Annotated in this window: 106 protein-coding genes and 1 tRNA gene (2 of these 107 running past the window's edge); 59 read left to right on the forward strand and 48 right to left on the reverse strand. The window is 56.7% G+C overall.

What is annotated here, in order from left to right; translation table 11 throughout:
- Positions 1-50, reverse strand: partial view of an ABC transporter substrate-binding protein gene (locus tag ACRZ96_RS05705; RefSeq protein WP_480706915.1) — the beginning only. The gene continues 1690 nt to the left of window position 1, outside the view; 50 of the gene's 1740 nt are visible here — the first part of the coding sequence; the start codon lies at positions 48-50; its stop codon lies off the left edge, out of view.
- 1310 nt (positions 51-1360) lie between these two features.
- Here ACRZ96_RS05705 and ACRZ96_RS05710 point away from each other — a divergent pair.
- Positions 1361-4273: a VWA domain-containing protein gene (locus ACRZ96_RS05710; protein WP_480706914.1), complete on the forward strand. Its 2913-nt coding sequence runs from the start codon at positions 1361-1363 to the stop codon at positions 4271-4273.
- Positions 4274-4625: 352 nt separating this feature from the next.
- Here the strand turns inward: ACRZ96_RS05710 and ACRZ96_RS05715 are convergent, their stop codons facing one another.
- Positions 4626-5561 carry a LysR family transcriptional regulator gene (locus tag ACRZ96_RS05715; RefSeq protein ID WP_480814309.1) on the reverse strand — a complete coding sequence of 312 codons (936 nt, stop codon included), beginning with the start codon at positions 5559-5561 and terminating at the stop codon, positions 4626-4628.
- Positions 5562-5748: 187 nt separating this feature from the next.
- Between ACRZ96_RS05715 and ACRZ96_RS05720 the strand changes: the two genes are divergently transcribed.
- Both ACRZ96_RS05720 and ACRZ96_RS05725 read left to right on the forward strand, forming a co-directional pair.
- Entirely contained in the window at positions 5749-6738 is a 990-nt protein-coding gene (locus tag ACRZ96_RS05720; protein ID WP_480814310.1) for an alpha/beta hydrolase, read from the forward strand.
- A 98-nt stretch (positions 6739-6836) separates the two neighbouring features.
- The gene (locus ACRZ96_RS05725; RefSeq protein WP_480814311.1) at positions 6837-7712 is read left to right on the forward strand and encodes a hypothetical protein; all 876 of its coding nucleotides are present in this window, start codon (positions 6837-6839) and stop codon (positions 7710-7712) included.
- A 101-nt stretch (positions 7713-7813) separates the two neighbouring features.
- Here the strand turns inward: ACRZ96_RS05725 and ACRZ96_RS05730 are convergent, their stop codons facing one another.
- The gene (locus ACRZ96_RS05730; protein ID WP_480771914.1) at positions 7814-8188 is read right to left on the reverse strand and encodes a hypothetical protein; all 375 of its coding nucleotides are present in this window, start codon (positions 8186-8188) and stop codon (positions 7814-7816) included.
- 687 nt (positions 8189-8875) lie between these two features.
- Here ACRZ96_RS05730 and ACRZ96_RS05735 point away from each other — a divergent pair.
- The 5 genes from ACRZ96_RS05735 to ACRZ96_RS05755 all read left to right on the forward strand — a co-directional run bounded on the left by ACRZ96_RS05735 (position 8876) and on the right by ACRZ96_RS05755 (position 15154).
- Positions 8876-12490, forward strand: a complete 3615-nt coding sequence (locus ACRZ96_RS05735; protein WP_480814312.1) for an autotransporter domain-containing protein — start codon at positions 8876-8878, stop codon at positions 12488-12490.
- 411 nt (positions 12491-12901) lie between these two features.
- Positions 12902-13261 carry a DUF3489 domain-containing protein gene (locus ACRZ96_RS05740; RefSeq protein WP_480771982.1) on the forward strand — a complete coding sequence of 120 codons (360 nt, stop codon included), beginning with the start codon at positions 12902-12904 and terminating at the stop codon, positions 13259-13261.
- 127 nt (positions 13262-13388) lie between these two features.
- Positions 13389-13538, forward strand: coding sequence for a DUF2924 domain-containing protein (locus tag ACRZ96_RS05745; RefSeq protein WP_480706909.1), 150 nt, complete (start codon positions 13389-13391; stop codon positions 13536-13538).
- A gap of 53 nt (positions 13539-13591) precedes the next feature.
- Positions 13592-13948, forward strand: coding sequence for a recombinase family protein (locus ACRZ96_RS05750; RefSeq protein ID WP_480771916.1), 357 nt, complete (start codon positions 13592-13594; stop codon positions 13946-13948).
- Between the two features lie 381 nt (positions 13949-14329).
- Positions 14330-15154, forward strand: a complete 825-nt coding sequence (locus ACRZ96_RS05755; protein WP_480791110.1) for a hypothetical protein — start codon at positions 14330-14332, stop codon at positions 15152-15154.
- 183 nt (positions 15155-15337) lie between these two features.
- Here ACRZ96_RS05755 and ACRZ96_RS05760 read toward each other — a convergent pair.
- Positions 15338-15412, reverse strand: a tRNA-Gln gene (locus ACRZ96_RS05760).
- A 370-nt stretch (positions 15413-15782) separates the two neighbouring features.
- Between ACRZ96_RS05760 and ACRZ96_RS05765 the strand changes: the two genes are divergently transcribed.
- The gene (locus tag ACRZ96_RS05765) at positions 15783-16292 is read left to right on the forward strand and encodes a ferritin (RefSeq protein WP_170401952.1); all 510 of its coding nucleotides are present in this window, start codon (positions 15783-15785) and stop codon (positions 16290-16292) included.
- A 27-nt stretch (positions 16293-16319) separates the two neighbouring features.
- On the opposite strand, the gene ACRZ96_RS05770 is transcribed toward ACRZ96_RS05765, so the two are convergent.
- Positions 16320-16808, reverse strand: coding sequence for an SH3 domain-containing protein (locus ACRZ96_RS05770; protein ID WP_480706986.1), 489 nt, complete (start codon positions 16806-16808; stop codon positions 16320-16322).
- A 169-nt stretch (positions 16809-16977) separates the two neighbouring features.
- Here ACRZ96_RS05770 and ACRZ96_RS05775 point away from each other — a divergent pair, with 169 nt between their 5' ends.
- From ACRZ96_RS05775 to ACRZ96_RS05790, 4 genes are all read left to right on the forward strand, one after another.
- Positions 16978-17964 (forward strand): 2-hydroxyacid dehydrogenase, encoded by a 987-nt coding sequence (locus ACRZ96_RS05775; protein ID WP_170392503.1) that lies wholly within the window; start codon positions 16978-16980, stop codon positions 17962-17964.
- A 27-nt stretch (positions 17965-17991) separates the two neighbouring features.
- Positions 17992-19389 carry an FAD-binding oxidoreductase gene (locus ACRZ96_RS05780; protein ID WP_480706906.1) on the forward strand — a complete coding sequence of 466 codons (1398 nt, stop codon included), beginning with the start codon at positions 17992-17994 and terminating at the stop codon, positions 19387-19389.
- Between the two features lie 86 nt (positions 19390-19475).
- Positions 19476-20804 carry a hypothetical protein gene (locus ACRZ96_RS05785; protein WP_480814313.1) on the forward strand — a complete coding sequence of 443 codons (1329 nt, stop codon included), beginning with the start codon at positions 19476-19478 and terminating at the stop codon, positions 20802-20804.
- 140 nt (positions 20805-20944) lie between these two features.
- Positions 20945-23452, forward strand: a complete 2508-nt coding sequence (locus ACRZ96_RS05790) for a GcvT family protein (RefSeq protein WP_480763196.1) — start codon at positions 20945-20947, stop codon at positions 23450-23452.
- 69 nt (positions 23453-23521) lie between these two features.
- Here the strand turns inward: ACRZ96_RS05790 and ACRZ96_RS05795 are convergent, their stop codons facing one another.
- From ACRZ96_RS05795 to ACRZ96_RS05805, 3 genes are all read right to left on the reverse strand, one after another.
- A complete protein-coding gene (locus ACRZ96_RS05795; protein ID WP_480814314.1) occupies positions 23522-23857 on the reverse strand; it encodes a carboxymuconolactone decarboxylase family protein in 336 nt (111 codons plus the stop codon).
- Positions 23858-23929: 72 nt separating this feature from the next.
- Positions 23930-24583, reverse strand: a complete 654-nt coding sequence (locus tag ACRZ96_RS05800; RefSeq protein ID WP_480814315.1) for a DUF938 domain-containing protein — start codon at positions 24581-24583, stop codon at positions 23930-23932.
- Between the two features lie 2 nt (positions 24584-24585).
- On the reverse strand, positions 24586-25647 hold the full coding sequence (locus ACRZ96_RS05805) for an NAD(P)/FAD-dependent oxidoreductase (RefSeq protein ID WP_480771922.1): 1062 nt from the start codon (positions 25645-25647) through the stop codon (positions 24586-24588).
- A gap of 203 nt (positions 25648-25850) precedes the next feature.
- On the opposite strand from ACRZ96_RS05805, the gene ACRZ96_RS05810 reads away from it, so the two are divergent.
- Both ACRZ96_RS05810 and ACRZ96_RS05815 read left to right on the forward strand, forming a co-directional pair.
- On the forward strand, positions 25851-26261 hold the full coding sequence (locus ACRZ96_RS05810; protein WP_170422388.1) for a hypothetical protein: 411 nt from the start codon (positions 25851-25853) through the stop codon (positions 26259-26261).
- 3 nt (positions 26262-26264) lie between these two features.
- Entirely contained in the window at positions 26265-27497 is a 1233-nt protein-coding gene (locus ACRZ96_RS05815) for an HlyD family secretion protein (protein ID WP_170392496.1), read from the forward strand.
- Positions 27498-27692: 195 nt separating this feature from the next.
- Here ACRZ96_RS05815 and ACRZ96_RS05820 read toward each other — a convergent pair whose 3' ends face one another.
- From ACRZ96_RS05820 to xdhA, 8 genes are all read right to left on the reverse strand, one after another.
- On the reverse strand, positions 27693-28883 hold the full coding sequence (locus tag ACRZ96_RS05820) for a S41 family peptidase (RefSeq protein WP_480814316.1): 1191 nt from the start codon (positions 28881-28883) through the stop codon (positions 27693-27695).
- 106 nt (positions 28884-28989) lie between these two features.
- Positions 28990-30063 carry a BMP family ABC transporter substrate-binding protein gene (locus ACRZ96_RS05825; protein ID WP_170392494.1) on the reverse strand — a complete coding sequence of 358 codons (1074 nt, stop codon included), beginning with the start codon at positions 30061-30063 and terminating at the stop codon, positions 28990-28992.
- 34 nt (positions 30064-30097) lie between these two features.
- Positions 30098-31018 (reverse strand): ABC transporter permease, encoded by a 921-nt coding sequence (locus tag ACRZ96_RS05830; protein ID WP_170392493.1) that lies wholly within the window; start codon positions 31016-31018, stop codon positions 30098-30100.
- A 1-nt stretch (position 31019) separates the two neighbouring features.
- A complete protein-coding gene (locus tag ACRZ96_RS05835; RefSeq protein ID WP_170392492.1) occupies positions 31020-32102 on the reverse strand; it encodes an ABC transporter permease in 1083 nt (360 codons plus the stop codon).
- A gap of 38 nt (positions 32103-32140) precedes the next feature.
- Positions 32141-33658, reverse strand: a complete 1518-nt coding sequence (locus ACRZ96_RS05840; RefSeq protein WP_170392491.1) for an ABC transporter ATP-binding protein — start codon at positions 33656-33658, stop codon at positions 32141-32143.
- A complete protein-coding gene (gene xdhC / locus ACRZ96_RS05845) occupies positions 33655-34590 on the reverse strand; it encodes a xanthine dehydrogenase accessory protein XdhC (RefSeq protein WP_170646625.1) in 936 nt (311 codons plus the stop codon). Before xdhC ends, ACRZ96_RS05840 begins: the two co-directional genes overlap by 4 nt.
- The gene (xdhB, locus tag ACRZ96_RS05850) at positions 34590-36992 is read right to left on the reverse strand and encodes a xanthine dehydrogenase molybdopterin binding subunit (RefSeq protein ID WP_480814317.1); all 2403 of its coding nucleotides are present in this window, start codon (positions 36990-36992) and stop codon (positions 34590-34592) included. Before xdhB ends, xdhC begins: the two co-directional genes overlap by 1 nt.
- Positions 36989-38350 carry a xanthine dehydrogenase small subunit gene (xdhA, locus tag ACRZ96_RS05855; protein WP_170636094.1) on the reverse strand — a complete coding sequence of 454 codons (1362 nt, stop codon included), beginning with the start codon at positions 38348-38350 and terminating at the stop codon, positions 36989-36991. The genes xdhB and xdhA overlap by 4 nt, the downstream gene beginning before the upstream one ends.
- 342 nt (positions 38351-38692) lie before the next feature.
- On the opposite strand from xdhA, the gene dnaE reads away from it, so the two are divergent.
- The 3 genes from dnaE (at position 38693) to ACRZ96_RS05870 (ending at position 42866) form a co-directional block, all read left to right on the forward strand.
- Positions 38693-42193 carry a DNA polymerase III subunit alpha gene (gene dnaE, locus ACRZ96_RS05860; RefSeq protein WP_480814318.1) on the forward strand — a complete coding sequence of 1167 codons (3501 nt, stop codon included), beginning with the start codon at positions 38693-38695 and terminating at the stop codon, positions 42191-42193.
- Positions 42194-42279: 86 nt separating this feature from the next.
- Positions 42280-42492 (forward strand): YMGG-like glycine zipper-containing protein, encoded by a 213-nt coding sequence (locus ACRZ96_RS05865; protein ID WP_170392486.1) that lies wholly within the window; start codon positions 42280-42282, stop codon positions 42490-42492.
- A 41-nt stretch (positions 42493-42533) separates the two neighbouring features.
- On the forward strand, positions 42534-42866 hold the full coding sequence (locus tag ACRZ96_RS05870; protein ID WP_480459582.1) for a hypothetical protein: 333 nt from the start codon (positions 42534-42536) through the stop codon (positions 42864-42866).
- A 23-nt stretch (positions 42867-42889) separates the two neighbouring features.
- Here ACRZ96_RS05870 and ACRZ96_RS05875 read toward each other — a convergent pair whose 3' ends face one another.
- Positions 42890-43579 (reverse strand): imm11 family protein, encoded by a 690-nt coding sequence (locus ACRZ96_RS05875; RefSeq protein ID WP_480706898.1) that lies wholly within the window; start codon positions 43577-43579, stop codon positions 42890-42892.
- A gap of 10 nt (positions 43580-43589) precedes the next feature.
- Complete coding sequence (locus tag ACRZ96_RS05880; protein WP_170392484.1) at positions 43590-43784, reverse strand: SlyX family protein; 195 nt, start codon at positions 43782-43784, stop codon at positions 43590-43592.
- A 125-nt stretch (positions 43785-43909) separates the two neighbouring features.
- Between ACRZ96_RS05880 and hisS the strand changes: the two genes are divergently transcribed.
- From hisS to hisG, 3 genes are read left to right on the forward strand one after another with little or no spacing between them, the layout of a single operon-like run.
- The gene (gene hisS, locus ACRZ96_RS05885) at positions 43910-45409 is read left to right on the forward strand and encodes a histidine--tRNA ligase (RefSeq protein ID WP_480706897.1); all 1500 of its coding nucleotides are present in this window, start codon (positions 43910-43912) and stop codon (positions 45407-45409) included.
- 3 nt (positions 45410-45412) lie between these two features.
- A complete protein-coding gene (locus tag ACRZ96_RS05890; RefSeq protein ID WP_480706896.1) occupies positions 45413-46501 on the forward strand; it encodes an ATP phosphoribosyltransferase regulatory subunit in 1089 nt (362 codons plus the stop codon).
- Positions 46498-47187: an ATP phosphoribosyltransferase gene (gene hisG, locus ACRZ96_RS05895; protein WP_170401909.1), complete on the forward strand. Its 690-nt coding sequence runs from the start codon at positions 46498-46500 to the stop codon at positions 47185-47187. The genes ACRZ96_RS05890 and hisG overlap by 4 nt, the downstream gene beginning before the upstream one ends.
- On the opposite strand, the gene ACRZ96_RS05900 is transcribed toward hisG, so the two are convergent.
- Complete coding sequence (locus tag ACRZ96_RS05900) at positions 47184-47615, reverse strand: DUF1489 family protein (RefSeq protein ID WP_170392480.1); 432 nt, start codon at positions 47613-47615, stop codon at positions 47184-47186. The two genes, hisG and ACRZ96_RS05900, sit on opposite strands and share 4 nt — an antisense overlap.
- Before the next feature lie 129 nt (positions 47616-47744).
- Between ACRZ96_RS05900 and ACRZ96_RS05905 the strand changes: the two genes are divergently transcribed.
- From ACRZ96_RS05905 to rpsD, 3 genes are all read left to right on the forward strand, one after another.
- Positions 47745-50027 carry an adenosylcobalamin-dependent ribonucleoside-diphosphate reductase gene (locus ACRZ96_RS05905; protein WP_480706895.1) on the forward strand — a complete coding sequence of 761 codons (2283 nt, stop codon included), beginning with the start codon at positions 47745-47747 and terminating at the stop codon, positions 50025-50027.
- A 426-nt stretch (positions 50028-50453) separates the two neighbouring features.
- Positions 50454-50768 carry a hypothetical protein gene (locus ACRZ96_RS05910; protein ID WP_170392467.1) on the forward strand — a complete coding sequence of 105 codons (315 nt, stop codon included), beginning with the start codon at positions 50454-50456 and terminating at the stop codon, positions 50766-50768.
- Between the two features lie 212 nt (positions 50769-50980).
- A complete protein-coding gene (gene rpsD, locus ACRZ96_RS05915; protein WP_170392466.1) occupies positions 50981-51601 on the forward strand; it encodes a 30S ribosomal protein S4 in 621 nt (206 codons plus the stop codon).
- A gap of 123 nt (positions 51602-51724) precedes the next feature.
- Here the strand turns inward: rpsD and ACRZ96_RS05920 are convergent, their stop codons facing one another.
- Positions 51725-52186, reverse strand: a complete 462-nt coding sequence (locus ACRZ96_RS05920; protein WP_170401903.1) for an Lrp/AsnC family transcriptional regulator — start codon at positions 52184-52186, stop codon at positions 51725-51727.
- Between the two features lie 103 nt (positions 52187-52289).
- Between ACRZ96_RS05920 and ACRZ96_RS05925 the strand changes: the two genes are divergently transcribed.
- From ACRZ96_RS05925 to ACRZ96_RS05940, 4 genes are all read left to right on the forward strand, one after another.
- The gene (locus ACRZ96_RS05925; RefSeq protein WP_480771925.1) at positions 52290-53705 is read left to right on the forward strand and encodes an aminotransferase class V-fold PLP-dependent enzyme; all 1416 of its coding nucleotides are present in this window, start codon (positions 52290-52292) and stop codon (positions 53703-53705) included.
- 64 nt (positions 53706-53769) lie between these two features.
- On the forward strand, positions 53770-54855 hold the full coding sequence (hisC, locus tag ACRZ96_RS05930; RefSeq protein WP_480706894.1) for a histidinol-phosphate transaminase: 1086 nt from the start codon (positions 53770-53772) through the stop codon (positions 54853-54855).
- The gene (locus tag ACRZ96_RS05935) at positions 54852-55772 is read left to right on the forward strand and encodes a prephenate/arogenate dehydrogenase family protein (protein ID WP_170420534.1); all 921 of its coding nucleotides are present in this window, start codon (positions 54852-54854) and stop codon (positions 55770-55772) included. Before hisC ends, ACRZ96_RS05935 begins: the two co-directional genes overlap by 4 nt.
- Positions 55769-56590, forward strand: a complete 822-nt coding sequence (locus ACRZ96_RS05940) for an extensin-like domain-containing protein (protein ID WP_480814319.1) — start codon at positions 55769-55771, stop codon at positions 56588-56590. The genes ACRZ96_RS05935 and ACRZ96_RS05940 overlap by 4 nt, the downstream gene beginning before the upstream one ends.
- Here the strand turns inward: ACRZ96_RS05940 and ACRZ96_RS05945 are convergent.
- Complete coding sequence (locus ACRZ96_RS05945; RefSeq protein ID WP_170636083.1) at positions 56587-57588, reverse strand: DUF2125 domain-containing protein; 1002 nt, start codon at positions 57586-57588, stop codon at positions 56587-56589. The genes ACRZ96_RS05940 and ACRZ96_RS05945 overlap by 4 nt on opposite strands.
- A 67-nt stretch (positions 57589-57655) precedes the next feature.
- Between ACRZ96_RS05945 and ACRZ96_RS05950 the strand changes: the two genes are divergently transcribed.
- The 3 genes from ACRZ96_RS05950 to ACRZ96_RS05960 all read left to right on the forward strand — a co-directional run bounded on the left by ACRZ96_RS05950 (position 57656) and on the right by ACRZ96_RS05960 (position 61116).
- Entirely contained in the window at positions 57656-58186 is a 531-nt protein-coding gene (locus tag ACRZ96_RS05950; protein WP_480706892.1) for a gamma-glutamylcyclotransferase, read from the forward strand.
- A 68-nt stretch (positions 58187-58254) separates the two neighbouring features.
- Complete coding sequence (locus tag ACRZ96_RS05955) at positions 58255-59433, forward strand: biopolymer transporter ExbB (protein ID WP_480614989.1); 1179 nt, start codon at positions 58255-58257, stop codon at positions 59431-59433.
- A 3-nt stretch (positions 59434-59436) separates the two neighbouring features.
- On the forward strand, positions 59437-61116 hold the full coding sequence (locus tag ACRZ96_RS05960) for a peptidoglycan -binding protein (protein WP_170420542.1): 1680 nt from the start codon (positions 59437-59439) through the stop codon (positions 61114-61116).
- Between the two features lie 87 nt (positions 61117-61203).
- On the opposite strand, the gene clpA is transcribed toward ACRZ96_RS05960, so the two are convergent.
- Positions 61204-63528, reverse strand: coding sequence for an ATP-dependent Clp protease ATP-binding subunit ClpA (gene clpA, locus ACRZ96_RS05965; RefSeq protein WP_170401887.1), 2325 nt, complete (start codon positions 63526-63528; stop codon positions 61204-61206).
- A gap of 174 nt (positions 63529-63702) precedes the next feature.
- Positions 63703-64470 (reverse strand): hydroxyacylglutathione hydrolase, encoded by a 768-nt coding sequence (gene gloB / locus ACRZ96_RS05970; protein WP_170512527.1) that lies wholly within the window; start codon positions 64468-64470, stop codon positions 63703-63705.
- A 61-nt stretch (positions 64471-64531) separates the two neighbouring features.
- On the opposite strand from gloB, the gene ACRZ96_RS05975 reads away from it, so the two are divergent.
- The 8 genes from ACRZ96_RS05975 (at position 64532) to ACRZ96_RS06010 (ending at position 71694) form a co-directional block, all read left to right on the forward strand.
- Positions 64532-65266, forward strand: coding sequence for a methyltransferase domain-containing protein (locus ACRZ96_RS05975; protein ID WP_170401881.1), 735 nt, complete (start codon positions 64532-64534; stop codon positions 65264-65266).
- 302 nt (positions 65267-65568) lie between these two features.
- Entirely contained in the window at positions 65569-66129 is a 561-nt protein-coding gene (locus ACRZ96_RS05980) for a F0F1 ATP synthase subunit delta (RefSeq protein WP_170392445.1), read from the forward strand.
- A complete protein-coding gene (gene atpA / locus ACRZ96_RS05985; RefSeq protein WP_170392443.1) occupies positions 66130-67668 on the forward strand; it encodes a F0F1 ATP synthase subunit alpha in 1539 nt (512 codons plus the stop codon).
- Between the two features lie 15 nt (positions 67669-67683).
- On the forward strand, positions 67684-68562 hold the full coding sequence (locus tag ACRZ96_RS05990) for a F0F1 ATP synthase subunit gamma (protein ID WP_170392441.1): 879 nt from the start codon (positions 67684-67686) through the stop codon (positions 68560-68562).
- A 20-nt stretch (positions 68563-68582) separates the two neighbouring features.
- Positions 68583-70007, forward strand: a complete 1425-nt coding sequence (atpD, locus tag ACRZ96_RS05995) for a F0F1 ATP synthase subunit beta (protein ID WP_039537698.1) — start codon at positions 68583-68585, stop codon at positions 70005-70007.
- Positions 70008-70019: 12 nt separating this feature from the next.
- Entirely contained in the window at positions 70020-70430 is a 411-nt protein-coding gene (locus ACRZ96_RS06000; RefSeq protein ID WP_480814320.1) for a F0F1 ATP synthase subunit epsilon, read from the forward strand.
- A gap of 117 nt (positions 70431-70547) precedes the next feature.
- A complete protein-coding gene (locus ACRZ96_RS06005) occupies positions 70548-70898 on the forward strand; it encodes an H-type lectin domain-containing protein (RefSeq protein WP_170420549.1) in 351 nt (116 codons plus the stop codon).
- 103 nt (positions 70899-71001) lie between these two features.
- Entirely contained in the window at positions 71002-71694 is a 693-nt protein-coding gene (locus ACRZ96_RS06010) for a nitroreductase family protein (RefSeq protein WP_480706889.1), read from the forward strand.
- A gap of 52 nt (positions 71695-71746) precedes the next feature.
- Here the strand turns inward: ACRZ96_RS06010 and ACRZ96_RS06015 are convergent, their stop codons facing one another.
- The gene (locus tag ACRZ96_RS06015) at positions 71747-72766 is read right to left on the reverse strand and encodes a ribose-phosphate pyrophosphokinase (protein ID WP_170392433.1); all 1020 of its coding nucleotides are present in this window, start codon (positions 72764-72766) and stop codon (positions 71747-71749) included.
- Positions 72767-72874: 108 nt separating this feature from the next.
- Between ACRZ96_RS06015 and ACRZ96_RS06020 the strand changes: the two genes are divergently transcribed.
- On the forward strand, positions 72875-73474 hold the full coding sequence (locus ACRZ96_RS06020; RefSeq protein ID WP_480562438.1) for a DsbA family protein: 600 nt from the start codon (positions 72875-72877) through the stop codon (positions 73472-73474).
- Positions 73475-73493: 19 nt separating this feature from the next.
- Here ACRZ96_RS06020 and ACRZ96_RS06025 read toward each other — a convergent pair whose 3' ends face one another.
- The 7 genes from ACRZ96_RS06025 to ACRZ96_RS06055 all read right to left on the reverse strand — a co-directional run bounded on the left by ACRZ96_RS06025 (position 73494) and on the right by ACRZ96_RS06055 (position 79608).
- Positions 73494-74528, reverse strand: a complete 1035-nt coding sequence (locus ACRZ96_RS06025) for a threonine aldolase family protein (protein WP_480814321.1) — start codon at positions 74526-74528, stop codon at positions 73494-73496.
- A complete protein-coding gene (locus tag ACRZ96_RS06030) occupies positions 74528-75001 on the reverse strand; it encodes a YcgN family cysteine cluster protein (protein WP_170512517.1) in 474 nt (157 codons plus the stop codon). Before ACRZ96_RS06030 ends, ACRZ96_RS06025 begins: the two co-directional genes overlap by 1 nt.
- Positions 74998-75930 carry a bifunctional riboflavin kinase/FAD synthetase gene (locus tag ACRZ96_RS06035; protein WP_480814322.1) on the reverse strand — a complete coding sequence of 311 codons (933 nt, stop codon included), beginning with the start codon at positions 75928-75930 and terminating at the stop codon, positions 74998-75000. Before ACRZ96_RS06035 ends, ACRZ96_RS06030 begins: the two co-directional genes overlap by 4 nt.
- Positions 75931-75990: 60 nt before the next feature.
- Positions 75991-76434 carry a MaoC family dehydratase gene (locus tag ACRZ96_RS06040; RefSeq protein ID WP_074736482.1) on the reverse strand — a complete coding sequence of 148 codons (444 nt, stop codon included), beginning with the start codon at positions 76432-76434 and terminating at the stop codon, positions 75991-75993.
- A gap of 100 nt (positions 76435-76534) precedes the next feature.
- Positions 76535-77410, reverse strand: coding sequence for a TIGR01459 family HAD-type hydrolase (locus ACRZ96_RS06045; protein ID WP_480814323.1), 876 nt, complete (start codon positions 77408-77410; stop codon positions 76535-76537).
- A 197-nt stretch (positions 77411-77607) separates the two neighbouring features.
- On the reverse strand, positions 77608-78528 hold the full coding sequence (locus tag ACRZ96_RS06050; RefSeq protein WP_480706886.1) for a manganese-dependent inorganic pyrophosphatase: 921 nt from the start codon (positions 78526-78528) through the stop codon (positions 77608-77610).
- A 99-nt stretch (positions 78529-78627) separates the two neighbouring features.
- Complete coding sequence (locus ACRZ96_RS06055) at positions 78628-79608, reverse strand: TraB/GumN family protein (RefSeq protein WP_223116850.1); 981 nt, start codon at positions 79606-79608, stop codon at positions 78628-78630.
- 121 nt (positions 79609-79729) lie between these two features.
- On the opposite strand from ACRZ96_RS06055, the gene ACRZ96_RS06060 reads away from it, so the two are divergent.
- The 6 genes from ACRZ96_RS06060 to ACRZ96_RS06085 all read left to right on the forward strand — a co-directional run bounded on the left by ACRZ96_RS06060 (position 79730) and on the right by ACRZ96_RS06085 (position 85550).
- The gene (locus ACRZ96_RS06060; RefSeq protein ID WP_223116849.1) at positions 79730-80404 is read left to right on the forward strand and encodes a DUF2161 domain-containing phosphodiesterase; all 675 of its coding nucleotides are present in this window, start codon (positions 79730-79732) and stop codon (positions 80402-80404) included.
- 174 nt (positions 80405-80578) lie between these two features.
- The gene (gene groES / locus ACRZ96_RS06065) at positions 80579-80866 is read left to right on the forward strand and encodes a co-chaperone GroES (RefSeq protein ID WP_010441779.1); all 288 of its coding nucleotides are present in this window, start codon (positions 80579-80581) and stop codon (positions 80864-80866) included.
- A 55-nt stretch (positions 80867-80921) separates the two neighbouring features.
- A complete protein-coding gene (gene groL, locus ACRZ96_RS06070; RefSeq protein ID WP_170392413.1) occupies positions 80922-82565 on the forward strand; it encodes a chaperonin GroEL in 1644 nt (547 codons plus the stop codon).
- 182 nt (positions 82566-82747) lie between these two features.
- Positions 82748-83590: a DMT family transporter gene (locus ACRZ96_RS06075; protein WP_480706884.1), complete on the forward strand. Its 843-nt coding sequence runs from the start codon at positions 82748-82750 to the stop codon at positions 83588-83590.
- A gap of 38 nt (positions 83591-83628) precedes the next feature.
- A complete protein-coding gene (locus ACRZ96_RS06080; RefSeq protein ID WP_170512508.1) occupies positions 83629-84402 on the forward strand; it encodes an alpha/beta fold hydrolase in 774 nt (257 codons plus the stop codon).
- Complete coding sequence (locus tag ACRZ96_RS06085; RefSeq protein WP_480706882.1) at positions 84399-85550, forward strand: alpha-D-ribose 1-methylphosphonate 5-triphosphate diphosphatase; 1152 nt, start codon at positions 84399-84401, stop codon at positions 85548-85550. The genes ACRZ96_RS06080 and ACRZ96_RS06085 overlap by 4 nt, the downstream gene beginning before the upstream one ends.
- 61 nt (positions 85551-85611) lie before the next feature.
- On the opposite strand, the gene ACRZ96_RS06090 is transcribed toward ACRZ96_RS06085, so the two are convergent.
- From ACRZ96_RS06090 to ACRZ96_RS06105, 4 genes are all read right to left on the reverse strand, one after another.
- Positions 85612-86679, reverse strand: a complete 1068-nt coding sequence (locus ACRZ96_RS06090; protein ID WP_480814324.1) for a 5-(carboxyamino)imidazole ribonucleotide synthase — start codon at positions 86677-86679, stop codon at positions 85612-85614.
- Positions 86680-86681: 2 nt separating this feature from the next.
- The gene (locus ACRZ96_RS06095) at positions 86682-87437 is read right to left on the reverse strand and encodes an NAD(P)-binding domain-containing protein (RefSeq protein WP_480771928.1); all 756 of its coding nucleotides are present in this window, start codon (positions 87435-87437) and stop codon (positions 86682-86684) included.
- Complete coding sequence (gene purE / locus ACRZ96_RS06100; protein ID WP_170392399.1) at positions 87434-87919, reverse strand: 5-(carboxyamino)imidazole ribonucleotide mutase; 486 nt, start codon at positions 87917-87919, stop codon at positions 87434-87436. Before purE ends, ACRZ96_RS06095 begins: the two co-directional genes overlap by 4 nt.
- 76 nt (positions 87920-87995) lie before the next feature.
- Entirely contained in the window at positions 87996-88220 is a 225-nt protein-coding gene (locus ACRZ96_RS06105) for a YdcH family protein (RefSeq protein ID WP_010441787.1), read from the reverse strand.
- Between the two features lie 165 nt (positions 88221-88385).
- Here ACRZ96_RS06105 and ACRZ96_RS06110 point away from each other — a divergent pair, with 165 nt between their 5' ends.
- From ACRZ96_RS06110 to ACRZ96_RS06120, 3 genes are all read left to right on the forward strand, one after another.
- Positions 88386-88799 carry an Hsp20 family protein gene (locus tag ACRZ96_RS06110; protein ID WP_010441788.1) on the forward strand — a complete coding sequence of 138 codons (414 nt, stop codon included), beginning with the start codon at positions 88386-88388 and terminating at the stop codon, positions 88797-88799.
- Positions 88800-88804: 5 nt separating this feature from the next.
- Positions 88805-89029, forward strand: coding sequence for a DUF1150 family protein (locus ACRZ96_RS06115; RefSeq protein ID WP_170392397.1), 225 nt, complete (start codon positions 88805-88807; stop codon positions 89027-89029).
- A gap of 83 nt (positions 89030-89112) precedes the next feature.
- Positions 89113-89991 (forward strand): PhzF family phenazine biosynthesis protein, encoded by an 879-nt coding sequence (locus ACRZ96_RS06120; protein WP_480706878.1) that lies wholly within the window; start codon positions 89113-89115, stop codon positions 89989-89991.
- A 72-nt stretch (positions 89992-90063) separates the two neighbouring features.
- Here the strand turns inward: ACRZ96_RS06120 and ACRZ96_RS06125 are convergent, their stop codons facing one another.
- The 4 genes from ACRZ96_RS06125 to trxB all read right to left on the reverse strand — a co-directional run bounded on the left by ACRZ96_RS06125 (position 90064) and on the right by trxB (position 95142).
- Complete coding sequence (locus ACRZ96_RS06125) at positions 90064-91782, reverse strand: bifunctional sulfate adenylyltransferase/adenylylsulfate kinase (protein WP_170801983.1); 1719 nt, start codon at positions 91780-91782, stop codon at positions 90064-90066.
- Positions 91783-91982: 200 nt separating this feature from the next.
- The gene (locus ACRZ96_RS06130; protein WP_480706876.1) at positions 91983-93638 is read right to left on the reverse strand and encodes an adenylate/guanylate cyclase domain-containing protein; all 1656 of its coding nucleotides are present in this window, start codon (positions 93636-93638) and stop codon (positions 91983-91985) included.
- A 102-nt stretch (positions 93639-93740) separates the two neighbouring features.
- Positions 93741-94199 (reverse strand): RES family NAD+ phosphorylase, encoded by a 459-nt coding sequence (locus ACRZ96_RS06135; RefSeq protein WP_170594577.1) that lies wholly within the window; start codon positions 94197-94199, stop codon positions 93741-93743.
- A 1-nt stretch (position 94200) separates the two neighbouring features.
- Positions 94201-95142, reverse strand: coding sequence for a thioredoxin-disulfide reductase (trxB, locus tag ACRZ96_RS06140; RefSeq protein WP_170401816.1), 942 nt, complete (start codon positions 95140-95142; stop codon positions 94201-94203).
- A gap of 227 nt (positions 95143-95369) precedes the next feature.
- On the opposite strand from trxB, the gene ACRZ96_RS06145 reads away from it, so the two are divergent.
- Entirely contained in the window at positions 95370-95870 is a 501-nt protein-coding gene (locus ACRZ96_RS06145; RefSeq protein WP_170392385.1) for an Lrp/AsnC family transcriptional regulator, read from the forward strand.
- 118 nt (positions 95871-95988) lie between these two features.
- Here ACRZ96_RS06145 and ACRZ96_RS06150 read toward each other — a convergent pair whose 3' ends face one another.
- From ACRZ96_RS06150 to lgt, 4 genes are all read right to left on the reverse strand, one after another.
- Positions 95989-96771, reverse strand: a complete 783-nt coding sequence (locus ACRZ96_RS06150) for a Hint domain-containing protein (protein WP_170392383.1) — start codon at positions 96769-96771, stop codon at positions 95989-95991.
- Positions 96772-97494: 723 nt separating this feature from the next.
- Complete coding sequence (gene pgeF / locus ACRZ96_RS06155) at positions 97495-98253, reverse strand: peptidoglycan editing factor PgeF (protein ID WP_480614963.1); 759 nt, start codon at positions 98251-98253, stop codon at positions 97495-97497.
- The gene (locus ACRZ96_RS06160; RefSeq protein WP_480771931.1) at positions 98250-99317 is read right to left on the reverse strand and encodes a class I SAM-dependent methyltransferase; all 1068 of its coding nucleotides are present in this window, start codon (positions 99315-99317) and stop codon (positions 98250-98252) included. The genes pgeF and ACRZ96_RS06160 overlap by 4 nt, the downstream gene beginning before the upstream one ends.
- Complete coding sequence (lgt, locus tag ACRZ96_RS06165; protein WP_480771932.1) at positions 99314-100201, reverse strand: prolipoprotein diacylglyceryl transferase; 888 nt, start codon at positions 100199-100201, stop codon at positions 99314-99316. The genes ACRZ96_RS06160 and lgt overlap by 4 nt, the downstream gene beginning before the upstream one ends.
- Before the next feature lie 97 nt (positions 100202-100298).
- On the opposite strand from lgt, the gene ACRZ96_RS06170 reads away from it, so the two are divergent.
- The 5 genes from ACRZ96_RS06170 (at position 100299) to ACRZ96_RS06190 (ending at position 103492) form a co-directional block, all read left to right on the forward strand.
- Positions 100299-100547, forward strand: a complete 249-nt coding sequence (locus ACRZ96_RS06170; protein WP_010441801.1) for an accessory factor UbiK family protein — start codon at positions 100299-100301, stop codon at positions 100545-100547.
- Positions 100548-100861: 314 nt separating this feature from the next.
- Entirely contained in the window at positions 100862-101362 is a 501-nt protein-coding gene (locus tag ACRZ96_RS06175; protein WP_010441802.1) for a type III secretion system chaperone family protein, read from the forward strand.
- A gap of 33 nt (positions 101363-101395) precedes the next feature.
- Complete coding sequence (gene proC, locus ACRZ96_RS06180) at positions 101396-102211, forward strand: pyrroline-5-carboxylate reductase (RefSeq protein ID WP_480814325.1); 816 nt, start codon at positions 101396-101398, stop codon at positions 102209-102211.
- The gene (locus tag ACRZ96_RS06185) at positions 102204-102542 is read left to right on the forward strand and encodes a tRNA-binding protein (RefSeq protein ID WP_480814326.1); all 339 of its coding nucleotides are present in this window, start codon (positions 102204-102206) and stop codon (positions 102540-102542) included. The genes proC and ACRZ96_RS06185 overlap by 8 nt, the downstream gene beginning before the upstream one ends.
- Positions 102542-103492 (forward strand): 2-hydroxyacid dehydrogenase, encoded by a 951-nt coding sequence (locus ACRZ96_RS06190; protein WP_480706869.1) that lies wholly within the window; start codon positions 102542-102544, stop codon positions 103490-103492. Before ACRZ96_RS06185 ends, ACRZ96_RS06190 begins: the two co-directional genes overlap by 1 nt.
- On the opposite strand, the gene ACRZ96_RS06195 is transcribed toward ACRZ96_RS06190, so the two are convergent.
- The gene (locus ACRZ96_RS06195; RefSeq protein WP_480706867.1) at positions 103489-104067 is read right to left on the reverse strand and encodes a thymidine kinase; all 579 of its coding nucleotides are present in this window, start codon (positions 104065-104067) and stop codon (positions 103489-103491) included. The two genes, ACRZ96_RS06190 and ACRZ96_RS06195, sit on opposite strands and share 4 nt — an antisense overlap.
- A gap of 355 nt (positions 104068-104422) precedes the next feature.
- On the opposite strand from ACRZ96_RS06195, the gene ACRZ96_RS06200 reads away from it, so the two are divergent.
- A complete protein-coding gene (locus ACRZ96_RS06200) occupies positions 104423-104884 on the forward strand; it encodes a hypothetical protein (protein ID WP_170392365.1) in 462 nt (153 codons plus the stop codon).
- A 93-nt stretch (positions 104885-104977) separates the two neighbouring features.
- Here the strand turns inward: ACRZ96_RS06200 and ACRZ96_RS06205 are convergent, their stop codons facing one another.
- Together ACRZ96_RS06205 and ACRZ96_RS06210 are read right to left on the reverse strand one after the other, a co-directional pair.
- Positions 104978-105712 (reverse strand): hypothetical protein, encoded by a 735-nt coding sequence (locus tag ACRZ96_RS06205; RefSeq protein WP_480706865.1) that lies wholly within the window; start codon positions 105710-105712, stop codon positions 104978-104980.
- 157 nt (positions 105713-105869) lie between these two features.
- Positions 105870-106994, reverse strand: a complete 1125-nt coding sequence (locus tag ACRZ96_RS06210; RefSeq protein WP_170594595.1) for a beta-ketoacyl-ACP synthase III — start codon at positions 106992-106994, stop codon at positions 105870-105872.
- Between the two features lie 154 nt (positions 106995-107148).
- On the opposite strand from ACRZ96_RS06210, the gene ACRZ96_RS06215 reads away from it, so the two are divergent.
- The 3 genes from ACRZ96_RS06215 to ACRZ96_RS06225 are packed head-to-tail and all read left to right on the forward strand — an operon-like array spanning position 107149 to position 111702.
- Complete coding sequence (locus ACRZ96_RS06215; RefSeq protein WP_170420601.1) at positions 107149-107616, forward strand: MarR family winged helix-turn-helix transcriptional regulator; 468 nt, start codon at positions 107149-107151, stop codon at positions 107614-107616.
- Entirely contained in the window at positions 107613-108650 is a 1038-nt protein-coding gene (locus ACRZ96_RS06220) for an efflux RND transporter periplasmic adaptor subunit (RefSeq protein ID WP_223116841.1), read from the forward strand. Before ACRZ96_RS06215 ends, ACRZ96_RS06220 begins: the two co-directional genes overlap by 4 nt.
- Positions 108651-108660: 10 nt before the next feature.
- Positions 108661-111702, forward strand: a complete 3042-nt coding sequence (locus ACRZ96_RS06225; protein WP_480771933.1) for an efflux RND transporter permease subunit — start codon at positions 108661-108663, stop codon at positions 111700-111702.
- Here ACRZ96_RS06225 and ACRZ96_RS06230 read toward each other — a convergent pair whose 3' ends face one another.
- Together ACRZ96_RS06230 and carB are read right to left on the reverse strand one after the other, a co-directional pair.
- A complete protein-coding gene (locus tag ACRZ96_RS06230; protein WP_170401773.1) occupies positions 111703-112113 on the reverse strand; it encodes a VOC family protein in 411 nt (136 codons plus the stop codon).
- Positions 112114-112215: 102 nt separating this feature from the next.
- Positions 112216-115343, reverse strand: partial view of a carbamoyl-phosphate synthase large subunit gene (gene carB, locus ACRZ96_RS06235; protein ID WP_480771934.1) — the 3' portion only. The gene runs 217 nt beyond the window's last position; only the last 3128 of its 3345 coding nucleotides appear in the window; the start codon falls outside the window, past its right edge — the gene reads right to left on this strand; the stop codon is at positions 112216-112218.

Genomic DNA, 115343 nt, shown 5'->3' on the forward strand with positions numbered 1-115343 from the left:
CCCGCAATGACGGCCGCTGCCGCCACGGCGGAAAGTAGATGTCTCCGCATCTGTCTCCTCCCAAAGATTATGTGATCCGGTGCAGACCGGATGGCAAACAGCATCGGTTATATTCGGCGCTGCTGTCAAACTAAAATTTTAGTAATAAGAGTTATCAAATTTAAGTATCTGATAAATAATAATAATCCCTGATTGCGGCGTGTTGGAAGTAGAAGATACGTTCAAACAAATGGTGTCCGTAGGTGCTGAAAGCATCGCGAAACACCCAATTCTGAAGTGAGCTTAGCGCTTGCTGTTCCAATGCAAATTGGGTGGAACCCAACGCTGAACCAACCATAGCAGCGCTATACCGGATGCACCGGAAAGGCGTGGAAATGAAACTGCATCTTGGCGATGAGCCGCCCCAGATTGATCAAATACCTGTTCACAGTGTCATCAAAGTGCGTCAGTGGCTGGTGATGATCGTCGATGGCTAACGTTTTCTAAGATTGCAGAAGAAAAAGGCACCTCCAAACGCCGGGTGCGGCATCGTCGACGCCGTCATTGTCAGTCATCACAAACGCCTCGCTTAAAGGCAGGATGGCCAGACCTTCGATCTTGTTCAGAACTACTTCTCGTCGAGGCCAAGTCGGGCAGCATGTCGAGGATCTCTTGCTTGCTGACAACGGGCAGGGGACCGTCCAGCGGGGCCGAAGTTAATTCCGACAGCGGGATGCGGCAAATCTTCCTGGTCACTGTACTGTGATCGTGCTGGTAGTCGCGCTTGATCAAATAGACTTAATCGTCAACCTGCGCGTAGCTCAGCTCTTGCTCAGTCATACAAAGGTGGATAACACCTTTCGGTTTCTTGGAGTTGAGCTCGAGGAAGCCTTAGCCGTAGTGGAGGCAATTGAAATCTGACGCCTCTGGGTCGCCCTTACAGACGGCCCAAACCTGCCATTGAACGCAGCACTCTCGTTACAGTGCGGAATTTCATAAAGCTGACATAGGTCAAACGTTTGATTGAATCGTCAATGGAAAAGCTCATTGAGCAGTTGGGTAGTTTGACAGCGACAGTTAGGACTTGGTTTGAATTCTGCTCACCTGTAGCGAGGCGAGATCGGATTAGGCGGTAAGCCGCCTCGAAAAAGGCCTGAAAAGCATAATAGTAAATGATTGTGCTGCTGCCTCCGTTGAGCGAATAAGTATCATCTGGTACTATGCCCCATTGTTTTATTTTTTTTGACCGCAGCTGCGCGGGTGAAGTGAAGCTGATTTTCGAAGGTGTATGTCATTTCAAATGCACCGGGCCATCTGTGGATTTTGAGTATCAGAGACTTCTTCAGTCCTGCCGCGGCGGCGAAAGCTGACGGAGGACAATATGACTCATGACCTTGGCCGCGTTGTGCCTGTATCCCAGATCGTAACGGATGCATCCCCCCTCAATCTTGTGCTTGATCCAAGCCCGATCGGCAGTCCGCGGTTTGCAATGCTGCATTTCGACAATGTCTCGCTCTCTGGCGGCGCCCGGCTCGAGGTGAACCTTGGCTATACGACGGATGTATTCTCGTCCGGCGCGCCCAGCGATTTCTGGACACGCCCTGCCGATGCGGCGACGGCTCCGATCGAAATCAGGATCGTCGGTGGCAGCGGTTCGGCGCGCCTGTTGGAATACGGCAGCGGCGAACCGACCCAAACAGCCAATCCGCCGGGAACCTTCACCGGCAGCCTGTCGAACCCCGATCCGTTTCTACACACAAATCCCTACGATGAACCGATCTATGAGACGCGGCTGATGTGCACGCCCGGGTTCGCCTGGCAGAATGCCGACTGCGCACCGCCTGCGGGCATTTCCCCAGCCATCAAAGCGCAGGTCGAGAACGCCAGCGGCATCATTTTCTTGGTGCACGCTGGGCATGTCAGCAGTTGCTCGGGCACGTTGATCGTCGGCGATCTTTTTCTGACCTCGCGCCATTGCCTGACCGACGCCAGCGGCGAGGACGTTCGTAGCGCATCGGTGACTTTCGATTATGCGCCCAATTGCGACGGCTCGCGTCCAGGCGGCCATGCTCCGCGTTTCTTCAAGGTTATCGAAGAGGTGGCGTCCGGCACCGCACCGGGCCCTTCGACGGTCAACTCCGATTGGGTCGTCGTACGGCTCGACGCTGCACCCGGCAGCTTACCCGCGCCAATCCCCATCAGGACCAGCAACCTGATGGCCGGCGAAACGCTGTTGTCGATGCACCACCCAGGCGGCTCGGTGAAGAAAACACAGTCGGTTGTCTATGATGGCGACACCTCGACCATCAACGGGTTCGATTTCGCCGGCGGCAGTTCGGGCTCGGGTCTGTTCGACGCCGCCGGGCAACTTGTCGGCGGGCCGCTCAGCCAGGGGCCTATACCGGGTCCGTGCAATGTGAGGTTTACACCGGTCGCGGGCATTATCAATACACTCGAGAACCCGTCGCCGCCTCCGAACCCGCTCGATGTCATGCTGGTCTTCGACAAATCCGGCAGCATGAACAGCAACGCGCCGCCAGCAGGCCGCTCGAAACTGGAAGAGGCACAGGATGCGGCCAGCCTCTTTGTGCAATTGGTGCAAAACGGCGGTGGTAACCGGCTTGGACTGGTGACTTTTAACCATAGCCCTAACCTGGAACTCGGCCCCACAGCGACGGCCGCTGCCAAGAACACACTCGTCGGCAACACTCCACCGTTTGACGAGGGGCTGGTCGGAGACATCGCCGCAGGCGGCAACACCTCGATCGGTGGTGGCCTCAGCGAAGCGCTGTCGGCGATGTCCGGCACCAGCAACGATAGGACGATCCTGCTGCTGTCCGACGGTTTGCAGAACACCGATCCAATGGTCGAGGCGGTTGAGGGCAGTTTGGGAGACACCCGCCTGTGCATCATCGGGTTCGGCTCCGATGCACAGATTGACGGCTCGCTTCTGGGTCGTTTGGCCGCCGAACATGGCGGACAATTCACCCGGGCTGTCGACGGTCTGGCGCTACGCAAATTCTTCGGCGTCTGCTTCGGCGACATCTTCCAGAGCGGTGCTCTGAACGACCCCGAACACGTGTTGCGTGCCAGTCAGACCGTTTCCACGCCGCACACTTTCAAAGTCTGCGGCGAAGAGGAAATCACCGTGGCCATCGGCTGGGACGAGGTTTCGACGCCGCTGCGGCTGCACGTGAAAACACCAAAAGGCAAGTCCGTCGGTGGCAAAGGCTTCACCGAAGTGCGAGGTCGCACCTGGGCATTCATCCGCATTCCGCTGCCGTTCCGTGGCGAACGCGACGGTACCTGGAGCTTCACCGTAGACCGGGTGCCAACCGGGGGCGAATTCCCGCCGCCACCAACCGACGTCCAGTATTTCTCGCTGGTCGTGTGCGAAGGTGGGCCAAAGATGCGCTACCTTGGAAACCAGCAGCGCATTTATACCGGCGACCGGATCGATCCGCTGGTCGGTTTGCACTACCCAAACGGAACCGTGCCCCACGGGACAACTGTGCACGTGACGGCGACCTCTCCCACCCGCTCGCTTGGGGCCTTGGTCCAAGAGCGCGGCATCTCCAAACCGGTCATCACCGGTGACGCGCTCGGTGGATTCCGCGCAACGTTGCAAACCATCGAACGCGAGGAAGGCGCACTGCCGGTTGTTGCCGACAGCATGACATTCGCACTCCACGACGATGGGGCACATGACGATGGTGCCATGGCCCCGGACGGCGTCTTCAACTTGCCGCTGAAGGACTTTTCGGTTGTCGAAGGCACCTATGATTTCCGCGCGACGGCCCGCTATGGCGACGATTGCCAGTCCACCCGCGAGGTCATGTGGTCGGTCCATGTCGAGATAGGCATCGACCCCGAGAAGACCGATGTAGTGATTGAAGGTTCCGATGGCAAAGGCACGCTGGTCCTGACGCCGCGTGACAAATACGGCAATCCCCTCGGACCCGGACGTCCGGGCAGTTTCGAGGTTCACCCCATTCCGGGTGTCTCGATCGACGGGCGCGTCAAGGACAGGGGCAACGGCAGCTATGGTGTCGACATCTCTTGGGACGCAGACATCGATCGCCCCGGCATCGTGGTGCAGCAACCCGACCGGGCCCCTGGCGTCTATCAGCCGCCCGCAGGTGCGGTGCCTTGCGACGACAATGAAGACAAGGATTGCTTCGACAAGGCCGAGAAACTGCTGGATTGCATCGGCTTGCCCGACTCCGATGTACGCAAGATCCGCATCAAAAGCGTCTGCGTCGAGTTCTTGATCGACAATGACAAAGAGTGCTAGGTCTAGCGCCTAAAGGTCAATCTCCGAAGCAGAGTAACATCCGCATGATCCGGGGTGCTTGGCGAGGCAAGGTGGGCCCATTGCTGCCGTTTGACCCTGGTCACCTTCTCGCGGTGCGGACCGTCAAAGCTGTCGTTCGCTGCAATCGCGAAGCTGGAAAGTAGACGATGGTCTGGGGAACGGCTCTGAGCGGAGATGTAACTTTAACGGACGATGTTGCAGCTTAACCCAACAGACCTGCCATCTATGGATTGTGGTTTCGTCAGGACCCAAGGGCGGGTGCTGATTTGGATGGCCTTTGTGTACTTCGAAGATCTCACGTGCAAACTATCATCCCAGCTCGAACATCTGATCAGTCGGACTTGGCGATCTCCAATGCTTGTTCCCTTAGCCAATTGATCGCTGGATTGAAGCGGCTGCGCTCGTGGCGGACAAGAAAATAAGGGAAGCCACAACTCGGCCGAAACGGAGCTGAACAAAGAGAGGTCAATTTCTGGACTTGCTTTGCCAGCCGCTTGGGGACAGCTGCAACTGCATCCGTCTGTCCTACCAAAAAAGGTAATGTGGTGAAGTAAGGCTGCTGGAACACAGCATTCGAACCATCTCCCTTTTCTCTCATGATCGTATCGGGTTTCAGACCCGAAGTGCCCGGAAAACTGAACTCGATTAACCGGTAAGCTGAAACGTCTTGCGGAGTAAGTGCCCGTTTTGATGACGCATGTTCTTCAAGCGGATGGCCTTGTCGGAACAGGATTTCGTAGGTTTCATCAAATAGCTTCTGAACAAGTAAATCGTTCCTGGCATCCAAATCCGCGTATAGCAGCAGATCAATTGCTCCTTTTTCCAAATCGGTAAAGCTTCGCGGCACCAGTGGCGAGACATCGAACCTTATTGCTGGTGCGGTAACGGCAAAGACCTCCATCATGGGTCCCAGGACAGCCGCAACGCCGTAATCTGTCGAAGCGATGCGGTAGCAATAGTTGGACTGTGCTGGATCAAAGGCGGAAGGCTGGAAGACGTCAGCTATCACTGACAGGGCAGCATCGACCGGTTCATTCAAGCCCAGAGCATGATCCGTTAATTGGTATCCGGACTGCGTTCGGATCAGCACCGGATCTCCAATAAGGTCGCGTACCCGGGCGAGTATTCGACTGGCGGCGGGCTGGCTGATCCCCAGATGTATTGCCGTGCGTGTCACGCTGCTTGTGCGAAGCAGGAGCTGTAGGAACCGTAGAGTCCTAACATCCAGAGAAGTTAAAATGTCATTCATTTTTTGCATGCTCATCATGCTATTTGCGTCATCCCAATTATGCCCTTCGCGAGTTAACTGACAAGTGAAGCCTAACCGGGCGCCCCCCAAGATCGGGGCGCTCGATCCAAGATCGTTTGGTTGTCGAGACCATCAAACTGTATACGAAAGGGCAGCAGCAGTGATTACACGACGCATGTTCAACTCAATCGCGATTGCAACATCCTTGAGCGGAGCTTTCGCCGCCCGCGCTAGTACAGCGGAGGCATCCGGTGACCTAGAGCAATCGGCATTTGGCTCTTATGATGTTGAAACGGTGTCCTTTGACAGCTCTGGGGAAACCCTTGTTGGAAAGTTGTTGAGACCTGCTTCGGAAGGACTTCACCCGGCAGTTGTGATCATCGGCCCTGTTGCATTCGTCAAGGAACAGTCACCGGTGCAATATGCAACCCGCTTGGCATCGCGCGGGCTGGCCGTTCTGATATTCGATCCACGCTATCACGGAGAAAGCTCGGGCACACCCCGACGCTACGAGTCTGGTGAAGCCAAGGTTGAAGACTGCCAAGCCGCCCTTGGTTTTCTCGCAAACCAAGAAGGCATCGACGCAAACCGGCTTCATCTTCTCGGGATTTGTCAGGGCGTCAACTGGGCGATTGAAACAGCGGTGACAGACGGTCGCGTGGCCTCTCTCGGGGTTGTCGCGGGCCACTATCTAACTGAGGAAACTGCCAGAATGTACCTTGGCAGTGATGCCGAGGTTGAAGCACTCATAGATCGCGCGGCCAAAGCAGCCACCGAATTCGAAAAAACGGGGGAAGCAAGCTACATCCCGATCGTCGGCTCTGAGGATGCCCTTCTGACCGCAACTGCCATCGCAGACTGGTACCTACCATGGGATAACAGGGCCCCTTGGCTGACTTTCAAAGGGGGTTGGGAAAACCGCATCACCGCGATGAGCGAAGCTGGCATTTGGGGCTGGCGGATCGACGAAACAGCCCCTCAACTGAACCTGCCTGTATTGATGATCCATGGCGACAGAGCTGCAAGCGGTCAGGTCATTCCCCGCCGCATTTTTGAAGAAATCGCGTCAGAAAAGAAGACGCTGTATTGGATCGACGACGCCAACCAGCTTCAGTTTTACGAAGACCCGTTGATCATTGATGCCGCCGTCAATGCTCTGGCTCCGCACTTTCTTGCCTCCAATCGAACCCTTTGATGCAAACCGCTCGGTTCATTGACGCCGCCCCGGAACAATCATTGCCGGAAAAACGGGCGGCAACATCAAGGCACAGATACACCGGAGAAATATTTGAGATGAGAGTTCTTTCGCTATTGTTCACTTGCACCTCGTCCTTACCTGTTGTCGCCGAACAGGAGCTGCCGCCCTTTACCGAAGCCGTTTTGCCGATGGGAAATGATGTCTATACCGTATCGATTGGACCGGGTGGGCCAGATGAAGAGTTCAGCTCAGACGCCACTAACGGCGGGCTCTACAAGCTCACTCCTGATGGCGCGACCGAAGAAATCAAACTCTCGGATGGGCAAGGTCTTCGTAACCCAACAGGAATGGTGCGTTCCGGCAACCAGATTGTCATTGTGGATGGCAATGAGGTCATTTCTACCGCTTCGGATGGCACGGTAAACTGGCGTCAGGCTCTCGATGACGATGGTGTTTTTCTCTACGATATCGAAGCCCTCGACGACGACACCCTTCTTGTGAGTGATTTTGGGCGCGGCGCATTCCTATCGGTCGCAGCCCAAACCGGACAATTTCAACCTCACCTCGGCGATTTGCGCATCAGTGGTCTCGCCCGCTTTGCAATCGTAGAGACAGGTATTTACGCTGTGTCCTGGGGCAGCGACGACGCCTGGGACAGCGCTTTGTATTGGGTTCCGCATTCAGGCAACGGAGATACTGCTGTAGCTGTTTCAACCGGCTTTGGTAACTTGGAATCCGTTGAAGTCGTGAACGGCACAGTTGTTGTCGGGGGTTACCGGGGTCACGAGAAGTACCCGAATGCGAGGCTCTTGCGCGTTGAAACTGATGGGTCCGTAGATCCTCTGAGCGTCGGGTCTCATTCGCGTGGGATTTCCGATATACTCTTCGATGGGTGGTCGATTTGGCTGACCTATTTCTATGACGCATCCTATGCGGAGTTGCCGTCTCAGGCGATACAGAACTTTGACTAAAAGACGCGCGTACTCTCGCTTCTGTGGCGTGGGGCTTCCGCCTGTACCATATGCTCCGAGAGCTATTTTACGGCCCTAGTCCCGGTTCTCAGAAGGCATATTCAGTCGCTGTCTTCAGTGAAATCCTCAGGCTTTAGTACCATGATTTCAAGGTATCTAGCGTTCGAAATTGGATCAATCCGATTGGCCTCTTCGCTAACGAATTCCACCCAAGCAGTTGTGTGATCATTAGTTTCGTGGCCCCTTAACTTCAGCAAGTCTTGGGCCAATTGGCGCAATATCCTCGCATCTTCGAGGTCGCGGGCATGGCCAAGCAGCATGCTGCGTTTCGCTTTCTCAAATTTTTTGTTCCTAACACGGAGCGCTTCAAGCCTTGCCGACTCGGCTTCTTTCGTTCTTCGCTCATGGTCTTGTTTGCGTTCAATTAACCACTCATGCTGGCGCTCGGCATGTTCCCGGTGAATGGTCTCGGCCAATACAACCAATTCGATTGCAAGCTCGGTAAGACGCGTTTCAAGTTTGACGTCCGGCTCATCCGCCCAAGATAACCGGACATCTTGCCCACGAAAGTGGTTTGGAACGATCAGAGTTATTAGTTCTTTAGCTGGCCTGTGGCCACCGGGGTTCCGATAGTAGTTGCTCTGCCTCAAATCCGCCGTCGCGAGAAGCTAAAGTGGTACATGCCGTTGATGAATGGAAATTGAGATTTCGATGGTCTCTTCTCCCTTAATTCTCGGTTCGCCACCGCATTTTGCGACGCCCAGGAAAGCCGCAGCAAGCCCCTATCTCGCCAAAGATCTAACCACGCTGACGGCCCGTTGCAGACATTCGACGTATATCCGAAGTTCTGCGCTAAGAGCGCTCAGCAGAAATTTGAGTGGGCACGAGTTCTAAACCCGTTTGGCATTCATGCAGACAGATGGAGGTTATTTGAATAATTCTATCATTCCACCGGATCCAAGTAGGGAGCTGCCGCTGGCCGGTTTTTTCAGAGCATGCATGTGATCAAATTGCATCATACAAAAGACCAGTCAGAAATTCGTTAATATATCGTTAATCGGAACATCAAAAAGCCATCTTTTTTTTGCTGCTAACAAATACGCGGAGGTTTTCGCGCAAAAAAGTTGCGGTGGTTTCCAGACCACTCTTAAGGGGTGAACAAGATGTTACGAGTAAGCGGTTTGAACCGCAAAGCGCGCCGTCGTACAGCGGCACTTTCCAAAGCGCAGACGAGCAAATACCATCAAGGAAAATCCGCTGCATATCGCGCTTTCGCTGCTCCAGTTGCTGCCGGTGCGATAGGTTTGGGTGCATCGATTGGAGTGGCAACTCCTTCGATCGCGCAAACGGTTGTTCCTCCATCAAACGGTTCGTGCAGTGTTGCGGGTGACCTCGCCACCTGTACGGGAGATGTTTCAACGGGTGTTCAGGCAAACGGGCCAGCAATCGAAACGCTCAATATCAATAACGTGACTGCTCCGGGAATTGCACCAGGCGGTGGAACAGACGGAGTGGCTTTCAGCACACCAACAGGTAACGTAACCCTTAACATCCAGACGAATGGAACCGACGGCATTGTCACGACGGGGAACGGCGCGGATGGGATTGTTGTGGATGCGGACGGCGACGGGGATGTTTCGATCACTTCGACGGGCGACATTGCAACCGACGGACGTCGGTCCTTTGGCATTCGGTCCGATCTTGAGGGTGACGGTGCCATTTCGGTTAACTCGACCGGCAATATCACGACATCCGGACCCAGCAGAAGCGCCGGTATCGGCGCTACTCAACAAGGTGGTGATGGCGATGTGTCAGTGGTTTCAGCGGGTCGTATAAGCACATCGGGCAGCCGTTCAGACGGAATTTACGCCAATCAGGACGGTGGAGACGGCACGGTATCGGTCAACTCAGCGGGCGATATCAGCACAATTCGAAATCGATCAACAGGCATCACCGCTCTTCAGAGTGGCGGCGAAGGGGATGTCTCGGTGGTGTCGAATGGCAATATCTCAACGGCTGGAAACAACTCTGGCGGTATACTTGGACAGCAAAGCGATGACGATGGCGATGTCGCGATCCAATCAACCGGAAACATCACAACAGAAGGAAACAACGCGAACGCCGTCTTGGCGCGTCAAAATGGCGGCGATGGGGATATCTCCATTGAATCCGAGGGCAACCTCTCGACTTCTGGGAATAACGCCCGCGGGATCTTTGCACGGCAAGACGACGGTGATGGCGATATCACGATCCGCTCGACCGGAAATATCACAACAGCTGGCAACAACGCTGATGGCATCTTTGCCCGCCAAAGGGGTGGAGACGGAGATATCAACGTCACTTCGTCGGGCAATATTTCGTCCGCAAGGGACGGCATCCGCGCGCTTCTGACCAATGATGGCGACATTACAATTTCGAACCGGGGCGATGTCAGCGGCGCAGCAGCGGGCGACGGTATCAACGCCACGGTGAATGGCGCTGGTGATGTCGTCGTCGACAGCATCGGGGATATTACTGGCAGAGAATACGGGATTTACGGCGTAGCAAATGGAACAGGCAACGTAACGGTCAATTCCAACGGCAACATTTCTGCTGAAGAAGAACATGCGATCTTTGCTGACGCGGAGGACGGGAATGTGACCGTCAATGTGACGGGCGACGTCCAATCCCTCGATAGCGATGCAATTGATGTGGAAACCGGCAGCCCCGGAGGCGTGATTGACGTCACTGTAGTGGGCAACATCACTGGCGATGCGATCGGCATTGACGCGGATGCCGAGGATTCCGGTGATATCAACATTCAGGTCACAGGTGATATCCGCGCCGGTTCGGATGACGGCATCGAAGCCGAAGTTGATGGTGACGGCGACATCTCGATCACGATGAACGGTGATATCGAAGCAAGCGAACACGGGATCCGCAGCTTTGTTGCTGGCGACGGAAACATCTCGGTTGAAGCGTCGGGTGAAATTGCGGCGGAAAGTATTGATGGCATTAACGCTGAAATAGACGGAAACGGCGATGTTACTATTTCGGCATCCGGTACCATCGATGCCGAAGTTGACGGAATCTTCGCCCATGTGACCGAGAACGGCAACATAAGCATTACAAACGCTGCATCCATAACCGCCAGAAACGACGAGGGAATTGACGCCGAAATCTTCGGAGATGGCGATGTCTTCATTAGAAACTCGGGGCGGATAACCTCTCGCGAAGACGATGCGATCGAAGTGGATGTCGAGGGAAGCGGCGATGTCAGCATTGTGAACTCTGCCCAGCTCACCGCCGATTCCGACGCGATCGATATCGAACTAAACGGTGACGGCGATGCCCGTGTGACCAACAGCGGGGCGTTGCGTTCGCTGGACAATAACGGGATCGAAGTGGACGTGGACGGAGCCGGTTCAATCACCATTGTGAACACCGGAAATATTGATGCGTTCGAATACGGTATCGAGATCGAAGATCGCGACAACAACGCCGCTGCAATAATCACAAACTCCGCCCGCATCACCGGTCGAGAAGGCTTTTCCATCGTATATGGCGGCGATGGGAACGACACGTTGAATCTCGAGCCCGGCTCGATTCTGAACGGATCGGTCGATTTCGGCAATGGCAACGATGGCATGGGGGGCACGAACCCGAATGACATTGACACGTTGAACTTTGCGCGCGGGATGAATTCGGTTGTAAATTTTGCTGATGCATCGGGTGACGATAATGACCTCGCATCCGCCCCCGAAGTCGTCAATTTTGAAGGGGCCGGCGTTGTGGCCAACAATGGCCTCACTGCGGTTTCGGTGGATACGACGGGATTCGCGGCCCAAGGTACCTTTATCAGCGATCTCACCGACGCGGTGTTCAATACGATTGACACCGCCAGCCCCTATGCGTCCGGCTCGTCTGGTGGCCAGGTTAGCAGAAACCTGGGTCCTTTCGGGTATGTTGAACAGGATAACGGCCCATATGTCTGGGGTTCAGCCTTCGGAGGAGATCGCGATGTTGAAGAAGACGGTTCAAATCTTGGATTCAGCCATCGTATGTACGGTTTCGTAGTTGGTGCCGAGACGAATGAATTCATCGATAACAGCGATTTTGGTGTTCTTGTCGGATATGACGACAGCCATGTCTCGCTGGATCAAGACGCAGGAGATACCGATATCACGTCATATTTTGGGGGCGTCTACCTCGAAAGGGACTACGGACGATACAGCCTCAACGCAGCGCTTCTTGCTGGCGTAACCGACAATGAAGCGACCCGAAACGTTGATGGCGGCGAAGCGAAAGGCGATTTTGACGGCACGTTCGTTTCGCCATCGCTCTCGATCTCGGCACCCATCAACGCCTTGCCAATTCCTGCCTTCTTCAGTGCACGCGCAAGCTATGTCTTTCTGAAACTTGATGAATATTCCGAAACAGGAACCGCGTATCCGCTGACTGTCGAAGATCGGAACGTTTCGCTGTTCAACACGCGGGCTCAATTGAACTTGCCCCGCCTCTACGAGGCCGCAAATGGATCGAGTACCTACCTGAACTGGGCCGTTGGAGTAGATGCAACTTTTGATGCAGGATCCGACGATGTGGACGCAATCGTAGCAGCGACACCCTTTTCTTTCGTAGCTTCAACAGAAGATGCAGCTGCAGGGTTTCTTGGCTTTACGCTTGAACATACCTCTGCAGATGGAAACCGATCGATAGGCTTCAGCGGCGAGTTTCAATCAACCTTTGGTGGTGGATCCAGTGTTGTCGGAGAACTCACGGCTTCCATAAGGTTCTAAACCAACGAATTGCCGTATTGTTTGGTCAAATGTTGGTTCTTAACAGCCTCTTCAAACTGACTGCCTTAACATGGGAGCGTCTGTTTAGTTTCGTCACGCACGTCCAAGCCATCTACGCCTACGAAATCACAGGGGCTTTTTTGTATTTTCGAATCTAGCCGTAGGCGTCGACCGCGAAAGTCGGATTTCGCCTCCGCTACCGGATAGGTTTGCAACCGCAGAGAATGTCAGCTTCCCGCCCATTTTAATGTTAACAACTGGACTTTAGGCTGTTCGCAAGCGGTACTAACGACGGTCAAGACTCGCCCGAGGTGCCCGGGCTCCGCTCTGTTCAGGGCGCGTACTTAGCCTGTGCCCATAGAGTGGAGAATAAAATGTCAAATGCATCCAACCTGGAAATAAAATCACCACCTGCCAAAAAGCCCGGAGCAGCCGACGCGTCAACAAAGTCTACAGATACTGCTGTCCCTTAAGGCCGGTGCAACGATTGTGCAGATTCAAAACGTCTTTGGCTGGCAGCCGCATTCTGCGCTCGCAGCGATTTCGATGATGCGCAAGGCGGGACATACCGTTGAGCGATCAGGGTCTGAAAAAAGTACTGTCTATCGGATTGTGAAGGAGGCGTCAGTATTACGGATGCAAGCTTCAAATTTTGCGACCTTACGCACGTACTCGCTGACATCGAAAATCTGGACCGCTCTAGCTGCCTTGATCAGTGGCAGAAAATGTTCGGTCGGCCGCCGCCGAAGTAACTGTCCCCGCAGTTCATGAAGCCGGTGTTGATTTGGGAACACAGATACAAGAACTAGGCGGGTTGTCTGTAAAGACAGAACTCCGACTGTAACAAATCGCGTTGGGAAAAGCGCTGCCACCTAGTCTGAAACCAGGATCACATCTGGTGCGGGAGTGGAACGGACGCACCTATCAGATTGAAGTAATCGCGGGCGGATTCTTCTTGGACGGCAAAACGTGGCGCTCCCTGTCGGCCATCGCAAAGCACACCACCGGACCGCACTGGTCAGGCCCGCGCTTCTTCGGGGATCAGTAATGCGACGTATCCGCTGCGCCATCTACACTCGAAAAAGTTCGGAGGAGAGGCTAGTGCAGGATTTCAATTCGCTGGATACCCAGCGGGAAGCCTGCGAAGCATACATTGCGAGCCAGAAACACGAGGGCTGGGAATTGTTGCCGGATCATTATGATGATGGCGGTATCTCGGGCGGTCATCTTGACCGCCCTGCTCTGCAGCGGTTGATGCAGGCTGTAGATGATAATCACGTAGATCAGATTGTTGTTTGCAAGGTCGACCGGTTGACACGATCGCTGACTCACTTGGCAAAGCTGATCGACCATCTCGACGCAGCCGACGTATCGTTTGTGTCCGTTACCCAGTCCTTTATTATGTCCACAGCATGGGGCGCCTTACACTCAACGTGTTGCTCGGTTTCGCTCAGTTGAACGTGAAATTACCTGTGAACTTATCAGGGACAAAATAGCGGCCTCTAAACACAAGGGCCTACGGATGGGCGGGAATGTTCCGTTTGGATATCAGGCGGACAGCCTGACGCTTAGAGTCGACGAAGAGGAATAGGCAACAAATAGGGCGCTCCACGATCTCTATCTGGAGCATCAGACCATTTTTTATTTCAAAGAGCGGGCGGAGGCACTGGAGCTCCGGTGCCGGCGCCCGGAACGCCCGGGTGGGCGCGCGACGGGCGGGACTTTCTTCGTATCCATCATCATCTCAGCAACCCTATCTATGCTGGCCGCATACGACACAAGGGTCAGGTTTATGGTGGGCAGCACCCCGCTATCACTGACCCGGCGGTATAGCAGCTGGTGCAGCAGTGGTTGATAGATGGCGCGGCAAGGGAGCGTGGATTAAAGCAGAAGGCCAAGCGATCAGTGCTGGCCGGGAAGCTCTTTGATGAGACCGGAGATCGGCTGACACCTAGCCATAGCCGCAAAAACGGCAAGCGTTTGCGTTACCACATCTCTAGAAGTCTGTTGACCGATCGAATTCAGAAGCATCCGGATGCCTGGCGGCTCTCGGCAGAGCAGCTCGAAAACCTTCTGGTCGAAGTGGTCAGACAACACCTGAACCGACCGAACGCTGTGACTTCAATGGTACGGAATATGTCGGCAGCCGAAAGTGCTTCGGCAACAGAGTTTCTCAGAGATTGCCAGTCTGCCAGGAACTGCCTTGGCATGATTGCGCGGGCGGAGCTGCGACAGGGCTCTCTGAGGGTGCAACTGGATATCCAGGCGCGGGCCCAGATGATTGGTTGCAGGGTCGACCAGGTCGATGCCGGGGAACTAGCGATCGAAGCGCCATTCCGGATGCGCCGCAGAGGCTTGGAACTGAAATTGCACTTAGGCGATCAGCCTCCTGAAATCGATCAAACACTTATCCGCAACGTCGTTAAGGCGCGCCGGTGGTTGGCGATGATCATTGATGGCAGAACTTTCTCAGAAATCGTTCAACAAGAAGGCACCTCCAAACGCCGGGTGCAGGATGTGGTCGATCTGGCCATGCTGGTGCCTGATGCTCTGGATGCCATCGATTCAGGCGAACAAATTGATGGCCTGACAATGGACTACCTGATCAGGTCGGGTTTCCCGGCGATCTGGTCAGATCAACACAAGCGCTTCTCTGCCCTCTGATCTGCCGCCTCTCCGAAACACACCAAACTCGTACCGTCGGAATCGCGACCTGGGACTGTGGTCGGAAATCGACTACTGTTGCGCACACGCTCGGATCTCAGTTGAAGTTGCTGGATCTTAAGCCGCTGAAAACACGCTTTAATCGGCGTGCAACTTCTCGGTATGTGATTTACGGGAAAATCATGGCTGGGGTGGTAGGATTCGAACCTACGATACACGGTACCAAAAACCGCTGCCTTACCACTTGGCTACACCCCAACGGTGAGCGGCTATCTACGACTGTTGCTTTCAGGGTTCAAGGGCTTTTTTGGACAATTTTGATGTGGATATGCAATTTAGTTTGATGGCGGTTGGATCGTCGGGATGGTCGAGTAGGGGTCAGGCGATTGTTTGAGGCGAAGCTAGATCTCTAAAACGAAAATCCAACTGGCAATCCTTGGTTTTGCGGTCGCGAGATACAATCCGCAATGCGCCACAACGCTCGTTCCTGCGACTGCGTTTCAATAGCACAAGAATTGGATTAAATTATTGATTAATAGCGATAAAAATTACCTTTATCAGTTGAATGTCTTTGGCTTCGGACCTAGCTAGATAAAGTCCGCTAACCAGCACGAAAAAGGAGCGAGCAATGAAACTGAACCCGCAAGTTGCAGAAGCATTGAATAAGCAGATCAACAATGAGCTCCACGCTTCGTACACCTACTTGGCGATGTCGGCTTATTTTGAGGCGCAGGATCTGCCTGGATTCGCCAGTTGGTTTCGGGGGCATTCTGCCGAAGAGGAAACCCATGCAATGCGTATATTCGACTTTATCGCCAAGCGGGGTGGGAGGGTAAATCTCGACGGCATCGCAAAACCGCAAACGGACTATGAATCACCCGTTGATGTACTGGAGCAGGCGCTGGCGCAGGAGCAAACCGTGACGGGCCAGATCAACGCGTTGTTTGAGCTGGCGCATGAGGTCAAAGAATACAGCACACAGAATATGCTGAACTGGTTCCTGGCCGAACAGATAGAGGAAGAAGACCTGTTCACATCGATCCTGGACAAGGCCAAGGCGGCCAGCGGGGACCGATGGAACCTGCTGTTGTTGGATCAGGAACTGGCCAAACGCGGCAGCGCTGCAGGCGCGGAGTAGCTCAGTCGGCGCTGTCGCGCACGCACGTCATTCCCGAATCTCGGCGGGGTCGACCCCCCAAAGATTGCTTTTCAGGGTCCAGCCCCGATAGCCGCCTGCCGAGATGCGGCACCAATCGGGTGAGCACTTTTCAAGCCGGGCGACGACGCCGGTTTCAAAATGCGCGTTCACCTGCGACTTGGGATCGGGCATCGCGTAAACCGGCAGCAAGTCGGCTTCGATAAGGACTGTCCGCACACCTGAAAGCAGCGCGTAATGCACCCAACCCCCGGCACCGTCGCGATCCTGAACCTTGCGCCAATTTCCATATTCGGCCGTGATCTGCAGCGGCATGCCACGCCGTTTGAACACCCAATCGATTCGGTGAGTCAGCGAAGGGCCGCGACGGACATTACCCTCGGCGGCTTTCATAGAGACATATCGCGGAAGCGGTAGATTCGTCACTGGACCGCGTTTTTCCTGCGCGGACACGGCCACTGCGCCGAGCACGAGCAGGAAAACCGATATCAACACCACAAAATGGCGGTTCACTGAAAAACTAGCACTCACTGCCTGTCTGCTCTTATGCCTGTGGATCGTATGCAAAAAAGGTTGAGACGATGCCCAAGGGGTTCTTGTGCCCCGTGTAATCCTGCGCCACGATGCCATGGCGCGCGGCAGTTTGCAAAGCGGTAGGAGGGTCAAGGTGCCAAGAGAACGTCTGAGTGTTGTCGTTACGCGACGGTTGCCCGAAGCGGTGGAAACACGGCTAAGCGAGCTTTTCGATGTAAAACTGCGTGACACCGACGATCCCATGACTCGCGAAGAGCTGGTGGCGGCAGTGAACACAGCAGATGTGCTGGTTCCGACGATAACCGATACAATTGATGGCGGTATCCTGGGGCAGGCTGGTGAGAAATTGCGACTGATCGCCAATTATGGTGCCGGTGTCGACAATATTGATGTGGCGACGGCGAGGCAGCGCGGGATCCTTGTCTCGAACACACCAGGAGTACTGACTGACGATACTGCAGATATGACTATGGCTCTGATCCTGGCGGTTACACGACGTATCCCCGAGGGGTTAGGTGTGATGCAAAAGGGCGATTGGGCCGGTTGGGCCCCGACGGCCTTGCTGGGTGGCCGGGTCGGTGGTCGCCGCTTGGGTGTTCTTGGTATGGGCCGGATAGGGCAGGCCGTTGCGCGACGTGCCAGCGCGTTTGGAATGCAGGTTCACTATCACAACCGCCGCCGGTTGCGCCCCGAGATTGAACAGGAACTGGAGGCGACCTACTGGGATAGTCTTGATCAGATGGTGGCGCGGATGGACGTCATCTCGATCAACTGCCCGTCGACCCCTTCGACCTTTCATTTGATGAATGCGCGGCGTTTGAAATTGATGAAACCCACGGCCGTGATCGTGAATACATCACGCGGTGAAGTCGTCGATGAGAACGCCCTGACACGCATGATCCGCGCCGGTGAGATCGCGGGCGCTGGTCTGGATGTTTATGAACAGGGCACGGATGTGAACCCACGCCTCCGGCAATTGCCGAATGTGGTGCTGCTGCCTCATATGGGCTCGGCTACGCTTGAGGGTCGGATCGAGATGGGTGAGAAAGTCATTATCAACATCAAGACCTTCGAAGACGGTCATCGCCCGCCAGATCAGGTTGTGCCTGCAATGCTTTAGGCTGTGGCCTGAGAAAAGGGGGACGCAATGGTGCAGGCAACCGCTTTGCCGCGAAACGAGGCCGGGATTGACACGGCGCTGGGAATTCTGAAGCAGAGGTTCGCAGACCGGCTGCAATCTGGTGCTGCGATTTGCGAGCAGCACGGGCACACGACAACGTGGATTGAGAACCAGAGTCCGGATGCGGTGGTTTTCCCGCATTCAACCGAAGAAGTGGCCGATATCGTCAGGACCTGTGCCGAGCACAAGGTGCCAGTCATCCCGTTCGGAACAGGCACCTCGCTCGAAGGTCATGTAAACGCTCCTGCTGGTGGCATATCCGTCGATCTGAGTCAGATGAACAAGATATTGGCGGTCAATGTCGGTGATCTAGATTGCGTTGTCGAACCGGGTGTCACCCGAGCCGAATTGAACACCCATCTGCGGGATCAGGGGTTGTTCTTCCCGATTGATCCGGGCGCGAATGCGTCGCTAGGTGGCATGGCCGCGACACGCGCGTCTGGCACCAATGCTGTGCGTTATGGGACAATGAAAGACAATGTGCTTAGCCTTGAGGCCGTGATGCCGGACGGGCAAGTGATCCGCACGGGGCATCGTGCGCGAAAATCTTCGGCGGGTTTTGATCTGACCCGCTTGCTAATCGGTGCCGAGGGCACGCTGGGAATAATCACCGAAATCACATTGCGATTGCAGGGTATCCCCGAGGCCATCAGTTCAGCTCGCTGTTCGTTTCCATCGGTGGATGCAGCCTGTCAGGCTGTGATGATGACTATTCAGTATGGTATACCGGTTGCGCGGATCGAATTGCTGGACCAGATGTCGGTCAAAGCTGCAAACGCTTATTCGGGACTGGATTTGCCAGAAACGCCACTGCTGCTGCTGGAATTTCACGGTTCGGACAGCGGTGCAGCGGAACAGGCAGAGACCTTTGGCCAAATCGCGGAAGAATTTGGTGGCAGCGATATCACCACCACCACGACAACCGAAGAGCGCAACAAGCTGTGGCAGGCCCGGCACGATATGTATTGGGCCAGCCTACAACTGCGCCCAGGCGCGCGGGGCATTTCTACGGATGTATGTGTTCCGATCTCGCGTTTGGCCGAATGTGTGACCTCCGCACAGGATAAGGCCGCTGAATTGGGTTTGCTGGCCCCAATCGTGGGTCATGTTGGTGACGGTAATTTCCATACACTTCTGTTAATCGACATGGATGACGCAAAAGAGGTCGCAAGTGCAGAGGAATTCGTCGGTTGGCTAAATGATCTTGCAATTGCGATGGAGGGCACCTGTACCGGAGAACACGGAATCGGGCAGGGTAAACGTCCCTATCTGGTGAAAGAACTTGGTGCGGCGACAAATTATATGGCGGCGATCAAAGCAGCGCTGGATCCCGATAACATTATGAATCCGGGCAAGGTACTCTGACCGCAGTTGTTGGGCTCGGCCATAACAGCGCCTCAATTTTAGGTGAATGATCTAGGAAAGAGCAGTATTTGATTCCGAGGTTATTCATGGGCGCGTTGCGTTTCATTGGTTTTTTGCTGATTGCCGTCGTGGTTGTCGTAGGTCTGGATTATTATCAGCAGGATAAGAAAGTCGAAGGCAGGTTGTCCTTCAACGGATATGTCGACACGATTAATCAGCGGTTCAACTTGTATCAGGCGGAGCTAGCCGCGGAAGAAGTTGAACGAGAAAGGCAGAAGCGTTGGCGTGAGGGGGCCAAGCCGTACCTGCCGGATTCGGGCGAAGGATGGGTGCGTCGTTCGATCGTGGATGCAGATTTTACACGCGATGCCCGAGAAGGTGTTTTGCAGGACGGAATAAGTGAAGCTGCTCGTCCAATTGCAAAAAGAGTTGCTGTGCAAGAGACTGAACAACTGGCCAGAAAACTCGATAATTCTAGTTGGGTCTACGAAAGCGGCGAGCATACGGTCTGGCTACAGGCGAAACTCAGGAAAGACGCTAAATCCAATACACTGACTGGCAACATCGTCAGGTCTGTCGAAGGGTTGGGCGCAGGATCGAGTGGCTACACTCCATTCGGCATAATTGGTGGTGCTGCGTATTTCAGGTTTGAAAACAGCCGATACAAACCCGTCACAGTGAAAGATCGAAAGTTTTGGTCAATGATCACGGCGAGCCTGACGGACCTTGAGGTCGAACCTCGGTTTGAAATCTACAAGGCTACAATCGGACTGGGCGAAGAAATTCGCTTGCAAGTCTATTCCGATGCACCAGCGCCTATGCTGCGAGCGTTTCTAGATCGATTGGATTATGACGGATTGAACGCACTGCTTCAAAAGCAAGTGCCTGGCGTCGGCAACGATACCGTTTTTGATGCTGAACGAGAAAGTGAACTGGCGACAAACATGGCCGCCTTGCGCGGCGAGTTTGTCAAGCTGCGCAGCGAGCTGGCGCGTTTGAAGCTAGAAAACATTGATGGATTGTCTCTTGTCGCAAATACTTTGGCCGCGCAATACGGTTTGCCGGCAGACACCTTCGACTTGACCGCGAACAGAATCGAATCTGCGGATGATTTGGTCCAGGTCGGATACCGCAAAGGACTGACAGATTTGCTTGAAGACGAGATGCAGCAGGCAGACAGAGATGACGAGGGTTTCTTTGGAAATTTGTTCGCCAAATTCAAAGATCAGGAAACCTCTGAAGAAGTCGCATCTGTAAACGAAAATGAAGGCTTCCTGTCCGGACTGTTGTCAGCCTTTGGTAGCTCTGATTCCGAAGCAGAAACTGCCGTGCGGGTAAACCGAGGCGGTTCCGGAACGGGCATTGATTGCGCAACCAGCGGAACGTTCAAAAGGTGCAAATTGGGGGGCGGATAACACGTCAGATCGACTGTTGGAAAGCGACCTGGTGCAACGCTCAGGTCGCTTTTCTTATATCACTGGTCGGATGAATGTCGCGTCGAGCCCCTCAAATGCGCCATATGGTGTCAACTGAATTCAAGGGGAGACACCCGGCTATGAAAACCCAAGTCAAAGCACTGGTCGTTGGCGGCGGCGCCGTCGGGACCTCGATTGCCTATCACCTTGCCAAAGCGGGCTGGGATGATGTGATGCTGATCGAGCGGGACGAACTGACATCCGGTTCCACCTGGCACGCAGCGGGCCTGTTGCCGTTGTTTAACATGTCGTATGCCACGACCCACATCCACAAGTACTCAGTCGATTTCTACAAGACACTAGAGGAAGAAACCGGCTTGAATGCAGGCTTCGCCGTAGTCGGAAACCTGCGTATGGCACAGACGCAAGAGCGTATGGATGAATACATGCTCTATGCATCCACAGCGGAAACTTGTGATGTTGCATATGAGTGGCTGACGCCCGAGCAAATCAAGGAACGTTGGCCTCTGATCGAAACTTCCGACTTGAAAGGCGCGATCTATCACACTGAAGACGGCTACATTAACCCTGCGGACGTGACCCAGGCGATGGCCAAAGGTGCGCGTCAGCGCGGTGTCGACATCGTTCGCAAGATGCAGGCTGATGCCTTCCACTGGAATGGCACTCACTGGGACGTCACCTGCACCAAGATGATCGAGAAGGGGGGCAATCTCGTTCCGTCAGACGAGCAGGTTGTGATCACCGCCGAACATGTTGTGACCGCGTCAGGCAACCACGCACAGCGGACCGCGAAAATGCTGGGTATCAAGATGCCCGCGATCCCGGTCGAGCATACCTTCATCGTCATGGACAAAGACCCCGAGCTGGTCAAATGGCGTGAAGCGGGCAACCCCGAGCATCCAGTTGTGCGTGATGCCGACAACGAGTCGTATGCGCGCGAAGAACGTGGCGGCTGGATTCTGGGTATCTACGAACATGGCGCTCCTGCGCAGTTCGAACACGGCGTGCCGGACAGCTTCCGCGCTGACCTATTCCCGCTGGATCTGGATCGGATCGCCGATCAGTACATGGCGATGGCCGAACGCGTGCCGTCCTGTGCTGAGTCCGGTCTGAAAGACGATTTCAACGGCCCGATCTGCTACACACCTGATGGCAACCCGCTGGTCGGTCCCGCTCCGGGGCTGCGCAACATGTGGCTTGCTGAAGGCTTCAGTTTTGGCATCACCGCTGCGGGCGGCACCGGTTATTATCTGGCTCAGATGATGGTCGATGGCGAAGCCGAGATCGACATGGCTTCGCTGGACCCCAAGCGGTATTCGTCGAACTGGATGACCACCGAGTTCGCGGCGCGCAAGAACGAAGAGTGCTATGAGCACGTCTACATCCTGCACCACCCTGACGAAGAGCGCGAAGCCTGCCGTCCGCTGCGCACCGTTCCGGCCTACGACCGTCAGAAAGCGCGTGGCGCACAGTTTGGCTGGGTCAACGGCTGGGAGCGTCCGAACTATTTCGGCCCGCTGGATGCGCCTGATAACTTCGACAAAGAAAGCCGCAGCTTCCGCCGCGGTGGTTGGTGGCAGTATGCCGTCGAAGAAGCCAAAGCGATCCGAGAAGGCGTTGGCCTGATCGATGCGTCGGCCTTCACCAAGCATGTTGTCAAAGGCCCCGGTGCGACCCAGTTCCTGGATTGGTTCACCTGCAACAAGCTGCCCAAGGTCGGTCGCATCAACCTGACCTACGCGCTGACCGCGCACGGCACCACCCGCACCGAATACACCATCGTCCGCAATGGCGAGAACAATTACTACATCGTCTCTGCCGGTGCCTGGACCGAGTACGACGCCGACTACCTTCGCAAGGCGGCCGAGGACAAGATGGAGGAGTTCGGCTACATCGAAATCCAGGACGTGACCACCCAGTGGGGCGTCTTCGCGATCGCCGGACCCAAGTCGCGTGACGTTCTGAAAGAGGTCATCAAGGACGCCGATCCGGAAACCGCGCTGTCCAACAAGCGCTTCCCTTGGTTGTCGGCCCGTCAGATCGAACTGGGCATGTGCCCGGTCAACGCGATCCGCGTGGCCTATACGGGTGAGCTGGGCTGGGAACTGCACCACCCGATCGAGATGCAGAACTATCTGTTCGACCTGCTGGAGAAGGCCGGTGAAAAGCACGGCATGAAACTGGTTGGTGCCCGCGCCCAAAACTGGCTGCGCCAGGAGAAATCCTATCGCGCCTTCGGCACCGAACTGGGCCGCGACGCGACCCCGCTGGAAGCTGACCTGCCGCGCTTTGTTGATCTGTCGAAAGACTTCTACGGCAAAGCCAAGCTGGAAGAGACCGGCGTGCGCGTGAAGTGCTGCACTCTGCTGATCGACGGACCGGACGATGCCGACCCCTGGGGCCGCGAGGCGCTGTACACGCCGGAAGGTGAGCGCGTGGGTCGTTTGACCTCGGGCGGGTACTCGGTGGCGTTCGAGAAATCCATCGGCATGGGGTATGTGAAGCCTGAGCTGGCGGTCGAAGGCACCAAGCTGCAGGTCAAAATTCAGGACAAGCTGTGGGATGCGGTCGTCACTTGTGACAGCCCGTATGATCCGAAGAACGAGGTCATCCGCAAGGACGGCTGATGCTTTTTAGAAATAAGGCGGTACTCACGTAGCACCGCCTACCAAAAGCCCGCTCTCGGTGGGCTTTTTTCATGCGCTCAATTCATCAAAGCATTCTAGTGCCTTGGCGGCGTACATCATGGACGGCCCACCGCCCATCTGGATGGCCATTGCCAGAACGTCCGAAACCTCATCGCGGGTGGCTCCCGCCTTGGCCAACGCCTCGGAATGCAGGGTAATGCAAGGCTCACACCGTACTGCGATTGACATGCCTAACGCGATGAACTCTTTGGTTTTGTAGTCCAGCGTCCCGCCTTCCTTGACAGATTTTCCCAGCGCCCCGAAGGCACGCGCAGTATCAGGAATGGCTCCGTTAAGGTTACGCAAGCTTTTGCGCGTTTCGTTCAGTGAATCCTGCCAGCTCATTATCACGTCCTTCTTGATACATATGATAATCTGCATATGAATGAAGAAGAGCAAAGCAGACTTTGATCCTGATCAGATTCCAGTTTTTTGGGCGACAAATGCCAAGTTGTTCGCAGGCATCTTTACGATTTCGACCAGTTCGAGGGCGTTGTCCTTTAACATAGACAATATATGTGTGTCGTCTTTGTACCCGATCTCAGGGTCTTGTTGGACCAGTGCGTCGTGAAATCGCCGGTCGCCATCGCTTGTCAGGTGTCCGTCACGTTTGAAAGGGCCATAAAGCACCAAACGCCCATCCGTTTTCAGAGCGCACGCTGCTTCGGCAACGAGGGTTTCAGCCTCGGGTAAATTGATCAGGTGCAAGAGGTTGATCAGTAAAACCAAATCTTGCTGCGCCATTGATTTGTGCCAACCCTCCGCAGTTGCATCCAGATGAACGGCTGCGGCGGTGTTTGGTAAACCCTTGGTGTACGCATCGATGCTGGCGCGCCGTTCGGAGGTGACTTCGCTGGGTTGCCAATGCAACCCGGGCATCCGCTGGGCAAAGGCCGAAATGTGTTGTCCGGTTCCACTGGCCAGTTCCAGGGCCTGTCCTGATGACGGAGCGACCCGTGCCAGAAGATCGCACAGCACAACCGTGTTTCGGCTGGCGGCTGGGGCGACGAGTTTGCTGCCGTCGCCCTCGGTGGCGACGCTGGCATTTGAGGGCAGTTTGCGTTTTGTCATCGTTACAGCCTACCGGGTGTCAGCGCTTTCACAATCGCCGCATCAAGGCGCGGCGACGCGCCAGTCACAAGATCCGCCACAAGTTGCGAGGCAGCAGGAGCGGTCTGAAACCCATACCCTCCCTGTGCTGCCGACCAGATAAACGATGGATCGGTTGGATCAGGTCCGAGCACCAGCGTGCCATCGGCAACAAAACTACGTAACCCCGCCCAGTTGGTTTCTACCCGAGTTACAGTTTCAGTAACCATCGCTTCGTATCGTGCCAGTCCTTCTGCGAGAACCATGTCATCGGCGTAAGCGTCATGGGGTGTGGTTGGGTCCGCCTCGCAAGGCGAGACCAGTAGCTTGCCCGCATCAGGTTTGGCGTACCAGCTCTCGCCTGCGCCCAGCATCATTGGCCAGCTTCGCAGGTCATGTCCGCCCGGTGCGGGGATGCGCGCAATCGATCGACGGTAAGGTGTGATCCCGATGGGGGAGATTCCTGCCATCTGCGCCACCTCATCGACCCAGGCTCCGGCGGCATTTACCAGATTGCGTGCCTCAAAGGATTCTGAGGTTTCGACGGTCCAATGAACCGATTTGCGGATGCTGCTGACCCTCTGACGGGTCAGGACTGAACCGCCATTCTTACGGACGGTTCGCGCAAAGTCCTGCAGGACGCGATCTGTATCGATATCATATGCGCTATTACTTATGGCTGCATAACCGACAGTTTCAGCATTCAGGACAGGAATGTGTCCGATGGCATCTTCCGGCGAAATCTCTTGCACTCCAAGATCTTGGGCGTCTTTTTGAAACAGCGCCTGTTGATCCCTTCCGCCAATCAGCATCAGGCCGCGTGGTGTGAGGTACGCATTTGTTTCAAAGAACGCAGCACTTGCCTCGTTCATTGCCTTGACCGAGTTTGGACCGTAACCCTTTTCGAACAGGGCGGCTGAACGACCCGAAGTATGATATCCTAATCCGTCCTCGGCCTCTAACACCGTAACTGTGCCGTGCTCTGACAGGCGCGCACCTGCGCTTAGCCCGGCGACACCGCCACCGATTATCAGAAAATCAATCATGCGTTTTGTTCCGTTTCCGGCCGCCAAGTGATCGAGCCGGTGGTAAGTTGACTGGCGACATTGGCGGACCATGACACGCGTACTGCCAAACGAAAAGACACAAGCCCACCGCAATGGAAACTTGATCGTAGGCGGCCAGCCTGCTTTTAGTGCAAACAACATAAGATTCGGAGGCGGACGTGAACGCGGCAGATATTCACCCGATGGCAACGGGGCACATTCCGTCATATGTGACACAGGCAGATGGTAGCGACTTCCTCTTCACCTTCATGTTGTTTTTTACCGTCGGGATGGTCGTGCTGATCGGGGTTGCCTACTTCACGTTGCATTCGATCCCGGAAAAAATGGCGCATGAAACCAATCACCCGCAATTCCAATTGGTTGGGATTCTGGCGCTTTTGGCTTTGTTTACGCATAACGGCCTTTTCTGGGTTGCCGCCATCCTTGTGGCTGGGTTCCAGTTCCCTGATTTCGCGGCACCGCTGCGCTCGATTGCCGATGCCATCCGATCTTTGGCGCCTGGGCAGGACAAAGAACACGCTTCACCCCCTCCTGAGCTGGAAACTGAGCCCGAACAATCCAAACCCTCCGAACCGGCAGCACAGGGGCACTGAACAATGATCGAGACGATGCTGTGCGCCCTGATTACCGTGCTTCCTGACTATCTGTTTCGCCGCTTTGTGCAGGGCAAACGGATCGGACACGAGATCACGCTGTTCACCATGTGGTACGAGTTGCGCTGGGGGCTGACGACTTGCGCTATTTTGGCGCTAACCGTTATCACAACGCTGTTCTATTTTCACCCGTCCAGCAAAACAGCGGCTTCCTACTTCCGGACGGTAACGATCCTGCCGCAGCTAGGGGGGCGCGTTTCCGAAGTCTACGTGCGCAACAATGAGCAGGTGACAGCTGGACAGCCGATTTTCCGGATCGAAGACTTCACGCAAACCGCGCAGGTCGAAGCGGCGCATGCCCAGATTGCTCAGGTTCAAGCCTCGTTGAAGGTGGCGGAAACCGATCTGGCCGAGGCTGAGGCCGGGATTGCTGGCGCGCGCGCAGCTCTGGATCAGTCGCTCGAGGATCTGGAACGCAATACCACCCTACGTGACGAGGGATCCAGCGCGGTGCGCTTGGCCGAGATTGATCGGTTGGAAAATCTGGTTGCCGAGCGTGAAGCGCAGGTCAAAGCAGCCGTCTCAAAACGCGCAGCGGTTGTACAACAAATCGAAGAGCTGATCCCGGCCCAACTTGCCAGTGCCAATGCGCAGCTGGATGCGGCATTGACCGAGTTGGACAAGACTGTGGTCAACGCTGGAGTGACGGGCAGGGTTGAACAATTCGGGCTTCAGGTCGGCGACTATGTCAGCCCTTTGCTGCGCCCGGCGGGTATTCTGGTGCCATCCTCCTCCGGACATGACCGATTCCAGGCGGCGTTCAGTCAGCTTTCGGCCCAGGTGGTCAAACCGGGTATGATTGGCGAATTGGGCTGCATGACCAAGCCCTTTACCGTTATCCCGGTGGTTGTCGTCGAGGTGCAGGATGTGATCCCATCGGGGCAGATCAGGCCATCTGATGAGTTACGGGACGTGCAGAGCAACACCAATCCTGGTTCGATCCTTGTCTACCTTGAACCGCTCTACAAAAGCATGGCCGATGATGTGCCTCCAGGCAGCAACTGTCTGGCGAATATCTATACGGATAATCATGCAAAGCTGGAGGATGAGAGCCTCGGCTTCTGGGAAAAATCGTTCCTGCATGTGGTAGACACGATTGGCGTCGTTCATGCGGCAGGCCTGCGCCTGCGACTGATACTGATGCCGGTGAACACTCTGGTGCTGGGCGGACACTAATTTCACGCCCTAGAAGCTGACCATTGCGGCGATTCAATCGCTTGAAGTCCTGACTCGACGACAGCTGGGTATCGAAACGCTCGTGGTTAATATTGCCCACGGGCCGATGGTGTTGGGTCGCCAATAAGACTGGCCACCAAGTAGACCTTCGCCGCGCGTGCAGCATTTGCTTTCCTGGAATGCAGCTATGCAGACTTAGCGGCTGTCTAGCGATTTGCTCATGCTTTTGAGAACTCGTTGATAGAGTTCGGTTGGTGCATCCTCAACTGCAGGTCTTTCGACCCATTCCAAATCCAAGTTCAGTGATCCCGCAGGTACGATTTTTGTTGCGATTTCGGGCGGCGTGGTATCGTCAGTCGTTCCATTCTTCCAGTCGTGAAAGGCTGATGAGTAACGAACGACCGCTCCGCTGGTCGACAATTCGAGCAATCCGCCCTCGGCGAAGAACGTCAGCCTATCTCCCATTTCCTCACCAATAAGTTTGAGCCTGTTTCCCAATCGATGTTTGAGGATGGCTACAAACACTATCGCTGCGGAAAACGTGAATTTATCGACAAGCATAACAACCTGCTTGTTTCCACTTTTTGAGATCGCGTCGATCAAGGGCATCGTTAGAAGAAAGTCGCCACCAGTGTTTCCGCGAACATCAATTAGTAGTGTTTTGTTCGAGGATGCGCGCACGCATTCCACCGCGGCTGAGATGGCTTTAGGCAGCGCATTTTCGTTCGGATCAAAGAAGCTTGGTAACGCTATTGATAGCCCTAGCTCTTGCCAGTCCTTTATCTCTACAAATATCTCGGGTTCCCAGGCTGGATCAGCCTTGCCGTGCTCGTTTCTCGGGTAGAGCATCGATCCCGGAACTGTATGTTCATTGGCCACTTTCAGATTGGCTATCCGCCCATTTTCGTCCTGCACACGGTACTCGGTCATGCCGCCGTTTGACGAAAAACCCAAACGTGCCAAAGCGTACGGCCATGCCAGTAGAATCGGGCCGATGACCCGTTTCCTTTGGCACGTTCCCGCCAGAAATTTCTCTGCAGTGGCTTCAATCTGGCTCAAAGCTGAGCCGTTGACCGCTATCAACTCTCCTCGCGGTGCGGCTATCTCTGGCGCCGCGTCGATGAATTGAACGGAACGTCCAACGCTCACGAATCTCAGCGGTAGCACCGCGATCGCATCATTCGGGATCAGCCGTGTGTGCCCATTGCCGGGAAGTGCCAATAAACGCATCGCTGACAACAGAAAGGCTTCGACAGAGCTCTCTGAGGCATATTGCCGGGTTTCACCAATACAGTCGTCAATCACGGCCTTTTCGATCTGTCGAAAACTGGGATCGGTCGGCAGGGCAGTTTCTAAAATTTGGTTCAGGTCTTCCGTGAGCGACATGTTTCACGATGCGCATAGCCACTCGTCAATGTCCAGATTGGGCTCAGGGCGACTAAAAAGGCCCGCAAAAACATGCGGGCCTTGTTGTTAGTTTCCGGGTCAGATTCTACTGCGGAATTTCGCCTTCCAGCCCCTCAACGTAGAAATTCATGCCCGCCAGCGTACCGTCATCGGCGGTCTCGCCTTCGGCCAGCCAGTCACTGCCGTCCTGCTTTTTCAGCGGGCCAGTAAAGGGGTGGTATTCACCGGCTGCCATCGCGGCTTTCAGCGCCAGTGCTTCTTCTTTAACATCAGCCGGAACGGCGTCCGAAATCTCACCAATTGCTACCATGCCTTCCCGGATGCCATCCCATGTGTTGGCACTTTCCCATGTTCCGTCCATCACGGCCTGGGTCCGCGCGATGTAGTAGGGAGCCCAATCGTCGATGATTGAAGACACACGCGGGAAGGGTGCGTATTCGCTCATGTCGGAGGCTTGGCCAAAGGTGACAACGTTTCCTGCCTCTTGCGCGGCTGCCTGCGGTGCAGTCGAGTCAGTGTGCTGCAGGATCACGTCCGCGCCCTGTTCGATCAGAACTGTGGCGGCGTCAGCTTCTTTCGCAGGATCGAACCAAGTGTAGGCCCAGACGATCTTGAACTCGACATCCGGATTCACCTTCTTGGCGTGGATATAGGCTGAGTTGATACCACGGATCACTTCAGGGATCGGGTAGGACCCGATGTAGCCGATGATATTCGATTCCGTCATTTTACCGGCGATGTGGCCTTGGACTGCGCGACCTTCATAAAAACGGGCCGAGTAGACCGAGACGTTGTCGGCGGTCTTGTAGCCGGTTGCGTGCTCGAATTTCACATCCGGGAATTTCTTCGCGACATTGATGGTCGGATCCATGTAGCCGAACGAGGTGGTGAAGATCAGGTCCGCTCCTTCCAGCGCCATCTGGGTCATCACGCGTTCTGCATCTGGGCCCTCAGGCACCGACTCGACGAACACGGTTTCGACCTTGTCGCCAAAGTGCTCTTCCACGGCCAGACGGCCCTTGTTGTGCTCATAGGTCCAGCCGCCATCGCCCACTGGGCCGACATAGACGAAGCCGACTTTGGTCTTGTCTTGGGCCATGGCCCCCGAGGCCAGACCCAGCGCCATTGCGGCGCTTGCCAAAAGTGTAGTGAATTTCATGTGTTACTCCCCAAGTTGGTTCAGTTGGCCTCGCCTAGTGCGAGGCATGGAAGGTCCGGCCCAATGCGGCAGGTGCGCTGCTCTTGTCGGCCGAAAGGATCACAAGCACAAGGATCGTGATGATGTAGGGCGACATTGCCAGATACTCGACAGGAATGGCAACGCCCGCTGCCTGCAAATTAAGCTGCAACACAGTGATGCCGCCGAACAAATAGGCGCCCAGCAAGACACGCCATGGTTTCCAGCTGGCAAAAACCACCAGCGCCAAGGCAATCCAGCCGACACCGGCAGTCATGCCCTCGGTCCACTGCGGCACGCGGATCAGGCTGATGTAGGCGCCGCCCAAGCCAGCGCAAGCACCACCAAACAGGATCGCCATGATGCGAATCTTGATGACTTTGTAGCCCAGCGCATGCGCCGCATCGTGGTTTTCGCCAACGGCGCGCAATATCAGGCCGATGCGTGTGTATTTCAGCGTGGCCCAGACGGCGGCCGTCAGGGCAATTCCGACGTAGAGGATCGGGTCGTGCTGAAACAGGATTGGTCCAATAACAGGGATATCGCTGATCACCGGGATATGGATTTCACCCATGCTGGGCGGCTTTATTCCTACGTAGCTCTGCCCCATCAGCGCGCTGAACCCGAGGCCGAACAATGTTAGGGCCAGGCCACTAGCAACTTGATTGGCCAACGCCACCTGCGTCAGCAGTACAAACAACAGCGATAGCACCGCGCCACCGATTGCTGCCGCGATAAAGCCCAGCCAGGGCGAACCGGTCTCGACCGAGATTGCGAAGCCGCTGATTGCGCCCACGATCATCATGCCCTCGACACCGAGGTTCAGGACGCCTGCTTTTTCGACCACCAATTCTCCGATTGCGGCCAACAAAAGTGGGGTTGCGGCCACCATTAGCGAGGCGACCAGAAGGACGGGGTTAATTTCACCAAGGTCCATATCAAGCTACCTCGCTACGGGCCGCACGGATGCGGTAGTTTGTCAGAAGATCGAATGCCAGCAGGAAGAACAGAAGCATCCCCTGGAATACCTGAATGGCTGCGGCGGGCAGACCCAGCTGAGATTGGGCGATTTCACCGCCAATATAAGTCAACGCCATCAGGCCTCCGGCCAGCAGGATGCCCACCGGATGCAAACGGCCAAGGAAAGCCACGATGATCGCGGTAAAGCCGTAACCGACGTTGAAATCGATACTGACCACGCCAGCAGGGCCCGAGACTTCGAACATCCCCGCAAGACCGGCCAGCGCGCCGGCCAGACCCAGACAGAACAGGATCAGGCGGGCAGGGTTTACACCTGCGAACTTCGCCGCACGCGGGGCCTCACCTGTCAGGCGGATGTGGAAGCCCAGCATGTGCCGGTTCAGCAAGACATATGCAAAGATAACAGCGATCAGGGCAGTGACTACGCCCCAGTGCATGCCTGAACCCGCAATCAGCTCGGCATTATACGCGCTGTCGTAGGATTGCAGATTGCGCGAACCCGGAAAGCCGAACCCTTCGGGATTCTTCAGCAGGCCTAGCGAGACCGAGGCCAGCATCTGTTCGGCCACATAGACCAACATCAGCGACACAAGGATTTCATTAGTACCGAAGCGCACTTTCAGGAAGGCTGGGATCATTGCCCATAGCCAGCCGCCAAACGCGCCTGCAATCACCATGATCGGAAAGATGTAGAATGCATCCAGCGGATAGAATGCCAGACCAGCACCCGCACCGAAAATGGCCCCCATGATGTACTGACCCTCGGCCCCGATATTCCAGATACCGGCGCGGAAGCCTAAAGACAGGCCGATAGCGATCAAAACCAGGGGCGCGCCCTTTACCAGCAATTGCGGCCGATAATAGAAGGCGAACTCGCCAAACAGGGGTTCCCAGAAAATGGTTCCAATAGCCTCGACCGGGTTTTTGCCCAGAATGGCGAACAGGATGCCACCAAAAACCATCGTCGCCAGGACCGCGACCAGAGGGGTGGCATAAGACCACGCCTTGGACGGCTGAGGCCGTTTCTCCAACACAATCATTTGCTCATACCCCCGCGTTTCTCTTTTCTTGTAACTGTTTAGACATGGGCCACCTCCATGCCATGCGCGCCGCCCATCATCAGGCCGATCTCATCGACCGTCAGACCCGTGGTTTCACGCGGGGCGCTTAGTCGTCCTTCGTTCAAGGCGGCGAAACTGTCTGAGATTTCCATCAGTTCATCGAGGTCTTGCGAGATACAGATGACCGCAGTTCCCTTGGCCGCCAGATCCAGAATGGCCTGCCGGATCGAGGCCGCCGCCGCTGCATCCACGCCCCAAGTCGGCTGGTTCACGACCAGAACATCCGGGTTTTGCAGCACTTCGCGACCAATCACGAACTTCTGCAGGTTCCCGCCCGACAGCGACCGGGCGGCATTTTCAGGACCCGGCGTACGCACGTCAAAGGCGCTAATGATCTTTTCGGCAAAGCTCTTGGTCTCGGACCACTTCAGAAAGCCGTTATTCTCTAGCCCCTCGCGGACCGACCCAGTCAGCAGAGCGTTTTCGGTCAGGCTCATATCAGGGGCAGCCGCGTGGCCCAGCCGTTCTTCGGGCGCGGTCAACACGCCCAGCTTACGCCGCGCGGTCGGGCCGAGTTTGCCGATGGGTTGACCGCTGAATTTGATCGCATCTGCGGTGGTCGGAATTTCGCCAGAAAGCACACCCAGCAATTCATCCTGACCGTTCCCCGCGACACCCCCGATCCCCAGAACCTCGCCCTTGCGGACGGTCATGTGGACGTTGCGAAGCGCAGTTCCGAATTCCGACGGCGACGGCACTGACAATCCGCTGACATCCAGCGCAACGTCACCGAACTCCCGGCCGGAACGTTCAGGTGTCTGCAGGGTCGAGCCCACCATCATCTCAGCCATATCGCGCGCTGAGGTTTCAGCTGGTACACATTCGCCCACATTCTTACCCAGCCGCAGAATCGTGGCGTGGTCGCATAGCGTTCGAATCTCTTCCAGCTTGTGCGAGATATACAGGATCGATGTCCCTTCCGAGCGCAATTTGTTCAGCGTTTCGAAAAGGATTTCAACCTCTTGCGGCGTCAGAACCGAGGTCGGCTCGTCCATGATCAGCAACTTTGGGTCCTGCAGCAGGCAGCGGATGATTTCGACCCGCTGACGCTCACCTGCAGACAGATCGCCAACCGTGCGGAAGGGGTCCAAGGGCAGGCCGTAGGTTTCGGATACTTCGCGGATACGCGAGGCCAGATCACCCATTGGGGGCGGGTTCTCCATCCCCAGAGCGATATTCTCGGCGACGTTCAACGCATCGAATAGCGAAAAATGCTGGAACACCATCGCGATCCCGTCTGCGCGGGCGGCGCGCGGTTCAGGCGGTGCATAGGGCTGCCCTCGCAGCAGCATGGTGCCGCTGTCGGGTTTCACCAGCCCATAGATCATTTTGACAAGCGTGGATTTGCCCGCGCCGTTCTCGCCCAGCAGCGCGTGAACTTCGCCTTCCCCGATGTCAAAGGACACCTGATCATTGGCCACGACGCCGGGATAGGCTTTGGTCAGCCCTTGCAAGCTCAGAAGTGGAGTGGTCACGCGCTCAGGTCCTTCTTCAATTCGTTCTGTCGGGCGGGGCGTAACAGTTGCGCTGCCACGCCAACGGCGATCATCTGCGGGTGTTTGCCCAAGCCTGGATCGCCGATCGGACAGGTGATCCGGCTGATCCGCTCGGGCGGATGCCCAAGGGCTGCAAGTCGCGACCGGAATCGCGCCCATTTCGTAGCCGAGCCGATAAGCCCCGCAAAGAGGAAATTGTGCGAAAGCAGCCGGTTGCACAGTTCCAGATCCAGATTGTGCGAATAGGTCAGCACCAGATGCTCGGCATCGGTTGGCGCGTGGCGAACCAGCTCGGCGGGTTTTGCGGTCGGAACCGGGGTTACACCGGTTGGAACCACGTCGGGAAACCGCTCGGGTCCGGTATCGACCCAGGTGATTGCCAGATCGGGTAGGGGGGACAAAACGTCCACCAGCGCCCGGCCTACATGGCCTGCGCCCCAGATCCACAGATTACGCGTCGGTTTGTGAACGGGTTCGACCATCCAACCTTCGATCAGTTGGGGCTCGGGCGCGACACCCTGTCCTCGCGCTGCCGCCAGCCGACGTTTGACCGATAGCGGCATCTCTCCGCCCGAGGCCGAACGCGCGATGACGGTATCGTCCAGTGCATTCAGCGCTTCATGATCAAATACTTCACTCAGCAATGAAACAGCACCGCCGCAGCATTGCCCCATGTCGGGGCCAAGAGCGTGATGCGTTAGTCGGGTGGCGGTGGTTTGGGATCGCGCAGCTTCGGCTGCCTGATACTCCAACGTGCCTCCACCGATGGTGCCACTTTGCCCGTCCTTCCAGACTAGCATCGCGGCCCCCACTTCACGTGGAGACGACCCTTTGATGCCGGCGATGACCACCCGGACCACTGTTCCGTGGGTTTTGACCGCCTCCCTCAAAGCCTCCAAGTCAAATCCCATCAGATGCCTCCCTTCATCTTTTGGACACCGCGCCAAACTTCTTCAGCCGTGGCTGGTGCATCAAGAGCGGGGTAGGCCTCTCCACAGGCCGCGACCGCATTCGACAGGGCCAGCCATGCTGAAATACCCAGCATGAACGGCGGTTCGCCCACCGCTTTCGAACGATAGATCGTGTCCTCACGGTTTTCGGCATCCCAGAGTGCGACGTTGAATACGTCGGGTCGATCTGAGCAGGCGGGGATCTTGTAGGTCGAGGGTGCGTGTGTGCGCAGGTTGCCCGTGCCGTCCCAGACCAGTTCCTCGGTCGTTAGCCAGCCCGCGCCTTGCACATAACCTCCTTCGACCTGCCCGATATCCAACGCCGGGTTCAACGAAGCACCGGCATCATGCAGGATATCGGTGCGCAAAATGCGGTTCTCACCAGTCAGAGTGTCGACGGCCACTTCGGTGACCGACGCTCCGTAGGCGAAGTAGAAGAACGGACGGCCACGTCCGGCGATCCGGTCCCATTCGATTTTGGGTGTCTTGTAGAAACCGGTCGCCGACAGGCTGATCCGACCCTCATAGACCAGCGCCGCAGCTTCAGCGAAGGTGTAGCGTTCTGCGCCAACCGAAACATGGCCATCAGAGAAGGTGACAGTCGACGGATCGGCCTGATGCCGCTCGGCCAGATAGTCCGCCATTCGATCGCGGATCGTATCGCAGGCCGCCTTCACTGCCATGCCATTCAGGTCACTGCCCGAGGATGCTGCCGTGGCCGAAGTGTTCGGCACCTTGGCCGTATCCGTGGCGGTGATTTTGACCATCTCCAGCGGGATGCCAAAGCGCGAAGCCGCCACCTGCGCGACCTTCTGGAACAGGCCTTGACCCATCTCGGTGCCGCCGTGGTTCAGATGGACCGAGCCATCCTGATACACATGCACCAAAGCGCCTGCCTGATTCAGGTGGGTCAGCGTGAAGGAAATCCCGAACTTGACCGGAGAGAAGGCGATGCCCTTCTTGATCACACGATTCTCGGCGTTCCATTTCGCAATGGCGGCCTTGCGCGTTTCGTAATCGCTGGATTTCAGTAGGGCCTGAGTCATCCCGTGCAATTCGAAATCGCTGACCTCCATTCCGTAGGGTGTGGTATTGCCACCAGCGGGCAGAGGGCGCACGGGGGCGTCCCCGGTTTCGACCGCGCCGCGGCTCGTCAGGTCCTCATGCGGGTCGGGATGACCCAAAGGCTGCTCGGACGGCGTGATCTCGGCAACCGCATGGGCCGGTTCGTAATAGTTTCGGCGGCGCAGTTCCACCGGGTCCAGACCCAGCTCATACGCGGCGTGGTCCATCACGCGTTCGATGCCAACCATGCCCTGCGGGCCGCCGAAGCCGCGATAGGCGGTGGCGGATTGGGTGTTGGTCTTCAGCCGGTGGCTTTCGATACGTGCATTTGGCAACAGATAGGCATTGTCAGAATGCAGCATCGCGCGGTCGGCGACGGGCAGGGACAAGTCCTGCGCCCAGCCGCAGATGGCGTAGTGGTGGAACGAGACGCCCTGAATATGGCCGTTCTCGTCAAATCCGGCCTTATAGGCGATGCGGAACGCGTGGCGTTTGCCGGTGATGGTCATATCATCGTCGCGGTCATAGCGCATCTTGCACGCCTTGCCAGTTGCGCGAGCGGCCACCGCGCAAGCAACGGCCAGCGCATTGCCCTGGCTTTCCTTGCCACCAAAACCGCCGCCCATACGGCGCGTCTCGACCCTGACGGCGTGCATCGGAACGCCCAACGCATCGGCCACCTTGTGTTGGATCTCGGTCGGGTGCTGGGTCGAGCTGTGAACCAGCATATCCGCGCCTTCATTCGGCACGGCCAAAGCGGCCTGACCTTCCAGATAGAAATGCTCCTGCCCGCCAAGCTCGAATGACCCTTCGATCACATGGGCGGATCCTGCAATAGCCGCATCAGCATTGCCTTTGGCATAGATGCGCGGGCCGTCTTCGAACCGACTGTCGGCGGCCAGAGCCTCTTCGACGGTTAGGATCGGGGTTTCCTCGGCATAGTCGATCTTGCCCAAACGGGCCGCCTTGCGGGCGGCCAGATGGCTGCTGGCGATGACCAGAAACACCGGCTGGCCGATATAGTGGACCGTTCCGTCCGACAGCAGCGGTTCATCATGGATCGAAGGCGATACGTCGTTGGCGAAGGGCAGATCATCCGCGGCCATAACCATCACGACGCCCTCGGCGGCCCTCACCGCAGACAGGTCGATTGCGGTGATCTTGCCTTTGGCAATCGGGCTGAGGCCAAAAGCCAGATGCAAACTGTCCCTGGGTGTTGGGATATCGTCCACATACCGCGCGGTTCCTGAAACGTGCAGCGGTGCTGCGTCGTGGGGGAGGGGTTTGGTCACGCTCATGCCGATACCTCCAGCACATTGGTCACTTCGCCCTGATCTTCCAGGAAGTATCTTTCGAGCATCGCTTTGGCGGATTCCAGTCGATAGGTGGCCGAGGCGCGCATGTCTGTGAGTGGTGAATAATCGTCAGCAAAGGCAGGCAGCGCGGCGTCAATCGTCTCGCGCGCCCAAGGTTTACCGACCAATGCGGCCTCGACATGAGTTGCCCGTTTCGGGATGCCGGCCATGCCGCCGAACGCGATGCGCGCCTGCGTGACGATGCCGACCGAGACGGTGATGTTGAAACACCCGCAGACGGCCGAGATGTCCTGATCGAACCGCTTGCTGAGTTTATAGACCTTCAGGCGATCCAGCTGACGGGGGAAGCTGACAGCTTCGACGAATTCACCGGGAACGCGGTCCTGTTTGCCATAGTCGATAAAGAACTCTTCCAGCGGAAGGGACCGGCGGGTGTCGCCTTTGCGCAGATGAAGGGTTGCGTCCAGAGCAATCAGCGCAGGCGGGTTGTCCCCAATGGGCGAGCCATTGGCGATGTTGCCGCCCACCGTTGCAGCATGGCGCACCTGAACACTGGCGTAGCGGCGGATCATTTCGGCGTAAGAGGGGTGAAGATCGGCCAGAGCCTCACCCATCCGATTCATGTCGACCATTGCGCCAAAGCGAATTTCATCGTCGGTGATGGTGATTTGTTTGAGATCATCGCAACGGTTGAGGAAGATTACTGGATCCAGGTCGCGCAGTTGCTTTGTCACCCACAGGCCGACATCTGTTGCTCCGGCAACCAGCGTGGCATCTGGGTTTTCAGCATAAACAGCTGCCAGTTCATCGGAAGATTCAGGCAGCATGCGCGACGCAGCAGAAGATGCGAGTGGCTTGTCTTTGACCCAGACTGGCACGGGACGGTCCTCGACCGCTTTCGCAGCGCGAATAATCGGTGCATAGCCAGTGCAGCGGCACAGGTTTCCGGCAAGCTGGGTGTCATGATCCGTGGCGCCCGTCGCATGACTGGCGACCATCGACATGACAAAACCCGGAGTGCAAAAACCGCATTGCGAGCCGTGCAGGTCAACCATTGCCTGTTGAACGGGATGTGCTTCGCCATCCGGGCCGCTTGCCCCTTCGACTGTACGAACCGCTTTGCCATGCAGTTGGGGCAAGAACAGGATGCAGGAGTTCAGAGCTTTTGCGCCGTCTTCGTCCGTCACCATGACCGTGCACGCGCCGCAATCGCCTTCGTTGCAGCCTTCTTTGGTGCCTGTCAGACCGCGATCTTCACGCAGCCAGTCCAGTAGGGTGGCCGTCGGATCGACATCCGGCAGCTCCACTGTCTCTCCGTTCAGAAGAAACGTGATGTTCATTCGAGAAACCCGTCGCGTTACCCGGTTGCGCCCGTTCGGCCCTCCTTCGATGCGACGTAGAAAGAGTGGCGGGCGGTAGCTTGCCATCAGATGTTAGAAACAGCGCACCTTATCTGGCAAGAAAAACTGCCTATATGATACACCATTGCACCCGAGCGGCCCATGATTGTAGTGTGTGTGTGAAACTTAACAAATTGAAAATAAACACTTTTTGGGAAGGTGTGCGTTCCTGCGCCCGAAGCACCTTCTGAAAAAGCCGAATAATCACCGATGATTTTTTCGGCATTCGATGGTGCCGGTTCCCGCTTTTGCAACGTCGCTGGCTGAGATAGCTTAGCCTGTATGAGCAGTTCCCCCCGATTCATTCACCTCCGCGTTCACACTGAATATTCGTTGCTGGAAGGTGCCGTGCGGCTGAAGAAGCTGCCGGAGCTGTGCCAGAAGATGGAGATGCCCGCCGTCGCGGTCACGGATACCAATTCAATGTTCTCGGCCTTAGAGTTTTCGGTCACCGCCAGCGGGGCGGGTGTGCAACCGATCATGGGCTGTCAGGTCGATCTCAGTTACGTTCAGGCGCAGCCGGGAGAAAAGCCCAAAGCACCCGCGCCGCTGGTGCTGCTGGCACAATCCGAGGTGGGATATGAGAATCTGATGAAGCTCAGTTCCTGCCTGTATGTAGACAAAAGCGGGCAGTTGCCGCAGGTCACTTTGGACGAATTGGCGGAACGATCAGATGATTTGATCTGCTTAACCGGCGGTCCAGACGGGCCCGTAGGGTTGCTGTTACAGCAAGGTCAGCGCCCTGCTGCCGAGGCTTTGGTGGATCGTTTGTCCGCGATTTTCCCGGATCGCCTTTATGTTGAGTTGCAGCGTCACCCTGGCGAAGGAGGTCAACCTGAGGCCGAGCGCTTGACCGAGCGCGGTCATGTCGAGATGGCGTATGACAAGAACCTGCCGCTGGTGGCCACCAATGACGTCTATTTTCCGACTTCGGACATGTACGAGGCCCACGACGCGCTGATCTGTATCGCCGAGGGGGCTTATGTCGACCAGCAGGACGGTCGCCGACGTCTGACCGCGCAGCACTATTTCAAGTCGCAGCAGGAGATGGTGACGCTGTTCGCCGATCTGCCCGAAGCCGTCGAGAATACGGTTGAAATCGCGCAACGCTGCGCCTTCATGGCCTATCGCCGCGACCCGATCCTGCCGAAGTTTGCAGATGATGAGGTCGCCGAACTGCGTCGCATCGCCAACGAGGGTCTGCAAAAACGTCTGGCCGTGATCCCGCACGCCGTGACACCTGAAGAATATCAGGAACGGCTGGATTTCGAACTTGGCATCATCGAAGGGATGGGCTTCCCAGGCTATTTCCTGATCGTTGCCGACTTTATCCAATGGGCCAAGGATCATGACATTCCGGTGGGTCCGGGGCGAGGCTCGGGTGCGGGATCACTGGTGGCTTATGCGCTGACGATTACCGACCTTGATCCGCTGCGGTATTCGCTTTTGTTTGAACGGTTTCTGAACCCCGAGCGGGTTTCTATGCCCGACTTCGATATCGATTTCTGCATGGATCGCCGTGAAGAGGTTATCCGCTACGTGCAGCAGAAATACGGGCGCGACAAAGTGGGGCAGATCATCACCTTCGGTGCCTTGCTGTCGAAGGCGGCTGTGCGCGATATTGGGCGTGTATTGCAGATGCCATACGGACAGGTTGATCGCCTGTCCAAGATGATCCCGGTCGAAGGCGTCAAACCCGTTTCCATCGAAAAGGCGCTGAAGGATGAGCCGCGCCTGCGGGAAGAGGCACGCAATGAAGAGGTCGTGGACCGTCTGCTCACATATGGCCAGCAAGTCGAGGGGCTGCTGCGCAACGCCTCGACACACGCTGCCGGCGTGGTGATCGGAGACCGGCCGCTGGATGCACTGGTTCCAATATACCAGGACCCGCGTTCGGACATGCCTGCGACCCAATTCAACATGAAATGGGTTGAACAGGCCGGGCTTGTAAAGTTCGATTTCCTGGGTCTGAAAACACTGACCGTGATCCAGAACGCGATGGATTTGATCTTTAAGTCAGGCCGTGACCTTCACATAGCTCCCGATGGCACGGAACTCTATGAACCCGCCGAAGGGGCAATAAATCAGATCAACGCCATCCCGCTGGATGACGAGGCGACGTACAAACTCTATTCGGCGGCCAAGACGGTGGCGGTGTTCCAGGTTGAATCCTCGGGCATGATGGATGCGCTCAAGCGGATGAAGCCGGATTGTATCGAGGATATCATCGCCCTCGTCGCGCTTTATCGACCCGGCCCGATGGAGAACATCCCCAAGTTCTGCGAAGTCAAGAACAAGCTTAGCGAACGCGACACGCTGCACCCGTCCATCGACCATATCTTGGATGAGACGCAGGGCATCATCGTCTATCAGGAACAGGTGATGCAGATCGCGCAGGAAATGGCGGGTTACAGCCTTGGGGGCGCGGACTTGCTGCGCCGCGCGATGGGTAAGAAAATTCAGGAGGCGATGGATGCAGAGCGGCCCAAGTTCCTCAAAGGTGCTGCCGAAAACAATGTGGATGAGGCCAAGGCGACCGAAGTCTGGAACCTGCTGGACAAGTTCGCCAACTATGGCTTCAACAAATCCCACGCCGCCGCCTATGCGGTGGTCAGCTATCAAACCGGCTGGCTAAAGGCGAACCACCCGGTCGAGTTCATGGCAGGTGTCATGAACTGCGATATCCATCTGACCGACAAGCTCGCGATCTATTTTGAGGAAGTCCGCAAGGGGCTGCAGCTGCCCTATGTTCCGCCGTGCGTAAATCGATCCCAAGCGACCTTTGATGTGGCCGATGGGCATTTGGTCTATGCGCTGGGCGCGCTCAAGAACGTAGGCGTCGAGGCAATGAATCTTGTGGTTGAGGGGCGTGGCGAAAAGCCTTTCGTAAACCTGTTCGACTTCGCCCGCCGTGTTGACCTGAAGAAGGTCGGCAAACGCCCGCTTGAGATGCTGGCTCGCGCCGGTGCCTTTGACGAGCTCGATAAAAATCGTCGCCGTGTGTTTGAAAGCCTTGATCCGTTGGTTCAGTATTCGGCGGCGATTCACGAGCAGAAGAATTCCAACCAAGTTTCCCTGTTTGGCGAGGCAGGCGATGACCTGCCCGAACCGCGTCTGTCCCCTTCGCCTGATTGGCTACCTGCCGAACGCCTAAGCGAGGAATTCAAGGCCATCGGATTCTACCTGTCTGGCCATCCGCTGGATGACTATATGCCGGCCCTGAAGCGCAAACAGGTGCTGACACTGGACCAGGTGACTGAAAAGGCGCGCTCTGGACCATTTATCGCTAAGATGGCCGGAGTCGTTGCAGGTCGGCAGGAAAGGAAATCAGCGCGTGGCAATCGGTTTGCTTTTGCGCAGCTCTCTGATCCGACTGGGGCATTCGAGGTCACGTTATTCTCGGAAACACTGGAGAAATCCCGAGAGTTTCTGGAAACCGGCGCACAGGTGGTACTGACGGCCGAAGCGACCATGGAGGCCGATCAGCTGAAACTGCTGGGCCGTTCCGTTGGTCCGGTTGATACAGTTGTGGCCGATGCGGGTGCAACGGGTTTGCGTGTGTTTGTCGAGGATTCGAAGGTTTTGCCGAACATGGCCACGGTACTGGAAGGCGCAGAGGCTTCAGCTAAAAGGGTGGCCAAGGGACCTGTTTATGTTTGTCTGTTCGATCCCGGACTGCCAGGCGAGGTCGAGATGGATCTGGGCCGGGAATTTCCGATCAACCCAGAAATCAAAGGCGCGCTGAAGTCGCTCGAGGGGATATCGGAGATCGAAGAAATCTGATCCCGAACCGTAATGTTGCCACACGCGATGGACCCCGCTAGGCTGGGTGAACATCCTCAAAGGTCATTTCACAGGAGGGTACCGAAATGGCAAGTTCAGGCAATGTTTTCAGGATATTTACACTCGCTGCGGCATGTTCACTGGCATTGGCCACTGCGGTACATGCAGACGACAAAAAGAAGAAAAACACTCTTACCGGGGCCTTGGTCGGCGCGGGCGTTGGCGCGCTGGTAGGGGATGGTAAAGGGGCTGCGGTCGGTGGGGTGGCCGGTGCGATTATCGGACATAACTGGAAGTGATCATGATGTTGAAAAATCCCATCAAATCTTCCTTCTGCGCCATGCTGTTTGTTCTTCCGACGTTTGCTTTCGCGGATGAGGCTGCTGAGCAGATGGTGCAAGACGTCCTGCCTATGATGCACTATACATGCGCCTCGATTGCCGAAGAGGCCGACGGGGACGAAGCCTTTGTTGTCGAAGTCGTAGGAAAGATGACGGCCCTGTCACTCTACAACCGCCAGATTAATATCGAGGATCATGCAGCCTCTGACGAGGAAAAGGCCCAACTGCGCGAAGCCTTCATCGCCGCGCTGTCTGAAGGTTGTGCCGCAGATAAGAACGCCCTTCTGGGCGGGGTGGTCGACAATGCAGTGAAGTCGACGCTGGGGTTGTAAGCGAGCGCTTGGTCTTGCGAGCGCTAAAGCCTGCCCACTGGACAACGCACAAGGCCCCAGCCTCTGTCCATTTGGGCGTCTTTCAGGCCTGAGACGAGACGGTCGGACAAAAAGAGAAGGTTCGGAACTTTCGGGTCCAGCCAGATGTCCGGTACACCAAGCGCTTCAGGTATGACTACCAGTTTAGATTCCTGATTGCTTCTAGGAAGGTAGCAGATTCCCTTGCCGATGTTGTCCAGCGGTGAACGGATATCGCCCTCTGGCCCCAAAACATCGTAGTTGCCCATGGATCGCTTGTTGCACACGTTCAGAAAATAATACCGCTCGGACGTGGTCAGGTGGTTTTCAGTCGAATCCATCAACGTCAGCGGATGAAATACCGTGCCTCCCAGATCGAACTGTTCCAGAACGGATTTGGCCGCTTCTGAAACCAGAGGATAGCCACCGCCGCTGATAAACGGCGCAGTGTAGTATTCGGCTTTTGAGTTGTAGTACCACAGACTACCAATTTGCTCTTTGGTCAGCAGCTCACCGCGTTTCCAGCCCAAGTCAGATTCCTGAACCATTCGCTTGGACCACTCAACATCCTCGGGCGACTGCCTTTCACGCCATTGAGGGGTGTATTCCTTTCGGATTACCGCTGAGATGACGTTGATGTTGTTCACCGTCGTGGCAATCCACACGCATTGCGCGTTGCTGTCCTCACTCGCCATCAGCTTGCCCTCAGTAATGCGGCGGGCGTTCGTCTCCGAACACAACTCCGCCTGAACCTTCCTGCGCGCGTTCTGCTTCACGCTGCAGCAACATCTCGACGCGGCGGGTCAGGCGGTCGATCTCGTTCTGTTGGTTTGTGACGACCGAGTTCAGCTCTTCGACCGTGCGGGTCAGATGGGCGATCTGCTCTTCCAGATGCTGCATGGGGCTCTCCTTATAGGCGTCTCATAGCGACCCTGTGACGCCCTGGCCAGAGAAACCCCGCCTTGCTCCGATGCGGGCCATGGGATAGACCGCGCGCGGAACACTAAATCCCAAGGACGCCCCACATGGCCAAGCCCAAGAAACAGCCCCGCCCCAAGGCCGTAACGCCGAAAGGGTTCCGTGACTATTTCGGCGAGGAAGTCACGCAGCGCACCGAGATGCTGCGGACGATTGCGGGTGTGTATCATCGTTACGGGTTCGATGCCTTGGAAAGCAGCGCGGTTGAAACGGTTGAGGCGTTGGGCAAGTTCCTGCCCGACGTGGACCGCCCGAACGAGGGCGTGTTCGCATGGCAGGAGTTTGACGAAGGCGGCTCAAAAGGTTCCGGGGGCGACTGGATGGCCCTGCGCTATGACCTGACTGCGCCTTTGGCCCGTGTCTATGCGCAGCACCGCAACGATCTGCCGACGCCTTATCGCCGCTATGCGATGGGTCCGGTCTGGCGGAACGAGAAGCCGGGGCCGGGGCGGTATCGCCAGTTTTATCAGTGTGATGCGGATACGGTCGGCACGGCTTCGATGGCTGCGGATGCCGAGATTTGCGCAATGCTATCGGACACGCTGGAAACCGTCGGCATCCCGCGCGGCGATTACCTGGTGCGCGTCAACAACCGCAAGGTTCTGAATGGCGTGCTCGAAGCGATGGGTTTGGGTGAAGACGCCGCCGCCCGAGATAATGTTCTGCGCACGATCGACAAGTTCGACAAGGTGGGCGCGGCTGGTGTGCGTGAGCTTTTGACCAAAGGCCGTCTGGATGCCTCTGGCGCTTTTATCGATGGTGTTGGTCTTAGCGGTGATCAGGCCGAGCCGGTGATTGCCTTCCTGACTTCTAAAGCTGCAGATATCGCCGGAACGCTGGCCAACCTGCGCGCCGCTGTGGGTGACAGCAAGATCGGTGCGGACGGGATCGCTGAGTTGGAGCAGATTGGTGCGCTACTGGATGCAGGCGGGTATGGTTCGGACCGGATCGAGATTGATCCTTCGGTCGTGCGTGGCCTCGGCTATTACACCGGGCCGGTCTATGAGGCCGAACTGACCTTCGAAATATACGACGAGAAGGGCCGCAAGCGGCAATTCGGGTCGGTCTCGGGTGGTGGTCGCTATGATGATCTGGTCAAGCGGTTTACCGGACAGGAAGTACCTGCGACCGGCATCTCCATCGGTGTTGACCGATTGCTGGCCGCTTTGCGCGAAAAGGGGCGGATCGCGGCGCAGGCCACCGGCCCAGTGGTTGTGACCGTGATGGACCGCGATCGCATGGCGGACTACCAGGCGATGGTGGCGGAACTGCGCAATGCCGGAATCCGGGCCGAGGTCTACTTGGGCAACCCCAAGAACTTTGGCAACCAACTGAAATATGCGGACAAGCGGAACTCTCCAATTGCGGTGATCGAAGGCGGTGACGAAAAGGCAAATGGGATCGTACAGATCAAGGACCTGATCCTTGGCGCCAAGATTGCCGAAAGCGCCACGCTTGAGGAATGGAAAGAACGGCCCAGCCAGTTCGAAGTGCCCCGCGGCGATCTGGTCGCTAAGGTGCGCGAGATTCTGGACAATCAGGACTGACCCATGCCGAACCGTTCCCAAATACAGGCCCGCGCCGCCATGATGCGTGTCCGGTTCGAGGCGGCGGGCGCGCAGGTGGTTGATACGCCTCTGCTGCAGCCAGCCGGGACGCTGCTGGACCTCTATGGAGAAGACATCCGCGCCCGTGCTTACGTAACCTCGGACGCGCTGCGGGGTGAGCAGATGCTGCGCCCAGATTTCACCCTGCCGGTGGTACAGATGCACATGTCCGATGGGGCTGAACCAGCAAGATACACCTATTCCGGCGAAGTGTTCCGCCGTCAGGAACACGATCCGGATCGTGCTAATGAGTATATCCAAGTCGGCTACGAAGTATTTGATCGCGAAGACCCCGCCGGAGCCGATGCCGAGGTGTTTTCGTTATTTGCCCTGCAATTGCGCGGGCTGCCCTTGCGGGCAGCGACAGGTGATATCGGTATTCTGATCGCTGCTGTTGAGGGTCTCAAGACCACTAGCCGTCGTAAGGCTGCACTGATGCGGCATCTCTGGCGGCCTCGCCGGTTCCGCGTTTTGCTGGACCGATATGCCGGACGCAAAGCAAGTCTCGAGGGGCGCGATGCTTTGCTTGACGCGGTCGACCCATTGGCGATTGACGTGCCCATGATCGGTAAACGCCGCGCGCCGGAAATCCTCGACCGGATTGAAGCCCTGCGCGAAGACCGCGCTGCGCCGCCGATCTCGGACAATGAACTGGCCGGTTTGGAGACGCTGCTTAATGTGCGCGAAACCATGCCTTTCGCGCTGGAACAACTGCGTGACATTGCGGTTGATCTGCCACAGATCACATCTGCTTTGGATCGTTTGGAAGCTCGTATCGCAGCCCTGCAGGCGCGTGGCGTGGATGTGAATACACTGGATTTTGAGGCGTCTTATGGCAGGACCTCGATGGAGTACTACGACGGGTTTGTATTCGGCTTTTACGCCGAAGGCCGCCCTGATCTGCCACCGGTCGCGACCGGTGGGCGCTATGATGCGCTGACCAGGCAATTGGGTGGTGGAGCCGAGATTCCGGCAATTGGCGGCGTGATCCGCCCGGACCTGATGCTCGAAATCGAGGAGGCTGCACAATGAGCCTGAAACTCGGTGTGCCTTCGAAGGGCCGGTTGATGGACAAGACCTTCGCATGGTTTGAAAAGCGCGGCATTACACTGTCGCGCAGCGGATCAGACCGGGAATACGCGGGCAAGGTTGATGGGATTGGTGGCGTCTCGCTGATCCTATTGTCTGCAGGAGAGATTCCGCGCGAGCTGGCGGCGGGACGCATTCATTTGGGCGTGACCGGCATCGATCTTGTGCATGAAAAGCTGCCGCGCTGGGAGCAGCAGGTGGAAGAGGTTGCACCTTTGGGGTTCGGCAAGGCGGACCTTATCATCGCAACCCCAGCCTGCTGGGTCGACGTGGACACTCTGGATGATTTGGATGCAGCGGCGGCAGGTTTTCGCAGGGCGCATGGCCATCGGCTGCGGATCGCTACCAAGTACCACCGTCTGGTCCGCGAATTCCTGACCGAAGCGGGAGTGGCCGATTACACGCTGGTCGACAGCCAGGGCGCAACCGAGGGGACGGTGGTGAATGAGACAGCCGAGGCGATTGCCGATATCACCTCGACCGGGGAAACACTGCGGGCGAACCACCTGAAAATCCTGTCGGATGGGTTGATCCTGCAATCGCAGGCCACGCTGTGGCGCAGCCGCGTGGCCAAATACGATGCGGCTGAAAAGACGGCTTTGAATGAGCTGCTGGACAGGTTGGCCTAAAGCACCCCAATTTCCGCTAATGCGCGGTTCAGATCGTCGGGCAGGGCATCGTCCTGCTCGCGATTTTTAGGCAAGTCGGCAGGGGTGTCCTCAGGCTTGAGATACCGCCAGCCCTGAAATGGACGCTTCAGAGCGTTCTGCGTTCTGTGTACTTCGGGGTCCAGGACGATGGCGCAGCGGCGGATGCCATCCTCACCACGGACTTCATCCAGCCGCAGGATGCGCTGGCGGCACTGGACCACACCTTTGATCACCCAATAGATCGACCCGCCATTCAGAATTTCAGCGTCGCGCTTGGGCCACATTCGGGTGACGTGGCGCGGGTATCCGTCCTCATAGAGTGGTTTGCGGCTGTCTTGCCACGCCATCAGCGTGTCGACGCTTTCTGACCCAACCGAAAGTTTGATGAGGTTTACGTACTTATCCACAGCTTTCCCACAGAGTCGTCCCAAGGGTGATCCCTATATTGTAGCCCTCATGCGCTTGTCATCAAGGTGTTGTGGTTTAGATGTGATCTGGGCTAATCTGAATGCCTCTTTCAGCACAGGGAATCACCAATGAGCCGCTTTGCCGCCCCCATCGCCGAGCAGATCTGGGATATGAAATACCGCTTTAAACAGGCGGATGGTACGCCCATCGATCAGACAGTCGAGGACAGCTGGCGGCGCATAGCTCGTGATCTGGCGCGTGTGGAAGAAGACCCGGCGCATTGGGAAGAAAAATTCTATGAGGCGCTAGAGGATTTCAAATACCTTCCTGCTGGCCGCATCACCGCCGGGGCGGGCACCGCGCGACAGGTAACCCTGTTCAACTGCTTTGTGATGGGGACGATCCCCGACAGCATGGGCGGTATCTTCGACATGCTGAAAGAGGCCGCGCTGACCATGCAGCAGGGCGGGGGGATCGGTTATGATTTCTCGACGATCCGTCCGCGTGGGGCAGATGTGAAAGGGGTTGCGGCAGATGCCTCGGGCCCGCTAAGCTTTATGGACGTCTGGGACGCCATGTGCCGCACGATCATGTCTGCAGGCTCGCGTCGTGGTGCGATGATGGCGACCATGCGCTGCGACCATCCGGATATCGAACAGTTCATCACCGCGAAATCCGACCCGGCGCGTTTGCGCATGTTCAACATGTCGGTTCTGGTCACCGATCCATTCATGGAGGCCGTCAAGGCCGATGGACCGTGGGATCTGGTATTTGACGGAAAGGTCTATCACACCGTTCAGGCGCGCGATCTTTGGAACAAGATCATGCAGGCCACCTATGATTATGCCGAGCCGGGCGTGATCTTTATCGACCGGATCAATCAGGCGAACAATCTGAATTACGTCGAGACGATCTCGGCGACCAACCCGTGCGGAGAACAACCTCTACCGCCTTATGGTGCCTGTCTGCTGGGTTCGATCAATCTGGCACGGTTGGTTGCCGAGCCGTTCGAGGATGCCGCGCATCTGGACGAGGAGGCCTTGCAAGAGCTGGTGGCCACCGCCGTTCGCATGATGGACAACGTGGTGGACGCGTCGAAATTCCCGCTGGCCGAACAAGAAGCCGAGGCGCAAGACAAGCGCCGCATCGGGCTGGGCGTGACTGGTCTGGCCGATGCGCTGTTGATGTTGGGTCTGCGCTACGGCTCGGACGAGGCGGCGCGTCAGACCGAGCGCTGGTTGCACGCAATCGCGCGCGCCGCGTATCTGGCGTCGGTCGATTTGGCGAGGGAAAAGGGCGCTTTCCCACTGTTTGACGCCGAGAAATATCTGGCCAGCGGCACCATGCAACAGATGGATGACGATGTGCGCGACGCAATCCGCGAACACGGCATCCGCAACGCGCTACTGACCTCGATCGCGCCGACGGGTACGATTTCGCTGTATGCGGGCAACGTATCTTCGGGGATCGAGCCGGTTTTTGCCTATGCCTACACGCGCAAGGTGCTGCAAAAGGACGGTTCGCGCACCGAAGAAGAGGTTGTGGACTATGCGGTGCAGATGTGGCGCGACAAGTTTAGCGACGCCGAATTGCCCGAGTATTTCGTGAATGCGCAAACACTAAGCCCGTCCCATCACGTAAAAATGCAGGCGGCGGCTCAAAAGTGGATCGATAGTTCGATATCGAAGACGATCAACTGTCCCGAAGATATCAGCTTTGACGCCTTCAAAGACGTCTATATGCAGGCCTGGGATCAGGGGTGCAAAGGCTGCACGACCTATAGGCCAAACGATGTGACCGGCTCGGTTCTGAGCGTATCGGAAAGCGACGACAAAGCGCCAGGTGAAAGCGCGGATGCCCCGCATGAGGTTGACGGGGGCGAGGTCGTTTATATGTCCGAACCGCTTGATCGCCCACAATCGCTTGAAGGGTCGACTTACAAGCTGAAATGGCCGGACAGCGAGCACGCAATTTATCTGACAATCAACGATATCGTCATTGGCGGACGCCGTCGCCCCTTCGAGGTGTTCATTAACTCGAAGAATATGGAGCATTATGCTTGGACGCTGGCTTTGACCCGGATGATATCGGCCGTGTTCCGACGCGGTGGCGATGTGTCCTTTGTGGTCGAGGAACTGAAAGCTGTGTTCGACCCGCGCGGCGGGGCCTGGGTTAAAGGCAAGTACATTCCGTCCATCCTGGCCGCGATTGGCGGCGTGATCGAGCAACACATGGTCAATATCGGCTTCCTTGAGGGCGAAGGCATGGGCCTGAAATCCGACCCTCGGGCGCAGGTGGTCAACATGGACGCCCCGCGTGGCAAGGCTTGCCCATCCTGTGGTCAGTTCGACATGGTGATGATCGAAGGCTGCATGACCTGCCGCAGCTGCGGTTATTCTAAGTGTGGCTGATTTGGCGTAAAAGCTATCTGCAATCAATCAAAGTCGGCTATCTTCGCGGACTTCGGATCGAAGCGAACTTAGCGCGGTGCGCCAGACGTTCACCAACATTCGACGAAAAGTATCAATATGAGGCTGTTCTTTAGCAACATTTTCGTGATTGCTGCATTTCGGTCTCTTTTCCGCCCATTTTTTCGTTGATACATAAGCACAGTTACTTGTGGGATGAGTAAAAGTGCGGGCGGACAGATGAGAACCGGTTATAACGGTCGAATAGCAATATTTTGGACACAGACGGAAGTTGACGGGCTTGAGGCGGCGCCTTTGGCCCACTTGTGCGTTGGCAGTTCTTGGTCCTGGAGGGGGCGAGGGGTCCAACTCGCCGCAAGTGCAGACCAAGTTGCGCTGCACACAGGCTCCACCGGTCTTGGATCTATATTGGCGGCCGGAGCCAGTTTCGCCAACCCCGGCGAGATCAACGAAAGTGCCAAGATCGAGTTGTCAAACGGGGCTCAGACTTTCGTTGCCGAGCTGGTGCGTGAGGTGAACGAAGCGTCTCTGGTGCTTGTGTTTGAGGATGGATACCCTGAGCCTGATCAAGATTTCTGGGTCAGTTCGGCAGCTTCGCATATTGAACCTGTTGAGATTGACAGCGGTTATGACGACAAGGTTGTCGTGTTCCCGGCGGCTCGTGCAAATGCAAGTTCAGTGCCGGTAAGTCTATCAAATACTGCCGGTTGGGCCGCTGAATAACGGATACTTCTCAGAAAGATTCCAACTCTAAGCAGAAATCCTACCCTTTGCTTGCTCTGGCGTGTTGACTCTGGCCGAAGCAGGGATATAAGCGCGGCTTCATTGGTGTTGGTGGCCCCCGCGAGGGGATGCCTGTCATGGGGGAAACCTCAAGAGGACAACGCCCTTCATAGTGGCCCATCGGGGCCTCGATCCAAAGAAGGAGATCAGCCGTGACCAAACGCACGTCTGCCAAGTACAAAATCGACCGCCGGATGGGCGAAAACATCTGGGGTCGTCCGAAATCCCCGGTTAACCGTCGTGAATACGGCCCCGGCCAGCACGGCCAGCGCCGCAAGGGCAAACTGTCTGACTTCGGTCTGCAGCTGCGTGCCAAGCAGAAGCTGAAAGGCTACTACGGCGACCTGACCGAGAAGCAGTTCCGCCGCATCTATGCAGAAGCTGAGCGTGTCAAAGGTGACACCGGTGAAAATCTGATCGGTCTGCTGGAACGCCGTCTGGACGCCGTTGTTTACCGCGCCAAGTTTGTTCCGACCGTGTTCGCCGCACGTCAGTTCGTGAACCACGGCCACGTTAAAGTGAACGGCAAGCGGGTCAACATCCCGTCCTACCGCGTCAAAGAAGGCGACGTTATCGAAGTGCGTGACAAGTCCAAGCAGTTGGCCGTTGTCCTGGAAGCTGTCGGCTTGGCCGAGCGTGATGTGCCTGACTACATCGACGCCGACCACTCGAAAATGACCGCGACTTTCGTGCGTGCACCGGGCCTGAGCGATGTGCCTTACCCGGTTATGATGGAACCGAACCTGGTCGTCGAATTCTACGCGAAGAACTAATCTTCGCCGACCTGTTGAGTTTAAGGGCCGCGCTTTCAGCGCGGTCTTTTTTGTTTTGATGGGGCTCTGCCCCAGTCGCTGCGCGACTCCCCCGAGATATATTTGGCCAGATGAAGAGGCGGATCAGATAGGAAGCGGGCGACTTTCGGCAATGGCCTCCATTGCGAAATAGGAGGTGACGCTGTCCAGTTCGATCTTATCGATGAGGCGTTGATAGACTTTGTCGTAAGAGGCCATATCTTCTGTAACGACCTTGAGTTGATAGTCATAGTCGCCGCCAATGCGATGGAAATCGACCACTTCAGGAATGGTCAGGACATGACTGCGAAAGGCCTGCAACCATTGGGCAGAGTGGTGGCGCGTGCGTAGCATGACGAAAACCACCAGATTCAGCCCAAGCTTTTCACGCGCGATGCGCGCCGTAGAACCTTGCAGGACACCTGTGTCGTTCAAGGCCTTTATTCTTCGCCAGCAGGCATTTTGGGACAGGCCGACCCTATCTGCCAATTCTCGCTGGGAAAGTGTTGCGTCTTTTTGCAGTTCCTTCAGAAGACGCGTGTCAATTTGATCTAATTTTTTCTCCATATAAACTCATATGACACAAAACTAGGGCATATAAAGCATAAAATTGTGAGGTTTCCACAGGATGGATCAATCATATTGGAGTTAGCAATATGGAGCCTGTGTTATGACCTTGTCCAACTTTCGCGCAGAAATTCAATCTGCTGCTCACGGAAATACTCTGCGTGATGGGCTGATCGGTGAGGGGGTACTCATCCCGGGTCTGCATGGGGACGTGCCGCTTGTGTATGCGGACTACGTTGCCTCGGGTCGCGCGTTGCGACAGGTCGAAAATTTCGTGGCCGAGCATGTGTTGCCGTTCTATGCCAACAGCCACACCGAAGCCTCCTATTGCGGTTCCTATATAACCCGTTTGCGCCGCGAGGCGCGGGCCGAGATCGCCCGCATAGTTGGCGCCAAGGAAGAGGACGCGGTGATCTTTACCGGGTCTGGCGCTACAGCGGGTCTTAACCGGCTGGTTAGTCTGCTGGGAGTGCAAGAGGCTAATCAGCCGGTCGTTTTGATCGGTCCGTATGAGCATCATTCGAACATTCTGCCGTGGCGTGAAAGCAAGGCGCGGGTGATCGAGATTCCAGAAGCCGTTGACGGTGGTCCCGATATGCAGGCGCTAAAGGCAGTGCTGATCGAACACGCAGATTCCGATCTTGTGATTGGGTCATTCTCAGCGGCGTCAAACGTCACCGGCATCATCACCGACTCTGATCCAGTGACGCGGATGCTGAAAGAGCATGGTGCGCTTGCGGTATGGGACTATGCGGGTGGTGGACCTTATTTGCCAATGGACATGGGGCCGGAAGATGCGCGGAAGGACGCGATCGTTGTCTCTCCGCATAAGTTTCCGGGTGGGCCGGGGGCGTCGGGTGTTCTGGTCGTTAACCAATGCGTTGTGAAGCGGACGTGTCCGAGTTGGCCCGGAGGTGGGACTGTCAGCTTTGTCTCGCCTTGGCGGCACGACTACAGCGCCGATCTCGCGACACGGGAAGAGGCGGGTACACCAAATGTGATCGGAGACATTCGTGCGGCCCTGGCCTTCATTGTCAAGGATGCGGTCGGAACGGATGAAATCGCACAGCGTGAGGCGCAGTGTAACCGCATGGCGTTGGATGGGTGGTCCGACAACCCACATCTGACATTGCTAGGTGCCGAGAATGCACACCGCCTGCCGATATTCTCGTTCCTCGTGTGTGATCGGAATGGGCAGCCGGTGCATCAGCAGCTGTTTACCCGGATGCTCAGCGATATCTACGGCATCCAGGCACGTGGCGGCTGTGCCTGTGCCGGACCCTATGCGCATCGTTTGCTGGGCATTGATCGGGCAACGTCGGAAGAATTGCATGCGGCCCTGTCGGAGGGTGAGGAAATGAAGAAACCGGGTTGGGTGCGGTTGAATTTCTCTTACCTCATGAGCGAAGAGACCGTTCAGTTCATTATCGACAGCGTTAACGAGCTGTCGCGCCGGACCGAGGAATTCGTCCCATTCTACAATGCCGATCCGGCGACGGCGCGCTTCAAAGCGGCGTAAGATAATTGCCGCTTTTCTCAACCCGTTGAGAAAGGTATGAGGGGCCAAGCTAGTGGAGCCCCTCATGAACCAGATCACACCTCAACCCGGCATAATGGACATCGCGCTGTATCAGGGCGGACAGTCGCATGTTGACGGTGTTGCGGATGTCATCAAGCTGAGTTCCAACGAAAACCCGTTTGGGCCAAGTCCCAAGGCGATCGAAGCGGTGCGCGAAAGTGCCGTTTCGCTGCATCGTTATCCCAGCACCGATCATTCCAGCCTGCGCGCCGCAATTTCTGAACGGCACGGACTGGATTCCAATCGGATCATCTGCGGTGTCGGCAGTGATGAAGTGTTGCAGTTCGTGGCGCAGGCCTATGCTGGTCCGGGTGATGAGGTGATATATACCGAGCATGGATTCTCCATGTATCCGATCATCGCGCGAATGGCTGGCGCGACCCCGGTCATGGTGCCCGAGAGAGATCGCCGTGTAGACGTAGATAGCATCCTTGCCGCGGTCACTGGGCAGACACGGATTGTCTTTGTGACCAATCCGGGAAATCCTACTTCAACCATGATCTCTGACGCCGAATTGCAGAGGTTGGCGGATGCATTGCCAGCCGATTGCCTGATGGTGCTGGATGGTGCCTATGCCGAATTTGTCGATGGTTTCGATGGAGGCGCAGGGCTGGTGGACCGGTTTAGCAATGTCATCATGACCCGGACGTTTTCGAAAGTGTACGGTCTAGGTGGGATGCGCGTTGGCTGGGGCTATGCGGCGAAAGAGATTATTGATGTGCTGAACCGCGTTCGTCAGCCGTTCAACCTGTCGCTGACGGCTCTTGCGGCGGCTGAGGCCGCCGTGCGGGATGAGGAATATCTGCGGTTCTGCCTGTCTGAAAATGCACGCCTCCGGATTTGGTTGTCTGATGAACTGGCGAAGGTCGGCGTTTCATCCGATGTGTCATGCACGAATTTCATCCTCGCCCGTTTTGCTGACAGGGCCGAGGCGGAAGCCTGCGATGACTATTTGAAAACGCAGGGTTTGATCGTGCGGCGGGTCGCGGGCTACAACCTGCCAAACGCGCTGCGGATCACCGTAGGCGACGAAATCGCCTGCGGTCGCGTGGTTGCAGCGATTACTGCGTTCAAAGGGGGCGCTGTATGAGCCAGATTTACGACCGTGTTGCGCTGATCGGGTTGGGCCTGATTGCATCGTCCATGTTCTGGGCGATCAAACGGGCTGGGCTTGCGGGCGAAGTGACGGGTTATGCGCGATCCGAGGCAACCCGCGAGACGGCGCGCCAGATCGGCCTTTGTGACCGGGTTTGCGAGACCGCGGAAGAGGCGGTCGAGGGTGCTGATCTGGTGGTTCTGTGTGTTCCGGTTGGCGCAATGGGACCTGTGGCGCAGCAGATTGCACCGGTTCTGAAATCCGGTGCCACCGTTTCAGACGTGGGGTCGGTAAAGCGTCACGTGATTGACGCCGTCTCACCACACATACCTGATGGCGTTCATTTCATTCCGGCGCACCCACTGGCTGGGACCGAGCATTCCGGGCCTGATTCGGGTTTCGCCGAACTGTTCGACAACCGTTGGTGCCTGTTGGTGCCGGTCGAAGATTCCGATCCGGATGCGATCGCTCGCCTGCGGGCTTTGTGGGAGGGTCTGGGATCGAATGTCGATGAAATGGACGCCGCGCATCATGATTTGGTGCTGGCGGTCACCTCGCACGCACCTCACCTGATTGCCTATACGATGGTGGGTGTTGCGGATGATCTCCGGCGGGTTACAGACACCGAAGTCATCAAGTATTCGGCAGCTGGTTTCCGCGATTTCACCCGCATCGCGGCTTCGGACCCGACGATGTGGCGTGATGTGTTTCTGACCAACAAAGACGCAACGCTGGAGATTCTGGGCCGGTTCACGGAAGAGCTCTTTGCGCTACAGCGGGCCATCCGAACAGGTGACGGAGAGCAATTGTTCGACTACTTTACGCGCACACGGGCGATCCGCCGCGGCATCATTGATGCGGGCCAGGATACGGATGCGCCAGATTTCGGGCGGGGAAAAACATCGACATGAGAAAGATCGGTTTCAGCCATTTGATTTTCTGCGTTGCTTTGGCGGCAACGACTGCAAATGCGGCGGCGCCTGAAACTTCTATTGTGCCGTTGACGCGCCCGGAAACCACCCAAGCGATGGTGGCAATCCTCACCCCCAACATCCGGCCTGTGCTACGGCCCGCTTCGCCGCAGGTAACGGCCGCTGCAGCCCGTCCCGCTGAATTACCATTGCTCGGGCCCGAGAATTCGATCCGCCCGTTTGTGCGCCCGGAAGAATTGGAACAACGCGTCTTTCTTAAGAAACGCAAGCTGCGTAAGGGTTCAGTCTGTGGCGATATCGATATTCAGGGTAAGCCGGTTGGACGTGTGAAGGGCAAGATCAAAGCCTGCGGGATTAAGGATGCAGTGCAAATCACCTCAGTATCGGGGGTCGGGCTGAGCCGCCCAGCGACGATGGATTGCGGCACTGCACAGGCGCTGAATAATTGGGTCGACAAAACTGTAAAGCCCACGTTCAAACGCCGAGGTCCGGTGGTCGAGCTACAGGTCGCCGCGCATTACGCCTGCAGAACACGTAACAACCGTAAAGGGGCGCGGATTTCTGAGCATGGTAAAGGGCGCGCCATCGACATTTCGGGCTTCAAGATGGCCGATGGTGAGGTGGTGACGGTTCTGAATGGCTGGCGCAAAAATCCGTCCAAGAAGCAACTGACCAAGGTATGGCGCGGCGCGTGTGGGCCATTTGGCACGGTTCTCGGACCAAACTCTGATCGCTACCATCGGGATCATTTCCACCTAGACACCGCGCGCTACCGCAGCGGCACCTATTGCCGTTAACGCAGTACCAGTCTCGGGGCAGGACCAAGGGGCAACGGACCCAAGGCGACGAACCCATCTCTGAAATTCAGCTGTAAATCCAGCGCATTTGGGTTGCCACCCAGTCCAGCCATGAAGCCCAATGCACGGGTCACAGGATCGACTGCCTGATCCGGCAGCGCACCTGCGGCGTTTGCCATCGCGATCATGTCGCGCCAGTTTTCGGCTTTCATCGCAATTTCACCCGTTGGAATGCCCTGTTCGTCAACTTCCAGTTCGCCGGTGGCGAACAGACGCAGCTCACCCCATTTCATTTCTGCCAAACGCAGATCAATCGCAACGGGTTGGGGGCGACGCTGCTCAAGTGCGGTGCGGTCCCACGGTTTGTCGAAAGTGACAAACATATCCATTTCCAGCGTTTCGAACGATTGCGGCAGGGTCGATGCTGAACGCATCAGGCGTCTCAGATCATCGCCGGGGGTAAATCCGTCGATCTTCGCAGTAATCCCATAGCTTTCGGGCGCTCCAGATTGCTCCATCACAAGGCTCAGCGACTGGCCTCCGGCTTGCGGATCACCTTCGGTTGTCAGCAGCCAGCGCTTTGAGTTCAGCGCCATTTTCTCGAGCACCAGCGCGACACCGGGTTGGAGCTGCAATTCGGCTTGTAGCGCTTCGGCCTGAACGGTCGTGGTCTGGTCGAAATAGGAAAGGCGCTGCGGCGTACTGGCAAAGCGCAGCATCTGGCGGCCGGGCCAGATTGCTGGGCTTTGGAACTCGACCCAGTCCGCACTCCACGCCGTTCCGTTGACCGGATCGGCCAAAGCGGGATTATTGAGGCGTGTGATGTGCTGAAATGGATATCCTGCCGTCGACACGTCCGAGAATTCGGCCTGCCAGCCCAGTTCTTGCTGCCGGTCAAACCAACCGGTCAGGGCGTTTCGCAGACCATAACCGGCGACAAACCAGTAGGCGCTCCACGCGAGGGCGATAAATACGAAAACGCGTATCAGACGGCGCATGATGAATGGCCCTTTTTCCTGCCTCGGATTTGATGTTTATAGGGCCAAACGGGCAAGGACCAGTGCAATGACGATGTGGGTATTCGGATATGGATCGCTGCTGTGGAACCCGGGCTTTCCGGTGGCACGCAGCGAACGCGCTAAATTGCACGGATATGCGCGGTCGTTTTGCATGCGCTCTATCCACCATCGCGGCACGGAAGAAGACCCCGGTTTGGTATTGGCGCTGGACGAACAGCCAGACGCGCATTGCGCTGGATTGGCGCTTTCTGTCGAGGCGGGTCACGAAGAGCGCACTTTGGCTGAATTGCGTGAGCGTGAGCTGATCTCGTCAGCCTATCTGGAGCGGATGCTGGACGTGCAACTGGACTGCGGGCAGATCGTAAAGGCAGTGACTTACGTCATCGATGCTCACCACGTTCAGTATTGCGGCGGTCTTCCATTGGAAGAGCAGGCTCAGATCATCGCCCACGCGGTTGGCGGACGTGGGCCAAATACCGAATATCTCTACAATACTGCCTCGCACTTGACCGAGATCGGACTGCACGACCCTGATCTTGAGTGGTTGTCGCAACGGGTGCGGACAATCAGCGCATAAACTCTTGGCGTCACGGGGCGAACTTCGATAGGTTCAGCCCAGAGCAGACAATACCAGGAGCCACGCGCATGGCGCAGGCACAACAGGGCGTGAGACCACATTTCTCACAACCGATCCGTCAGATTTTGATGATGCTGATCGCAATAGGGCTGTCAGGACTTGGCGTGTTCATGGCGTTGCCATATGTACTGCCGGTTATTCAGGCCAATCTGTATCTTAACGGGTTCATTTTGCTGGTCTTTGTCATCGGTGTCGCTGCCTGTTTTCTGCAGGTCACACAGCTGATCGGATCGGTTCGTTGGATCGAAGCCTTTGCCGGAGGGGTCGAACGTGACGATGTGCGCCCGCCGCAACTGCTTACCCCACTGGCGTCGTTGTTGAGGGAACGCGGGGCGCGGTCTCAGATCAGCTCTAGCTCTACCCGATCGATCCTCGATTCCGTCGCCGAACGGGTCGAAGAAGAGCGCGAGATCACCCGCTACATCACCAACGTGCTGATCTACCTTGGCCTACTGGGGACATTTTTTGGTTTGGCCACCACTGTCCCCGCCATCGTTGATACGATCCGCAGCCTGAACCCGCAGGAAGGTGAAGAAGGTCTGGCCGTCTTCAACCGTCTGATGACAGGATTGGAAGCGCAGCTGCAGGGCATGGGCGTTGCTTTTGGGTCGTCATTGCTGGGTCTGGCCGGATCCTTGATCGTCGGTTTGCTGGAACTATTCGCGGGCCATGGCCAGAACCGGTTCTATCGCGAATTGGAAGAATGGTTGTCCTCAATCACCCGCGTTGGCTTTGCTGCGGGCGATGAGGGCGGCGCGGAACTGGCCGTGCTGACCCCAGTACTGGACGCCATGTCTGAACAAATGGATGCACTGCAGGACATGTTCTCGGCGCAAGAAGTTGATCGCACGAACGTCTCGACCAAACTGGGACATTTGGTCGATGTCATCGGGGAAATGAACCAGCGGCAGGCCCAGACCGAAGGCGTAACGGCTGCGCTTGAACGTGTGGCGCTGGGGCAGGACGCTTTGTTGGATCACATGCGCGAACATGGCGCGGGCGAGGGGATCGATGCGGAAAGCCGCATGCGCCTGCGGTCGATGGATGTTCAGTTGCTGCGTATACTCGAAGAAATCTCCGCTGGTCGTCAGGACAGCATGAACGAACTGCGCAAGGATTTTGAGTTACTGGTCAAAGCGTTGACCTTGCCACGGGGCGCCGTACGAACGCCGCCAGAAGGAGAGTAACCCATGGCGCTGTCCCGCCGCACAGGTCAACGATTTTCGGGCTCGGTCTGGCCCGGCTTCGTGGATGCGATGACGGGATTGTTGATGGTGCTGACCTTTGTGCTGACCATCTTCATGGTCGTGCAATTTGTGCTGCGCGAAACCATTTCAGGGCAAGAGGATGAACTGACTGCGCTGTCCGACGAAATCGCCGCTCTGGCCGGGGCGCTGGGGCTGGAAGAGCGGGAAAACAGCCGTCTTCAAGCGCGTCTTGGGAACTTGAATGCAACGCTTAATCAGGTCGAAGACGATCTGGCGCAGGCACAAACCCGCATAACCGACTTTGAAGCACAGGTCGCGGCTTTGCTGGCTGATCAGGCGCGTGCGCAGGGGGATATCGCCGCGCTAGAAACGCAACGCGATGAGTTGCTAAATGAACAAGATGCCTTGAATTTGGCACTTGCTCAAAGCAGACAAGAAATCGACGCACAGGCCGAAGCCGCCCGCCTTGCCGCGGCTCGACGCGAAGCACTTGAAGCTCTCGTCGCCGAACTTGAAACCAGCGAAGATGCACAGGCAGCTCAGATATCCGAGCTAGAACAGCAACTGACCGAGGAAGAGGCCGCGCGTCTGGCCGAAGCCGCCGCTGCTGAGGCGTTGCGTGATCGATTGCAGAATGCAGATGCTGAACTGACAGCGATGACCTTGGCGCTGGAAGCGCAGCGAAAGGAAGCCGAGGATACCCTGACTTTGCTAGCTGCGGCACAGGCTGCCAAGGCAGAGCTTGAGCGTCAGTTCGGTGAGATCAATGCCGAAGAACTGAGGGAACAACTGCAGGCGGCACTGGATGCCCAAACCCAAGCACTAGCAAATGAAGCTGAACAAAGGTCGCTGGCCGAGGAGCGCGCGGCGCTGCTGGCGCTCGCCCGAGAGGCGCTTGCATCGGAACAGGAAATCTCGACCGAAGCGCAACGTCAGACCGCGCTGCTTAATCAGCAGATGGCAGCCCTGCGCAGCCAGTTGGGGTCGCTGCAGGCTTTGTTAGACGATTACGAAGAACGTAATACCGCCGCCGAGATCCAGATACAGACGCTGGGCCAGGATCTGAATGCCGCTCTAGCGCGCGCAGCCTCGGAAGAACGCCGTCGCCGACTGCTGGAAGAGGCTGAACGTATTCGGCTGGAAGCCGAGGCCGAGAAACTGGCGGGCCAAAATCAGGAACTAGCCGCACAGGCCGAGGATTTGCAGCGCTATCGCTCGGAATTCTTCGGGCGACTGCGCGATGTGCTGGGCGATCAGGATGGCGTGCGCATTGAAGGTGACCGTTTCGTGTTCTCGTCTGAGGTGTTGTTTGCCACCGGGTCCGCAAACCTGTCTGCGGAAGGTCGTCAGGAGGTTGCCAAAGTTGCCAATATTCTGCGAAGCGTTGCCGCAGAAATACCCGAAGGGTTGAACTGGGTCATCCGTGTCGATGGTCACACCGATAATGTGCCACTTGCAGGCAGCGGACGATATCGCGACAACTGGGAGCTCAGCCAGGGCCGTGCCCTTTCTGTGGTGCGCTACATGGTTGATGCGCTGGGCATTCCACCTGATCGTTTGGCGGCAAACGGGTTCGGAGAATTCCAACCCGTTAATCCCGCCGACACACCCGAGGCGCGCGCGCAAAACCGTCGGATCGAGTTGAAGCTGACAGAGCGGTAAGGCTGGTTCGAACCACCTTGGATCACCTGCCAAACAAGAAAAACGCCCACCGAAAAGGCGGGCGTTTTTCGTTATAGAGGCTGTAGGTTAGTCCGCTGTCAAGAGCGGGGGCTTGTCGCCCGGAATGCGGGGCTGATCGGGGCCCAGGATTTCCAGATTCAGCTCGCCCTTCTTCATCGAGACACGGACCACGCCGCCTTTGGCCAGTTTGCCGAATAGCAGTTCCTCGGCCAGAGGTTTCTTGATGTGTTCCTGAATAACACGACCCAGAGGTCGCGCACCCATCTTGTCATCATAGCCCTTGTCGGCCAGCCATTCGGCGGCACGCGGTGTCAGATCGATGGTCACGCCACGATCCAGCAACTGTGCTTCCAGCTGCAGGACAAACTTCTCAACGACCTGCAAAATGACCTCTTTCGGTAGTGGTGCAAATGAGATCACAGCGTCCAGGCGGTTGCGGAACTCCGGCGTGAACATACGTTCGATCGCTGCGGTATCCTCACCTTCGCGCCGGTCGCGGCCAAAGCCGATGGCGGCTTTCGCCTGCTCCTGCGCACCTGCGTTCGATGTCATGATCAGGACCACGTTGCGGAAATTCACCGTCCGGCCATTGTGGTCGGTCAATTCGCCGTGATCCATCACCTGCAACAGGATATTGAATACGTCCGGGTGCGCTTTTTCGATCTCATCAAGCAACAAGACGCAATGTGGGTGCTGGTCGACACCGTCGGTCAGCAAACCACCCTGATCAAACCCGACATAACCCGGAGGCGCACCGATCAGACGGCTGACCGCGTGCTTCTCCATGTATTCCGACATGTCGAAACGCAGCAGTTCAACACCAAGCGTGTCAGCCAACTGTTTCGCCACCTCTGTTTTGCCAACACCGGTGGGGCCAGCGAACAGATAGTTGCCGATGGGTTTTTCGGGCTCACGCAGACCGGCGCGCGCCAGTTTGATCGCACTGGACAGCGCTTCGATCGCTTCATCTTGACCAAACACTACGCGTTTCAGAGAGGTTTCGAGATCTTTCAGAACCTCGGCATCATCCTTGGTGACGTTCTTGGGTGGGATACGCGCAATCTTGGCAACCACCGCCTCGATCTCTTTGACGCCGATGGTCTTGCGACGTTTGCTTTCGGCCAGCAGGTGCTGCGCTGCCCCGGCCTCATCGATCACGTCGATGGCCTTGTCGGGCAGTTTGCGGTCGTTGATATAGCGCGCCGACAATTCGACAGCTGTCTTGATCGCGTCGGCAGTATATTTGATCGAGTGATGCTCTTCGAAATATGGTTTCAGACCGCGCAGAATTTTGACACTGTCCTCGACCGACGGCTCGTTCACGTCGATTTTCTGGAATCGGCGGCTCAGCGCGCGGTCTTTTTCGAAATGCTGACGGAACTCTTTATACGTGGTCGAGCCCATGGTGCGCAGTTTGCCACCCTGAAGCGCTGGCTTCAGCAGGTTCGACGCATCCATCGCTCCGCCCGAGGTTGCACCCGCTCCGATCACAGTGTGAATCTCGTCGATGAAGAGAACTGCATCAGGGTGCTCTTCCAATTCGGTCACAACCGCTTTCAGACGCTCTTCGAAATCGCCGCGATAGCGAGTTCCCGCAAGCAGGGCACCCATATCGAGCGAGTAGATAGTGGTTTCCGACAACACGTCCGGGGCCTCGCCTGCAACGATCTTATGCGCCAGACCTTCGGCGATGGCGGTTTTGCCGACACCGGGGTCACCTACCAGCAGCGGGTTGTTCTTGCGTCGGCGACACAGCACCTGAATACAGCGTTCAACCTCGTCCGAGCGTCCGATCAGCGGATCTACATCACCGGCGCGTGATTTGGCGTTCAGATCAACGCAATATTTGCCAAGCGCGCTTTCTTTCTGCTCGGCGTCACCAGAGGTCGTCTGAGCCTCTTCTTCGGCTTCATCAGCACCCGTAACAGGACGATTCTCTCCATAGGCCGGGTCTTTGGCCACACCATGTGCGATGAAGTTTACCGCGTCATAACGGGTCATGTCCTGCTCTTGCAGGAAATAGGCTGCGTTGCTTTCACGTTCGGCGAAGATGGCCACCAGTACATTGGCCCCGGTCACCTCTGTGCGGCCAGAGCTTTGAACGTGGATCGCGGCGCGCTGAATGACACGCTGGAAGGCTGCAGTCGGTACTGCTTCTGACCCGTCGATATCAGTGACGAGGTTTGACAGATCTTCGTCGATGAATTCGACCAAGGTGCTGCGTAACTCGTCTAGATCGACGCTGCACGCTTTCATGACGCGCACCGCATCGGGTTCTTCCAACAGCGCCAGCAGCAGATGCTCTAGCGTTGCGAATTCATGTCGCCGTTCATTCGCCGCCGCAAGGGCCGCGTGGATGGCTTGTTCAAGTGTGCTCGAGAATGAAGGCACGCGGGTGCTCCTCTGTATTGGGCCGGAAGGGGGCGGGCTGCAGGCCGGATCCCCATCCCAACCATGTCCTCATACTATTAGAGTTTGGTTGATCCCGCCCCGGCTTCAAGGGTTTTCTTTCACTTGACAGTCACATTTGTTGTGACCGTGGCCGTGATTGGGGCTTGAAACGGGTTAAAAGCTGTCTTTTTGGGCTCGAATTTCGGCGAATACGGACACTGGATCAGAGTTTTCCATGCCCAGATGGGCCTGAATCGCCGGATCAGTGGCCCTTAGAAACGGATTTGTCGCCTTTTCCAGGCCCAAAAGCGAGGGCACAGTGGGTTCTCCGGCAGCGCGGGCGCGATTAATATCGGCCACGCGGTCAAGCAAGGCTGGGTTGTCGGGATCGATGGTCAGGGCGAACTTGGCGTTTGCCTGTGTGTATTCGTGGCCTGAGCACACGATTGTTTCATCGGGCAGGGCCGCCAACTTGCTGAGAGAGGCCCACATTTGCGCAGGCGTGCCCTCGAACAATCGTCCACATCCCAGCGCCATCAGGCTGTCAGCGGTGAATACAACGCCAGTTTGGGGCATGTAGAATGCAATGTGCCCAATTGTATGACCGGACACATCAAGAACCTCGACCGGCTCACCGCCGATATAAAATGTGTCACCTTCAACCACCGCCTGATCGAGTTTTGGCAACCGATGCTCATCTGCTTTTGCGCCGATCACACGCGCGGGCTGTTTCGCCAGAATGTCGCCCAGCCCGTCCACATGATCCCAATGATGATGGGTCAGCAACACATGGCTTAGCTGCCAGCCGCGCGAATCCAGTTCAGCCAGAATCGGAGCTGCCTCTGGCGCATCGATCAAGGCAGTCTCACCGCTGGCCGGATCATGGGCGAGAAAGGCGTAATTATCGCTGAGGCAAGGAATGGTAACGATCTCAAGAGGCATGGCCTTTTGCCCTTTCATTGCTAGACTGCGCCCAGCTAAGCCGATTGACCGGGTGTCCGCAATGCATCTTGATGTGCAGGATCTGAGGAATTTCTACTATCGCAGCACCCTGGGTCGCGCGGCCCAGGCAGCGATCCGTGGTCGGTTGGTGGATCTTTGGCCCGAAGCCAAGGGGCAAACTGTGGTCGGATTTGGTTTTGCCGTACCTTTATTGCGGCCTTACCTCAAAGATGCGCGCCGTGTGATTGGTCTTATGCCTGGTCCGCAGGGTGTAATGCCATGGCCTGCGGGGATGCCCAATGTTTCCGTTCTGACCGAAGAGACGATGTGGCCAATCGAAACAGGCCATGTGGATAAACTGGTGGTGATGCATGGTTTGGAAACTTCAAACCGACCCAGCCAATTGCTGGAAGAATGCTGGCGCGTTCTGGGGCCCGGAGGGCGTGTGCTATTTGTCGTACCGAACCGGGCCGGGCTTTGGTCGCGCTCAGACCGGACGCCGTTTGGCTTTGGGCAGCCCTATTCAACAACCCAATTGGAAAACCAATTACGCGCGCACCACTTCGTCCCTGAAAACCATTGCTCGGCGCTTTACCTACCGCCTTCGTTCCGTAGGTTCTGGCTAAAATCGGGCAGCCTGATCGAGAAGACTGGGCAACGCATCCCAACCGTCATGGCCGGAGGTGTGCTTATGGTTGAGGCCAGTAAACTCATTCGCCCGCCTAGCGGAAGCGTTACCAAAGACACAGCGAAGCGCCCGATCAAAGCGTTGGATGGTTTGTTAAAGCCTGCGTGACAGTCCGGCGCATTTTGAACGGAAAAAATGCGGGAAAAAGGTCACAGGAATCGCAAAAACCTGCATATTCGTAACATTTTTCAACTGCCCCAATCGGTCCAAAGGGTCGCAGTTGGGTTAAGTGTATGAAAAATAATAATTTGTGGATAAAACTGTTACCGCTATAGCGTATTGCTTGGTTGGAACACCTCTGCTACATCCCCGGTGATTTTGATCCCCGCCCTAAATGGACGGGGTTTCCTCACGCCCCAAGGTAGCGGCCGCTACTCAAAATCGGGGCCTCAAATATCGGAAGGGTGGACGTGTCCGAACCAGCTTCGATTTCCACTGGCATCGCCGAGCGCTATGCCACCGCGATCTTCGAGATCGCTAAAGAGAATAACGACCTTGCAGGTCTGGAAACCGGAATCAACGATCTGGCAGCAGCATTGGGTGACAGCGCTGAATTGCGCGACCTGATCGCATCGCCTTTGGTTTCGCGCGCCGAACAGGAAAGCGCAATCACCGCTGTTGCGGACAAGATGGGCCTGCATGCCATCCTGCGCAATACGCTGGGTTTGATGGCGCAGAAACGTCGTCTGTTCGTTGTACCGCAACTGGTGCAGGTTCTGCGCGACATGCTGGCTGACGAGCGTGGCGAGGTGACCGCCGATGTCGCCTCGGCCAAGGCGCTCACCAAGACCCAAATGGATAAACTGTCCAAGACGCTGTCCGAGCGTGTGGGCAAGACCGTGACAATCAATGCGACCGTGGATGAAAGCCTCATCGGCGGTCTTGTCGTTAAAGTGGGCTCGAAAATGATCGATAGCTCGATCCGTTCGAAGCTGAACTCCCTACAGAATGCAATGAAAGAGGTCGGATAAATGGGAATCCAAGCTGCAGAGATTTCTGCAATCCTGAAGGACCAGATCAAGAATTTTGGTCAGGAAGCCGAAGTGGCCGAGATCGGCCGCGTGCTGAGCGTCGGTGACGGGATTGCCCGTGTATACGGCCTGGACAACGTGCAAGCGGGCGAAATGGTCGAATTCCCCGGTGGCATCATGGGCATGGCCCTGAACCTGGAAAGCGACAACGTCGGTGTTGTTATCTTCGGTTCCGACCGTGACATCAAAGAAGGTGACACTGTTAAGCGCACCAACTCGATCGTGGACGTTCCGATCGGTGACGAGCTGCTGGGCCGCGTTGTTGACGGTCTGGGCAACCCGCTGGACGGCAAAGGCCCGATCAACGCGACCAAGCGTGGCGTTGCAGACGTTAAAGCGCCGGGCATCATTCCGCGTAAATCGGTTCACGAGCCGATGGCAACCGGCCTGAAATCGGTTGACGCAATGATCCCAATCGGCCGTGGCCAGCGTGAGCTGATCATTGGTGACCGTCAGACCGGTAAAACCGCCGTTGCTCTGGACGCGATCCTGAACCAGAAAGTTTACAACGACGCAGCAGGCGACGATGAGTCGAAGAAGCTGTACTGCGTGTACGTTGCGATCGGTCAAAAGCGTTCGACCGTTGCTCAGCTGGTGAAGAAACTGGAAGAGTCCGGTGCGATCGACTACTCGATCGTTGTGGCGGCAACCGCGTCCGACCCGGCACCGATGCAGTTCCTTGCACCTTACGCCGCAACCGCGATGGCCGAATACTTCCGCGACAACGGCCGCCACGCGCTGATCATCTATGATGACCTGTCGAAGCAGGCTGTGTCCTATCGTCAGATGTCGCTGCTGCTGCGCCGTCCGCCCGGACGTGAAGCCTATCCTGGCGACGTTTTCTACCTCCACTCGCGTCTGTTGGAACGTTCGGCAAAGCTGAACGAAGACTTCGGTGCGGGCTCGCTGACTGCTCTGCCGGTTATCGAAACTCAAGGTGGTGACGTTTCGGCGTTTATTCCGACCAACGTGATCTCGATCACCGACGGCCAGATCTTCCTAGAAACCGAACTGTTCTACCAAGGCATCCGCCCCGCCGTGAACACCGGTCTGTCGGTTTCGCGTGTGGGCTCCTCGGCTCAGACCAACTCGATGAAGTCGGTCGCCGGTCCGGTTAAACTGGAACTGGCTCAGTACCGCGAAATGGCTGCCTTTGCGCAGTTTGGTTCTGACCTCGACGCCGCGACCCAGCAGCTGCTGAACCGTGGTGCGCGTCTGACCGAGCTGATGAAACAGCCACAGTACTCGCCGCTGACCAACGCTGAAATCGTCTGCGTAATCTTCGCCGGCACCAATGGTTACCTCGACAAGATCGACGTGTCCGATGTTGGCCGTTACGAAGCTGGCCTGCTGGCGCACCTGCGCGGCAAGCACGCGGACCTGCTTCAGTGGATCACGGACGAAGATCCCAAGATCAAGGGTGACGCTTCCGACAAGATCAAGGCTGCGCTGGACGAATACGCCGCAACCTTCGCTTAAGGGAGAGGCGGGCATATGCCAAATCTTAAGGACCTTAAAAACAGGATCGAGTCGGTTAAATCGACCCGCAAGATCACCAAGGCCATGCAGATGGTCGCGGCCGCAAAACTGCGTCGCGCCCAGGAATCTGCCGAAGCCTCGCGTCCCTATGCCGAGCGGTTCAATGCCGTGATGGCGGGGCTGGCGGCTTCGGTCGGGGGCAGCGACAGCGCCCCCAAGCTGCTCCGTGGCACGGGCAGTGATGATGTCCATCTGCTGGTTGTCATGACAGCTGAACGCGGCCTGTGTGGCGGCTTCAACTCGAACATCGCCAAGCTCGCTCGCCAAAAGGCGGACGAGTTGCGCGCCAAAGGCAAGACGGTCAAGGTTTTGACCGTCGGCAAAAAAGGCCGCGACGCGCTCAAGCGTGATTTTAGCGATCTGTTCGTTGGACATATCGACCTGAGCGAGGTCAAGCGTCTGGGGTATTCCAACGCGCAAGACATCGCCAAGGACGTCCTGTCTCGTTTCGACGGGGGTGAGTTCGACGTTGCCACGATCTTCTACTCGAAGTTCGTCAACGTTGTGACCCAGATCCCGACGGCACAGCAGGTCATCCCCGCCTCGTTCGAAGATGAAGCGACGGGTGACGATAGCGGTGCGGTATTCGACTACGAGCCCAGCGAAGAGGCCATTCTGGCCGACCTGCTGCCCAAGGGGGTTGCCACCGCGATCTTCTCGGCTCTGCTCGAAAATGGAGCGTCTGAACAGGGTGCACGGATGTCCGCAATGGACAACGCGACACGCAACGCGGGTGAAATGATCGACAAGCTGACGATCCAGTTCAACCGCTCGCGTCAGGCCGTGATCACCAACGAGCTGATTGAAATTATTTCCGGCGCCGAAGCGCTGTAGAGACATACCGGAGACGAAACATGGCGAATGCAAAAGGCAAAGTCACACAGATCATCGGGGCCGTCGTCGACGTGCACTTCGAAGATCAGCTGCCTGAAATTCTGAACGCGCTGGAAACCACCAACAACGGCAAGCGCCTGGTGTTGGAAGTTGCTCAGCACCTGGGTGAAAACACCGTCCGCACCATCGCGATGGACGCGACCGAAGGTCTGGTTCGTGGCGAGGCAGTCACCGACACCGGCGCTCCGATCTCGGTTCCGGTTGGTAACGCCACCCTGGGCCGCATCCTGAACGTGGTTGGTGAGCCGATCGACGAAAAAGGTCCGGTTGAAGCAACCGAGGCCCGCGCGATCCACCAGCCCGCGCCGACCTTCGACGAACAGTCGACCGAGTCGGAAGTTCTGGTAACCGGCATCAAGGTTGTTGACCTGCTGGCCCCCTACGCCAAAGGCGGTAAAATTGGCCTCTTCGGCGGTGCCGGTGTGGGCAAAACCGTTCTGATCATGGAGCTGATCAACAACATCGCAAAAGTGCACTCGGGCTTTTCGGTGTTCGCGGGTGTTGGTGAACGGACTCGTGAAGGGAACGACCTGTATCACGAGATGATCGAATCGAACGTTATTAAGCCGGACAACCTGTCGGAATCGCAGGTGGCCCTGGTTTACGGTCAGATGAACGAACCTCCCGGAGCACGTGCACGTGTTGCGCTGACCGGTCTGACCCTGGCCGAACAGTTCCGCGACCAGTCCGGTACTGACGTTCTGTTCTTCGTCGACAACATCTTCCGCTTCACGCAGGCGGGTTCCGAGGTTTCGGCTCTGCTGGGTCGTATTCCTTCGGCGGTGGGCTACCAGCCGACCCTGGCCACCGACATGGGTGCCCTGCAGGAACGCATCACCTCGACCAAGTCGGGCTCGATCACGTCCGTGCAGGCCATTTATGTTCCTGCAGACGACCTTACCGACCCTGCGCCAGCAACCTCGTTTGCTCACTTGGACGCGACCACCGTTCTTAACCGTGCGATCTCGGAAAAGGGTATCTACCCGGCGGTTGACCCGCTCGACTCGACCTCGCGTCTGCTCGACCCGGCCATCGTTGGTGAAGAGCACTACAAGGTCGCAACCGACGTTCAGCAGATTCTCCAGCGCTACAAGTCGCTGCAGGACATCATCGCCATCCTCGGCATGGACGAACTGTCGGAAGAGGACAAACTGACCGTGGCACGTGCCCGTAAGATCGAGCGCTTCCTGTCGCAGCCGTTCGACGTGGCCGAAGTCTTCACCGGTTCGCCGGGCGTTCAGGTTCCTCTGGATGTGACCATCGCGTCGTTCAAAGCGGTTGTCGCTGGCGAATACGATCACCTGCCCGAAGCGGCCTTCCTGATGGTTGGCGGCATCGAAGAAGTGATCGCCAAAGCGGAGAAGATGGCCGCAGAAGCCGCCTAAGGAGTATCCCTGATGGCAAACATGATGCAATTCGACCTCGTCAGCCCTGAGCGGAGCCTTGCTTCGCTTAGCGCGACGGCGGTCCAGATTCCCGGCGCGGACGGGGACATGACAGCAATGCCCGATCATGCCCCCACAATTACAACTCTGCGCCCGGGCATCCTGAAGGTCGAAGCACCCGAAGGCTCCAGCGAATACCTGGTCACCGGCGGGTTTGCTCAGATCAATGGTGATGGCCTGTCGGTTCTGGCCGAAAAAGCCATCCCAGTTGCCGAAGTAACACGTTCGCATCTGGACGATCTGATCGCTGACGCCCGCGCCTCGCACGAGGCAGCCAAGGCCGGTGACGATCAGACCATCGTCGACGATGCTGCAAAGTTGCTGGCTGACATGGAAGCTCTAGGAACGCATATGAGCCTGTAAGGGTTCATGACATTCTGATCACTTGGAACGGCCCCGTATACGCGGGGCCGTTTTTTTGTCGTGATTTTGCCATTCGCTGAAGTTAAGCTGCAGGAATTGAACAATAAAAGACGATAGATGAAAAAGTTTCAAACCCATCCCATCGGCATTGATCAGGGCGAGGAGGTCTTGTTTTCCGATTTCGCCGATGGTGGCGTGATGTGGACTGGTGAGGGCCCGCGTGAGCGTCGTGTAAGCGTCCGTTTTTCAGAAGTGTTCCGCTCTGTGCCAATCGTCCAGATAGGCGTGGTGCTTTGGGATGTGGATACGTCTTCCGCTTTACGGGCTGAAGTTCAGGCCGAAGATATAACGCTGGAAGGATTCAATGCGGTGTTTCGCACCTGGTCCGATACGCGTATCGCCAGAATTCGGGTGAATTGGACCGCAATTGGAGATGTTTCGCATGAAGACGATTGGGACATCTCGTGAAGCAGGCCTGTTCGTGACATAAGATTGCGCACCTTCGCGCGTCGTCCCATAAAGAAGACTGGCCACCCCAAATAGCGGCTAGCGCAACCAGAGGATCTTACAGGTGTTTGCACGAGATCACATCGAATACGAAGCCTTCGACCTTCCGGATCGTATGGACTTGTCTGATGAAGAAATGCTGGCCGAAGCGCGAGCGTTCTACGACAAGATGAAACGCCGCCATACCGTGCGTGACTATTCGGACCGGCCCGTCGAGCGCACGGTCATCGAAGAGTGCATTCGCGCAGCCGGAACAGCGCCCTCAGGAGCCAATCATCAGCCCTGGCACTTTGTGGCAATCTCGAACCCTGAGATGAAGCGCCGTATTCGGGAAGAAGCGGAAGCTGAAGAGCGCAGGTTTTATGAAGGCGGTGCCGGGGATGAATGGCTGAAGGCGCTTGAACCAATCGGGACTAACGATCAGAAGCCGCATCTGGAAGACGCACCGTGGCTGATAGTGATTTTCGCCCAACGTTGGGGTCAATTCGATGATGGAGATCGGTTCAAAAACTACTACGTGCCTGAAAGCACGGGCATTGCCACGGGCTTTTTGTTGACGGCGCTGCACCATGCAGGGCTGGTATCGCTGACCCACACACCCAACCCGATGAAATTCCTGAATAAACTGCTAAACCGCCCTGATCATGAAAAACCTATTATGATCGTAGCTGTAGGCCACCCGCAAGACGACGCGAAGGTGCCAAAAGTTGCAAAGATGAAAAAACCGTTGGAAGAAATCATGACGGTCGCCGAATAGGTAGGCCGTCATGAATTCAGACATTATCTATGGTAGCCAGCAGTTTTTTCGATCAATCCATATGATAAAGTGACTCGTAGATCGGCGTCAGTGTCTTGTCTTCGAACAAAGATGACACGCTGGTGCCATTCCAAATGTTCAGGATCGCCTGCGTAAAGATCGGCGCGGTGGGCACGATGCGGATATTGGCGGCCTTGTTGATCTCAGCCGTAGGCTGGATCGTGTCCGATAGGACCAGAGATTTCATCACCGAATTGGTCACACGTTCAACCGCCGGTCCACTCATGACACCGTGGGTGATGTAAGAGTGTACTTCCTTGGCGCCGTTATCCATCAGCACCTGGGCAGCTTTGCACAGAGTGCCAGCGGTATCGCAAATGTCATCGACAATCAGGCAGATTTTGTCTTTCACGTCACCAATGACAGTCATCTCGGCCACTTCGCCTGCCTTTTCGCGGCGTTTGTCAACGATCGAAAGGGGCGCATTGATGCGTTTGGCCAATTCACGGGCACGTGCAACACCGCCGACATCCGGCGAGACCACCATCAGGTCGTCCATCTGATCCTTGAATTGTTTCTTCACATCCAGGGCAAAGATCGGAGAGGCATAAAGGTTGTCCACCGGCATGTCGAAAAAGCCCTGAATCTGGGCTGCGTGCAGATCCATGGTTAGAATCCGTTCGATACCCGCACCAGTCAGCATGTTTGCCACCAGCTTGGCGCTGATTGGTGTGCGCGCCTTGGTGCGGCGGTCCTGACGGGCGTACCCGAAATACGGAATGACAGCGGTGATCCTGGCTGCGGATGAACGGCGCAGGGCATCTGCGATGATCAGCAGCTCCATCAGATTGTCATTGGCGGGGTTCGAGGTTGGTTGAACGATAAACATATCCTCACCGCGCACATTCTCGAAAACCTCGACAAAAATCTCTCCGTCGTTGAACCGTTCGACCCGAGCATCGACCAGCCCCTGGTCAACGCCGCGATGCAGGCTCATGCGACGTGCAATGGTTTCGGCAAGCGGAAGATTGGCGTTCCCAGCGATAAGCTTGGGTTCGTGAAGTGTCGGCATCGGCTGATTTTCCCCGGGCAGCAGTGGCAATGTGACAGATTCGTGATGTTGACACCGCTTAGCATGGGTCTACCGTCCCGCAAAGATAACGCAGCGGAGAAAGTGAACATGGCCCAGATTGACTACTTTTTTGCGACACTCTCGCCCTATTCCTATCTGGCGGGAATGCGCCTTGAAGAGATCGCGGCAAAACACGGTGCGACGATCAACTATAAACCATTGGATATTGTTGCCCTGTTCGGCCGGACAGGTGGAACGCCACCAAAAGACCGACATATATCTCGCATCGAATACCGCGCGCAGGAATTAGTGCGCCAAGCGCGTAATCTGGATATGCCGTTGAACCTGCAGCCTGCGCACTGGCCGACGAACATGGCACCGTCCTCTTACGCTGTGATCGCAGCAGTACAGGATGGATCAGGTGATGTGGGTAAACTTTGCCATTCCTTCTTGCGTGCCTGCTGGGCAGAAGAAAAGGACATCTCTGATGATGGCGTGATCCGGGATTGCTTGGAACAGGCAGGATTTAGTCCAAATCTAGCTGATAGTGGCCTGTTGGTAGGTGCGGAAACCTACGCCGCAAATCTGGAAGAAGCCGTGGACCGGGGTGTTTTCGGGGCACCTTTCTACATCACACCGGACGATCAGAGGTTCTGGGGACAGGACCGTCTTGATGATCTGGACAAGCATCTGGCTGAGATGAAATAGCCGGGGCAGGGAGGCACGGCTACAAGAGGTTCAGAAACCGATCGATCTGGTCGGTTTCGATGGACCAGTCACAGACAAGGCGGCAGGCCAGCATCTCGTCTTCGTCGACACCGTCCAACGTATCGCCCCACAGGTGATAAACGGCGCCGGCCTCGTGCAGGCGCTTGTGTTGGCTGCGAGGAAAGCTTGCGAAAATCATGTTTGCCTGGGGTTCATGCAGGAATTCTGCCCCGACTGCCCGCAGACCACCCGCCAATCGCGCGCAATTGGCATTCGCTTTGCGAGCTGATTTCAGCCACAGGTCATCCTGCAGATAAGCAGCCATCTGGGCCGACAGATAACGGTGCTTGGAAAACAGGTGCGCCCCGCGCTTGCGCCGCAGCTCGAACTCCCAAGCTTTGCTTTCGTCGAAGAAGATTACGGCCTCGACACCCATCAGCCCGTTTTTGGTGCCGCCAAAGCTGACTGCGTCAACACCAGATTTCCACGTCATCTCTGCCGGTGAGCAATTCAAAGCGACCAGAGCGTTAGTGAAGCGTGCACCATCCATATGCACCGGCAACCCATACTTCTTGGCAACGCCACACAAGGCTTGAAGTTCGGCAAGCGAGTAAACCGAGCCACGCTCGGTCACCTGAGTGATCGAGACAGGCCCGCGCTGCGGACCATGCACGCCGCGGGTTTCTTCCCCCTCAATGGACTTGGTCAATGCTTCGGGGGTCATCTTGTCGCCACCCGGCACCAGAGTCAGTTTCGCGCCGGTGTAGAATTCGGGGGCATTGCACTCATCCTCATGGATATGAGCAACGGGTGAACAGAACACGGTTTCCCACGGCTTGTTCAGCGTTGCCAACGCCAGTGAATTCGCTGCCGTTCCCGTAGCGACCAGATAAACTGCCGCACCCGGTGCTTCGAAAATGCCGCGGATTTGGTCGCGCACTTCGTTCATCAAGGTGTCGGCGCCATAAGCCATCTGATAGCCCTGATTGGCTTCGGCCAATGCGGCCAGAACTTCGGGATGAACAGGCCCGGAATTATCAGAGGCAAAATGCATTAATTCGGCTCCTCGATGATGTAGTCTTCCCACTCTTCCATGGGCGTTTCGAATTCAGATACGGTTCGCCGCTGCACGGAGACTCCGGCGGTGTGAACGCTTTCAGGCGTACCTGATAGCAAAGGGTGCCAGTCGTAAAGCGGTTTGCCTTCCCAGAGCAGTCGATAGGCGCAAGTCTGGGGCAGCCAATAGGCATGGTTGTCGATGTTATCGGGTGTCATGACGATGCATTCGGGCACGAATTGGTGGCGGATATCATATTGGGTGCACCGGCAAGTTTCGTCATCCAGCAGGCGACAGGCAACACAGGTCAATGCGACCTCGCCCGTATCTTCGTCTTCCAGCTTGTTAAGACAGCATTTGCCGCAACCATCACACAGGGCCTCCCACTCACGCTGGTTCATCTTGCGCAGCGGCTTGCGTTCCCAGAATCGGGGCGCGAGGCCAGCTCGATCGATTGGATCCGTAGTCATGTACTGGCCAGTATCTCTCTCGCGCGCGCGCAATCGGCATCCATCTGCGAGATCAACCCGTCAAGGCCGTCGAATGTCATTTCGGGCCGCAGATAGTCGACCAGACCAACGGACAGCGTGGCACCGTAAAGATCACCTGAGAAATTGAACAGAAATGTCTCGATGTTAGGAACCTCGCCTTGGAACATGGGCCGGGTCCCGACCGATGCCGCCCCGTGATAGCTGCCCTGATGCGGGCCATCCAGGACGTCGACCAAAACTGCATAAACGCCGAATCTCGGAGGGTGTAGTCCTTCGATCGACATATTGGCTGTCGGGTACCCCAACTCTCGTCCGCGTTGCTCGCCTCCGACGACCTCACCCTCGATCCGGTGCCAGTGCCCCAGCATTGTTGCCGCATCGCGCGGGCGCCCCTCTGACAGAGCTGTCCGGATCGCAGTCGACGAAACCACATTCTTGGTGCGCTCCAACAGGGGCGCGATTGTCACACCGAACCCCATCTCTTCGCCAAAGCGAACCAGGTCCTGAGGGTTACCGCTGCGCCCTTTGCCAAAACAAAAATCGGCACCCACGACAACATGAGAAAGCCCCAGACCATCGCATATGACATTTCTCGCAAAAGCTTCGGGCGTCATACCCGCGAGCGTTGAATTAAAAGGCAGTTCATAAAGCTTCTGCACGCCGAGTTTTTCCAGCCGGTGCGCGCGTGCATTGCCGCGCATCAGACGAAAGGGCGGTGCCTCTGGGGAAAAATACTCTCGCGGATGCGGCTCAAATGTCATGACCCCCAGCGGCGCGTTCAATTCAGCATTGCGCGCCAACTCGATGACGGATTGATGGCCAAGATGAACACCGTCAAAGTTCCCGATGGCGACACTTGCGCCTCGGTCTTCTGGTTCAACAAACTGGAAGTCCCGGATGATATGCATGCGGCTTGCCTAGCGGGACTGCCCGTCAGGTTCAAGCCGCAGTTCGGTTAAGGTGGATTATCAGTCGAACTTGCGGCTCGGAGCCAGCACCATGGCCTCACCCACCAACACTTTCTTTCCGTCAACTGCGCAGTGGCAATCCAGTTTCACCCGACGTTTGGCAAAATCGATATCGATCACCTTGACCTCGGCATAAACCATGTCGCCCGGACGCACCGGCGCCAGAAATTTAAGCGATTGTCCCATGTACACGGTTCCATGTCCGGGCAGCTGCTCTCCGATCACGGCAGAGATCAGGCCGGCGGTCAGCATGCCATGCGCAATGCGCCCTTCGAAAATCGTATCGCGGGCATAGTCATCATCCAGATGAACCGGATTCCGGTCGGTCGATACTTGAGCGAACATCTCGATATCTTCATCGGTCACGACTTTGCGCAAGTGCCGTGACATGCCCATTTCGATGTCTTCGATGCAAATCGTTCCGCGCGGAAGGTTGTCCAACATGCTGCCCTCATTCGAGATCGAAAGAGCAACAAAAGACCATCATCTGCCGCTCGTCGGCAACTTTATTACTTCGCAGTTGCAGAAAATCAAGTCTTTTTTGCTATCTCAGGCGACCAATCGAATAGGTTGGATTGATCTGTTCCTTCTCGTTATGAGCTTTCAACGCGTCTTCGTCTGGATGATGTGATGTTTTGGTTTCTGCGGCTGCCAAACCGCCGGTGATGAAGAGGGTATCAATGCCTTCCCCCATGCCTCCAGCGATATCTGTTTGCGGCCCGTCCCCTATGGCAAGTATTTCAGAATCCGACACATCAACCCCAATCGCCTGCAACCTGCGCCGGGCCAGATCGTAGATCGGCGGGTGTGGCTTACCGAAATATAGGCTTTCACCACCCATCTCGGTATAAAGTCGGGCCAAAGCACCTGCGCACCATTCGCGCGTTTCGCCTCGGTCCACCACGATGTCCGGATTTGCGCAGAGCAGTTTCATCCCTTTCTGCTTGGCATAAAGAAAGTCGGGCCGGTTCACATCTGGGTCCGCCATCGGGTCGAACGGGCCGCAACACACGATGCCTTCGGCCGCGTCCAGCGGAACGCGTTCAATGTGGATCGGATGATCCAGCAGTTTCAGGGGTTCAAAAAAACCGGCATCCCGCTGCCATTCCCCCATGAAGTAGACTTTTTCGCCAATCGCCCCGCGAAACATCGCTGAACGCGCCGAATCACCGCTGGTTGCAATCGTGTCATAGGAATCTGCCGGCACATTGAAATGTAAAAGCTGCTCGGCAACCCCGGCCCGAGGCTTGGGGGAATTGGTTACAAGAACCACCGTGCCACCACGTTGACGATAAGCTTGCAGCGCCTCTACCGCCTCTGGGTAGGCTGTGATCCCGTTGTGGACGCATCCCCACAAATCAACGAATAACGCTTTGTAGCGGTCAGAGATTTCAGCGAGTGAAGAAACGATCTGGGTCATGGCGCGCCTCGTGCAGCAGGGAATGCGAGATGTCAAAGCCTATGGCAGAGCGCGGGGGGATTGGCCAGAGGTGCAGCCCAAGGCGGAGCGGCCGAAATCAACCCCCCTTGTTCATCTGGCCAAAAATATCTCGGAGCGCGAGGCAGAGCCTCGCAAAAAAAAAGCGCCCGGTTTCGGGCGCCTTTGACAATCTAAATTCAAACCTTGAGGTTCGGAATGATCTGCTTTTTCCGGCTCATCACGCCGGGCAACACAACCGCGTCACCGTCCACGGTTGCGCCAAAGCTCTTCTCAGCGACACCTTTGACCAGATCATTTGGAACCAGCAGCGTTGCCTCTTCGTTCAGAATGTCGACCACGAACAGCAACACCTGATCAACGCCGTCTTCCTTGGCCACATCAGCCATCGAGCTTACGATGCTGTCCTTCCGATCCAGCACGACACCGGGGGCTGTGGTTTCCAGAACCGAGACCCGGAACTTGGTGCCGTCTACTTCGTATTCTTTGCTGTCCATGCGGATCAGTTCGGCGTCCGAGAATGACGATACATCCGATTTTGCTGCAAACATGTCGGCGGCGTAGGCCGAGATATCCAGACCAAGTTCAGCCGCCAGTTTCTCAGCCACGGCGCGGTCGTGTGCGGTGGTTGTGGGTGAGCGGAATTCCAGTGTGTCCGACAGGATGCAGGTCAGCGCGGCACCTTTGATCGCGTCGGGCATCTTGGCGGCGTCGTCACCCATTAGATCGACCATGATGGTTGCCGTGCAGGCCAGCGGGCGCACAGTGATGTCGATGGGGCCTTTGGTTTCAAGCCCGCCAACCAGTTTGTGGTGGTCGATTATGGCGCGGATATCTGCGCTGTTGATGCTGGCGGGCAGCTCGGCCGGATTGTTGGTGTCGACGATGACAACCGGTGCATCCTCGGCCACGTCCTCGATGATTTGCGGCTTGGGCAGGTCCCAACGCTCAAGCATAAAGGCGGCTTCGGTGTTGGGTTCGCCTAGCAAAACGGGCTGTGCCTGTTCACCTTTTACTTCGTTCAGATACCATGACCACAGGATCGGAGAGCCGGTGGAATCGGTGTCGGGAGATTTGTGGCCAAAAACTAGCGTTGTCATGTCTCGTGTCCTGAAGAATATGGATTTGCGCGCCTTATAGGGTGGTCAAACACGGTTGTCACCCGGAAGCAAACTTGCTGCGACCCTTGGTCTGAAAACCTAGAATTCAGCGCGTTCCAGTGTATATCCGGCTTGATGTAGCTGGTTCAGTAAGCCGTAGTCGTTGCTCAGATGTCCGGCCCCGACAGCGATCACCGCGGTCTGATCCTTCAGGTCCAGAATCTTCTCCATCCAGCTTGCATTGCGCTGCACCAGAAGCTGATCTTCGAAGCCTTTCCATTCGGCTTCAAACTCTTCTGGCGTCATCCCCGAGGCCTCAAGCCCTTGAAGCTTGGCAAGCTCAATGATCGCGGCGTGCTGCTCTTCGATATAGGCGTTGGCCATTGTGATCATCTGGTCGTCCCCAGCCTGCAGCGCCCCGGACAGACGGGTCAGAGAGGCCACTTGTTCTTCCAGCGGATGGCTGTCGAACATCGCGATCAAATCCTCGATCCGCTCTAGCGAGTACTGGGGTATCCCGTGTTGTTCGGCCAGTTCCGTCAGGCGCGTGTCCATGCCGCGATCAAAATCAGGGGTATTCATCAGGCAAGGCGGAATACCCAGCATCATACTGAGAAACCAGGGGCGCATCTTGGCCGCCATCCAGCCAGGAATGCCACGCTCGGCCAGAGTCGCGGACAGCGCTGTCCAATCTTCTTCCGACATCAGGTCAATCAAAGTGGGGCCAGACGTAATCAGGACCGGGCTGAAATCATCGGCCAGATCTTTTTCGAATGCGTCCATTTCGTCCTGTGTGACCTCGAAGAAAAACGCGTCGGCCTGACTCAGAACTGGCTCCAAGCGCTCGACCACGGGTGCCATGCGGGGGTCGCTGGTGTGGAGGGTGCCGATCAGGTGCAAGACGGTCCCGTCTTTTGTCGCGATCCAGTGGTTGCCCTCCGGAAACGGAATGTCACTGATTGTCTTCTCGAGATCAGCTTGACTTTCGGCCGACAGGTCAAGCCTAAGATCTCTCCCTTCGCAGGCCGCATGGGCGGTAATCGGAAGCAAAAGGCCGAGACAAAAGCTGAGCAAGCGCATATGGAACCTTCCGGAAATGGCGAATATGACTAAGACGTACTCCTGCCTTCTTGTCAGTTGCAATGTAGTTTGTCTTCAAACCGTGGCTGGCAATCCGCGCGAAACTACATAGCATAGCGTTATGAAGCTCGAGCAGGACCTTTACCCACCCATCAAAGCCTTGTTGGAACGTCAGGGTTATACCGTGAAAGGTGAAGTTGGCGCCGCCGACATTGTTGCTCTGCGAGACGGGCAGGAGCCGGTGATCGTTGAACTCAAGCTTCGCTTCAGCCTCGCGCTGTTTCACCAGGCCATCACTCGTCTGAAAATAACCGATCAGGTCTACATTGGGGTCTGTAAACCAAAAGGCCGAGCAGCGCGACGGGCGTTGAGGGATAATCTGGCGTTGTGCCGTCGCCTGGGGTTGGGTCTGATCACCGTGCGCTCTGATGGAACGGTCGAGGTTCAATGCGATCCCGGCCCATATGCGCCGCGCAAGGATAAGGTCAGGGCCAAACGGTTGCTGCGCGAGTTTGAACGGTTGCAAGGTGATCCCAATTCGGGTGGTGCAACCCGCCATGGGATCGTAACGGCCTATCGGCAAGATGCACTAAAATGCGCGGCCCATCTGGCAGAGAACGGAGCGGGCAAGGGGGCCGATGTCGCAAAGGCCACTGGCGTAAGTGCGGCGACACGTTTGATGTACGACAATCACTACGGCTGGTTCGAAAAAGTGGAAAAGGGCGTCTACGCGTTGTCTGAGGCTGGGCAAGAAGGTCTGAAACACTGGGCGTACAGCTGGGATCAGCCAGACTAGCTGCCTTGTTCTTGCCTGCTTATCGCGCCGGGCAAAAAAATCTTTCACATATTGTTGACTCGCTTCCTGCAACTCCCTAGCTATGCGTCGTTATCACTCATGAGACCCGAGTGCTAACGCCTCGTCAGTCGGCGAGGGGAGGATAACAAACTTTGAGCCCAAGGAGCTGCAAAGATGGCATTGAAACCGCTTCATGACCGTGTGCTGGTTCGTCGCGTAGAAAGCGAAGAGAAAACCGCAGGCGGACTGATCATTCCCGACAGCGCAAAAGAAAAGCCCAGCGAAGGCGAAGTCGTTGCAACCGGCGAAGGCGCGCGCAAGGACAGCGGCGAACTGATCGCGATGGCTGTAAAAGCTGGCGACAAGATCCTGTTCGGCAAATGGTCGGGCACCGAGGTTCAGGTCAACGGCGAAGAGCTGCTGATGATGAAAGAAAGCGACATCATGGGGATCATCGAGTAAGCGCACCTGCTTTCTCTGATCTTCATTTCAACAGATATTCTCAAGGAGAGACAACATGTCTGCAAAGGACGTCAAGTTTGACACCGATGCCCGTAACCGCATGCTGGCCGGTGTAAATGTTCTGGCCGATGCTGTTAAAGTGACCCTGGGCCCGAAAGGCCGCAACGTGGTTCTGGACAAATCCTTTGGCGCGCCGCGCATCACCAAAGACGGTGTTTCGGTTGCCAAGGAAATCGAACTGGAAGACAAGTTCGAAAACATGGGCGCGCAGATGGTGAAAGAAGTCGCCAGCCGCACCAATGACGAAGCCGGCGACGGCACCACCACCGCAACCGTTCTAGCCCAAGCCATCGTTCGCGAAGGTCTGAAGCAGGTTGCTGCTGGCCTGAACCCGATGGACCTGAAGCGCGGCATCGACCTGGCAACTGCCAAGGTTGTCGAAGGCATCAAAGACGCTTCGCGTGAAGTCAAAGACTCGGCAGAAGTTGCTCAGGTTGGCACCATCTCGGCCAACGGCGAAGCCGAAATCGGCCAGCAGATCGCAGACGCGATGCAGAAAGTTGGCAACGAAGGCGTTATCACCGTCGAAGAAAACAAAGGTCTGGAAACCGAGACCGATGTTGTCGAAGGTATGCAGTTCGACCGTGGCTACCTGTCGCCTTACTTCGTCACCAACGCAGACAAGATGATCGCAGAACTCGACGACTGCATGATCCTGCTGCACGAAAAGAAACTGTCCTCGCTGCAGCCGATGGTTCCGCTGCTCGAGCAGGTGATCCAGTCGCAAAAGCCGCTGCTGATCATTGCTGAGGATGTTGAAGGCGAAGCGCTGGCAACTCTGGTGGTCAACAAACTGCGCGGCGGCCTGAAAATTGCTGCTGTCAAAGCACCGGGCTTCGGCGATCGCCGCAAGGCCATGCTGCAGGACATCGCGATCCTGACCGGTGGTCAGGTCATCAGCGAAGATCTTGGCATGAAGCTCGAGTCCGTCACCATGGACATGCTGGGCACCGCCAAGAAAATCGAAATCACCAAAGACGAAACCACCATCGTCGACGGTGCTGGCGAGAAAGCCGAGATCGAGGCACGTGTTGCTCAGATCCGCACTCAGATCGAAGAAACTTCGTCGGACTACGACCGTGAGAAGCTGCAAGAGCGCGTTGCCAAACTGGCAGGCGGTGTTGCTGTTATCCGCGTCGGCGGCATGACCGAAGTTGAAGTGAAAGAGCGTAAGGACCGTGTCGACGATGCTCTGAACGCGACCCGCGCTGCCGTTCAGGAAGGCGTTGTTGTCGGCGGTGGTGTTGCTCTGGTTCAGGCCGGCAAAGCACTGGAAACTCTGGAAGGTGCAAACGCTGACCAGAACGCAGGTATCAACATCGTTCGTAAGGCAATCGAAGCGCCTTTGCGCCAGATCGCCGAGAACGCTGGTGTCGACGGTGCGGTTGTTGCTGGCAAAGTTCGCGAAAGCGACGACGCAGCATTCGGCTTCAACGCCCAGACCGAAGAATATGGCGACATGTTCTCGTTCGGTGTGATCGACCCGGCCAAAGTTGTCCGTACCGCTCTGGAAGATGCGGCATCGGTTGCTGGCCTGCTGGTCACCACCGAAGCAATGGTTGCCGACAAGCCCGCCAAAGAAGGCGCGGCACCTGCCGGCGGCATGCCCGACATGGGCGGCATGGGCGGCATGATGTAAGCTGCTTTAGCCTTAGTGCTTAATAGCGGGGTCGCCTTTGGGCGGCCCCGGTTTTGTTTGGAATGTCTGTTGTGCATTCGTATCATTGGCGCTGGTAGGCTCTGGTCCGAGGAGGGTCGGGATTGGCTCGGCAATCGGGAATGTGAGTGTGCAAATCCCTTTGAAACGGCTATGCGGTTGATATGCGACTGTTTCTTCTGACCGCTTTAACCATGTGCGCCTTCGCCGCGAATTCGATCCTGAACCGCCTTGCTATCGACAGCGGCGCAAGTGATCCGGCGAGATTTGCCATCATCCGAGTTTTGGCTGGTGCCTTGGTTTTAACTGTATTGGTGGCGCTTCGGGGCAGCTCGATCCCTGTTTTTAATCGTCGACGTGTTGTTGGGGCCGGGTCACTGTCGCTTTATATGATCGGGTTTTCAGTAGCGTATCTGACGCTTGATGCAGGGCTCGGTGCGCTGATCCTGTTTGGGGTTGTGCAAATTACCATGTTTGCGATTGGTGCTATGACCGGTTCTGCACCCACTTTGAGACAGATATTGGGTGCCAGTATTGCGCTTGGTGGGCTGGCTTTTGTTCTTTGGCCTGCTGGGACGGTTCAGGTCGACCCGACAGGAGCCGGCTTAATGACGGCTGCCGGGGTCGGGTGGGCCATATATTCCATCGCGGGCCGGTCCGAACCAGATGCATTGTCGGGAACTGCAGCAAATTTCATCATGGCGTTGCCCGTCACGGGATTTGCCCTGTTCCTGCTGGGAAGCAATTGGCAAGTGTCTCCGCTTGGCTATGGGCTGGCTGCGCTTTCCGGAGGCGTCACGTCCGGTCTCGGCTATGCGCTATGGTACCGTGTCGTGCCACAGCTTTCACCGGCGGTGGCCGCGATCGTGCAACTCAGCGTTCCAGTTATCGCAATTGCTGCCGGGGTCATCCTGTTAGCCGAGATGGCAAGTCTAAGGCTTCTACTCGGCGCCGGATTTGTACTCGGCGGCATCGCACTGGCGGTGCTGCGCCGGAACCGTGGCTAGGGGTTCCCTCGGCCTGGGTTAGGCCTTATCTGGCGTGTATGAAATTTCTTGCTGTTCTCCTCTTGTGCCTTATGCCTGCGGTGGCCAATGCGAAATGCGTGGTCCTTCTGCACGGCCTCGCGCGCACAGAGGCCTCGTTTACCGTCATGGAGCAGCTTTTTCATGCGCATGGTTACACTGTGGTTCGTCCCGGTTACCCTTCGACAGACCTACCAATACCAGACCTCGCCAACCAGACTTTACCAGCTGCGTTCGCCGCCTGCGGGGAGGATACGGTTAACGTTGTAGCGCATTCGATGGGGGGCATTCTGCTGCGCTATTGGTTGCAGGACAATGACCCCGAGAATCTGGGACGCGTTGTCATGCTCGGACCTCCTAATCAGGGCAGCCAACTGGTGGACGAGCTTGGCGCCTGGGAGGTTTTCGGCTTTCTGAATGGCCCTGCAGGGCTTGCGTTGGGAACCGGACCAGAGGGTATTCCACGCCGCCTGCCGCCCGTGGACTTCGATTTGGGGGTGATTGCAGGCGAGAACTCATTGAACCCAGTGTTCTCGTCTCTGATCGATGGTCCAGATGACGGCAAGGTATCGATCGAAACCACAAAGGTTGAGGGTATGGCTGATCACATCGTTTTGCCGGTGACGCATACGTTCATGATGAACAACCCACGGGTCATGGCGCAGACCCTGCATTTCATCGAATTCGGACAGTTCGATCCACAAATCACCTGGCTTGACGGGGTGATGGATATCATCGACCAGATCTGCCTTGGGGAAGATTGCTCGGAACCGGACTCGGAGCCCACTCAATGAACTCATTGGAACTGACATTGACCGGCGCGAATGTTCTGTTGCCCGGCGAAGGGGTGTCGCGTGCTGAACTGACGATCGCCGAAGGTACCATTCAATCCGATATGGCAGGGCGGCAGATTGATTTGTCAGGATACCTCATCCTGCCTGGCATCATTGATTTGCATGGCGACGGTTTTGAACGTCACATCGCGCCCCGGCGCGGTGCCATGAAGCAGATGGCAGAGGGCATTTTATCGGTTGAAGCGGAACTAGCCGCGAATGGAATAACCACAGCTGTTCTGGCGCAGTTCCACAGTTGGGAAGGCGGCGTGCGCGGGCCCGAGTTTGCTGGTCAGGTTTTTGACGCCATCGCTGCGGTTCGGGATGATGTTGTAACCCAACTGATCCCTCAACTGCGCTTCGAAACCCATATGCTGGACGACTATGACGGGCTGCCCGAACGCATCGCGGATTGGCAGGTGCCTTATGTGGTTCTGAATGATCATCTACCTCATGACCGGCTGGCTGAGGGGCGAAAACCACCCCGCTTGACAGGGCAGGCACTGAAGGCGGGACGGAATCCCGAAGTGCATTTTGAGATGCTGAAGGCAATGCACAACCGCAGCGCCGAGGTGCCAGCAGCACTGGACAGCCTTTGCACTGTCCTTGCGAACCGAGGAATTCGGCTCGGCAGCCATGATGATACAACGCCGCAGGATCGTGCTGAGTGGCGCGAGCGCGGGGTGATGATCTCGGAATTTCCGGAAACGCTGGAAGCCGCCGAATGTGCCCGGGCGGGCGGAGATCACATCATCCTCGGCTCACCCAATGTTGTGCGGGGCGGCTCACATAAGGGAAATGCCAGCGCGGTGGATCTGATCTCGATGGGTTTGTGTGATGCATTGGCATCGGATTACCACTACCCCAGCCCGCGCCGCGCTGCGCTGATGTTGGTAAAATCTGGCCTGCTGGATATTGCGGGCGCCTGGGCGCTTGTCTCGTCCGGTCCCGCGCGGGTTTTAGGCCTGAAGGATCGCGGAACGCTACAGCCCGAATATCGTGCTGATCTGGTGATACTCGATGCGACAACCCACAAAGTGGCTGCCACACTGTCAGGCGGGTGTGTCAGCTATATGTCCGGTAGTATCGCAACACGTTTCTTGAGCTGATCCCGGCTTCATCTGGCTAAAAATACCTCCGCCGGAGGCATCGCGCGTAAGCGCGATTACCTCATCGCGAAATCCGGTTGAAATGCCCCATCTTGCGGCCGGCCTTGACCTCGGCCTTGCCATAGAGATGCAGTGCTACGTCCCGTTCGCGTGAAAGCTCGGGTACGCGGTCCATGTCATGCCCGATCAAATTCTCCATCACGACGTCCGAGTGGCGCTGACCGTCGCCCAAAGGCCAACCGGCCACGGCGCGAATATGTTGTTCAAACTGATCCACGGCGCAGCCGTTCTGGGTCCAGTGACCCGAGTTATGAACGCGCGGCGCGATTTCATTCACGATCAATCCTTGTGGCGTCACAAACAATTCGACACCCATGACGCCGACATAATCCAGCGCGTTGAGAATGTTGGCGGCCAGCAATACCGCATCTGTCCGCTGCGCCGGAGACAGGCGTGCCGGTATTGTGGTCGTGTGCAATATGCCATCGCGATGGACATTCTCGCCCGGATCGAAACAGGCAACTTGCCCGTCCAGACCGCGTGCTGCGATGACCGAAACCTCGTGGCTGAAGTCCACAAACCCTTCCAGTATGGACGGCGCGCCCGCCATATCAGCCATTGCCGCCCCGGCATCTTCGGGTGCGCGCAGCCGGGCCTGACCTTTGCCGTCATAGCCGAAGCGTCGGGTTTTCAGGATAGCGGGGGTGCCAATGTCATCAATTGCGGCGCGCAGGCTGTCAAAATCGGAGATGTCTGCAAAGGGCGCGGTTTGCAGGCCTAAGCCTTGTAGAAATGTCTTTTCGGTCAAGCGGTCCTGACTGACCCGCAACGCCTCTCGACCCGGGTGAATGGGGCGGTGTGCCTCAAGCAGATCCAGCGCCTGGGTGGGGATGTTTTCAAACTCGTAGGTGATCACGTCGACCGACTCAGCAAAGGCCTTCAATGCGTCGGCGTCATCATAGGCTGCGGTCGTGACCTGATTTGCAACTTGACCGGCCGGAGGATTTGCGCCCGGCTCGAATATGTGGGACTTGAACCCCAACCGTGCAGCCGCGGTCGAGAGCATCCTGCCCAGTTGACCGCCCCCCAATATCCCGATTGTCGCACCGGGCGCAAGCATATCTGACATCGTCATGTCTCCAATCTCTTGCCAATGGCACTCAGTGCAGCACGCAAGGCATCATGCGCGCCCTCGGATTGCAAAATATCCGTCATCTGAAGGCTCAGTGTGCCCTCGGTCGCAAGCGCGTCACGCTCGGCTGCCAGTTGGCCCGCATGCTCTTTGTGCATTGATGTCAGAAACCCTGACACAAGCTGCGTGGTGTAGAATTCGGCCCGGTCTTTGTCACCGGTCTGATCAGCCAACCAGTCGGTGCCTGTTGCCATAAGGTCCAGGATACCTGGCACCATGGCGCAGATGGCAAAGTGGGCGTTCAACGCGGCCTCACTGGCAACTTTGACCACAGGATTTTCGGGCTCGAACAAATCTGCCAAGAGGCGATCGTTGCCGTAAGCGGCCAACGGGCAACCTCCTGTCTGAAGGAAACCCAGCGGAATCGTTTGCACAAAATCCGATGCCGGCGCGCACAGGCCGGATAGCTGCTCCTCAGAGACGGCGGCCATCACCGAAACAATCTTCTGATCTGCGCGAAAGCTTAGCGGGGCCAGAACGTCCTCGGCCACATGGGGGCGCAGGCAGAGAAACACGATCTCGGACGCATCAATCACGTCTTGCGGAGTGCCAACTTGGACCCCAAGTTCGGCCTGCAGGGCCGAGGATACCTGGGCATTGCGTTCTGTGACGTGAAGATCATGACCTTTTGCAGCCATCAGCCGCGCGATTGGCGCAGCGATGTGGCCTGTGCCGATGAAACCGATACGGCTCATTGCTGAGGTTCTTCCGGGATCGAAGCAGAGAGGGCCTCGCGCCAGGCGTCCAGCCGTTCCGCAAGCGCGGCATCCTGCAGCGCCAGAATGCCCGCGGCCATCAGGCCCGCATTGGCCCCGCCGGCCGAACCGATAGCCATGGTCGCAACCGGAAAACCTTTGGGCATCTGCACAATGGAATAGAGCGAATCTACGCCCGACAACGCGCGGGTTTGCACCGGAACGCCAATCACGGGCACACGTGTTTTCGACGCCATCATTCCGGGCAAATGCGCCGCGCCACCCGCGCCCGCGATAATGACCTGCAAGCCGCGCGACACGGCGGTTTTACCATAATCCCAGAGGCGATCCGGCGTGCGGTGGGCCGAGACGATCCGCGCCTCATAAGCGATGCCCAGCTCATCCAGAATATCGGCGGCCTCTTTCATCGTAGGCCAGTCCGACTGGCTGCCCATGATGATCCCTACTTTCACATCGCTCATCCGCTTACGCCCCTGCCATCGGAAAGAGCGCGCACTATAGCCAAATCCGCATATGTGGCAATGCGGTACGCGCGTCTCAGGCGATGATATCGGGGGTCAATCTGTCTTCGATCAGACGGATGATGTCTTTCAGGCGCAGTTTCTGCTTTTTTAGCCGCTTGATCGTCAATTGGTCCGAGGTCCCCTTGGCCTGCAAGGCCTCGATCGCTTCGTCCAAATCACGGTGCTGGCGTCGAAAGACCTCTAATTCCACCCGCAGGACTTCATCGGTTTTCATCGAAAGATCGGTGGGTGCGTTCATGGACGACTCAGTGTTTCAAGTGGTGCTTCTAACACAAGATAGTGTGTCAGGGTTTATCCGGCCAGACCTTGTGGACATCCCTGTATCTTCCCATATTCTATATCACGCGGTTGCCGACATCGGGACCGCAGAATACGTCGCTTTGACAATGAAGGACGAAAATACGTGTCGAAACTTACCTTAGGCTCATACCCGCATCTTTTGGGGTTCGAGCAGTTGGAACGCCTTCTGGAACGGTCTGCAAAGGCCGGAAATGAAGGATACCCGCCCTATAATATCGAGCAGACCTCGGATTTTTCCTATCGCATCACCTTGGCAGTGGCCGGGTTCGCGGAAGAGGACCTGTCGATTACCATCGAGGATCGCCAGTTGGTGATCCGGGGCCGTCAGCGCGACGACAGCGAGGGGCGCATATTCCTGCACCGTGGCATCGCGGCGCGTCAATTCCAGCGCATGTTTGTGCTGGCTGACGGGGTCGAGGTGGGCGAGGCGATCATGGAAAACGGTCTGCTGCATGTGGACCTGACCCGCGCCGTGCCTGAAACCGTGGTTCAGACAATCAACATCAAGAAGGGGTAAGAGCAATGAATACACCGATTGAGATCAACGCCGAAGGCAATCGGATTGTCTATGTAAAGGCCGTTGATGTGGCAGACCTTCCGCAGGATCTGCGCGAGCAGGCAGGCGATCTGGATCAGCTGTATGCTGTCCACGATTCCGATGGGCAGCAACTGGCATTGGTGGCCGATCGCAAGCTGGCCTTTGTACTGGCACGCGAACATGACCTGTCCCCGGTGGCCGTTCACTAGGCCAGCAAACATTCCGCCGAATTGACGTGACATTTTCTGCCTCAGCGGTGATCGTGCCGCTGAATGAAACGCAGGAGTGCGCGATGAGCTGGTATGATTTCGATTGGGTGGATGCGTTCAGCGATCAGGCCTTTGGTGGCAACGGCTGCGCAGTTGTGCATGAGGGTGCAAGGCTGTCGGACGCGGTTTGCATGGCATATGTGCGCGAGACTTCTCTTGTTGAATGCACTTTTACCGGGCCATCCGATATCGCTGATATCCGGGTCCGGTACTTCCTGGCCAGCCGGGAAATCCCATTTGCCGGGCACCCGACCATAGCAACCGTTGCAGCGATGCGATCACGGGGGTTGTTTCAGGGTGATGCTCTGACGCTTGAGACCGGAGCAGGGATTGTATCGATCAAACTGAAAGGTGATGACATCGAAATGACGCAGGTCGCCCCGCAATTCGGCGATCATGTGCCCGCAGATCTGGTTGCCGCCGCCATCAGCCTGCCGGAAGAGGTGGTAATTTCTCCACCGCAGTTCGTTTCAACCGGTCTGCCCTTTTGCATTACGGTCCTGCGCGATCACGAGGCGCTGCGCGCTGCCAAGCTGGATGTTGCTTTGCTCAGTCATATTACCGAAAAGGCCGGTTTCTCGGGGTCGGACATGGCTGAACCGTTTCTTGTAGCACTGAAAGGCGCAACGACTACGGGCGACACATTCTCGCGCCTGATGATGGCGCCCCCCAGCCCGCCCGAGGACCCGTTCACCGGATCGGCCACCGGTGCGATGGCGGCCTATCTCTGGAAACACGGACTGATGGACAAAGAGACATTCATCGCCGAACAGGGCCATGACATGGGCCGCCCCGGTCAGGCGACCGTGACACGCGTTGGACCTTCGGATGCGATGACGGGGATCAAAGTTGCCGGGCGCGGCCATGTCCTGATGCGCGGGCAGGTGAATTTGCCCGACTGAACCAGACCCGCACCTGCGAAAAAGGCCCTCAGAAATCTGAGGGCCTTTGATGTATTTTTTCGTCTTAAGTGATCAGGATGCTGCAATCAGCCCCATGCTTTCCAGCTTAAGCAGAACCTGATGTGCGCAGTTGTCAACCTCGACATTCTCGGTCTCGACGCGCAGCTCTGGGTCTTCAGGGGCGTCGTAAGGGTCGGAAATCCCCGTGAACTCTTTGATCTTGCCCTCACGTGCCAGTTTGTACAGACCCTTGCGGTCTCGGCGCTCGCATTCTTCAATGCTGGTCGCGACATGCACCTCGCAAAATGCACCGAATTGTTCGATTTCTTCACGCACAGCACGACGGGTAGTTGCGTAAGGCGCGATAGGAGCACAGATGGCAATACCGCCGTTCTTGGTTATCTCAGACGCGACATAACCGATGCGGCGGATGTTCAGATCGCGATGTTCCTTCGAAAAGCCCAGTTCAGAAGACAGGTTCTTACGCACGATATCCCCGTCCAGCAAGGTAACCGGACGATCCCCGGTCTCCATCAGCTTGACCATCAAGGCGTTGGCAATGGTGGATTTGCCCGAGCCTGAAAAACCGGTGAAAAATACGGTGAATCCCTGTTGCGAGCGCGGCGGGAAGCGGTTGCGCAGTTCCTGAACAACTTCGGGGAACGAAAACCAATCCGGAATCTCCAGCCCTTCGCGCAGACGGCGGCGCAGTTCAGTTCCCGAGATGTTGAGGATCGTGACGTTGTCCTTGTCCAGGATCTCGTCATTCGGCTCGTATTGCGCGCGTTCCTGCACGTAGACCATATGTTTGAAATCGACCATCTCGACGCCGATTTCGTCCTGATATTTTCGGAACAAGTCTTGCGCATCATAGGGGCCGTAGAAATCCTCACCGGCAGAGTTTTTGCCCGGACCTGCGTGGTCACGACCGACGATGAAATGGGTGCAGCCGTGGTTTGCGCGGATCAACCCGTGCCAGACTGCCTCGCGCGGGCCAGCCATGCGCATCGCAAGGTTCAACAGCGACATCGACGTAGTCGAGGCCGGATATTTATCCAACACGGCTTCGTAGCAACGCACGCGGGTAAAATGATCCACATCGCCCGGTTTGGTCATGCCAACCACGGGATGGATCAGCAAGTTGGCCTGTGCTTCTTTTGCGGCACGGAAGGTCAATTCCTGATGCGCGCGATGCAAAGGATTGCGGGTCTGGAATGCCACGATACGGCGCCAGCCCACTTTGCGGAAATAGGCGCGCAACTCGTTCGGCGTGTCGCGGCGGGCTTTGAAATCGTAATGCACGGGCTGCTGGATGCCAGTGACCGGGCCGCCCAGATAAACTTTGCCCGCTACATTGTGCAGGTAATTCACAGCCGGGTGCGCATCATCATCAGCACCAAAGACCTTTTCCGCCTCACGCGCCTTGTCTGGTGTCCAGCGGTCGGTCACGGTCATGGTGCCGAGGATCACGCCTTCCTGATCGCGCAGGGCAATGTCCTGCCCCAGCTCGATCGATGCGGCAAAATCCTCGTCAACATCCAAGGTGATCGGCATTGGCCAAAGTGTTCCATCGGCGAGGCGCATGTTTTCGACCACGTTGTCATAGTCCGCTTCGCTCAGGAAACCTTTGAGCGGATTGAACCCGCCGTTCATAAGCAGTTCCAGATCGCAAATCTGCCGGGGCTTAAGATCCCAGCTGGTCAGATCAGCGGCTTCTATCTTCAGTTTCTGCGCAGACTCGTAGGAAACATACAGTTCAGAGATAGGGGCCAGATTGCTTAACATCGTCATCGGAAAACTCTTATCGCAGTTCTGTTTGCATTTGTTTCAAGGGTGTTTGCAGGGCATGTGCCTCGGCCTGAGGGTGAAGTCCATAGACTTGCAAAAACTAAGGATGAAATGCGTGGTTTTTTCTCGAAATGGAACGGTTTTCTGTTTTTTGTTTCATGTTATTGAAAAAATCCCGCCGCTCAGGCTCATTAGGCGCATTCTCAGGCAATCTGTTCCAGCGGTGAGGTTTGCGACTCAAGGTCGGCTGCGTGCCTGACGGGCAGGGCAGGGACGGGTTCAGAGACACCGCGCAGGCTGAATTCCCGCAGATCGCGGGGATCACATTGTAACCCAGCCGCGTCCAAAACCTTGTCCGATACAAGGAGCTCAACCCCCAGTGCTTTGGTTTCAGCCTCCAAACGGCTGGCAACATTTACAGCGTCTCCGATGATCGTGCGTGGCGCGTGTTTAGCCGCTCCGATTTCGCCCAGCACAAGATCACCAAGATGTAGACCCATACCAATGCGCACAGGTTGGCTGCCTTCTGCTTGGAGCTGCTGGTTGAAACGCTCCAATGCGTGTCCGATCCCAGCCGCCGCCCTCAGACCGGCACTTGCCGAACTTGCGGCGTTGGCTGTTTCGAACATCGCCAGCAACCCATCGCCCATGTATTTGTCGACAACCCCGCCTTGTGCCGTGATTGCTGGGACAATTGCGTCAAAGAAACGATTCAACAGAAAAACGATATCATACGGCAATTGCCCCGTTGTGCGGGCGGTGAACCCGCGCATGTCCAGAAACAGAACCGCCAGCTGCCGTTCTTGCCCCTGGCTCGCATGCGCACGATCACGCGCGCCGTCGGGGCGGAAAACACGAAATACAGTGAGCGGGTCGGACGGCCGCATCTGGCAGGCCAGGCGGGTCCCCTCTGGCGCGCTGATCGCTTTCAGGCTGCGGGCTTCAACTTCGGTTGGTGGGTGCAACTGATCGGCGCCATCTTCAACCACAACGCGACAGGTCGTGCAGCGCCCCTTGCCGCCACACAGCGCGGTATGTGGGATGCCGTTTGCGCGCGACATCTCCAAAAGGGTCATGCCTTTCTCCGAAACAACTTCTGGACCGTTGACATAGCGCACCCGCACCGAATGCCGCCGCCGCCAAAGCTTGCGCCCGAGATAGACCAAGCCTGTTAGTGCAAGCGCGGCCCAGAATACCCACTGCGCATAGTCTGTGACGGAAAACAAAGACTGAAACTCTTCTTGCGAAGGCCAGTTATAGTATTCGACATACTGTTCTCGTAGATCGGGGTCGGCAAAATCGGCCCAGATACGCCGCCCCTCGGTCAGAAGGCCTGCGAAGGCGAAGCCCGGTACAAAGACGGCGAGACCGATCAGATATGGAACCATCGCGCGCCACCATGTGGTCAACCGTAACCACATGTGTAGCCCAATACATCCGTGGACCCACACCAGCAGAAGTAATAGGCTTTGGAACCAGATCGCGGTGCTGGGCCACATCAGAATGATGATGTAACCCATTTCATCATTCACCCCAAAAATCTCATGCGCGTATCGGGTCTGAACCAAATGTGAGATAAGCTGCAGCGGGATCAACAGGCCAAGAATAACCTGAAGCGCGACGCTGAAAGGCATTCTGAGCGTCCGGCGCTGCGCGAGTGAGATAAGCGCCAGTCCCATGTGCATCAGCAATGCGCCATATATCACGACGCTGCCGATCTCATTACGGCTGACAGCTTTACGTCCGCCCTGCATCCCGTGCAGCAAATCAGTGTGAAACAGACCAAGGCCGATATTGATGAAATGAAAGAACGCAAAGACAAACAGCACGAGGCCGCTTGCGATTCTGAGCCGGCTCATCCATCCGCCGCGCCAAAGAACGTTTTCCAAAAGCTCACCTGTTCTTCGCGTTACTATGGTTGATCCTGATACGGTGCCGGGTGCCGGTCAAGATAGGCGCGGTCACCTTTCGGGGAACCAGTCGCAGGGGGCACCTGCGGTTTGTATCATCTGGTGTTCTGCGTTGAACAACACCAAATGGCTCAGTTTAGGACGCGAGCGCGAACTGTATAGCAGTCCATCCGCGCCGTATGTGCGGGCCTTGTCCGAAAATCGCCATGTTGGAGAGGGTATGCCGGTTGCCCGCATGTCTTGCCAGACGATCGAGGCAGAAGGTTGCCCCCGCAAATCCAATACTTGCGCCTTGGATATTTTCAAGCGATGGATCGTCCGTGGAGGGTCGCACTGCGAGACATAGCGCCGAATGGCGATCCCGGCCCCTTCAGCGCTAAGCGACGCATAAAGCGCGAATTGGCCAGAATGATGAAACCGTCCTTCGGGGGCACGGGCCGATGAAAGCGGGTCACCCGATTGGGTGCGGAGCAGAATTCTCCAGACGAGGCCGGAGAATTCTGTAATCATCTTAGTCGTTCTCCGCCAAGAATCGTTCTGCATCCAGCGCGGCCATGCAGCCCATACCGGCGCTTGTCACAGCCTGACGGTATACGTGGTCGGTCAGGTCTCCGGCAGCAAAAACTCCCGGAACCGAAGTTTGCGTCGTGCCCGGCTTGGTCACGACGTAGCCACCCATGTGGGTTTCCAGCGTATCTTTGACCAGCTCATTTGCCGGAGCGTGGCCGATAGCGACAAATACGCCTTTGCACGGAATCTCCGTGATTTCGCCGGTCTTTACATTCTTGACCTTGACGCCTTCCACACCCAGTGGGGCATCGGTTCCGATCACCTCATCCAGTTCGTGAAACCAAAGCGGCTCGATCTTTTCGTTCTTGAACAGCCGATCCTGAAGGATCTTTTCAGCTCGCAACTCATCGCGGCGGTGGATCAGAGTGACTTTGCTTGCGAAGTTGGTCAGGAACAGCGCTTCTTCTACGGCAGTATTTCCGCCGCCGATCACAACGATTTCCTGACCGCGATAGAAGAAGCCGTCACAGGTGGCACAGGCTGATACGCCAAACCCTTTAAATTTCTCTTCCGAGGGAATGCCTAACCACTTGGCTCGTGCGCCCGTTGCCAGAATCACCGCGTCAGCGGTGTAGACGGTGCCACTGTCGCCTTTGGCTGTGAAGGGACGCTCGCTTAGATCGAGATCGCTGATGATATCGCCGATCACTTCGCATCCCATTGCCTTGGCGTGGTCCTGCATCCGAACCATCAGGTCTGGACCCTGAACCTCGGTGTCACCCGGCCAGTTTTCCACCTCGGTTGTGGTGGTCAGCTGCCCACCGGGTTCGATACCCTGCACCAGGATCGGTTCCAACATGGCCCGGCTTGCATAAACGCCCGCGGTGTATCCTGCAGGTCCCGACCCGATGATCAGAACCTTGGTGTGTCGTGTTTCGGCCATGGTATCCTCACTCAAACTGCCTCGGCGGACATGTTGTCCGGTGCGGATCGATATAGCGACCGCAGGGCAGGGCTTAAAGCCCCTTCATATTGCAGGTCCGTGATGTGCCTAATGATTGGCTTTGCGGCCAATTATGTATCTGAAATAACGAAAATTGCGTGGCTGTGAAATATTATTGCGCCTCCCGGGGCTGCTGATATAACAACTGAAAAACTCAGGAGCATTCGATGGTCACGACCCGGTTGGATGAAATCGACCGCAAAATTCTTGCGGAACTGCAGGCCGATGGCCGTATGACCAATGTTGAGCTTGCCAAGCGCGTAGGAATATCCGCTCCTCCTTGCCTGCGACGGGTGCGGACGCTGGAAGATTCGGGGTACATTCGCGGCTATCATGCCGAGGTGAACGCCCGCGAGCTTGGGTTTGAAGTGCAGGTCTTTGCCATGGTCGGACTTGAAAGTCAGGCCGAATCCGAACTCAGCGCCTTTGAAGACCGGTGTCGGGAATGGCCATTGGTTCGCGAATGCCACATGCTGAATGGCGAGGTTGATTTCATCCTGAAATGTGTCGCACCGGATCTCAGCAGTTTTCAGCAATTTCTGACAGGCGAGTTGCTGACCACGCCAAACGTGGCCAGCGTCAAGACTTCGCTTGTTATCCGAGGCGCAAAAGACGAGCCAGGCGTACCATTTGACGTACTGGAAGACCGGATGAACCGGACGGCCTGAACCTACCTCTTGTTTGATCCACAGGACAGGGTGGCAGCATCGCTGCCAGTGCAAGGGTTAAAACCCAACTCAGTAAAATCTGCATGATGCCCCACGCTTGCAGTAATAGTTAACCAGTTCACGCTGTCATAGCGTCAATTTCACCATCTCCGGCTCTTGGCAAGAGCAACGGCCCAAAATCATTCAACGATTCGATATGTGAGAATAGATTCAAATAGATCGAACGCAAAGAGTGACTGATCATTCGAACTGCGTTGATGCCCGGATGATAGGTCTCGAATTGCAGGCCATCGACCCGAATCACGGAATGTCGGGCGACACAGATATGAAACAGCTCGACCGGAGTCGGTGGCAGCGTTTCAATGATACCCATTCCATCCTGAAACTCACTGACGGGTGTCAGCATGGGCTGCCCGCCGTTCAAATGACGCATATGCGTAGGCGTACCCAGCAGACGTGCGGCGGGGCCCGTGATAACGCCCGACATCGGTTTTTGCATCCCGAACGTGTCGGCCATGATCCGCGTCAGTGGCCGGGTTCGCCCGCGCGTATCCTCGCGTCCGGGTATCAGCGTGACAGACCCTTTCCAAAGCACGGTTTCCGATGATCCGTCCTGAGTGAGGACATCATCACCCGGCAGCAGATCTTCGATCGCCATCTGGCCTTGCGGCGTCTCGACCAACGATCCGCGCGTGAACGCACAAAATGCATCTTCAAACATCGGCAAAGCTGGCGCGATATGGCGTGTCTGTGAAATATCCCCGTTTTTCAGCAGACTGCACACTTCATAGCGTCGAAGCTGTGCTTTTTGTTTTGTCGCGGGACGAGGCGCATCGCGCAATAGCGCTGACGTCTCGACCGCGTTTCTGGCAGCGCGGGCCAGAGAATTTGGAATAGTCATGGTATTCCGTCCCCTCTAAATTCCGTCCGACGGCTTGAACCCCCGTGCAATATCGCCGGACGACCTTGTTCTTTGTCTGTAATCAGATGGGTAAACACAGGCCGGTCGCCGCGAATGCACAGCGCCGCATCAGAAAACACCAGTGTTTTGGTCAAGTTCTTGACCCCCCAGACAAACTCGTAAACCGCAGGCTGCAATTGCCTGCACACACACGCTCCGAACCCTGGTCGCAGTCCTGATTGCGACCCCACACACCGGACCGGAGCTTCATCCGGTATGCGTTTGCCCTCTGAGACCGGCAGCTGGTCTCTTGGGGTTGCTGTGTCAGCGTCGCGCCGCCAGACGGCGTGCAACTCTGACTGAGTGACTTGAAACCCGCTTCCAGGGCATTTCTGGTTCTTGATCCCTGACAGCCGCAAAAACGGCGCTGAGAAAGCGTGATTTCGATTTCATATCCATTGTCCTGCTTCGATAGGGCGGTCGCCCTGTTCCCGTTTATGAAGCCAATGTGACGCTGATTTGCGGCGCCTATAAGGCTGATCCGGGTTGAATTGAGGACAAATTGAAGGTTTCAGGTACCTCTTAGTTGCTTCCGCCCATGCCATGACGACCCCACTTGGGGTAACCGTCTGTGCATTGGCGAAAATTTGAGACGATTCTGACTCTGATAAACACAAGAAATGTGGCAGAAACTGGGCAAAGCTGCCTTAATCTGGGCCAGATTTACAACCTGATAGCGGAAATCAATCTGCCGTAGTCGGCCTCTTTGGCATGGGTCGATCGCCGGTATGAATAAAACCTGTCGGGGTCGGAATAAGTGCAGTGACGGACCCACTCGGCCTGGCCGATACCAGCTTCGCGCAGACGATGCAGGCCAAAGGCGGGCAGGTCGAAATGCATCCGGTCACCTTTGCCATTTGCAAAAAAACGCGCGTTCTCTGGCGTGTCAGCAAGGAAGTCGTCCAGAAACTCTGAGCCGACCTCGTAAGCGCGTTGTGAAATCGTGGGGCCGATTACGGCAACTGTGTTATCCCGGCTGGCTCCCAGCGCTTCCATCGCGTCCAGTGTTGATTCCAGCACACCATCCAACGCGCCGCGCCAACCGGCATGTGCGGCCCCGATCACATTTGCGTCAGGATCCGCGAACAGCACTGGCTGACAATCAGCGGTTAAGATTGTAAGCGCCAAACCCGGCGTTGATGTGACAACCGCGTCAGCTTTGGGTTTGTCACCAGTCATCGGACCATCGACTGCAATCACGGTCGGCGAATGCACTTGATGCACACCGATCATCGCCTCAGGTGCCACTTCCATCGCGTCGGCGACGCGCCGACGGTTCAAAGCTACGGCCTCAGTCAAATCTGTCGACCCGGTTCCGCAGTTGAGTCCTTCGAAGATACCAGAAGATGCGCCACCGCGGCGGCTGAAGAACCCGTGTCGTACGGGGGACAGCATGTCTGAGGTAATGATTTCCAGTGTCATGGTTCCAGTCCCGGTGGCGGCGTGGCGTTTGGCGGATAAAGGCCCAGTACTTTGAACAGGTTTCCCATTTCGTCGGGATGCGTCAACCGTCGATGTGCAGTGACCAGCGTCTCAAGCTGTGACCCGCTGAGAGGGGCGGCAAGCGATTGCGCGCGCGCAGTGATCCCGAGCCGTTCAAGAAACACCCCCTGCGGGGTCAGTTTTGTATATGCGCAGCCCGAAGCATGAGACGCCTTCGCCAAGACCTCAAAGTCGACATGTGTGGTCAGATCCGCCTGACCGGGCTGATCCAGGGGATCGACACGTTCATGCGCTTGCAACGCCTGCAATGTGTCGCCAAGCGAGCGCCAGTCACCATAATCGATGATCAGCGCGGCTCCGCCGTTACGAGCGATCTGCCCGGCAACAGAGTACATAATGGAACTGGCAGTAGCGCACAGTTCTACCAGATCTCCGTCCTGCGTATCCTCGACACGTTCGCTGAGCGCAGCTTGTGCCGATTGCGCACCAAGACCGAACGCAAGCGATGCACCATTTTTGCCAACTAACCTCTCGCGCCAACCTTCGCCTTCGCGCAGGAACTGGCGGATGGGCAGGGCATCAAAGAACTCGTTTGCCACCAGAAACAGAGGAAGATCTTCAAAATCAGAAATTGCCTCGATCCACTGAGGTTCATAGCCTTGCAGTGCCTTGGCTTGTACGTCGCGCAAAACAGGTGAAGCTTCGAGCAACGCGATCTCGGCCGCTTTGTGAAAGCCCGGCACCCTCTGAGTGGCGCGCAGGATGTCTGCCATCAGGGTGCCACGACCAGGGCCAAGCTCGGCCAGAACAATCCGTTCAGGTTTGCCTTGCTCCAGCCAGGATTGCGCCAAACACAACCCGATAAGCTCCCCGAACATCTGACTGATTTCAGGCGCTGTAATGAAATCGCCCTGAGCGCCCAGCGGATCGCGGGTTGTGTAGTATCCATGTTCCGGATGCATCAGACACTCGGTCATGTAGTCAGCGATGGTCATAGGGCCATCATTCTGGATGCGCAGGAGCAGACGATCCTTCAGGTTCATGATCTGCGTTTTGCCCGAATTGCGAACCAAAGGCCAAGTGCAATCATTGGTAGCGACAAGAGTTGCCCCATCGTCAATCCATATCCGCCAACATGCCACGCCAGCCCTAGCGGATTACCGGGCGATACAAATTGCGCATCGGGTTGACGGAAGAATTCGACAAAAAACCGCGATGCGCCGTAGCCAGCCAGAAATACGCCCATAACCAGACCTGGTTTTCGAAACGCGCCACGCCGGTAGGCCAGCCATATCAGAATCGCCACGAGGACCAGACCCTCGAGTGCTGCCTCATACAGTTGCGAAGGGTGGCGAGCGCACATCCCGGCAACAACGCCGGGACAATCCTGGGCCGCAGTTCCGGGAAAGATCACCGCCCATGGCAATTCGCTGGGTCGACCCCAAAGCTCGGCATTAGTGAAATTCGCCAATCGTCCCAGCAACAACCCGGGCGGCACTGTGTAGGCAACCAGATCACCCAGCGAAAGAATCGGTATAGCGTGGCGCCTGCCGAACAGATACGTGGCGATCACCACGCCCAACAGGCCGCCATGGAATGCCATGCCACCCTGCCAAACCATCAGAATTTCCAGTGGATAAGCAAAATAATATGCGGGTTGATAGAAAAGGACGAACCCCAATCGACCACCAAGAATTACACCCAGTATGATCCAGGTGACCAAATCCTCAAGCTGATCGGGTTGCATCGGTGGTGTGTCATCAGCCCAAAGCACAGGCCGCCTAAGCGCCATCAGCGCCATGCGCCAAGCAATCAGGATGCCAACGATATAGGCCAGCGCATACCACCTGAGCGCAAACTCCATCCCGAACAGAGAGATCGAGAAAATTTCGGGTGACAGATCGGGGAAATTCAAAACAGCCTGCATGTGCGTCTCATTGCCCGGGGTTTGCGTGGCAAGTCAACCTTGAGCCCGGGCCAATCTTTACCCATATAGAGAGCAATCGCGAAATCGGAGAAAGCCCATGCAAACCCGTAACAAGATTCTGGACGATATGTCTCAACTGATGACCAATGCCATGGGTGTGGCGCAGGGTGCACGGGAAGAGGCCGAGAATGCGATGAAATCCATGATGGACCGCTGGCTGGCCGACCGGGATTTCGTAACCCGTGAAGAATTCGATGCCGTGCGTGCCATGGCGCAGAAAGCGCGCGAAGAAAACGCCGCCCTTGAACAGCGGATTGCCGCGCTCGAGGCAAAGCTGGACAAGTAACGTCCGCAGGAATCTAGAATTTTGGGTAAAAGCATCCGCCGCGCAATCCGAGCCAGGATTGTGCGGTGATGTGTATTCTGCCGCTCTGCAGAATTTTATCAAGACAAAGCTGCATCCAATGCCAATATTTTGATCGGCGTTGCCAACTGTCCACAACTTATTGCTGTTATCCCCAATAAATAGGGTTGCCAGAGCTGTGCTCACATCGCACCATATTTAGTACAGGCAGACTGGGGAAGCCCGGCTTGTAGAGCAGGCAACTAGCGCTGGGGCGCTGCCAGCCCCAAATTGCTAGAGATTAGTGAGGTGGCATTATGGCCCTTTCCGAGCAGTATCTCGAAGAAGACCTTCATCCGATCGACATTGTTGAACATCTTGCAGAACATCACGACTGGGATTTTGACCGGATCGGGGATGATCAGATTGCCATGGCTGTCGAAGGACAGTGGCGCACATATTCGATAACTTTGGCCTGGTCGAATTACGATGAAACGCTCCGTATGGTGTGTTCCTTTGAGATGGAGCCTCCGGCCGAGCGCGAAACCGAGCTTTATGAACTACTGAACAAGATGAATGATCAGTGTTGGGCCGGGGCGTTTACCTACTGGGCAAATCAGAAATTGATGGTCTATCGCTATGGCTTGGTACTGGCCGGTGGTCAGACGGCCAGCCCGGAACAGATCGATACCATGATCACCGCAGCGGTACTGAGCGCCGAGCGCTACTATCCCGCGATCCAACTGGTGACCTGGGGTAACCGTGACCCCGAAGAGGCGATGCAAGTCGCCATTGCAGAGGCCTACGGCCGCGCGTAAAGCTTTGCCCCGAACCATAGGGGAGGGGCAATCATGGATATCTCGCGAGTTGCAGAACAGGGGCTTGTGCTTCTGGGATGCGGCAAGATGGGCTCAGCGATGCTTGCAGGCTGGTTGGAACATGGCCTTCCTGCCGCATCGGTCTGGGTGATTGATCCCTATCCTTCGGATTGGCTGAAGGCGCAGGGCGTCAACATCAATACACCTCTCCCCGAAGCGCCCGCAGTTGTTCTTGTGGCCGTCAAACCACAGATGATGGGCGAAGCCCTGCCATCCATTCAAGCGCTGGGCAATGGTGACAGTCTTTTCATATCGGTCGCAGCGGGTACATCGCTGACCACGTTCGAGAACGTTATTGGGGCAGATACGCCGATCATCCGTGCGATGCCAAACACGCCTGCGGCGGTTCGGCAGGGGATCACAGCGCTGATTGGGAATGCCAACACCTCGGACGCGGATATCCTATTGGCTGAAGACCTGCTTTCGGCGATTGGTGAGACGGTTCGATTGGATGACGAGACGCAAATGGACGCCGTCACCGGAGTCAGCGGTTCGGGCCCCGCCTATGTATTCCACCTGATCGAAACACTGGCGCAAGCTGGCGAAGCGCACGGCCTTCCGCCGGAACTGGCGATTAAGCTGGCCAAATCAACCGTCGCTGGGGCAGGGGCGTTGGCAATGGCCGCTGACGAACACCCGTCACAATTGCGAGTTAATGTCACCTCTCCCAACGGCACCACTCAGGCCGCACTGGAGGTGTTGATGCATGAAGAAGAAGGTTTCCCGGACCTGTTGCATCGTGCCGTCAAAGCTGCAACCGACCGATCCAAGGAGCTGTCTCGTGAGTGAGATCACATTCGATGAATTTCTCAAAGTCGACATTCGTGTAGGTGAGGTGATACGCGCCGAGCCGTACCCTGAGGCCCGCAAGCCCGCGATCAAGCTGTGGGTCGATTTTGGCGATGAGATCGGTGAGCGCAAAACTTCAGCCCAGATCACCGCGCACTACGATCCGGCGACGCTGGTGGGCAAGCAGGTGATGGCCGTGGTCAACTTTCCCCCGCGCCAAATCGGTAAATTCATGTCCGAGGTTTTGGTGTTGGGTCTTCCCGACGAAAACGGTGAGATCGTGTTGATAGGCCCCGATAGCGCTGTGCCCATCGGTGGAAGGATGCATTGATGAAACTGCTGATTGCCCGACCGATGACTTCGGATGTGCAAGTGCGCGCCCGTGCCGAATTCGATGTGGAAATCCGCAGTGAAACCACGCCTCTGACGCATGAAGAAATGTTGCGGGCGCTGACTGAATTTGACGTCGTGGTCCCAACGTTGGGCGATCAGTTCGTGGCAGAGATCTTTGCTCAGGTGCCAGAGCCTCGCTGTAAACTGCTGGCAAATTTCGGAGTTGGTTACAATCATATCGACGTGGATGCCGCACATGCTGCCGGAGTCGCGGTTACCAACACGCCGGGTGCCGTCACCGATGCCACCGCCGATATTGCCATGACTCTGTTGCTGACGACGGCCCGCCGTGCAGGCGAGGGAGAACGGTTGGTCAGGTCAGGCCAGTGGCAGGGGTGGCATCCGACACAGATGCTGGGCCACCACGTGACCGGCAAAAAGGTGGGCATCGTTGGAATGGGCCGCATAGGACAGGCTATTGCTCGGAGGTGTCATTTCGGATTTGAAATGGCCGTCGCCTATCAATCACGCAGTCCAAAACAGCTGGACTTCCAAGCAGAGTACATCCCTGAACTCAATGCATTGGCTGCGGCAGTGGATTTTCTTGTCATAGCCGTCCCCGGAGGAGTTAAAACACGACACTTGGTCAACGCGCAGATTTTGGCTTCGATGAAGCCCTCTGGCATTGTGATAAACATTGCGCGCGGTGAAGTTGTGGACGAAGCCGCCTTAATCCAAGCGCTTCATGCGGGTCGGATTGCTGGCGCTGGGCTGGATGTCTACGAGTTGGAGCCCAAGGTGCCGCAGGCCCTGTGTGACATGGAAAATGTGACTCTGCTGCCCCACCTCGGCACCGCGACCGAAGAGGTGCGCACCGATATGGGTCAAATGGCATTGGACAACGTCGCGGCGTTCGTGGCCGGGCGAGCGCTGCCCAACCCGGTTTAGGAACCCACCGCCTCGCGCCAGTGTTTGCGGCAGAGCGAGACATAAGTCTCGTTCCCGCCAATCTGGACCTGCGCACCTTCAGTGATGGCGTTTCCGTTTTCATCCTGACGAATCACCATCGTCGCCTTGCGCCCGCATTCGCAGATGGTGCGTACTTCGCGCATCTCATCGGCCAGAGCCAACAATGCTGCCGACCCGGGGAATAGTTTACCCTGAAAATCCACCCGCAACCCGTAGGTCAACACTGGGACCTTCAGATCATCTACGGCGCGCGCAAGTTGCCAGACCTGCTCTTCCGAAAGAAACTGGGCTTCATCAATGAATACGCAGGCGATGCCTCCTTGTGTCAGGCGGTTTTCGATCATGGCAAACACATTGTCGTCGGGACGAAACCTGTCCGCTCGTTCCGAGATTCCGATTCTTGATGCGATCCGCCCCTCACCGGCGCGTCCGTCAATGGCGGCTGTCATCAGGTAGGTATCCATGCCGCGTTCGCGATAGTTATGCGAGGCCTGTAGCAACACGGTCGATTTGCCCGCGTTCATAGTCGAATAGTTGAAATAGAGCTTTGCCATGCCGTGGGTCTAATTCGCATGTGCTGCCTGGGCAAGACGTCTCATGGGGGTAAATCGACGCCACCATCGCTACAGCTGAGGTTGAGCAAATGCTCTTGGGGATGGATTACCTCGCCTTCGCGACAGCGGCGTCTTCGGCCTACAAGTGGCCTATACAATGCAAGGCTAAAATCCTGCCCCGCATACACTCTTTACCGGCTCGAACAGCCGCCACTCACTCACAAAATCCCTGCATATCTGAGGGATAGTCAATTATTGCCATTTCAATTATGAATCGAATATGGGAAATTTCCCTACCCTTTCCCCCAGCATGGACAGGCAGAGGGGGCAGGGCGCAGGTAACAAGGGTAGCAAAATGGCAGATATCGGGGCCTATCTGAAAAAGCATACCGAAGCATTGGTTAAGGATGTCGGAATCGAAGCAGCGTGCGAGATCACCGGGAAATCCAAAGCCACGCTTGGCAGGTACTATTCAGACAACGCAGAACATTCTGACCGGTTCATGCCGGTGGATGCTGTTGCCCGGTTGGAAAACGCGGCTGCCTATCCGCACGTGACTGCGGCATTGGCGGATTTGAAGAATATCACGCTTTCTTACGATGGACGAAACTCGGACAGCCCACGTACGGGCGGGGTAAATTCCGATGTCATTGCGCTGAGCCAACGTTTTGCCATGCTGATGACGGAATACCAGTCGGCGATAGAAGATGGCATCATCACGGTGAACGAGGCGAAGCGGCTGCTGAAAGAAACCAGTATGCTGCAACAGGTTCTGATCGAAATGAAGCTGCATCTGGAAGAGGAAAGCGTCAGTTAAGGTGTCATGTCCCTGTACTGAATTGTTGTGAATGCGCAAAATAAAGGCGGCCCATGTGCCGCCTTTTTGTTTGTCTGCCGGGCAGATTAATATTCAGCGTTCATCATTGTTGGCGTTCTTGCCGCGCCCGGGGCTTGCCCCCTCTGGTCCGTTGCCGCCACCGTTATTGCCTTTGGCACCGCCTTTGCCTGGCTTGTCACCACCGTCGTGGCCACCTTTACCACCGCCTTTGCCGGGCTTGTCACCACCGCCGTGACCGCCTTTACCACCGCCTTTGCCGGGCTTTTCACCACCGCCGTGACCGCCTTTGCCGCCGCCTTTGCCGGGTTTGTCACCTCCGCCGTGGCCACCTTTGCCACCGCCCTTACCGCCGCCATCGCCAGGACTGCTTCCACCATCACCCGGATCACCGTTGCCGCCGGAACTCCCGTCGCTGTTGCCTGAGCTACCGCCGCCGTTGCCCGAGCTTCCGTTTTCACTCGAGCCAACGGAATTGGAGGATGGATCTCTGCTGCGCTCTTCACCGGCATTGGTGTTGGAAATCGACGCAGTGGGCAGATCGCTCAACAACTGAGTCAGACCGGGGCATTGCGCCGAAGTGTTCTGCAGGATCGAAGCAAAATCAGAACGATTTTGCAGATGTGATACAAACCCTCGCGTTACCTGCGAACAGCTGCAGAGCGTGTCAAAATCGCCTTCATTGGCGGCAACACGCGCGGTGTTGACTGTACAGGTTTGCGGTTCTGCGATTGCCGCGCCGGTCGCCATGACCCCAATGAAAGGTGCGGCGACCAAGGCGGCCAGTCCAACGCGAGTATTATTTCCCATAACAGCGGGCTCCCATAACTACATCACTCGGATGCACAGGGCATCCGGGTTTCGATGTGTCGGTCAGAGATGAAGGAGCGGTTGAGCCCGTCTGAATAATTCTTGAGAAAGCGGTTTGGTCTTGCAGCGATTCCAGCAGCGCAGATAAGGCGCGCGCTTATTGATACCGTTTGACGATCACAGAACCCACCGAATACCCGGCCCCGAACGAGCAAATCAGGCCCACATCGCCCGCATCCAGATCATCGGAATGCTTTGAGAAGGCGATAATCGACCCGGCGGATGAGGTATTGGCGTAGTCTTGCAGAATGTTGGGTTGCTCACCCGGTTCTGGCTCACGCCCCAGAACCTTCTTACCGATGAAGTCGTTCATCGTCTTGTTGGCCTGATGCAGCCAGAGGCGTTTTAGATCATCACTACTGATGCCCTCTGCCTCCATGTGGTCGCTGATATGTTTGCTGACCATGGGCAGGACCTCTTTGAACACCTTGCGACCATTCTGCATGAACTGCATGTCGCGGCGATCCACCAGACCATCGGGGCGCGAACGGCGGAGGAAGCCGTTGTTGTTGCGGATATTGTTGGAAAACGCAGTTGCGCACCGGGTCGATACTATCTCGAAATGTGGGCCTTGGGCGTCTTCGATCCGCTCGATCAGAGTAGCGGTCGCGACATCGCCAAATATGAAATGGCAATCCCGGTCGCGCCACTCAAGATGACCCGAGCAGATCTCGGGGTTGACGACCAGCGCCGCTCGGACCGAGCCCGAGCGCACCATATCCGCCGCCGCCTGAATGCCGAATGTGGCCGAGGAACAGGCCACGTTCATGTCAAACCCGAATCCGCTGATCCCCAATGCCTGCTGAATCTCGATGGCAATTGCAGGATAGGCACGTTCATGGTTCGAAGCGGCGCAGATCACCAAATCGACATCCTCGGCGCTGCGCCCCGCTTGTGCTAGCGCCTTAAGGCACGCATCCACCGCCATCTCGGTCATGATCCCAGGCTCGTCGTCGCTACGCTGGCGCAGCGCGGGATGCATGATCTCGGGATTCAAAACACCGGTCTTGTCCATCACATACCGGTTTTCGATGCCTGATGCCTTCAGGATGAACTCTTCCGAGGAATGCTGCATCGGTTCCATGTCGCCCGCTGCAATCGCATCCGCGTTTTCGACGTTCATCCGGTCGGCATAGGCATTGAACGCTTCCACCAGTTCTGCGTTGGTGATGATGTTTTCTGGTGTATAGACACCGGTCCCGGTGATGGCAGGAGTGTACATGGCTGGCCCTGAGTTCATGATCTGCACAAAATGCAGTCCCTATTAGTATTGATCAAGATGTGTTGACCCAAGGGAATGTATCGCCTCTCGCTTCATAACTTGAATAGTTCAAAATTCGAAGTATATTTCGCCGCGACTCGCACGGAAAAGATTCATGTCAGACGATATCAGCATGCGGTTAGGACGCCTCAGCCCTGAGATTCAGGCGATGATGGGGGTCTACGCGCTTTATTGGAAACTGGAAGAGAGCTTTGACAGCATCGAAACAGACCTGAGCCATCAGGAATGCCACATGCTAATCAAGCTCGATGTGCCCAAACGTATGGGAGTGCTGGCCGCAGATATGTTGACAGTGCCGTCAACGATTACGGCGACCGCCGATGCACTTGAACTGGCGGGGCACCTGACCCGACAGCGTGATCCCGAAGACCGTCGCGCCTGGCTTTTGGTGCTGACCGAACAGGGCGAAGAGGCCCGCAATATGCTGGTGGCCGTGGCGGGTGAGCTTTTCCACAGCGCATCGGGTCTGAACACCGAAGAAACCGCCGAGTTCGCACGGCTGGCTCACAAAATCCGTGACAACATTCTGAAAACCGGAATTCCCGAGGGATTGACGAAATGAAACTTCTGACCTCTGTTTGCCTCGCACTGTCCTTGTTGACTGCGCCTGCCATGGCGCAAGAGCCTGCCAAGCCTGTGAAACTGATGCAGGTAAGCGAAACCTCTCCCGGCTTTTCGCGCCAATTCTTTGGTCGGATCGCCGCTCGTCAGACCGTTGATCTGGCGTTTCAGGTCGCAGGGCAGATCGTTGAGATGCCTGTGACCGAAGGCTTTGTAATCCCAAAGGGTGAGTTGATTGCCCGCCTCGATCAGGAACCGTTCGAACTGCAGCGCGACCGGACGCGCTTGCAAAAAGATCAGGCGGATCGAACACTCGCCCGCCTGTCGCGTCTACGTGGAACCGCAGCCAGCCAGGTTGCCGTCGATGATGCCGAAACAGCTGCGCAACTGGCTGCGATTGCGGTTCGAGATGCAGAATATGAGTTGGAACATGCGACGCTGACCGCTCCGTTCGACGCGCTGGTTTCAAGCCGTGCAGTTGAGGCGTTTACAACTGTTTCTGCGGGTACTCCGATCGTGCGGATTCACGATATGTCTGAACTGCGTATTGAGGTGGATGTGCCCGAAATCCTATTTCAGCGGTCCGGACAGCAGGACGACATCACGATTACTGCCAAGTTCCCTGTCAGCGATGAGATCTTTCCGCTGGAAATAAGGGAATTCGATGCTGAATCCTCAAGCGTGGGCCAGACCTTTCGCATCCAGTTCGGTTTGACACCGCCCGAGGGATTGCAGATTCTTCCCGGTTCCTCCGTGACCGTCACGGTGCAGGTGCAGGATGAACGCACCGGTATCATCATCCCGCCAACGGCTGTAGTTGCTGATGCCAGCGGCGCGCTGGGCGTTCTGGTCTTCTCGCCGGCTGGCGCCGACGAAGGCACCGTCCGCCGGGTTCCCGTGACTGTAGAACCTACGCAGAGCGGCGATGTCCGCGTGCTGACCGGCCTGACCGATGGCGAAGAAATCGTCGTCGCGGGTGGGGGTGCATTGACCAATGGTCAAACCGTCCGCCGCTTTGTCGGCTTCTCGAACTGAGGGCGGTTTCATGAGCATCGCACGCGCTTCGATCGACCGGCCTCTCTATACGTGGCTGTTCATTCTGATTGCCCTGTTCGGCGGCATTTGGGGTTTCACGTCGCTAGGTCGCCTTGAAGACCCGGCCTTCACCATCAAACAAGCGGTGATCGCCACGCAATATCCCGGTGCGACTGCCGAACAGGTGGCGCTGGAGGTGTCAGAACCGTTGGAATCTGCTATTCAGCAGATGGGCGAGGTGGATGTCATCACCTCGGTCAACCAGCCGGGACAGTCGCTAATCGAGGTTGAGATTAAATCCACCTATGACGGCAGTGAGTTGCCCGACATCTGGACCCGTCTGCGCGCCAAGGTGCGCGATGCAGCACGCGGTCTGCCTTCGGGCGTGGGTGCGCCTTATGTGAATGACGGGTTCGGGGATGTGTTTGGCCTGTTCTATGCCGTTACGGCAGACGGGTTTTCTGACGCCGAGAAGCACGAACTGGCGACCTTCCTTCGCCGCGAATTGCTGACGGTAAGCGGTGTTGCAGATGTCGAGGTTCAGGGCTTGCCGGATGAGGCGATCTTTATTGAGCCGGACCTGTCGATCTCGGTCAATCAGAACGTCCCGCTGCAGGCGATCAACGAAGCTATCGCAAACGCAGACTCGGTCAACGCTTCGGGTTCGCTGCGATCCAGTAGTGACCGCACCACGATCTTGACGGCCGAGGGCTCGGACAGCGTATCGGCGATCGCCGGCCTGTCAGTTGGATCGCAGGGGCAGGTGATCAATCTGTTTGATATGTCAGATGTCTATCGCGGGCGGCAGAATGATCCCGATATCATGATCCGATTCAACGGCGCTGAAGCTTTCACGCTGGGTATCGCTGGGCTGGCCACTGAAAACATCGTCGAAGTCGGGCAGCGTGCAGATGCCAAACTGGCCGAACTGGATTCCGAAATCCCCTTTGGTGTCGAAATCCTGCCCATCTATCAGCAGCATGTTGTTGTCGATGAGGCCTCGAACGCCTTCCTGCTGAACCTCGCCATGTCAGTCAGCATCGTTGTTGCGGTTCTGGGCATTTTCATGGGCTGGCGCGCCGCAATTGTCGTTGGGTCCACCTTGTTGCTGACCGTTGTGGGTACTTTGCTCTTCATGTCGATGTTCTCGATCGAGATGGAACGGATCTCGCTGGGCGCTCTGATCATCGCCATGGGGATGCTGGTCGACAACGCCATCGTGGTGGCCGAAGGAATGCAGATTTCGATGTTGCGGGGAAAATCCTCGCGCGATGCTGCGGAAGAGGTTGCGTCAAAAACGCAGATCCCACTTCTGGGCGCGACGGTGATCGGGATCATGGCTTTTGCCGGGATCGGGCTCAGTCCTGACGCGACCGGGGAGTTCCTGTTCTCGTTATTTGCCGTGATCGGCATTTCACTACTGCTGAGCTGGGTTCTGGCCATCACGGTGACACCTTTGCTTGGGCACTATTTCTTCAAGCAGGGCAAAGAGGGTGAGGTGGATGCCTATGGCGGCACCCTGTTCCGCGTCTACGGTGCAATCCTGAACTGGGCGCTTCGGTTCCGATGGCTGGTAGTGGCCGGGTTGATCGGGGTCACAGTCGTCTGTTTTGCGGGCTTTGGACTGATGAAACAGCAATTCTTCCCAAACTCGAACACGCCGTTGTTCTTCGTGCACTACAAGCTGCCACAAGGCACGCCGATCGCCCGCACGGCGGAAGATATGGCCGTATTCGAGGACTGGCTGGCCGAACGTGATGACGTCGTCTCGGTTGCCACATTCGTCGGGCAGGGGGCCACGCGGTTCATGTTGACCTACGCTGCCGAGAAGCCAAACCCAAGCTATGGACATATGATCATCCGCACCGAGGCTTTGGACGATATTCCTGCCTTGCAAGCCGATCTTGAGGAGTTCGGTTCGGCCCAGTTCCCCGAAGGCGAGTTCCGCACCAAACGCCTGATTTTTGGTCCCGGTGGCGGCGATCCAATCCAGGCTCGGTTCTCGGGTAGTGATCCGGTTGTCCTGCGTCAACTGGCCGAAGAAGCGGTACAGCGCATGTCAGCCGCATCTCCGAATGCGCTACATGTGCATCACGACTGGCGTGAGCAGGAATTGGCCGTGCAGCCGATCTATGCCACGGAGCGCGCCCAAACAGCAGGCGTATCGCGCGAAGACATTGCAGCTACGTTGCAGTTTTCGACCGATGGCATCACGGGCGGCGTTTTGCGCGAGCGCGACCGCCAGATCCCGATCATCTTGCGCCGTCCGGCGGATGGGGACTATTCGATCGTCGATCAGGTGGTTTACTCCGATCAGTCGGAACGTTTCGTTCCAATCGAGCAGATGGTGGATGGCTTCGACTACAAGGCGCTCAATACGTTGGTTCACCGCCGTGACCGGGTGTTGACCATCACGGTTGGAGCGGACATCCCCCCTGACATGACCGCCGCGCAGGTCCACTCCGAAGTACGCAGTGCCATTGAAGCGATGGAACTGCCGATCGGCTATCGCATGGAATGGGGGGGCGAGTTCGAGGATTCAGGCGACGCGCAGGCCAGCCTTGGGCGGCAGTTGCCGCTGAGCTTGCTGATTATGGTGTTGATTTCCGTATTGCTGTTCAATGCTATCCGGCAACCGGTCATCATCTGGCTATTGGTCCCGATGTCCGTAAATGGCGTGGTTATCGGTCTGCTTGGAACAGGTCTGCCCTTCACCTTCACAGCGCTATTGGGGCTGTTAAGTCTCTCAGGCATGCTGATCAAGAACGGCATTGTACTTGTCGAAGAAATCGATCTGGTCCGCGCTACTGGTAAAGCCTTGCGTCCTGCGATTGTTGAAGCCTCTGTCTCGCGTCTGCGCCCGGTAATGTTGGCGGCGATCACGACGATTCTGGGGATGGCACCGCTTCTGACGGATGCGTTCTTTGTGTCCATGGCAGTCACGATCATGGGCGGTCTGGCCTTTGCCACGATCCTGACCATGGTTGCCGCACCTGTCTTCTACATGTTGTTTTTCAACCGTGAAGAAAAGCGACGTCTGGCTGCTGGTTGATCATCCGCCCGAATCCTCCTTTGGATCATAATGGTAATAAAAACAGGATAGCTTGTTGCCATCGGGGTCGCGCAGATAGGCCACATAGAATCCGGGCTCGTAATGGGGGCGGACACCAGGTTTGCCTTCATCTGCACCGCCGTTTTTCAAACCCGTGGCATGGAAACGCCGGACCTGATCGGCACTTCTGGCGGGAAAGGCGATCATCGTGCCATTGCCGGTACTGGCGGGGGCTCCGTCAAAAGGTTTGCAGATCCAAAACCCGGTGCCGCTGTCGGGGTCGGAACCCCATCCGGCCCAGCCATCAATCCAACCGGGCAGGCGCGGCTGGCCAAGAACCGCGAAGATCGCATCATAAAAGCGGATGGCACGAGGCAGGTCGTTGCTTCCGTATGTGGTGTAGAGGTCCATGAGCACTCCTTCCCCGCCCATCATGTGGGCGATGGGCAAGGAGGGGAAGAAAAAAGACCCCGGCCGAGGCCGGGGTCCATTCATTCATATCGTTGCCGGGGCTTAGCCCTGCAGCGATTTCACCTCAACATCGCCTTCGGCCTGCGCCTTGATCGCCAGCGCGGCGGCATAGCTTGCTGCGGCTGTGGTGTAATAGGGGATCTTGTCATACAGCGCGATCGACCGGATTGATCGGCTGTCTTCCACCGCCTGTGCGCCTTCGGTCGAGTTCATGACCAGCTGCACGCCGCCGTCCTTCATCAGGTCGGTCACATCCGGGCGGCCTTCGTACACTTTGTTGACCACGCCGCACGGCACACTTTCTTCAGTCAGCCAGGCTTGTGTGCCGCGGGTCGCAACAAGCTCAAAGCCTTGCTCAACCAGAACACGCGCTGCTTCGAGCATATCCGGCCCTTTGTCCGCATCCTTGATCGAGATAAACGCACGACCTGCGCTGGGCAGCACCATACCGGCCCCCATTTGTGCTTTCAGGAAAGCGCGCGGGAAGTCGCGATCCCAGCCCATGACTTCTCCGGTCGAACGCATTTCAGGGCCCAGGATGGTGTCAACGCCGGGGAAGCGGGCGAAAGGCAAAACGGCTTCTTTCACCGAGAACCACGGCATGTCGGGATCGGCCAGCGTCATCTGGTCGGCGATTTTGGTGTCATCGACCGTTTTGTAAGGGGGGCGTTTCGGGAAGTTCGCCAGTTTCTCACCGGCCATTACACGCGCAGCGATAGAGGCAATGGCGCTGTCAGTGGCTTTAGCCACAAAAGGCACGGTGCGGCTGGCACGAGGGTTGACCTCAATCAGGTAAATCTCGTCATCCTTGATGGCGAACTGCACGTTCATCAGGCCGACGACATTCAGCGCCTTGGCCAGCTTGAACGCCTGATCCTTAATCTCTTCGATGATCTCTTTCGACAGCGAATAAGGCGGCAGCGAACAGGCCGAGTCGCCCGAGTGCACGCCGGCCTCTTCGATGTGCTGCATGATGCCTGCAACATGCACGTCGTTACCGTCGCACAGCGCGTCCACGTCCAGTTCGACCGCACCGGCCAGATAGCTGTCCAGAAGAACCGGGCTGTCGCCGGATACCACTACGGCCTCATTGATGTAGCGGCGTAGCTGATCCATATCTCGCACGATTTCCATCGCGCGGCCGCCCAGAACATAGGAGGGGCGGATGACCAGCGGGAAGCCGATATCTTCGGCAATCTCCAGCGCCTTTTCGTCGGTCGAGGCGATGCCGTTCTTGGGCTGCTTCAGGCCCAGTTCATTGACCAGCGCCTGGAAACGCTCACGATCTTCAGCGAGGTCGATCGCGTCGGGCGTGGTACCGAGGATCGGGATACCTTCAGCCTCCAACGCATTGGCCAGTTTCAGCGGGGTCTGCCCGCCAAACTGAACGATCACTCCATGCAGCGTACCGGCTTCCTGTTCCTTCGTCAGGATTTCCATGACGTGTTCGAAGGTCAGCGGCTCGAAATACAAACGGTCCGAGGTGTCATAGTCCGTTGAGACCGTCTCGGGGTTGCAGTTGACCATGATGGTCTCATATCCGGCTTCGGTCAGCGCGAAACAGGCGTGGCAGCAGCAGTAATCGAACTCGATGCCCTGGCCGATCCGGTTCGGACCACCACCAAGGATGACGACCTTTTTGCGGTCGCTTGGACGTGCCTCGCATTCGACCTCACCCATCATCGGGGCTTCGTAGGTCGAATACATATAGGGGGTCTGCGCCTCGAACTCAGCCGCACAGGTGTCGATGCGTTTGAAGACGGCGTTCACACCCAGATTGCGGCGGGCGCGGCGAACATTGTCTTCGTCGCGGCCGGTCAGGTTGCCCAGACGCGCGTCGGTGAAGCCCAGCATTTTCAGCCTGCGGATACCGTCTTCGGTTACCGGCAAGCCGTCTTTACGCACGGTGCGCTCGGCCTCGATGATCTCGCGAATGCGAGCCAGGAACCATGGGTCGAACTTGGTGACACCGAAAATCTCATCGTCGGTCAGACCGTGACGCATAGACTGCGCGATTGTGCGCAGACGATCGGGGGTCTGCTGGCTGATTGCTTTGATCACGGCGGCCTTGTCGTCGGCTTCTTCCCATACTCCGACGTTCAGACCGGGGATTTCGATCTCATCAAAGCCTGTCAGACCCGACTCCATCGAGGCCAGAGCCTTTTGCATCGATTCGTGAATGGTGCGGCCGATGGACATGGCCTCACCCACCGACTTCATGGCGGTGGTCAGATAGGGTTCCGAACCGGGGAATTTCTCAAAGGCAAATTTCGGGATTTTGGTGACAACATAGTCGATGGTCGGCTCGAACGAGGCCGGGGTGACCTTGGTGATGTCATTGTCCAGCTCGTCCAGCGTGTACCCAACGGCCAGTTTTGCGGCGATCTTGGCAATCGGGAAACCGGTCGCCTTCGAGGCCAGCGCAGAAGAGCGCGATACACGCGGATTCATCTCGATCACTACCATGCGGCCATCTACCGGGTTGATCGCCCATTGCACGTTCGAGCCGCCGGTTTCGACGCCGATTTCGCGCAGCACGGCAATCGAGTGATTGCGCATGATCTGGTATTCTTTGTCGGTCAGCGTCAGGGCAGGGGCCACGGTGATCGAGTCACCGGTATGCACGCCCATCGGGTCGACGTTTTCGATGGAACACACGATGATGGCGTTGTCAGCGGTGTCGCGCACCACCTCCATCTCGTATTCTTTCCACCCCAGAAGACTTTCATCGATCAGGATCTGACCGACGGGGGACGCATCCATACCCGAGCGGCAAATATGGATATAATCCTCGCGGTTATATGCGACACCGCCGCCGGTGCCGCCCAGCGTAAAGGCGGGGCGGATGATGGCGGGCAAACCAACTGTTTCGAGGGTTTCAAGCGCCAGTGCCACACCGGCGTCGAGATCTTTCTTGCCGTTCTCATCCTTGGGGGCCGTCACGATCTCGGCCTTGGGGTTTTCGATGCCCAACCTATCCATCGCCTCGCGGAACAGGGCGCGGTCTTCGGCCATTTCGATCGCGTCTCGCTTGGCGCCGATCATCTCGACGTTGAACTTATCCAGCACGCCCATCTCTTCCAGCGCCAGCGAGGTGTTCAGGCCGGTCTGTCCGCCCATAGTGGGCAGTAGGGCATCGGGGCGTTCTTTTTCGATGATCTTGGCGACAA

It is taken from the genome of Ruegeria sp. CF1 (assembly GCF_056537445.1).

What these genes read in the sequence shown, in the direction of transcription:
- ACRZ96_RS05835 (WP_170392492.1), bottom strand. Translation starts at nt 32,102, where the DNA reads ATGATTGTGTTGGAGAAACGGCCTCAGCCGTCCAAGGCGTGGTCTTAT.
- ACRZ96_RS06150 (WP_170392383.1), bottom strand. Translation starts at nt 96,771, where the DNA reads ATGACTATTCCAAATTCTCTGGCCCGCGCTGCCAGAAACGCGGTCGAG.
- ACRZ96_RS05890 (WP_480706896.1), top strand. Translation starts at nt 45,413, where the DNA reads ATGCCGAACCGTTCCCAAATACAGGCCCGCGCCGCCATGATGCGTGTC.
- ACRZ96_RS06205 (WP_480706865.1), bottom strand. Translation starts at nt 105,712, where the DNA reads ATGGGAAATAATACTCGCGTTGGACTGGCCGCCTTGGTCGCCGCACCT.
- ACRZ96_RS05830 (WP_170392493.1), bottom strand. Translation starts at nt 31,018, where the DNA reads ATGGACCTTGGTGAAATTAACCCCGTCCTTCTGGTCGCCTCGCTAATG.
- ACRZ96_RS05905 (WP_480706895.1), top strand. Translation starts at nt 47,745, where the DNA reads ATGAGCCGCTTTGCCGCCCCCATCGCCGAGCAGATCTGGGATATGAAA.
- hisC (WP_480706894.1), top strand. Translation starts at nt 53,770, where the DNA reads ATGAACCAGATCACACCTCAACCCGGCATAATGGACATCGCGCTGTAT.
- ACRZ96_RS05785 (WP_480814313.1), top strand. Translation starts at nt 19,476, where the DNA reads ATGGGCGCGTTGCGTTTCATTGGTTTTTTGCTGATTGCCGTCGTGGTT.
- ACRZ96_RS06200 (WP_170392365.1), top strand. Translation starts at nt 104,423, where the DNA reads ATGGCAGATATCGGGGCCTATCTGAAAAAGCATACCGAAGCATTGGTT.
- ACRZ96_RS05790 (WP_480763196.1), top strand. Translation starts at nt 20,945, where the DNA reads ATGAAAACCCAAGTCAAAGCACTGGTCGTTGGCGGCGGCGCCGTCGGG.
- ACRZ96_RS06145 (WP_170392385.1), top strand. Translation starts at nt 95,370, where the DNA reads ATGGTCACGACCCGGTTGGATGAAATCGACCGCAAAATTCTTGCGGAA.
- ACRZ96_RS05710 (WP_480706914.1), top strand. Translation starts at nt 1,361, where the DNA reads ATGACTCATGACCTTGGCCGCGTTGTGCCTGTATCCCAGATCGTAACG.
- ACRZ96_RS06075 (WP_480706884.1), top strand. Translation starts at nt 82,748, where the DNA reads ATGCGACTGTTTCTTCTGACCGCTTTAACCATGTGCGCCTTCGCCGCG.
- ACRZ96_RS06050 (WP_480706886.1), bottom strand. Translation starts at nt 78,528, where the DNA reads ATGACAACGCTAGTTTTTGGCCACAAATCTCCCGACACCGATTCCACC.
- ACRZ96_RS05825 (WP_170392494.1), bottom strand. Translation starts at nt 30,063, where the DNA reads ATGAAATTCACTACACTTTTGGCAAGCGCCGCAATGGCGCTGGGTCTG.
- ACRZ96_RS06030 (WP_170512517.1), bottom strand. Translation starts at nt 75,001, where the DNA reads ATGACTACGGATCCAATCGATCGAGCTGGCCTCGCGCCCCGATTCTGG.
- ACRZ96_RS05820 (WP_480814316.1), bottom strand. Translation starts at nt 28,883, where the DNA reads ATGTCGCTCACGGAAGACCTGAACCAAATTTTAGAAACTGCCCTGCCG.
- ACRZ96_RS06060 (WP_223116849.1), top strand. Translation starts at nt 79,730, where the DNA reads ATGAAGCTCGAGCAGGACCTTTACCCACCCATCAAAGCCTTGTTGGAA.
- ACRZ96_RS05960 (WP_170420542.1), top strand. Translation starts at nt 59,437, where the DNA reads ATGGCGCTGTCCCGCCGCACAGGTCAACGATTTTCGGGCTCGGTCTGG.
- lgt (WP_480771932.1), bottom strand. Translation starts at nt 100,201, where the DNA reads ATGCAGGCTGTTTTGAATTTCCCCGATCTGTCACCCGAAATTTTCTCG.
- ACRZ96_RS05735 (WP_480814312.1), top strand. Translation starts at nt 8,876, where the DNA reads ATGTTACGAGTAAGCGGTTTGAACCGCAAAGCGCGCCGTCGTACAGCG.
- ACRZ96_RS05955 (WP_480614989.1), top strand. Translation starts at nt 58,255, where the DNA reads ATGGCGCAGGCACAACAGGGCGTGAGACCACATTTCTCACAACCGATC.
- ACRZ96_RS06045 (WP_480814323.1), bottom strand. Translation starts at nt 77,410, where the DNA reads ATGACCCAGATCGTTTCTTCACTCGCTGAAATCTCTGACCGCTACAAA.
- ACRZ96_RS06215 (WP_170420601.1), top strand. Translation starts at nt 107,149, where the DNA reads ATGTCAGACGATATCAGCATGCGGTTAGGACGCCTCAGCCCTGAGATT.
- ACRZ96_RS06020 (WP_480562438.1), top strand. Translation starts at nt 72,875, where the DNA reads ATGGCCCAGATTGACTACTTTTTTGCGACACTCTCGCCCTATTCCTAT.
- proC (WP_480814325.1), top strand. Translation starts at nt 101,396, where the DNA reads ATGGATATCTCGCGAGTTGCAGAACAGGGGCTTGTGCTTCTGGGATGC.
- ACRZ96_RS06135 (WP_170594577.1), bottom strand. Translation starts at nt 94,199, where the DNA reads ATGATTACAGAATTCTCCGGCCTCGTCTGGAGAATTCTGCTCCGCACC.
- ACRZ96_RS05880 (WP_170392484.1), bottom strand. Translation starts at nt 43,784, where the DNA reads ATGCAGCATCTGGAAGAGCAGATCGCCCATCTGACCCGCACGGTCGAA.
- ACRZ96_RS06225 (WP_480771933.1), top strand. Translation starts at nt 108,661, where the DNA reads ATGAGCATCGCACGCGCTTCGATCGACCGGCCTCTCTATACGTGGCTG.
- ACRZ96_RS05920 (WP_170401903.1), bottom strand. Translation starts at nt 52,186, where the DNA reads ATGGAGAAAAAATTAGATCAAATTGACACGCGTCTTCTGAAGGAACTG.
- dnaE (WP_480814318.1), top strand. Translation starts at nt 38,693, where the DNA reads ATGAGCAGTTCCCCCCGATTCATTCACCTCCGCGTTCACACTGAATAT.
- ACRZ96_RS05870 (WP_480459582.1), top strand. Translation starts at nt 42,534, where the DNA reads ATGCTGTTTGTTCTTCCGACGTTTGCTTTCGCGGATGAGGCTGCTGAG.
- xdhA (WP_170636094.1), bottom strand. Translation starts at nt 38,350, where the DNA reads ATGAACATCACGTTTCTTCTGAACGGAGAGACAGTGGAGCTGCCGGAT.
- groL (WP_170392413.1), top strand. Translation starts at nt 80,922, where the DNA reads ATGTCTGCAAAGGACGTCAAGTTTGACACCGATGCCCGTAACCGCATG.
- ACRZ96_RS06220 (WP_223116841.1), top strand. Translation starts at nt 107,613, where the DNA reads ATGAAACTTCTGACCTCTGTTTGCCTCGCACTGTCCTTGTTGACTGCG.
- ACRZ96_RS06170 (WP_010441801.1), top strand. Translation starts at nt 100,299, where the DNA reads ATGCAAACCCGTAACAAGATTCTGGACGATATGTCTCAACTGATGACC.
- ACRZ96_RS06190 (WP_480706869.1), top strand. Translation starts at nt 102,542, where the DNA reads ATGAAACTGCTGATTGCCCGACCGATGACTTCGGATGTGCAAGTGCGC.
- ACRZ96_RS05805 (WP_480771922.1), bottom strand. Translation starts at nt 25,647, where the DNA reads ATGATTGATTTTCTGATAATCGGTGGCGGTGTCGCCGGGCTAAGCGCA.
- ACRZ96_RS06005 (WP_170420549.1), top strand. Translation starts at nt 70,548, where the DNA reads ATGAAAAAGTTTCAAACCCATCCCATCGGCATTGATCAGGGCGAGGAG.
- ACRZ96_RS05990 (WP_170392441.1), top strand. Translation starts at nt 67,684, where the DNA reads ATGCCAAATCTTAAGGACCTTAAAAACAGGATCGAGTCGGTTAAATCG.
- ACRZ96_RS06120 (WP_480706878.1), top strand. Translation starts at nt 89,113, where the DNA reads ATGAGCTGGTATGATTTCGATTGGGTGGATGCGTTCAGCGATCAGGCC.
- ACRZ96_RS06210 (WP_170594595.1), bottom strand. Translation starts at nt 106,994, where the DNA reads ATGTACACTCCTGCCATCACCGGGACCGGTGTCTATACACCAGAAAAC.
- ACRZ96_RS05975 (WP_170401881.1), top strand. Translation starts at nt 64,532, where the DNA reads ATGCATCTTGATGTGCAGGATCTGAGGAATTTCTACTATCGCAGCACC.
- ACRZ96_RS06105 (WP_010441787.1), bottom strand. Translation starts at nt 88,220, where the DNA reads ATGAACGCACCCACCGATCTTTCGATGAAAACCGATGAAGTCCTGCGG.
- hisS (WP_480706897.1), top strand. Translation starts at nt 43,910, where the DNA reads ATGGCCAAGCCCAAGAAACAGCCCCGCCCCAAGGCCGTAACGCCGAAA.
- pgeF (WP_480614963.1), bottom strand. Translation starts at nt 98,253, where the DNA reads ATGACACTGGAAATCATTACCTCAGACATGCTGTCCCCCGTACGACAC.
- ACRZ96_RS05945 (WP_170636083.1), bottom strand. Translation starts at nt 57,588, where the DNA reads ATGCGCCGTCTGATACGCGTTTTCGTATTTATCGCCCTCGCGTGGAGC.
- ACRZ96_RS05810 (WP_170422388.1), top strand. Translation starts at nt 25,851, where the DNA reads ATGGCAACGGGGCACATTCCGTCATATGTGACACAGGCAGATGGTAGC.
- ACRZ96_RS05875 (WP_480706898.1), bottom strand. Translation starts at nt 43,579, where the DNA reads ATGGCGAGTGAGGACAGCAACGCGCAATGCGTGTGGATTGCCACGACG.
- groES (WP_010441779.1), top strand. Translation starts at nt 80,579, where the DNA reads ATGGCATTGAAACCGCTTCATGACCGTGTGCTGGTTCGTCGCGTAGAA.
- ACRZ96_RS05795 (WP_480814314.1), bottom strand. Translation starts at nt 23,857, where the DNA reads ATGAGCTGGCAGGATTCACTGAACGAAACGCGCAAAAGCTTGCGTAAC.
- ACRZ96_RS05925 (WP_480771925.1), top strand. Translation starts at nt 52,290, where the DNA reads ATGACCTTGTCCAACTTTCGCGCAGAAATTCAATCTGCTGCTCACGGA.
- ACRZ96_RS05800 (WP_480814315.1), bottom strand. Translation starts at nt 24,583, where the DNA reads ATGACAAAACGCAAACTGCCCTCAAATGCCAGCGTCGCCACCGAGGGC.
- ACRZ96_RS05950 (WP_480706892.1), top strand. Translation starts at nt 57,656, where the DNA reads ATGACGATGTGGGTATTCGGATATGGATCGCTGCTGTGGAACCCGGGC.
- xdhC (WP_170646625.1), bottom strand. Translation starts at nt 34,590, where the DNA reads ATGGGATTTGACTTGGAGGCTTTGAGGGAGGCGGTCAAAACCCACGGA.
- ACRZ96_RS06055 (WP_223116850.1), bottom strand. Translation starts at nt 79,608, where the DNA reads ATGCGCTTGCTCAGCTTTTGTCTCGGCCTTTTGCTTCCGATTACCGCC.
- ACRZ96_RS05725 (WP_480814311.1), top strand. Translation starts at nt 6,837, where the DNA reads ATGAGAGTTCTTTCGCTATTGTTCACTTGCACCTCGTCCTTACCTGTT.
- ACRZ96_RS05780 (WP_480706906.1), top strand. Translation starts at nt 17,992, where the DNA reads ATGGTGCAGGCAACCGCTTTGCCGCGAAACGAGGCCGGGATTGACACG.
- purE (WP_170392399.1), bottom strand. Translation starts at nt 87,919, where the DNA reads ATGAGCGATGTGAAAGTAGGGATCATCATGGGCAGCCAGTCGGACTGG.
- ACRZ96_RS06160 (WP_480771931.1), bottom strand. Translation starts at nt 99,317, where the DNA reads ATGAACCTGAAGGATCGTCTGCTCCTGCGCATCCAGAATGATGGCCCT.
- ACRZ96_RS06125 (WP_170801983.1), bottom strand. Translation starts at nt 91,782, where the DNA reads ATGACGATGTTAAGCAATCTGGCCCCTATCTCTGAACTGTATGTTTCC.
- ACRZ96_RS05765 (WP_170401952.1), top strand. Translation starts at nt 15,783, where the DNA reads ATGAAACTGAACCCGCAAGTTGCAGAAGCATTGAATAAGCAGATCAAC.
- ACRZ96_RS06080 (WP_170512508.1), top strand. Translation starts at nt 83,629, where the DNA reads ATGAAATTTCTTGCTGTTCTCCTCTTGTGCCTTATGCCTGCGGTGGCC.
- ACRZ96_RS06115 (WP_170392397.1), top strand. Translation starts at nt 88,805, where the DNA reads ATGAATACACCGATTGAGATCAACGCCGAAGGCAATCGGATTGTCTAT.
- ACRZ96_RS05940 (WP_480814319.1), top strand. Translation starts at nt 55,769, where the DNA reads ATGAGAAAGATCGGTTTCAGCCATTTGATTTTCTGCGTTGCTTTGGCG.
- atpD (WP_039537698.1), top strand. Translation starts at nt 68,583, where the DNA reads ATGGCGAATGCAAAAGGCAAAGTCACACAGATCATCGGGGCCGTCGTC.
- hisG (WP_170401909.1), top strand. Translation starts at nt 46,498, where the DNA reads ATGAGCCTGAAACTCGGTGTGCCTTCGAAGGGCCGGTTGATGGACAAG.
- xdhB (WP_480814317.1), bottom strand. Translation starts at nt 36,992, where the DNA reads ATGAGCGTGACCAAACCCCTCCCCCACGACGCAGCACCGCTGCACGTT.
- gloB (WP_170512527.1), bottom strand. Translation starts at nt 64,470, where the DNA reads ATGCCTCTTGAGATCGTTACCATTCCTTGCCTCAGCGATAATTACGCC.
- ACRZ96_RS05715 (WP_480814309.1), bottom strand. Translation starts at nt 5,561, where the DNA reads ATGATGAGCATGCAAAAAATGAATGACATTTTAACTTCTCTGGATGTT.
- ACRZ96_RS06025 (WP_480814321.1), bottom strand. Translation starts at nt 74,528, where the DNA reads ATGCATTTTGCCTCTGATAATTCCGGGCCTGTTCATCCCGAAGTTCTG.
- trxB (WP_170401816.1), bottom strand. Translation starts at nt 95,142, where the DNA reads ATGGCCGAAACACGACACACCAAGGTTCTGATCATCGGGTCGGGACCT.
- ACRZ96_RS06195 (WP_480706867.1), bottom strand. Translation starts at nt 104,067, where the DNA reads ATGGCAAAGCTCTATTTCAACTATTCGACTATGAACGCGGGCAAATCG.
- ACRZ96_RS06095 (WP_480771928.1), bottom strand. Translation starts at nt 87,437, where the DNA reads ATGAGCCGTATCGGTTTCATCGGCACAGGCCACATCGCTGCGCCAATC.
- ACRZ96_RS06130 (WP_480706876.1), bottom strand. Translation starts at nt 93,638, where the DNA reads ATGAGCCGGCTCAGAATCGCAAGCGGCCTCGTGCTGTTTGTCTTTGCG.
- atpA (WP_170392443.1), top strand. Translation starts at nt 66,130, where the DNA reads ATGGGAATCCAAGCTGCAGAGATTTCTGCAATCCTGAAGGACCAGATC.
- ACRZ96_RS06085 (WP_480706882.1), top strand. Translation starts at nt 84,399, where the DNA reads ATGAACTCATTGGAACTGACATTGACCGGCGCGAATGTTCTGTTGCCC.
- ACRZ96_RS06230 (WP_170401773.1), bottom strand. Translation starts at nt 112,113, where the DNA reads ATGGACCTCTACACCACATACGGAAGCAACGACCTGCCTCGTGCCATC.
- ACRZ96_RS06175 (WP_010441802.1), top strand. Translation starts at nt 100,862, where the DNA reads ATGGCCCTTTCCGAGCAGTATCTCGAAGAAGACCTTCATCCGATCGAC.
- ACRZ96_RS06090 (WP_480814324.1), bottom strand. Translation starts at nt 86,679, where the DNA reads ATGTCAGATATGCTTGCGCCCGGTGCGACAATCGGGATATTGGGGGGC.
- ACRZ96_RS05865 (WP_170392486.1), top strand. Translation starts at nt 42,280, where the DNA reads ATGGCAAGTTCAGGCAATGTTTTCAGGATATTTACACTCGCTGCGGCA.
- ACRZ96_RS05815 (WP_170392496.1), top strand. Translation starts at nt 26,265, where the DNA reads ATGATCGAGACGATGCTGTGCGCCCTGATTACCGTGCTTCCTGACTAT.
- ACRZ96_RS05935 (WP_170420534.1), top strand. Translation starts at nt 54,852, where the DNA reads ATGAGCCAGATTTACGACCGTGTTGCGCTGATCGGGTTGGGCCTGATT.
- ACRZ96_RS06035 (WP_480814322.1), bottom strand. Translation starts at nt 75,930, where the DNA reads ATGCATATCATCCGGGACTTCCAGTTTGTTGAACCAGAAGACCGAGGC.
- ACRZ96_RS06015 (WP_170392433.1), bottom strand. Translation starts at nt 72,766, where the DNA reads ATGCCGACACTTCACGAACCCAAGCTTATCGCTGGGAACGCCAATCTT.
- ACRZ96_RS06000 (WP_480814320.1), top strand. Translation starts at nt 70,020, where the DNA reads ATGGCAAACATGATGCAATTCGACCTCGTCAGCCCTGAGCGGAGCCTT.
- ACRZ96_RS06040 (WP_074736482.1), bottom strand. Translation starts at nt 76,434, where the DNA reads ATGTTGGACAACCTTCCGCGCGGAACGATTTGCATCGAAGACATCGAA.